The 115,343-nt window shown below is 55.1% G+C and carries 94 protein-coding genes and 2 pseudogenes (1 of these 96 running past the window's edge); 75 read left to right on the top strand and 21 right to left on the bottom strand.

Annotated elements, in window-relative coordinates; translation table 11 throughout:
• The 24 genes from M3089_RS06620 to M3089_RS06505 all read left to right on the top strand — a co-directional run.
• On the top strand, window positions 1–849 hold the 3' portion of the coding sequence (locus M3089_RS06620) for a hypothetical protein (RefSeq protein WP_249082683.1). It extends 258 nt beyond the left edge of the window; the window shows 849 of its 1,107 coding nt (coding positions 259–1,107); its start codon lies off the left edge, out of view; it ends in the stop codon at window positions 847–849.
• Window positions 836–1,537 (top strand): prokaryotic E2 ligase family D protein, encoded by a 702-nt coding sequence (locus M3089_RS06615; RefSeq protein ID WP_249082680.1) that lies wholly within the window; start codon window positions 836–838, stop codon window positions 1,535–1,537. The genes M3089_RS06620 and M3089_RS06615 overlap by 14 nt, the downstream gene beginning before the upstream one ends.
• Window positions 1,534–2,322 carry a PRTRC system ThiF family protein gene (locus M3089_RS06610; protein ID WP_249082678.1) on the top strand — a complete coding sequence of 263 codons (789 nt, stop codon included), beginning with the start codon at window positions 1,534–1,536 and terminating at the stop codon, window positions 2,320–2,322. The genes M3089_RS06615 and M3089_RS06610 overlap by 4 nt, the downstream gene beginning before the upstream one ends.
• Window positions 2,323–3,066: 744 nt before the next feature.
• On the top strand, window positions 3,067–3,435 hold the full coding sequence (locus M3089_RS06605; RefSeq protein ID WP_249082676.1) for a hypothetical protein: 369 nt from the start codon (window positions 3,067–3,069) through the stop codon (window positions 3,433–3,435).
• Between the two features lie 13 nt (window positions 3,436–3,448).
• A complete protein-coding gene (locus M3089_RS06600) occupies window positions 3,449–5,005 on the top strand; it encodes an ankyrin repeat domain-containing protein (protein ID WP_249082674.1) in 1,557 nt (518 codons plus the stop codon).
• Window positions 5,006–5,009: 4 nt separating this feature from the next.
• Complete coding sequence (locus M3089_RS06595; RefSeq protein WP_249082671.1) at window positions 5,010–5,984, top strand: ankyrin repeat domain-containing protein; 975 nt, start codon at window positions 5,010–5,012, stop codon at window positions 5,982–5,984.
• A gap of 40 nt (window positions 5,985–6,024) precedes the next feature.
• Complete coding sequence (locus tag M3089_RS06590; protein WP_249082669.1) at window positions 6,025–7,062, top strand: DUF1266 domain-containing protein; 1,038 nt, start codon at window positions 6,025–6,027, stop codon at window positions 7,060–7,062.
• A gap of 5 nt (window positions 7,063–7,067) precedes the next feature.
• On the top strand, window positions 7,068–7,634 hold the full coding sequence (locus M3089_RS06585) for a LemA family protein (RefSeq protein WP_249082666.1): 567 nt from the start codon (window positions 7,068–7,070) through the stop codon (window positions 7,632–7,634).
• Window positions 7,635–7,641: 7 nt separating this feature from the next.
• A complete protein-coding gene (locus M3089_RS06580) occupies window positions 7,642–8,691 on the top strand; it encodes a DUF3137 domain-containing protein (RefSeq protein WP_249082664.1) in 1,050 nt (349 codons plus the stop codon).
• 13 nt (window positions 8,692–8,704) lie between these two features.
• Window positions 8,705–9,358, top strand: coding sequence for a hypothetical protein (locus M3089_RS06575; protein ID WP_249082661.1), 654 nt, complete (start codon window positions 8,705–8,707; stop codon window positions 9,356–9,358).
• A gap of 35 nt (window positions 9,359–9,393) precedes the next feature.
• Window positions 9,394–9,852, top strand: coding sequence for a hypothetical protein (locus tag M3089_RS06570; RefSeq protein ID WP_249082658.1), 459 nt, complete (start codon window positions 9,394–9,396; stop codon window positions 9,850–9,852).
• A gap of 127 nt (window positions 9,853–9,979) precedes the next feature.
• Window positions 9,980–10,900, top strand: a complete 921-nt coding sequence (locus M3089_RS06565; protein WP_249082656.1) for a hypothetical protein — start codon at window positions 9,980–9,982, stop codon at window positions 10,898–10,900.
• Between the two features lie 3 nt (window positions 10,901–10,903).
• Window positions 10,904–12,022 carry a tyrosine-type recombinase/integrase gene (locus M3089_RS06560; protein ID WP_249082653.1) on the top strand — a complete coding sequence of 373 codons (1,119 nt, stop codon included), beginning with the start codon at window positions 10,904–10,906 and terminating at the stop codon, window positions 12,020–12,022.
• A 117-nt stretch (window positions 12,023–12,139) separates the two neighbouring features.
• Window positions 12,140–13,360 (top strand): IS91 family transposase, encoded by a 1,221-nt coding sequence (locus M3089_RS06555; RefSeq protein WP_249082650.1) that lies wholly within the window; start codon window positions 12,140–12,142, stop codon window positions 13,358–13,360.
• Window positions 13,361–13,643: 283 nt separating this feature from the next.
• A complete protein-coding gene (locus tag M3089_RS06550) occupies window positions 13,644–14,126 on the top strand; it encodes an SF0329 family protein (RefSeq protein ID WP_135960028.1) in 483 nt (160 codons plus the stop codon).
• Between the two features lie 59 nt (window positions 14,127–14,185).
• A complete protein-coding gene (locus M3089_RS06545) occupies window positions 14,186–19,786 on the top strand; it encodes a DUF4253 domain-containing protein (protein ID WP_249082645.1) in 5,601 nt (1,866 codons plus the stop codon).
• 32 nt (window positions 19,787–19,818) lie between these two features.
• Window positions 19,819–20,694: a DUF4261 domain-containing protein gene (locus M3089_RS06540; RefSeq protein ID WP_249082643.1), complete on the top strand. Its 876-nt coding sequence runs from the start codon at window positions 19,819–19,821 to the stop codon at window positions 20,692–20,694.
• A 29-nt stretch (window positions 20,695–20,723) separates the two neighbouring features.
• Window positions 20,724–22,055 (top strand): SWIM zinc finger family protein, encoded by a 1,332-nt coding sequence (locus tag M3089_RS06535; RefSeq protein ID WP_249082640.1) that lies wholly within the window; start codon window positions 20,724–20,726, stop codon window positions 22,053–22,055.
• Complete coding sequence (locus M3089_RS06530; protein ID WP_249082638.1) at window positions 22,042–23,517, top strand: DUF5691 domain-containing protein; 1,476 nt, start codon at window positions 22,042–22,044, stop codon at window positions 23,515–23,517. The genes M3089_RS06535 and M3089_RS06530 overlap by 14 nt, the downstream gene beginning before the upstream one ends.
• Before the next feature lie 14 nt (window positions 23,518–23,531).
• Window positions 23,532–24,611 carry an ATP-binding protein gene (locus tag M3089_RS06525; RefSeq protein ID WP_070752471.1) on the top strand — a complete coding sequence of 360 codons (1,080 nt, stop codon included), beginning with the start codon at window positions 23,532–23,534 and terminating at the stop codon, window positions 24,609–24,611.
• Between the two features lie 28 nt (window positions 24,612–24,639).
• On the top strand, window positions 24,640–26,862 hold the full coding sequence (locus M3089_RS06520) for a DUF5682 family protein (RefSeq protein WP_249082636.1): 2,223 nt from the start codon (window positions 24,640–24,642) through the stop codon (window positions 26,860–26,862).
• A gap of 13 nt (window positions 26,863–26,875) precedes the next feature.
• Complete coding sequence (locus tag M3089_RS06515) at window positions 26,876–28,006, top strand: VWA domain-containing protein (RefSeq protein WP_204432998.1); 1,131 nt, start codon at window positions 26,876–26,878, stop codon at window positions 28,004–28,006.
• A 6-nt stretch (window positions 28,007–28,012) separates the two neighbouring features.
• Complete coding sequence (locus tag M3089_RS06510; RefSeq protein ID WP_249082635.1) at window positions 28,013–28,438, top strand: tetratricopeptide repeat protein; 426 nt, start codon at window positions 28,013–28,015, stop codon at window positions 28,436–28,438.
• A 177-nt stretch (window positions 28,439–28,615) separates the two neighbouring features.
• Window positions 28,616–28,870 carry an immunity 17 family protein gene (locus tag M3089_RS06505; RefSeq protein WP_239464695.1) on the top strand — a complete coding sequence of 85 codons (255 nt, stop codon included), beginning with the start codon at window positions 28,616–28,618 and terminating at the stop codon, window positions 28,868–28,870.
• 96 nt (window positions 28,871–28,966) lie between these two features.
• Here the strand turns inward: M3089_RS06505 and M3089_RS06500 are convergent, their stop codons facing one another.
• The gene (locus M3089_RS06500) at window positions 28,967–29,350 is read right to left on the bottom strand and encodes a hypothetical protein (RefSeq protein ID WP_249082633.1); all 384 of its coding nucleotides are present in this window, start codon (window positions 29,348–29,350) and stop codon (window positions 28,967–28,969) included.
• A 98-nt stretch (window positions 29,351–29,448) separates the two neighbouring features.
• Between M3089_RS06500 and M3089_RS06495 the strand changes: the two genes are divergently transcribed.
• The 3 genes from M3089_RS06495 to M3089_RS06485 all read left to right on the top strand — a co-directional run bounded on the left by M3089_RS06495 (window position 29,449) and on the right by M3089_RS06485 (window position 30,962).
• A complete protein-coding gene (locus M3089_RS06495) occupies window positions 29,449–29,919 on the top strand; it encodes a hypothetical protein (protein ID WP_249082631.1) in 471 nt (156 codons plus the stop codon).
• 132 nt (window positions 29,920–30,051) lie between these two features.
• A complete protein-coding gene (locus M3089_RS06490; protein ID WP_249082629.1) occupies window positions 30,052–30,543 on the top strand; it encodes a hypothetical protein in 492 nt (163 codons plus the stop codon).
• A gap of 41 nt (window positions 30,544–30,584) precedes the next feature.
• The gene (locus M3089_RS06485; protein ID WP_249082628.1) at window positions 30,585–30,962 is read left to right on the top strand and encodes a WG repeat-containing protein; all 378 of its coding nucleotides are present in this window, start codon (window positions 30,585–30,587) and stop codon (window positions 30,960–30,962) included.
• Between the two features lie 51 nt (window positions 30,963–31,013).
• Here the strand turns inward: M3089_RS06485 and M3089_RS06480 are convergent, their stop codons facing one another.
• The gene (locus M3089_RS06480; protein ID WP_249082626.1) at window positions 31,014–31,541 is read right to left on the bottom strand and encodes a hypothetical protein; all 528 of its coding nucleotides are present in this window, start codon (window positions 31,539–31,541) and stop codon (window positions 31,014–31,016) included.
• An 89-nt stretch (window positions 31,542–31,630) separates the two neighbouring features.
• On the opposite strand from M3089_RS06480, the gene M3089_RS06475 reads away from it, so the two are divergent.
• From M3089_RS06475 to M3089_RS06430, 10 genes are all read left to right on the top strand, one after another.
• A complete protein-coding gene (locus tag M3089_RS06475; RefSeq protein WP_249082623.1) occupies window positions 31,631–32,221 on the top strand; it encodes a hypothetical protein in 591 nt (196 codons plus the stop codon).
• On the top strand, window positions 32,218–32,655 hold the full coding sequence (locus M3089_RS06470) for a hypothetical protein (protein ID WP_249082621.1): 438 nt from the start codon (window positions 32,218–32,220) through the stop codon (window positions 32,653–32,655). The genes M3089_RS06475 and M3089_RS06470 overlap by 4 nt, the downstream gene beginning before the upstream one ends.
• Window positions 32,631–33,080, top strand: a complete 450-nt coding sequence (locus M3089_RS06465; RefSeq protein WP_249082619.1) for a hypothetical protein — start codon at window positions 32,631–32,633, stop codon at window positions 33,078–33,080. The genes M3089_RS06470 and M3089_RS06465 overlap by 25 nt, the downstream gene beginning before the upstream one ends.
• 275 nt (window positions 33,081–33,355) lie before the next feature.
• Entirely contained in the window at window positions 33,356–33,769 is a 414-nt protein-coding gene (locus M3089_RS06460; protein WP_249082617.1) for a hypothetical protein, read from the top strand.
• A 206-nt stretch (window positions 33,770–33,975) separates the two neighbouring features.
• A complete protein-coding gene (locus tag M3089_RS06455; protein WP_249082615.1) occupies window positions 33,976–34,821 on the top strand; it encodes a helix-turn-helix transcriptional regulator in 846 nt (281 codons plus the stop codon).
• Between the two features lie 96 nt (window positions 34,822–34,917).
• Complete coding sequence (locus M3089_RS06450; protein ID WP_249082613.1) at window positions 34,918–37,377, top strand: hybrid sensor histidine kinase/response regulator; 2,460 nt, start codon at window positions 34,918–34,920, stop codon at window positions 37,375–37,377.
• Window positions 37,374–38,681, top strand: a complete 1,308-nt coding sequence (locus M3089_RS06445; protein WP_249082610.1) for a sigma-54-dependent transcriptional regulator — start codon at window positions 37,374–37,376, stop codon at window positions 38,679–38,681. The genes M3089_RS06450 and M3089_RS06445 overlap by 4 nt, the downstream gene beginning before the upstream one ends.
• A gap of 969 nt (window positions 38,682–39,650) precedes the next feature.
• Window positions 39,651–39,974: a helix-turn-helix domain-containing protein gene (locus M3089_RS06440; RefSeq protein ID WP_087339894.1), complete on the top strand. Its 324-nt coding sequence runs from the start codon at window positions 39,651–39,653 to the stop codon at window positions 39,972–39,974.
• Window positions 39,975–39,985: 11 nt separating this feature from the next.
• Window positions 39,986–40,279, top strand: a complete 294-nt coding sequence (locus M3089_RS06435; protein ID WP_087339891.1) for a helix-turn-helix domain-containing protein — start codon at window positions 39,986–39,988, stop codon at window positions 40,277–40,279.
• Complete coding sequence (locus tag M3089_RS06430; protein ID WP_138265928.1) at window positions 40,276–40,587, top strand: helix-turn-helix domain-containing protein; 312 nt, start codon at window positions 40,276–40,278, stop codon at window positions 40,585–40,587. Before M3089_RS06435 ends, M3089_RS06430 begins: the two co-directional genes overlap by 4 nt.
• 56 nt (window positions 40,588–40,643) lie before the next feature.
• On the opposite strand, the pseudogene M3089_RS06425 reads toward M3089_RS06430, so the two are convergent.
• A pseudogene (locus tag M3089_RS06425) lies at window positions 40,644–41,156 on the bottom strand (site-specific integrase); the annotation flags it as partial.
• 332 nt (window positions 41,157–41,488) lie between these two features.
• On the opposite strand from M3089_RS06425, the gene M3089_RS06420 reads away from it, so the two are divergent.
• The 3 genes from M3089_RS06420 to M3089_RS06410 are packed head-to-tail and all read left to right on the top strand — an operon-like array spanning window position 41,489 to window position 44,543.
• Window positions 41,489–42,820, top strand: coding sequence for a site-specific integrase (locus tag M3089_RS06420; RefSeq protein ID WP_249082609.1), 1,332 nt, complete (start codon window positions 41,489–41,491; stop codon window positions 42,818–42,820).
• Between the two features lie 3 nt (window positions 42,821–42,823).
• Window positions 42,824–44,161 carry a site-specific integrase gene (locus M3089_RS06415; RefSeq protein WP_249082606.1) on the top strand — a complete coding sequence of 446 codons (1,338 nt, stop codon included), beginning with the start codon at window positions 42,824–42,826 and terminating at the stop codon, window positions 44,159–44,161.
• 7 nt (window positions 44,162–44,168) lie between these two features.
• Window positions 44,169–44,543, top strand: a complete 375-nt coding sequence (locus M3089_RS06410) for a transporter (protein WP_249082604.1) — start codon at window positions 44,169–44,171, stop codon at window positions 44,541–44,543.
• A gap of 90 nt (window positions 44,544–44,633) precedes the next feature.
• Here M3089_RS06410 and M3089_RS06405 read toward each other — a convergent pair whose 3' ends face one another.
• The gene (locus tag M3089_RS06405) at window positions 44,634–44,936 is read right to left on the bottom strand and encodes a helix-turn-helix domain-containing protein (RefSeq protein WP_249082601.1); all 303 of its coding nucleotides are present in this window, start codon (window positions 44,934–44,936) and stop codon (window positions 44,634–44,636) included.
• A 46-nt stretch (window positions 44,937–44,982) separates the two neighbouring features.
• Window positions 44,983–45,294, bottom strand: a complete 312-nt coding sequence (locus tag M3089_RS06400) for a helix-turn-helix domain-containing protein (RefSeq protein WP_249082600.1) — start codon at window positions 45,292–45,294, stop codon at window positions 44,983–44,985.
• A 546-nt stretch (window positions 45,295–45,840) separates the two neighbouring features.
• Here M3089_RS06400 and M3089_RS06395 point away from each other — a divergent pair.
• The 7 genes from M3089_RS06395 (at window position 45,841) to M3089_RS06365 (ending at window position 55,817) form a co-directional block, all read left to right on the top strand.
• Window positions 45,841–46,281 carry a DUF3408 domain-containing protein gene (locus M3089_RS06395; protein ID WP_249082598.1) on the top strand — a complete coding sequence of 147 codons (441 nt, stop codon included), beginning with the start codon at window positions 45,841–45,843 and terminating at the stop codon, window positions 46,279–46,281.
• A 182-nt stretch (window positions 46,282–46,463) separates the two neighbouring features.
• Window positions 46,464–46,829 carry a MobC family plasmid mobilization relaxosome protein gene (locus M3089_RS06390; protein ID WP_249082596.1) on the top strand — a complete coding sequence of 122 codons (366 nt, stop codon included), beginning with the start codon at window positions 46,464–46,466 and terminating at the stop codon, window positions 46,827–46,829.
• Window positions 46,826–47,764 carry a relaxase/mobilization nuclease domain-containing protein gene (locus M3089_RS06385; protein WP_249082594.1) on the top strand — a complete coding sequence of 313 codons (939 nt, stop codon included), beginning with the start codon at window positions 46,826–46,828 and terminating at the stop codon, window positions 47,762–47,764. The genes M3089_RS06390 and M3089_RS06385 overlap by 4 nt, the downstream gene beginning before the upstream one ends.
• 2 nt (window positions 47,765–47,766) lie before the next feature.
• A complete protein-coding gene (locus M3089_RS06380; RefSeq protein ID WP_249082591.1) occupies window positions 47,767–48,426 on the top strand; it encodes a hypothetical protein in 660 nt (219 codons plus the stop codon).
• 5 nt (window positions 48,427–48,431) lie between these two features.
• Window positions 48,432–49,643 carry a site-specific integrase gene (locus M3089_RS06375; RefSeq protein ID WP_249082589.1) on the top strand — a complete coding sequence of 404 codons (1,212 nt, stop codon included), beginning with the start codon at window positions 48,432–48,434 and terminating at the stop codon, window positions 49,641–49,643.
• Between the two features lie 229 nt (window positions 49,644–49,872).
• Entirely contained in the window at window positions 49,873–54,894 is a 5,022-nt protein-coding gene (locus M3089_RS06370; protein ID WP_249082588.1) for a DEAD/DEAH box helicase, read from the top strand.
• Complete coding sequence (locus M3089_RS06365) at window positions 54,894–55,817, top strand: DUF2971 domain-containing protein (protein WP_249082585.1); 924 nt, start codon at window positions 54,894–54,896, stop codon at window positions 55,815–55,817. The genes M3089_RS06370 and M3089_RS06365 overlap by 1 nt, the downstream gene beginning before the upstream one ends.
• A 326-nt stretch (window positions 55,818–56,143) precedes the next feature.
• On the opposite strand, the pseudogene M3089_RS06360 reads toward M3089_RS06365, so the two are convergent.
• Window positions 56,144–56,950 (bottom strand): annotated as a pseudogene (locus tag M3089_RS06360) (site-specific integrase); the annotation flags it as partial.
• Between the two features lie 21 nt (window positions 56,951–56,971).
• Window positions 56,972–58,195 carry a site-specific integrase gene (locus tag M3089_RS06355; protein WP_249082584.1) on the bottom strand — a complete coding sequence of 408 codons (1,224 nt, stop codon included), beginning with the start codon at window positions 58,193–58,195 and terminating at the stop codon, window positions 56,972–56,974.
• A gap of 653 nt (window positions 58,196–58,848) precedes the next feature.
• Between M3089_RS06355 and M3089_RS06350 the strand changes: the two genes are divergently transcribed.
• Window positions 58,849–59,868, top strand: coding sequence for a hemolysin activation protein (locus M3089_RS06350; protein WP_205108078.1), 1,020 nt, complete (start codon window positions 58,849–58,851; stop codon window positions 59,866–59,868).
• Between the two features lie 5 nt (window positions 59,869–59,873).
• Here the strand turns inward: M3089_RS06350 and M3089_RS06345 are convergent, their stop codons facing one another.
• From M3089_RS06345 to M3089_RS06300, 10 genes are all read right to left on the bottom strand, one after another.
• On the bottom strand, window positions 59,874–61,286 hold the full coding sequence (locus M3089_RS06345) for a DUF6080 domain-containing protein (protein WP_249082583.1): 1,413 nt from the start codon (window positions 61,284–61,286) through the stop codon (window positions 59,874–59,876).
• A 7-nt stretch (window positions 61,287–61,293) separates the two neighbouring features.
• Window positions 61,294–61,899 carry an HAD-IB family hydrolase gene (locus M3089_RS06340; protein ID WP_249082581.1) on the bottom strand — a complete coding sequence of 202 codons (606 nt, stop codon included), beginning with the start codon at window positions 61,897–61,899 and terminating at the stop codon, window positions 61,294–61,296.
• A gap of 4 nt (window positions 61,900–61,903) precedes the next feature.
• Window positions 61,904–62,779, bottom strand: coding sequence for a decaprenyl-phosphate phosphoribosyltransferase (locus M3089_RS06335; protein ID WP_205108072.1), 876 nt, complete (start codon window positions 62,777–62,779; stop codon window positions 61,904–61,906).
• 18 nt (window positions 62,780–62,797) lie between these two features.
• The gene (locus tag M3089_RS06330; protein WP_249082580.1) at window positions 62,798–63,892 is read right to left on the bottom strand and encodes an acyltransferase family protein; all 1,095 of its coding nucleotides are present in this window, start codon (window positions 63,890–63,892) and stop codon (window positions 62,798–62,800) included.
• A gap of 314 nt (window positions 63,893–64,206) precedes the next feature.
• Window positions 64,207–65,277 (bottom strand): acyltransferase family protein, encoded by a 1,071-nt coding sequence (locus M3089_RS06325; RefSeq protein WP_317236397.1) that lies wholly within the window; start codon window positions 65,275–65,277, stop codon window positions 64,207–64,209.
• Window positions 65,234–67,099: a phosphoethanolamine transferase gene (locus M3089_RS06320; protein WP_249082577.1), complete on the bottom strand. Its 1,866-nt coding sequence runs from the start codon at window positions 67,097–67,099 to the stop codon at window positions 65,234–65,236. The genes M3089_RS06325 and M3089_RS06320 overlap by 44 nt, the downstream gene beginning before the upstream one ends.
• 250 nt (window positions 67,100–67,349) lie before the next feature.
• Window positions 67,350–67,994, bottom strand: a complete 645-nt coding sequence (gene nadD, locus M3089_RS06315) for a nicotinate (nicotinamide) nucleotide adenylyltransferase (RefSeq protein WP_249082574.1) — start codon at window positions 67,992–67,994, stop codon at window positions 67,350–67,352.
• Between the two features lie 33 nt (window positions 67,995–68,027).
• Window positions 68,028–68,600 carry a guanylate kinase gene (gmk, locus tag M3089_RS06310; protein WP_205108064.1) on the bottom strand — a complete coding sequence of 191 codons (573 nt, stop codon included), beginning with the start codon at window positions 68,598–68,600 and terminating at the stop codon, window positions 68,028–68,030.
• 92 nt (window positions 68,601–68,692) lie between these two features.
• The gene (locus M3089_RS06305) at window positions 68,693–69,568 is read right to left on the bottom strand and encodes a YicC/YloC family endoribonuclease (protein WP_205108062.1); all 876 of its coding nucleotides are present in this window, start codon (window positions 69,566–69,568) and stop codon (window positions 68,693–68,695) included.
• A 187-nt stretch (window positions 69,569–69,755) separates the two neighbouring features.
• A complete protein-coding gene (locus M3089_RS06300) occupies window positions 69,756–71,396 on the bottom strand; it encodes a family 43 glycosylhydrolase (protein ID WP_249082572.1) in 1,641 nt (546 codons plus the stop codon).
• Between the two features lie 624 nt (window positions 71,397–72,020).
• Here M3089_RS06300 and M3089_RS06295 point away from each other — a divergent pair.
• The 17 genes from M3089_RS06295 to M3089_RS06215 all read left to right on the top strand — a co-directional run bounded on the left by M3089_RS06295 (window position 72,021) and on the right by M3089_RS06215 (window position 101,423).
• Complete coding sequence (locus M3089_RS06295; RefSeq protein ID WP_249082570.1) at window positions 72,021–73,718, top strand: alpha-1,3-galactosidase-related protein; 1,698 nt, start codon at window positions 72,021–72,023, stop codon at window positions 73,716–73,718.
• Window positions 73,719–74,494: 776 nt separating this feature from the next.
• On the top strand, window positions 74,495–77,590 hold the full coding sequence (locus M3089_RS06290; RefSeq protein ID WP_249082568.1) for a SusC/RagA family TonB-linked outer membrane protein: 3,096 nt from the start codon (window positions 74,495–74,497) through the stop codon (window positions 77,588–77,590).
• A gap of 28 nt (window positions 77,591–77,618) precedes the next feature.
• Window positions 77,619–79,196, top strand: a complete 1,578-nt coding sequence (locus M3089_RS06285; protein WP_249082567.1) for a RagB/SusD family nutrient uptake outer membrane protein — start codon at window positions 77,619–77,621, stop codon at window positions 79,194–79,196.
• A gap of 207 nt (window positions 79,197–79,403) precedes the next feature.
• On the top strand, window positions 79,404–81,788 hold the full coding sequence (locus tag M3089_RS06280) for an alpha-galactosidase (protein WP_249082565.1): 2,385 nt from the start codon (window positions 79,404–79,406) through the stop codon (window positions 81,786–81,788).
• 36 nt (window positions 81,789–81,824) lie between these two features.
• Window positions 81,825–85,811 (top strand): hybrid sensor histidine kinase/response regulator transcription factor, encoded by a 3,987-nt coding sequence (locus M3089_RS06275; RefSeq protein WP_249082563.1) that lies wholly within the window; start codon window positions 81,825–81,827, stop codon window positions 85,809–85,811.
• 327 nt (window positions 85,812–86,138) lie between these two features.
• Window positions 86,139–88,094: a sialate O-acetylesterase gene (locus M3089_RS06270; RefSeq protein WP_249082561.1), complete on the top strand. Its 1,956-nt coding sequence runs from the start codon at window positions 86,139–86,141 to the stop codon at window positions 88,092–88,094.
• Between the two features lie 68 nt (window positions 88,095–88,162).
• Complete coding sequence (locus M3089_RS06265; RefSeq protein ID WP_394802258.1) at window positions 88,163–90,304, top strand: alpha-galactosidase; 2,142 nt, start codon at window positions 88,163–88,165, stop codon at window positions 90,302–90,304.
• Between the two features lie 1,002 nt (window positions 90,305–91,306).
• Window positions 91,307–91,999 (top strand): tRNA (adenosine(37)-N6)-threonylcarbamoyltransferase complex dimerization subunit type 1 TsaB, encoded by a 693-nt coding sequence (gene tsaB, locus M3089_RS06260; RefSeq protein WP_249082559.1) that lies wholly within the window; start codon window positions 91,307–91,309, stop codon window positions 91,997–91,999.
• 71 nt (window positions 92,000–92,070) lie between these two features.
• Window positions 92,071–92,679 (top strand): DUF4290 domain-containing protein, encoded by a 609-nt coding sequence (locus M3089_RS06255; protein WP_249082558.1) that lies wholly within the window; start codon window positions 92,071–92,073, stop codon window positions 92,677–92,679.
• Between the two features lie 12 nt (window positions 92,680–92,691).
• The gene (gene murA / locus M3089_RS06250; protein ID WP_205108050.1) at window positions 92,692–93,999 is read left to right on the top strand and encodes a UDP-N-acetylglucosamine 1-carboxyvinyltransferase; all 1,308 of its coding nucleotides are present in this window, start codon (window positions 92,692–92,694) and stop codon (window positions 93,997–93,999) included.
• A gap of 96 nt (window positions 94,000–94,095) precedes the next feature.
• Window positions 94,096–94,605 (top strand): ribosome maturation factor RimM, encoded by a 510-nt coding sequence (gene rimM / locus M3089_RS06245; RefSeq protein ID WP_249082556.1) that lies wholly within the window; start codon window positions 94,096–94,098, stop codon window positions 94,603–94,605.
• Window positions 94,606–94,685: 80 nt separating this feature from the next.
• The gene (locus M3089_RS06240; protein ID WP_249082554.1) at window positions 94,686–95,855 is read left to right on the top strand and encodes a 1-deoxy-D-xylulose-5-phosphate reductoisomerase; all 1,170 of its coding nucleotides are present in this window, start codon (window positions 94,686–94,688) and stop codon (window positions 95,853–95,855) included.
• Window positions 95,856–95,944: 89 nt separating this feature from the next.
• Window positions 95,945–97,315, top strand: coding sequence for an RIP metalloprotease RseP (gene rseP / locus M3089_RS06235; RefSeq protein ID WP_249082553.1), 1,371 nt, complete (start codon window positions 95,945–95,947; stop codon window positions 97,313–97,315).
• Between the two features lie 222 nt (window positions 97,316–97,537).
• Window positions 97,538–98,887: an NAD(P)/FAD-dependent oxidoreductase gene (locus tag M3089_RS06230; RefSeq protein ID WP_205108042.1), complete on the top strand. Its 1,350-nt coding sequence runs from the start codon at window positions 97,538–97,540 to the stop codon at window positions 98,885–98,887.
• 319 nt (window positions 98,888–99,206) lie between these two features.
• Window positions 99,207–99,905, top strand: coding sequence for an HAD family hydrolase (locus tag M3089_RS06225; protein WP_249082551.1), 699 nt, complete (start codon window positions 99,207–99,209; stop codon window positions 99,903–99,905).
• A 51-nt stretch (window positions 99,906–99,956) separates the two neighbouring features.
• Window positions 99,957–101,171: a clostripain-related cysteine peptidase gene (locus M3089_RS06220; protein WP_249082550.1), complete on the top strand. Its 1,215-nt coding sequence runs from the start codon at window positions 99,957–99,959 to the stop codon at window positions 101,169–101,171.
• 36 nt (window positions 101,172–101,207) lie between these two features.
• Window positions 101,208–101,423 carry a hypothetical protein gene (locus M3089_RS06215; RefSeq protein WP_249082547.1) on the top strand — a complete coding sequence of 72 codons (216 nt, stop codon included), beginning with the start codon at window positions 101,208–101,210 and terminating at the stop codon, window positions 101,421–101,423.
• 233 nt (window positions 101,424–101,656) lie between these two features.
• Here the strand turns inward: M3089_RS06215 and ribD are convergent, their stop codons facing one another.
• Window positions 101,657–102,622, bottom strand: coding sequence for a bifunctional diaminohydroxyphosphoribosylaminopyrimidine deaminase/5-amino-6-(5-phosphoribosylamino)uracil reductase RibD (gene ribD / locus M3089_RS06210; RefSeq protein ID WP_249082542.1), 966 nt, complete (start codon window positions 102,620–102,622; stop codon window positions 101,657–101,659).
• Window positions 102,623–102,657: 35 nt separating this feature from the next.
• Between ribD and prmC the strand changes: the two genes are divergently transcribed.
• From prmC to M3089_RS06175, 7 genes are all read left to right on the top strand, one after another.
• Window positions 102,658–103,500: a peptide chain release factor N(5)-glutamine methyltransferase gene (gene prmC, locus M3089_RS06205; protein WP_249082536.1), complete on the top strand. Its 843-nt coding sequence runs from the start codon at window positions 102,658–102,660 to the stop codon at window positions 103,498–103,500.
• Window positions 103,497–104,000 (top strand): regulatory protein RecX, encoded by a 504-nt coding sequence (locus tag M3089_RS06200; RefSeq protein WP_205108030.1) that lies wholly within the window; start codon window positions 103,497–103,499, stop codon window positions 103,998–104,000. The genes prmC and M3089_RS06200 overlap by 4 nt, the downstream gene beginning before the upstream one ends.
• Complete coding sequence (locus M3089_RS06195; protein WP_249082534.1) at window positions 103,978–104,673, top strand: ComF family protein; 696 nt, start codon at window positions 103,978–103,980, stop codon at window positions 104,671–104,673. The genes M3089_RS06200 and M3089_RS06195 overlap by 23 nt, the downstream gene beginning before the upstream one ends.
• Window positions 104,674–104,769: 96 nt before the next feature.
• Window positions 104,770–105,405, top strand: coding sequence for an orotate phosphoribosyltransferase (pyrE, locus tag M3089_RS06190; RefSeq protein WP_205108026.1), 636 nt, complete (start codon window positions 104,770–104,772; stop codon window positions 105,403–105,405).
• A 111-nt stretch (window positions 105,406–105,516) separates the two neighbouring features.
• A complete protein-coding gene (locus tag M3089_RS06185; protein WP_249082532.1) occupies window positions 105,517–105,930 on the top strand; it encodes an SRPBCC family protein in 414 nt (137 codons plus the stop codon).
• A gap of 111 nt (window positions 105,931–106,041) precedes the next feature.
• Window positions 106,042–107,379: an argininosuccinate lyase gene (gene argH, locus M3089_RS06180; protein ID WP_249082528.1), complete on the top strand. Its 1,338-nt coding sequence runs from the start codon at window positions 106,042–106,044 to the stop codon at window positions 107,377–107,379.
• Window positions 107,376–107,963 (top strand): hypothetical protein, encoded by a 588-nt coding sequence (locus tag M3089_RS06175; RefSeq protein WP_249082525.1) that lies wholly within the window; start codon window positions 107,376–107,378, stop codon window positions 107,961–107,963. Before argH ends, M3089_RS06175 begins: the two co-directional genes overlap by 4 nt.
• 74 nt (window positions 107,964–108,037) lie before the next feature.
• On the opposite strand, the gene M3089_RS06170 is transcribed toward M3089_RS06175, so the two are convergent.
• From M3089_RS06170 to M3089_RS06160, 3 genes are all read right to left on the bottom strand, one after another.
• The gene (locus M3089_RS06170; RefSeq protein ID WP_249082521.1) at window positions 108,038–108,346 is read right to left on the bottom strand and encodes a DUF4834 family protein; all 309 of its coding nucleotides are present in this window, start codon (window positions 108,344–108,346) and stop codon (window positions 108,038–108,040) included.
• Window positions 108,347–108,362: 16 nt separating this feature from the next.
• Complete coding sequence (locus M3089_RS06165) at window positions 108,363–109,073, bottom strand: CDP-alcohol phosphatidyltransferase family protein (protein ID WP_249082519.1); 711 nt, start codon at window positions 109,071–109,073, stop codon at window positions 108,363–108,365.
• Between the two features lie 527 nt (window positions 109,074–109,600).
• Complete coding sequence (locus M3089_RS06160) at window positions 109,601–110,317, bottom strand: phosphatidylserine decarboxylase family protein (RefSeq protein WP_205108017.1); 717 nt, start codon at window positions 110,315–110,317, stop codon at window positions 109,601–109,603.
• A 205-nt stretch (window positions 110,318–110,522) separates the two neighbouring features.
• On the opposite strand from M3089_RS06160, the gene dnaE reads away from it, so the two are divergent.
• The 3 genes from dnaE (at window position 110,523) to M3089_RS06145 (ending at window position 114,983) form a co-directional block, all read left to right on the top strand.
• Complete coding sequence (gene dnaE / locus M3089_RS06155; protein WP_249082517.1) at window positions 110,523–114,230, top strand: DNA polymerase III subunit alpha; 3,708 nt, start codon at window positions 110,523–110,525, stop codon at window positions 114,228–114,230.
• Window positions 114,231–114,329: 99 nt separating this feature from the next.
• A complete protein-coding gene (gene trxA, locus M3089_RS06150; RefSeq protein ID WP_205108013.1) occupies window positions 114,330–114,644 on the top strand; it encodes a thioredoxin in 315 nt (104 codons plus the stop codon).
• 6 nt (window positions 114,645–114,650) lie between these two features.
• Window positions 114,651–114,983, top strand: coding sequence for a hypothetical protein (locus tag M3089_RS06145; protein WP_249082514.1), 333 nt, complete (start codon window positions 114,651–114,653; stop codon window positions 114,981–114,983).
• The last annotated feature ends 360 nt before the right edge of the window (window positions 114,984–115,343 follow it).

Here is a 115,343-nt window from a genome sequence, read left to right as displayed (position 1 = left end):
CTAATGGGAGCAAAAGCCCAGCATGTTCCGGGAAGGAGTATCGGGGAAAGCATCAACCAGCTGGTATATGACATGGAAACCCTGCTCAAGGACAATGTGGGCGTCAATATAGAGCAGAACGGGCAGCGCCTGTATTTCAACCTGTGGAAATACCACCAGTGGGGAGAATATACGCTGTATTATTTCCCCGTAAAATTCGTGGAAGAGCTGAATCCGGCACTAAGGCGCATCGCCATATCGTTCATCAGCGGTATGGCGAAAGCCAACGGGATAGCCACGGTACTGGACGGTGACGAGACGGAAACGGTACTTGACTGGATTGAAACGGAGGACCGGAATGAACCGGAAGACGATGTGCGGCGCAGGAATGCCCTCGTCCGCTCATACCGGAGCGGGAAAATCAGTAGACTGCTGAGACAGGTGGAGAAGACCTCCTATTACAAGGACCTGCCCGCCGCCATGCGGAAATATTCTCCACGGGACAAATGGGAAGCGGCTCTGCTGGAACTGATGTCGGAGGGGCTGCAGTTCCTCCACCCGGAAAAGCCGATCATGCACTACTGCTATGACCCGTATTTCGAGGAAGAGCCGGATTACCGGCCGATGGGACTTGACAGGCAGATACGGATTACTTATGATATCCATGACATCGTGACGGAGAGCCTTGAAGATCAGTACAACTCCGACAGGCAGGAAACATATGACCTGATTCCCGTCACCACGATGGAAATATCTCCGGAAACGGACAGCCTGTTCAAAATGGACGATGATTATCCGGAACGTTTTTTCAGGTGGGCGGACAGATTTATAAACCATATATCAAAAAACAAGGAAGATGGAGAAGAATGAGCTTACGAACACGATACATGCCACGCTTTGCCCCAGGGCAGTGCTGATAGCCTATACCTATGAGGGGAATAATAATAAGTATTTCCTGGAGCGGCGGAGCATTGACGCGAGGGGAAGGATGGGTGAAGGACATCCCGTAACGGTGGAATTCATGAACGAACTGGTGCGGAACTATTCGGAGGCGCACAGCGGTACGCCCCACGGCAGGCTGCCGTCCAATCTGCTGTATGCGGATACCCGCAAGGGAAGCGAGAGATATGTCTGGTACAATCCTCCCGGAAAACGGATGATGTACTTTGTCGGCGGCCTCGGGATAGAGAACGCGGAATACCACCTGCCGGGAATCATCTATGAAGCCCGTGGCACACGGCTGGACGTTTACGCCTGCAAGGAAGACCGGCCCGGCATGGAAACTGCGCTCTATGCGGCGCCGCTTTTCAACGTGACAGGGTCAAGCGTCTGTCTCGGCTCGGCAAGGATAGAAAAGCCAAGGGAACTGACCTATGCGAACCTGCTCGAATACTGGGAGAGGAAATTCTGGCTGACGGAGTTTTCCCATCTGGGAGGACACGGAAATCCGACGAAGTCAAACCTCGTGCTGGTGACAAAGGCGGCAAGGGACAAGCCTTTCGACCTGAAAGAATTAAAGCCGTTGAAGAATCTGAAACTTAAAGACATACTGGAATGAAAAGAGTACACTATATCGACAATTACCTGATAAACCCACAGCATCCGGTGACGGTGAATGTCATCGGTGCGGGCGGGACAGGTTCGCAGGTGCTGACCTGTCTGGCACGGCTCGACACGGCGCTCAGGGGGTTCGGGCATCCCGGGCTGTTTGTGACCCTGTATGATCCGGACACCGTGACGGAAGCCAACATCGGACGCCAGCTCTTCAGCCCTTCGGACATAGGCCTGAACAAGGCGCAGTGCCTCGTCACGCGCATGAACAACTTCTTCGGGAACGGCTGGAAGGCGGTGCCGGACATTTATCCGGCCATCCTGAAGGATGCCAGGCGGGACAACCTGGCCAATATCACTATCACCTGCACGGACAACATCAAGTCACGGATCGACCTGTGGAACACGCTGAAAGCCGTGCCGGTTTCGGAATACAGAAATTACGAGACGCCCCTCTATTGGATGGACTTCGGAAACACGCAGACATCCGGTCAGGTCGTGCTGGGAACGGTACCGAAGAAAATCAAGCAACCGGTTTCCCGGCTCTACGAAACTGTAAGCTCGCTGAAAGTCATCACCCGGCTGGTGAAATACGCGAGCGTGAAGGAGAAAGATTCCGGTCCGAGCTGCTCGCTGGCGGAGGCCCTGGAAAAGCAGGACCTGTTCATCAATTCCACATTGGCGCAGTTGGGCTGCAACATCCTGTGGAGGATGTTCCGCCACGGGTTGATTGAGCATCACGGACTGTACCTCAATCTGGAAACGATGAAAGTCAATCCGATACCTGTATAAAGTCGGAATGAAAGCTAAATTTATGTTCCAAAGCATATATGCGACGATTTTTATCCATAATTGCCGCTGCAAGCCGAAAATTTTCTATACCTTTGTATTTGGATAAGTATATCATAATGGATTATGACGGCACAAAACAGAAAGACAGGCAACTATTTCTAACAGAGAGTATAGCCTGTGCTGCCATTCCGGAACGGAGTGGCAGGGTCTTTTTTATGAGTCATAATTTATTGTCTATCAATGCGCAAGTAAGTATTAAAATAAACAGGGATACGGCCATATTTCTAAATAAATGTTTGGAAAACCGGAAAATCCGTATAAACACACACACACACACACACACACACACACACACACACACAAGGGCTCGCGCGTCAAGATATTACAAAATATTTAATTATCAAAGGATTACGGAGGACAATTCCGTCCGGTTATCCCCGACCTTCGATAATCATTCATCAAAAATACAGTATTCCTCCGTGTTTTCAGGAACGAAGCGGAATGGAAGTTTTGTCTGGCGATATTCATCCAACGGGTTTTCCGTGCCTGAATGTCGCCAGATTCTTATATACAGGCTATATAAAAAGGCCACCATATTGTTTAAACCTAAAATGAAATCGTGCCATGAAAACTATGCCCGTAAATAGGCCGGAGATACCTCCGCCAAACCTTGAACAGCTTTTTAATGCTGCCATCCGGTATATGCAAAGCGGGGAATACGCTTTTGCCTACCGCTGTCTTGGCATGACAAACAAATCCGATTTGCATACATCGTACAACAAGGCTTTGTGCTGCTACCAGGTGTCGTGGTTCAGCGGATGCCGGAACTTGCTCATGGAAGCGGAAAGACAGCTTCCGTCCCTGACAGACATCCGTATGGACGATTTACCGGAGGCATTCTCCCAATGGGAGCATGAGAGCAGTCCCGACCTGTGCCCGATGCCGTATGGTACACCGCTATCTATAGCCGCCATCCAGATACTGAAGCTAAAAGTGTACAACTCGTACAAGCTGCACCTGTACGGCGAAATGAGGGATGCAGCCTCCCGGCTGGGCGGAAAATATAAACATATCAACGAGCTCATAAAAGAAACACACCATGGCAACATGTAACGATATTTATTCAATGTACCAGACGAGGAAGCCCGAGGAAGAAATACTCCAGGCTTTCAGGGAAGTTCCGATGGACGATCGGGGCGACCTGTACGACAACTATACGCCGCTTCACATCGCCTGTCACTTTGCCGATGAGGAAGCCGCCCGCATCTGCGTTTCACGCGGAGCTGATGTGAACGCGAAAGATGACAAAGGGCATACGCCCCTGTTCACGTTGGCCAATGTCCTGTGTGAAAGCCTGACCGAAGAAGACCGTAGAGCCTCTATAGCAAACCTGCTGCTTGAGTATGGGGCGAGGGTATCACGTTCCGCCCCCAACACGACCGCCCTGATAGAAGCCGTCCGGCGCAGGCATTTCCGAATGGCTTCGGCCATCGTCCGATACGGCTGCCGGATAGACCAGACAAACAGCAGCGGCGAAAATGCGTTGCATACTGCTTGTGAAGCGGCCAACGTGGAAACGGACTTGCGGCGTGCCTTGCAGAACCTGCAGGAAATTCGTTCGCTCGCCACCGTAAGCGAAGAAGTACGGAAACAGAAACTGGCCGAGTACGAGGAAAAGGTGGCGTATTATGAGAGCAAAGAGAAGGAATCTCTGGATTTTATCCGCCTGCTGTTAGCCAATGGCCAGATAGACCCGGACGGGAAATCAGATTCAGGGAGCACCCCATGGGATTGCGCCGTCAACAGCAAGTCCATGAAGGCAGCCGCATTGCTCTCCGGCAGCGACCCCGACCATGACGAGCTTGCCGCCCTGCATGGCAACATGGACATCTTTCAGGCTATGTGGCACAATAACCTGAAAGCGTTGGATGCTTTGTTGCGTTCCGGTGTGGAGTTACAGACGGTCTGCGAGCACAAGGAAATGTACGACTTTTACGACAAATCTCCGTTGGCATGTGCCCTAATCCGTTTTAGGGAATACCCGGAAATGGCGGACATGCTGCTGGACGCAGGCGCCGATCCCAACTACCGCTTTGGGGAGGAAAGCACAGCTTTTGAAATCGGTGTCCGAATAAATCTCCGTTCCTCGAAGACGGAACGCCATATTTTGCTGTTGGAAAAGATGCTCCGCCACGGATGGAATATTGAAATGCCGGCAGACAAAGAAGGGAACACGGCTTTGGCCGTCGCCTGTCGCCATTCAACCGGCAATTTCGGGAATGCAGCCATCCCCCTCCTGCTGAAAAATAAAGCCGACGTGAATGCGGCTAACCGCTGTGGACAGACCCCGCTGATGCTGTTGTATGGCGGTCGTTTTTGGGACGGTAAGAGCCACTACAAGCCCTACGAGGGGCGTGTCTGCGGCGATGAAGAGGCGGAGTTCCTCGAAATGATTTTGGAAGCAGGAGCGGACACCGGCAGGAAAGACATCTGGGGCAACACGCTGCTGCACTACCTTGCCGGGGGCAGCGGAGAGTCTGGTGCCAAGAAAGCAGCGGACCTGCTGGCCGATTTCGGCGTGCCGGATGTGACTATAGTGAACAACGAGGGGCTTACTGCATTGGACATTGCCACCGAAAAAGGCAATGAGACGATGGTGAAGTTCCTGATAAAATACGCTTAACGATATGGACAACAACCTGACATTTCTCAATGCCTGCCGTAACGGGCAAAAAAACATCGCCCAGATATTCCTGAAAAAGGGAGGCATAGACGTAAACAAGCGGGATGCGGAAGGCAACACGCCGCTGTACTACGCCTGTCTGAAGGGCTACCGGGATCTGGTGCTCCTCTTGCTGGACAGCGGGGCCGACGTGTCGGTGACGAACAACCGCTCGGAAACGCCGCTTCATGCGGCGGCAAGAAGCGGCAACAAGGAAATCATTGAAAAACTTGTCGCGAAGGGTGCAGACCTGAACACTACGGACGCAGACGGCAGGACACCGCTGCTCTGCCTGCTGGACAACAGACGCACGGACGCCGCCCTCTTCCTTATTGGCCGGGGAGCCGACACGGAGATTGCCGACAGCGATGGACATAAGGCCATAGACTATGCCACCGCAAACGGATTGCGGGAGGTGGTGTCCCGCCTTTCAGCGGAGAACACCAGTGACGTTTCCGGCAATACCCCGCTCCATCAGGCTGTATATAACGGCCAAAGCGAAATTGTGCGTACCTTGCTGGCTTCATCAAAAGCAATGCTGGATGTCACTAACGATAACGGGGAAACACCTCTGATCATGGCGTGCATAAACGGAAACCTCATGGTCGCTACCCTGTTGCTCAACGCCGGAGCCGACCCGGGCAAGGCTTTGCTGAACGGGAATGCCCCATTGCATTATGCCGCCTTATCGGGAAATAGGTATCTCGGAGAAGCGTTACTGAAAGCGAAAGCCAGCCCGGACGTGCGGAACAGTAATGGCGAGACGCCGCTGATTGTTGCGTCAAGACAGGGGCACAACGAGTTTGTCGCCCTGCTAACGGAACATCATGCCGATGTCAATATCGCGGACAACCTCCAACACACGGCCTTGTATTACGCCGGTGAACGAGGTTATAATGAGATAGTAGAAATGCTCCTTGAAAATGGAGCGGAAGGATAATGATGATAATATATTAACCATTTGATACGAAAGAAATATTATGGCAAAAGAAGCAAACAACCCGATGAGTCCTGAAGAAATGGCAAAAGCCAGTCAGGACGCTATCAAGGCTGCGATGGAACAGGCTCAGGCACTGTATGGCAACATTCCCGGATTTCAGGCTTTTGACCTTGCCAAGATGCAGGAAAAACTGATGGCTGACGCAGTAGCCAACATTCCCGGTATGGAAGGGAAAGTACAACAACCGGAAATAGAGGACACCTCCGCAATGAGTCCGGAAGAAGCAAGGAATATGTATTCGCAGCAACTGGATTTTATCGGCCACGCGATGGCGCAATGCGACCCGGATATGATAAGCGACGATGTGAAGAACATGTTCGGCAACTTGGACGAGATGTTCGATTTCGAGTGGGAAATAGAGAACAAGAATGACGGGAAGCTGACAATCCCGCAGCAACGGCTGCTGGCTTTCGGTGCTCCGTTGCTCGTGCTCAGCAGTGACTATGTGGATTCCATAGAGACCTCGCATGAGATGTCCACGTTGAAGGAGATGCTTGAAGACTCGTGGGATGTCTCGGACAGGGCATCCGCATTGGAAACCATCGACTGGTTGTTAAATGAAGGTCATCATGCGGAGGTGGACAAAGTTCTGGCCGAAATTGCCGCTAAAGGCATGGAGAATATATCCGAAGAAGAATTGCAGGACGAAGAAACGAAAACGGGCGAAGTCTGCACCACTGTCTGGAAAATGCTTGACGAGGACTATTGTTCCGCCGAAGACCTGCCCGTCACAGCACTGGCATGGGACCTTGTCCGCGCGGCAAACATTGCCCGATGGACTTACCTATGTGGATATATCAATGAACAGGAGATGTGGCAGACCATGCAGGCGGTTGCGGAGTCGGCCGAGGAGCATTTCGCGTCGTGGAACGCATATGGACTGAGTTTCGTGCTTGGCCGTGGCGCATGGCAGGGAGACACCGACCAGTGCGAAGGAGCTTATGAGATCGTGTCCACCCTGCTGGAAAAGGCAGAATCCCCGTGGATGCAATTTGAGTTTAACCCCTCTAACGGATAAATGTCATGACAGCCATTATCATAGCATCTGTTTTCGGATTTGTCGTCCTGCTCGTGGTGATATGGGGGATTGTGACCTCGAACAGCCTTATCGCGAAGAAGAACCGTGTCAAGCAATGCAAGAGCGGCATCTGCGTGGCTTTGAAGCAAAGGAACGACTTGATACCCAATCTTGTCGCCTCCGTCAAGGCATATATGGGGCATGAGAACGAGATACTTACCCGCATTGCCGAATTGCGTTCCAAGGTTTCCAACGCGTCCGAATCGGAACAGATCAAGGGAGGAACGGAGATTTCATCCCTGCTGGGAAAGCTGAACGTGGCGGTGGAGGACTACCCGGAACTGAAAGCCAACGAACAGTTCCACCACCTCCAGTACCAGATTGCGGAAATGGAAAACGAGATTCAGGCCATCCGGCGCACCTACAATGCGGCCGTGACCGACTACAACAACGCCATTGAGATGTTCCCCTCGTCCATCATTGCCTCGTGGAACAAGCATGAGCAGCAGGAACTGGTCGAGTTTCCTGAAACCGAGATGGCGGCAGTGAATGTAAAGGAAATGTTCAAATAGCGAAAGTATGGAACAGAACCCCATAGATTTCAAGCCCCTGTCGCGGCATCTGCGGAAAGGGTTGTCCCGTGTCCGCCGGTTACGGCAGGTGGTGCGGTGTCTGACAGCCATTGTCTATACCGCCACCCTGTGCTGGTTTGCTTTCTGCCTTTTCGGGAGTTTGCTGGTCAACTACGAGACGATAGACTACGAAACCTCGATGAACAACTGGAAGTATATCATGGCCGGCTTCATTGCGTTCTGCATCTTCCATTACGCCTTCATGAAAAGCTTTAACGCCTTGAACCGCCAGGAAAACGAACTGATGGCCGGCATCCTTGCCACTTTGTTCCCCTCGGCCCGATATGCGCCGACCGCGAGGATGAACCAGAAAGCATTGGAAAACAGTCGGCTGTTCGCCACTCCAGGGTCAGATATTCCAATCAGCTCGACCTGTTACGGCTATGTGGAGATCCCATCCGGCGACCATTGTATTACCGTGGCCGATGTGGGTGTCACGTCCTCCAATAGAAAGGACTTCTCCTTCTTTAACTTCCTTGAGGTGCCGTACCAGTATTTCATCCGTCCCATCTTCGGTAGTCGAATTGAGAGCACCATGCACAGTTTCCGGGGCATGTTCGGATGCTGTGCACTCCATCGCACCTTCCGAGGATATGTGATGTTGCTGCCCGACCATCTGGAAGGTAAAGTCGGGTATCTCGCGCAGATGGTACAGGGTTTCAAGGACAAATACGGTGCGAAGTTCGTGCATCTGGAAGACCCGGAGTTTGAAAAGCTCTTCGTGGTCTATGCGGATGACGAGGTGGAAGCCCGCATGATACTCACCCCGGCGATGATGAGGAGGCTGACGGCACTGCGGAAGTCATTCGACCGCGACCTGATGCTCTCTTTCAACGGTAACATGCTCTATTATGCCTCGGAAACGCCGGACGGGTTTCTGCGTCCCGGACGGAAGTCGCTGGATGACGAACACCTGCTGGAGCAACTTTACCGGGAAGTGAATTTCTGTCTCCGTATAGAAAGTGAAATAAACAACAATAATATTATTAACAAGTAAAAAGAACTGTAACATGAGTGAACTTAAAAATTTATCCGCCGTCCTCGAAGGAGGAACTATCCCTACAGGATATGACGAGAAAGCAATCGGCAAACTGTCAAAGACCTACCTTAAATTGGAAGGTCGTAAAGTAGTAAATCTTTATCCTATCCGAACCGTGATGTATGAAGACAACCGCTATTGCCTGTATGCCTGTCCGTTAAAAGGCACAGAGATTGACGAATCGACCTTGCAGGGCATCAAGGAGGAAGTCGATATGCTGGAAATCGGTCATATCCGATACGATTCAGTACAATCCTGCGGATATGACTATTACATTGTCGATCCTGATACCGGACGGCACATAGTGAAAAAAGAGGAAGACAAAGATGCCGTGATGGAGATAAGCGACCACTTCGACGGCATCATCCTGTTTACCAAAATGGTCATGTCGCCCAGAAAGGCATATCAACTTGACTGCCATCATGCTTTTGTCGGGCTGGAAAAGCAACCTAATCAATTCAAAATTGAGGTTATTTCAAACAAGGTGATAGGAGAAGCACCTACCATATTGGATTTTGAAGCGCCACAGGACTCTCCGGCTGTGGAGAAATACAAGTCTGCTATGACAGTACTGTCCATCATCATCACTATCGGAGTACTTATTTGGTATTTCTTCTTTAGGTAATTGCCAGATTCAATAAGATACAAACTATTCGTGAGATGACAACATTCAATTATTCATCCAAGGCATCAGTCAAAGGCAACCTGACTGAAATCATCACAGGAGTGGTATTGATAGTAGTTCCGATAGTTTTTCCTTTCGGCATAAAAATCGGAGCGACCCGCATACTCAGTCCTTTACCGACAGCAATCATCTTTGCCCTTGTCGGTCTATATATCATGTTTAAGGCATGGCGAAAGATACGACAAGCCGGTAAATTGTCTGCAAAAAACAGCGTGATCACAGTTGACGAAAATAAGGTCTCTTATCCGGAAATCTCAAAAGGCAAGGTTGAGATGCGCTCTTTTCTGCTGTCCGAAATATCCAATATCGATTATAATTATGGTAAGGGTATTTTGACCGTATCGTTGGCAAACGGTTCCTCAATCAAGTTCGATTTGGACTTTTTTGACGGGCAACCACAGCTTAAAGAGTTTGTCGAGTCATTGAAGAAATGAACGGTCCCCGCCACAGCCGGATGGCTGTGGCGGGTATTCTATTTTGTGGTAGAACTGACGACATACTTGTATTCCATTACAAGGAAATAGCCGGTATAACTATTAATAACATTAAATTCAATCCGATATGAAGAAGATTTCTATAATAATATTGCTCCTGACCGTCGGGCTTCACGCAAAGGCCCAGCTCAACATCGTGCCCCAAAACGACGAAGTGAAGGAATACACCGTACAGAATGCGCAGCCCTACGACAGTCTGACGAACGTGGACAAGCGAAGTTTCGCCTCCCTGCCGGGACAGACCTTGTACATGCATGGGGCAAGAAACGACCAGGACGGCTACTGGGATGCCTTCTTCACTGCCAACTTCCTCACCAGCGACGAACGTACAGTGTACAAGGCGGTGAACATCAGCGTCACCCCTGCCAAGGAAGTCGTAGGCAAGTACTATGATGTACTGAAAGTCTGGACGAAGACGGATTACTTCTCATACGGCTGTTGCCTGCTGTTGCGTGAGAAAGAGAGCGGTAGCGAGATGTATTACAACCCTTTCAAGTATTCTCTAAGCATGACCTGCTTAGGTTACTACGAAAAGCTGAAACGCTATATAGGGCAGGTGTTCTTCTCATTGGGCAAGCGCGTTGAGACCGAGGACGGCCAGATTATCACTCCTGTCGAAGGTGCGGAATATCGCTGTGTGGATATCGGCCTGAAGATGAATAGTGACGGGGCGTTTCTGCTGATGGAGGGTGCGGACGGTGTTCGTGTGGAAGCATTCCCTATAGGGGGTGATGAAGTGTACGAATTCGTGAGTGCAGACCGCATCGCCTTGCTGACGGAACGCTACGGCAAGAAATACGGGAAGCAAATCGCTTTCCGCAAGGTCGATACCGGCATGACGGGAGAAATGGTCATCACCGCATGGGGCGAGCCATACCACAAATCGCAAAGGAAAATAGAAGGAAGGACACTGGAAACATGGCGCTTTTCCGATGACCGCCATGTAGACCTACTTGACGGCAAAGTGTATGACATACGAATTTATTAGGACATGGAAACATACCGAGCAAAACCCCGAATCAGGCTTTCGCCTACCGTCAGGTACGGCAGGAAGTTCATCGAAGTAGCCTTCGACCACGACGGCCTGCGCCTGCCCTTGTCGAAGGAGGAAGGCGCGCAGCTTGTCGGCGGCAAGGCTTATCTGCCCGAAGAGAGCTTCGTGCTTGCGGAGTTCTTCGACCGCTATGTGAAGATGGCGTTCATCGACTATTCCGCCATAAAAGGATACACGGGCCGGAAAGAAAAGGAGGACAGCCGTCCGCCTCTTCCCGAAGGCTATCTGGAGAAACTCCGGCAGGTGCGTTACAGCGACCACACGGTGAGGGTATATACCGCTTACTTCCGGGATTTCCAACAGTATTTCGAGGGGCGGGATGTAAAGACCGTCACGCCCGACGAGATAAACGGCTACCTGCTGCATCTCATCCGCGAGCGGAACATATCCTCGTGCCAGCAGAACCAGCGCATCAACGCCATCAAGTTCTACTACGAGAAAGTGCTCGGGCAGGAACGGCGGTGCTACAGGGTGAACCGTGCCAAGCGCGAGAAGACCCTGCCCGACGTGCTGGGCAAGGATGAAATCAAGCGGATACTCGACGTGGCGGCAAAAGACCTGCGCTTCTTCTGCATCTTCTCCATCCTCTACTCCGCCGGCCTGCGCATCAGCGAACTGCTGGAACTGAAGCCGGGAGACATCAACGAGTCCCGCAACCTGATACGGGTGCGGCAGGGCAAGGGCAAGAAAGACCGGTACACGCTGCTGTCGAGGCCGCTGATGAAGAAACTGGCGGAATACAACCGTCTGTATAAGCCCCAAGTGTGGCTCTTCGAGCGCAGGCCGGGCGAACCCTTTACGGAAAGCATTGTGTCGAAACGGCTGAAAGCCGCCGCACAGGAGGCGGGCATCACGAAACGGATTTATCCGCACCTGCTGCGCCACTCCTTTGCCACGCATCTGCTGGAGCAAGGGACGGACATCAAGATTGTGAAGGAATTGATGGGACATAACAACATCAAGACAACGGAGCGGTATGTCCACATCGCCGACACCTATAAAAGCAATATCAAGAGCCCGTTGGACGACCTGCTTATGGAGGACAACGAGGTCTGATACCTAAAGGAAATAACAGCGGATTCCGCTGATAGTATAACATTCAAGACAATAAACAACTAATAATCAAATGATTAGATATTAAAATAGAGTAAAAAAAGGACTTGTGTGCGAGCTATGAAAGAAGTGCTAAACGACATATATACAGACGGTTGCAAAGAAAAGAAGTACCGCTTGTCCGATTTCTTCAATCGGTGGTGGGACGAATACGCACAGCACCCGGCGGAGTACATCACCCCCGAACAGTACAAGGCGGTGAACGCTATCCGTGTATGTCGCACAACCGCTTTGGGGATAGACACATACGTTTGTCCCGATTGTGGGGAAGTACGGGAAATCAGCCATAGTTGCAAACACCGTTTTTGCCCGTCATGCGGCTGGCGTGACACGCTGAAATGGGCGGCACGCATGAAAGAAAAGATGCTGCGGGTGCCGCACCGCCATGTGGTGATGACCTTGCCACATATCCTGCTGGACTTGGTGAAGCGCAACAGGAAAGAAATGCTGAATATACTGATGCGTACTTCGGCTGAAACGCTGAAAGACTGGATGATGCACAAGTTCGGCTTGAAAACCGGAGTGATTGCCGTACTGCATACCTACGGGGAAACGAAACAGCTCCATGTACACACGCACATGATTATGTCATGGGGCGGCATAGATAACGACGGTAAGATAGTCATCCCCGAACATGACTACGTGCATATCCCCTCTATCTGTAAGGTATTCCGCTACAAGTTTGAACACGCCCTGATAGAGTTGTTCGATGCGGGCAGGCTGGAGCATGACTTCCACGACCGCATGGAGTTTATGGGCTTCATCAAAAAAGTGGCAAACAAAAAGGACTGGATTGTACATTTGGAGCAGCCCATACAGATGCCGGAACAGGTGATACAATATGTGGGCAGGTATTCCAAACGGGCGTGTCTGAGCGAGTACAAGATTACGGTAATGGACGGCGAAAACATTTCATTCCGTTACCGTGATTACAAAAACTCACCCGACAGGAGGAACCCGGTTGAAAAGGAACTGACGCTGCATTACCGGGAGTTCTTCCCCCGGCTGCTGCAACACGTTCCACTGCGCTATTTCCGCATCGTGAGGTACTACGGCTTCTATTCCAACAAAGGCAACCTGCCGGAAGAATACTTCGGACGGGATGAAAGCGAAATAAAGGAAGCCGAATTGCAACAGGCAGAAAGTGAATACGAAAATCCGTATTTCTGCGAGCGTTGCGGACGGACGAGAGTTTACAGCCATACCACGGTAACGGGTGGCGGCATGACATACACGGTAATACTGGAGCATTGCGACATACACCGGAAAAAAGCGGCATGACAGCAACATGGGATAGCTATGCCCTGCCGTGAACAAGAACAGTGAAATCCCATGAAAAGAAAGAAAGGAGAACTGAAAAATGAATGAAATACGGATAAGAGCAGTAATGAAACGAACGGGGTGCGGGCATGAACTTCACACCTCTTTCTGCCGGAAACAGCAGTCAAAAATTGAAGTTCTATATAGTATGTAATAAAGGAAATAAAAATTGTCTCGAACATGAGGATGAACCGCCCTAAACGGTCGGCTATCCTCTAAACATTAGCTGCTGAAGAAAGAACAAATGAAGAAATGGAGTAAATTGCAAAAGGAACTATATCTGATAATTGATCCAACGATTGATTTTCAGATTCACTGTGTCGCTTATCCAATGAGAAGCCGATATGGTAATACAGATTTGCCCCGTTATTGGATTACGCTGGGTAAAGAGATAATTTTTGATTACCCCAAACAGTTTGTCACACCTGATGGTAGAATACGCAACTTCAAGCCACATGGGATAACAAAAAATTACCCATATAAAAATGACGTGTCAGATATATCCGATTTAATACGGGAATATATAGATACTCCCGTTTCGGAAATTGTGACAAAGCATTTTGAAAATGACTATTGGGGATTGGCAAATATCCTACGTGCGGCTGACAGACGTATCGGACAGCGTAGATTGGATAATTTGCGTCGCAGAATCAAAAATCAGGCGGCTCAAAAAATTTTGGAATTAAGAATTAAAACCACAGCAGCTAACAAACAGCAAACCGACTGAATAAGCGGAACGCTGTCAAACATTAGTCACTAATAATATACACTAAAAATATAACAAATATGGGACTTGGATTCAACATTCGCACAAGGATCAGGAATATCGAAACATTCAAGCGCACCGTGGAAAAACTGGCCGCTGAATCCGGCTATCATGCAGAGCATGACGAATCAGCAACGAGGGTAAGTTTTTGCAAACTGGGCGACCTGTTCCTGAGCTATCAACATGAGGGAAAAGAAAATACGGAAGACACTGTTTCCGTAACCGGAGAATGCCAGACCAACATGCTTGGTCCCGGCTTCCACAAGGCAGCAATAGAGTTCATCGACAGGCTTCAACAGGCGACTGGAACCCGGTTTGAGGTTGAAGACGAGACGGACTATTACACGGAAAGGGACTTTGAGGCCATGAAGAAGAAACATTTCCACAAGTGGCTGGCCAAACTGTTTGAAATCATCCAGGAGCAGGAAGACAAAGGCAGTACGTCCCTGTCAATCTGCTGGGATCTCAATAAATATTACCCTCAATCGGACAGCGGCATTGTCATCTCACCTTTGGGTTCTTTCCGCCTTTCAGAAGTCATCAGACGTATCCGGGAAGAAGGAATCGAATCTTTTGCCGATGATTTCTTCATCTGGAACAATCCGGAACGTGATGCACGTTTCCATAGAGGACTGGCCCTGAACGCCATGTGGGAGGACTGTTATTTCATGCCGTCGGAAAGAAGTGAAGAAGATGCCCGCATCAACGGGTACATCATAAGCGAGCTGGAAACGGCAGCATCACTTGACCCGTCTCTTCCTTTCCCAAAAAAGGAATACGAGGAACTTTGCAGACTGCATGGCTGTACCCCTGTCCCGACTGACGGGATACCTACATACGAAACGGAATTTACCATCGGCTACCGGCGAGGAATTGTCAACCATAAGGTCGGAAGGATCAGGTTCAGTCTGCCGGGCAGCTATCTCGAAGATACGGATGATGGTACCCTCGTCTATTATGACGCGGCCACAGACAACTGGCACACGGTCAGATGTACAGGATACTCCACCAATGGTGAGCCAGATTTTCTTGATGTGGAAGAGGAAATGATTGAAGAAAGGGAATTTGACGGCGGAAAATACCGTCTCTATGACATGGGTACCGGCCAAGATTCAGAGAATGAAGAACCTTATCCCGTTTACAGCTGTCACGCACTGTGTTCCAACCAGTACACCCTCTTCACGTTGTGTGCCTCCAGGCTGGAAGACCTGAAAAAACTTTCAGGTGAATTCCTCCCGACTTTGGTTGCAGACCAGCCTATAGAACCGGAAAATAAGCAAATCATATATACCGGAGAGAACATGAATGACGAACTGATGAAGCAGATAGACGAATGGCACAAGGCCGAAAAGCATCAGGAAATCATCGATGCACTGGAACAGATTCCGGAAGCAGAACGGGATTTTGAAACGACAAGCCTTCTTGCAAGGGCGTACAACAATATTGAGGAATATGCCAAAGCCGCTGAACTGCTCGAATCCGTCAAGGAGGAAGGCACTGAAGATGAACGGTGGAATTTCAGAATGGGATATGCCCAGTATTTTCTGAACAATTATCGGGAGGCCCTGGATTATTTCAGCAAGGCAAGGGAACTTAATCCGGAAGATGAAGACACCCTGAGTTTCATCCGTCAGTGCAATATGGCCTTGCCGTTAACCAGACGAGTGAAAGAATTCTGGAACTGGTTTGTAGAAAACGAAGAAAAGCTGTCAGGCATGATGAATCCGAAATCCATGGAGGAAGCCGATGCCTTCATGGAGTTTATCAGTAAAGGAACCAATCTGATATCGGAAGACATGCACTTCAATATCGGAGGTGACCATGAGTTCACGTTCTCGGTCGAAGGATGGCCGGATCTCTTCATCATCTATCCTTACATCATATCCTGTATGCCGGAGTGTCTGAAAGGCAAATGGAAGTTCTTCCCCTTCAACCCGGGCAAGGTCGGGTCTTTCGTATACCGTGTACACGATACCGATGTCGATATGGGCAAGATCATGGTAAAAGCATCCTATGACGAAAAGAGAGAAAACTTCAACATCAGGTATTACGACAAAAATCTTTGTGCCTTACCGGAGGAAAATAGTGACGGAAACTTTCATGTCATTCTGGAACTTGTACTGGGAGAAGGTGTCTCATTCAAATATGTCAATGGTATAAAAAGAGCGTCAGGCATTGAGGAAGGCATGATTGCCTTGTCCGGGTTGAGACAGCACATAGAGGAAACCGTGAAATCCCACGGCCATGAATTCTTCGAGAATCCGAAGGACGTTTATACGGGATATCAACTGACCCCGAAGGAAAGTGATGAACTGCGCTTTGATGTGATAGTAGGATCTACCTGTCTGAGCTCCATCGTAGCTGACTATTATCATGATTCAACCGAATTGTTTGATCATGCCAACGGTTTCGGTGCACAAGCTCTTTACATAGTCTTCCAGAATGGTGCTGGCGAAGATAATATATTGAACTTCCGTCATGATCTTGAAGACAGGATAACAGAAGAGATTCTTGAGCCGGGCAATCTCGGTGTGATAACAGGGGGTGCAACCGGAACAGAATACAGTTATATTGATCTGTTCGTCTATGACTTCCCGGCTTTTGCCATGAAGGTCAGAGCCCTGCTTAAAGAATACTCTCAATTCTCTTTCTACATTTCAGACTTCATCCGTAATGGACATATATTGCAACTGACAGAAGCGGACAGCGATGTCATACCATACACAAAGGAAAATGCAGAGGCTTTCTTCAAACAGATAGAGGACTGGAACGACAACGACAGATACACGAAGTGCATAAGGGCTCTTGAGACGATACCGGCCGATGAAATGGACTATGAATCAACCATGCTTCTTGTAAGAGCCTACGAGAACTATGCCATCCTTGGCGACAACAACGAAGAACCGGAAATAGAAGAATGCGACAGGGCGCTGAACAAAGCCCTGGAACTGCTGGAGTCTGTCCGTGAAACCGGAGAAAACAAGGCAAGATGGAACATGCGCATGGCCTACGCCTACCAATATCTTACAGGCCAAAAAGAGAAGGCTGTCGCTTATGCGGAAAAATGGGCGGAACTTGATCCGGAGGACAACAGTGCAAAGGAAGTCATCGAAGAGTGTATGGAGGAGATTTCGAAGCGGGAGGACAGTTCAAACGTAAAGGAATCCTATACAGTGGAGCCATGCGATACAGGCAACACGCATATTGAAACAAGAAAGACTGAAAATACCGAACTAAGGGATAAGAATATGGACAACAGACAGAAAGAAGCAGCTCTGGCTGCAATGACAGCCTGGCTCTCGCACGCACAGGAGTTGGGACATAAGCCGGCGGAGATCGAGTGTACGGGAACATTCGTACTGCACGATATGACCTACTACATCTTCAAATACAAGGATACCAAGGACAGTGAATGGCTGCTGGGTGTGAATGGTGGATACGAAGGAGACAGCTTGTCGGACTGCGGCCATACCTTCAGTGAGATGGAACCTTATAACGAAAAGACGGCTGTCAAGGATGCTACGGCCCTTGTCGAGATGGTGCGTTCCTACTGGATGGAACAGGCAAAGCAGGCCGAGGAACGTGAGAAGAAGGCCGGCACATTCGTGGGATTCGCCCTGCTCTCCGACAACAGCTGGGACAAGGAAAAATACATCAGAGATCTGAAAGAACAGTGGGACATCTCCGCTGAAGAGAAATCTGACGAGGAACGGAATCCCGAGTCTCTGGTCTTTGACGTAGGTGACATGATGGCGGCGGTAAGCCTGATGCCTGCCCCCGTACCTAATGGTGAAGCCGAAGAATGCGCGAAGAACAATTACATGTGGCCGGAGGCCGAAAAAACAGCCAAAGAGCATAAGGCACACATCATGGTTGCCGTTATCGGCAAAGAGAAGTCCCTGATCGAAAGAGGCAAACTGTACGTGAAGCTGTTGTCTGTCTGCTGCCACCAGAAGAACATAACCGGTATCTATACCAGCGGTGTCGTTTTCCAGCCCCGTTTCTATGAAGGCTTTTCCGGAATGATGAAGGAGGATTCGCTGCCTATATACAACTGGATATGGTTCGGGCTTTACCGTACCGAAAAGGGAATCAGCGGCTACACCTATGGAATGGAGTGTTTCGGCAAGGACGAAATGGAGGTCCTTGACGTGGATGCCGACCCGTCAAAGGTGAGAGACTTCCTGGCCAGCATGGCAGGATATGTTCTGGAATACGATGCAGTTCTCAACGACGGAGAAACCATAGGCTTCTCGGCTGTCGACAAACATAAGATAACACGTGGACAGGGTGTTGCCCTTCCGGACAAAGTGACTCTGAAAATCTCATACGGCAGCGAAGACGATGCCGATGGCGGTCCCGATTTCCCGGATGACACGGATGAAGTGATGGACGATGCGGAAGGCCATCTGGAGAAGTTCAAAGAGAAGGATCTGCCGTTAGATACAATTACGGCCTACAATCATCTGGCAATATATCTACGCTGGTGCATGGTAAATGACCTTATGAGGGATGATTTTCTTGAACAGTTCGGAGACCTTGTATCCCGGATCAAAAGCGGCTCGGCCGATGATGACCTGAGGGTGTTCATAAAGGACAACCTGAACGGGCAGCTTACAAGATTCCTGTTCAATAAACAGGGCCGTGCATTTGCCGACTACTATTATGGCAGTTATTATGGCGCCAATGAAACTCCATTTTACCCCGGAGACATTGACAACCACGCCCTGGATTATTTCGGTCCGGAAAGGTATCATTCCAATGAGTTCAAAGAGGAAGCATACCTGTTTGTCCCGTATGACGAGGATTATTACCAGGCAATGTCACAACGCATAGACAGACGCTTCGCCAACTGGCAGGGGCTGCATATAGACAAAGATACCGTTGAGCCAGACGAACTGGCCCGTGCCTTCATGGATTATCTTGATTGTGAATGTACCTATTTCCCATCCATGAGTGACGATGACCCTATCATGTCAGCCTATACCTATGCCCAACGGCTCGGCGTGCGGGAAGGCTTCATCCCCGTTCTGGTCAATGTCGATGAAGGTTTGTGGGAAAACATAATCGGGAACTCGGATCCTGAGAGCGAAAGCTCGGATGATTACACATTCAACCGGGAAAAAGTCAATGAATTCCGCAGAAGGCTGCTTGAGGCTCCTGTCATGGACGGTAAATCCATCCTTGACAAGCTGACCGGGCAGGACAACGATGATATTGATGAAGAGCCTGAAGGCGGATTCGACAACAACCGTTACTCGAGCTACTGGAATACCGATACGAACATGACGCATCCGCTGATCCTTGCCCGTATTCCGGTCACGGAGCCGTGGAAAATATTCGCGTACCTGCCATTCGGCAACTGGAACGACTGTCCTGCAAACCCCGAACTGATGGCTATCTCAAAGTATTGGTACGAAGAATACGGTGCTGTTCCGGGAACCTTTACCAGCGACCAGCTGGAGTATGAACTTCCAGCGCCCGTTCCGGAAGACAAAGCAATGGAAGCCGCAATACAGCAATATGCTTTCTGTCCGGATATGGACCAGAACTGTAACGGCATAGGCAGTCTTGCCGACACGTTGCGTCAATCCAGAATATGGTATTTCTGGTGGGATTAACCGATTCGTTTCACATTCAAAAGCATTTCAATATGAATCAAGTATTTCAACAAGACCTAAATACAAAGGAACTGCAGCCCGGAGGGCCTTTACTTATAAACCTTCTGTTCAAGGAACCGGTTGAATTGCCGGACACGCAGAGGGTGGCTGATGTATGCCGGAAGCATTTCGGCAATGTAGAATGCCGCGAAGGTGATGACAAGTCTGTCTTCATCACCGCCCTGGACCACATGGTGGAGTTTGAGGACGGGAAAGCACCCGTGCAGTTCCTGATGACTTCGTGCATGGACTTTGACGGAAAGACCGTGGACGACTTCACCCGGAGCCAGATGTGGGACTGCCAGGAGAGCCGTGACCGTATCCTTGAGGAATGCCGGTACAGTATGCTCGCTACGGACTTCCTTGCCCGTGGCCTGTCTTCTCTGGAACGTGCCAATCTGGAAATGGACTACCTTGAAGCGCTCGCCGAACTGTTCCCGTCTTGCGAAGCGTTCTTCTTCAGCGGCAGCGGGAAACTGTTCGAGGCGGAGGAAATCCGCGGCAATCAGATAGAAGGTCCTGACCGGTTCATCCGCTATGCCGTAAACGTCCGTTTCTTCACGATTCAGGGTTCCGACGACATGCTGGTCGATACACTCGGGATGAACACGCTGTTCCTGCCTGACCTGCAGTACCACTTCCGCGGACTTGATCCGAACTGGGTAGTGAACCATGCCTACAACGTGGCCTCCTATCTGCTTACAAGCGGCAATGAAATAGACTCGGGAGAAACCGTCGATGGAATCAAAGACGGTTATATGGACCGCAGCATCCAGTGGAAATGCCAATACGAAGACGCGCTGATACAGCCCAAACGTCCCGTACTTGACATCAACACGGGAGAATATGCAGCCGGGAACAGGGAATGATTTACCAATGACCAATTAACTTGTTGCGTATGCCATTGAACTTGACAGAAGAACAGATATTGCAGCTCGCTCCCGACGACTCGTCTGTAAAGGCCGGCAAAGGACTTGCGACCTTGAGCAAATGGGTACTGAGGGAATGCAGCGGACGTGCCGTCTGGGGTCATTGCCAGGGAAGCGGAAAGAATCCCTACCAGACGGTGATAGACTTGAATGACATTGCGTTCAAGTGTTCCTGCCCGAGCCGCAAATTCCCGTGCAAGCATGGGCTTGGCCTGCTGTTGCTGTACGCCCGCCAGCCTGATCAGTTCACGCAGGCGGAAGAGCCGGAATGGGTGACGGCGTGGCTTGCCAAAAGAACGGAGAAGGCCGAAAAGAAGGAGCAGAAAGCCAAAAGCGAAACCCCTGTGGATGAAGCGGCCCAGGCCAAGAGGCAGGAGAAACGGCACCAGAAGGTACTGGGAGGCATATCCGACCTTGAGGTATGGATGAAGGACCTGGTGCGCAACGGATTCCTGAATGTTCCGGAACGTGCCTATACCCTGTTTGACAACATGGCCCGGAGGATGGTGGATGCCCAGGCACCGGGACTTGCGGGGAGACTGAGAGCCATGGAGGCTATAGACTTCGACTCGGAAAGCTGGAAATCCGACCTGACGGAAAGCATGGGCAGGCTGTACCTGCTCATGCAGAGCTACAGAAACATGGACGGCCTTCCCGAAGAATGGAAGGACGAGATACGCACGCAGATCGGATATCCCCAGTCCAAGGACAACGTCCTTGCCGGAGAGCCGGTGGCGGACAGCTGGCTCGTGCTTCACAAGCAGTCCCGTAAAGTCAACGATGTCAATACCGACATCTACTGGTTCTACGGAAAGGAAAGCGGGCTTTTCGCCAGATACCTGAGTTTTGCCGTTGCCGGCACCTTTTCCACCGAGAACTGGATTCCGGGCAGTGCCTATAAAGGGGCGCTATGCTTTTACAACGGCACGGGTACATGCCGGCGTGCATTGTTCCGGGAGTCCGTACTCACGGAAGAAAACTTTGTGCCGGCGTGCAGCCCTGACCTGAAGCAGGCTGCCGCGGTGTACCGCACGGCCATGCTGACGAATCCGTTTTCCGAGGACATCACCCTGCTTGTGGATGACGTGAGGGTTGCCCGTAACGGGAAAGACTACACGATGCTGGACAACGCGGGCAATGCCGTCCGTGTGGCGATTCCCGAGGAAACCTACATCGACATCCTCGCCATTACCGGCGGCAATCCGTTCGCCTCGCTGGTCATTGTAAACGGGGATATATGGGAACTGAAATCCATCTGGTACAACAAAGAATATCATACTTGGAGAGATGAATGTAACTGAACCTATCATACAGGCTGCACTGCTTGGAACAGCCAACCGTGAATTCGTTCCCGGAGCCTTTCCCGAGTCCCTTCAGACTCTGGTTGACGGGATCCGCGGGAAAGCCGAAGACACGGAATCGTTCCTGTACATGACAGCCGCATCCGCCTTCGCCTACAGGCGTGCCGGATGGGAACCGGCCGGAGCGGAAGGCATTGTCCCCGTGGAAGCAGCCCCGGAAGAGGAACTGCCGTATTTCGACAAGGACCGGAGCCAACTCTTTTCCAGACTCCACAGCACACGCTATATGCTGGCCTACGCCTACCGTCTGGCGCAGGGATCGGGAAAAATCATTTCACCCGAATGCCTCCAGCCGCTTATCCGGCGTGCCTATGACCGCAACAACCCGTTGCGGTTTGAAGAACGCAGGCTGCTGAAAAATCTCGTCGGGAACAGAGGCTTGTGGCTGATCAGGCAGATGGGCCTTGCCGGAGAGGAATGCGGGACCACCGATTCCTGGGACACGGCCACCCACGGCGAGCGTAAGGAGATGCTTGCCAGATTCAGGCAGCAGGATCCTGCCGCAGCCCTTGAACTGCTGAGGAAAGACTGGAAGAGCGAACCGGCCAACCAGCGCAACGAGCTGCTTGAATGTCTCCGGACAAACATCAGCAAGACCGACGAGCCCTTCATCCAGGAAGTGCTGGCGTCGGACCGCAGCTCCATTGTCAAGGAAACGGCACGGAAACTTTTGTGCATGATTCCCGATTCAGCCATGGTGACGCGCTGCTGCGAACTCCTGCGTGGACATATCAGACACAACATGCTTACCGGATGGTCATACGACGAGATCGGATACACCCCGGAGATGAAGGCCATGGGGCTGTCCGAGGTAAGCTCCAACAAGAAAGAGGGCGATTCCGAATTCATCCTGAGACAGCTCGCCGAACGGGTGCCGTTGAGTTTCTGGTGCGAGGTATATGGTTGCGGAAAGGAAGAGGCAGCGAGAAAATTCGCCAAGCATCCTCCTTTCAGGAAGTTCCTGGAGCTGGAAGACCCGATACTCAACTTCTCGGACGGGCTGTGGGCTTTCCACACCCTGAAGGAAGACCCTTCCTATCTGCGCAAGCCGGAACTTGTGGCGATGCTCACCCCCTCCCAGCGGGAGGAAATCAGCTGGCCGGAAACGGTCCGGGATTTCGGATTCATACCCGACTCATGGTACGGCAACGACTACGAGGCATGGGGCCCGAAATTCTCTTCCAGCGTCCTGTCCTGGATTCTGAAAAAGGATTACCTGTATTATGCCGCAGACATGGCGGAACGGCTTGCCATGCATATCCCGTCACATCTGAGGAACCTGATCGAGGCCAAGGCCGCCTCTTCGGCGGAGGCTTCGCCGTCCATGAACGAGTTCTGCTCGAAGATGCTGGAATTCATGGATCTTAAATCTGAAACAGACACTTTGTTAAATGAAAAATAAATATTGATATTCATATGAGCACTTTACTGAGACAACATGCCGAGCAACAGTTTGCAGAGGAACTTCATGAACTGAAAAAGAACGAGACCAACCCGATTCCCGAAAACTGGGAGATGTCACCCCAATCCGTGGTCACCTACCTCATGGGCGGGACACTGAAGAACGGTTTCGAGGTTTCACCGAAATACATAGGCAACCGCCGCCTGATGGAGATTGCCGTTGCCACCCTTGTCACCGACCGGGCGCTGCTTCTGTACGGTCTTCCCGGTACGGCCAAGAGCTGGGTCAGCGAGCACATGGCGGCAGCCATATCCGGAGATTCGACGCTGATAGTACAGGGTACCGCCGGAACGGGAGAAGAGGCCATCCGCTATGGCTGGAACTATGCCCGTCTTCTCGCCGAGGGGCCGAGTGAGGGTGCCCTGGTGCAGACCCCGGTGATGAAGGCGATGCAGGAAGGCAAGATCGGCCGCATCGAGGAGCTTACCCGTATCGGTTCTGATGTGCAAGATACACTCATCACCATCCTTTCGGAGAAGACCCTGCCCATCCCCGAGCTGAACAAGGAGGTGCAGGCCATCCGCGGATTCAACATCATAGCCACGGCCAACAACAGGGATAAAGGTGTGAATGACCTTTCAAGCGCACTGAAACGCCGTTTCAACACGGTCATCCTCCCGTTGCCCGACACGCTTGAGGAAGAAGTTGACATTGTACGCCGCCGCGTGGAGAGCTTCGAGAAAGTGATGCAGCTGCCGGCAGAGAAACCTGCCCTTGATGAAATCCGCCGTGTCGTCACCATTTTCCGTGAGCTGCGTCAGGGAGCCACCGGTGACGGCAAGACGAAGCTCAAGAGCCCGAGCGGCACACTGAGTACGGCAGAAGCCATATCCGTGGTGAACAACGGCCTTGCCATGGCCGGCTATTTCGGCGACGGCCAGATCCATGCGGAGGACCTCGTTTCAGGCATCCTCGGTGCCGTGGTGAAAGACCCCGTACAGGACAAAGTGGTATGGCAGGAATACATGGAGACGGTGGTCAAGAACCGTGAGGGTTGGAAAGACATCTACAGGGCTTCAAGAGATATGATTTGATTGACGTATTTTGCATGAGACAAGTAATATGACAGACATTCATCTATTGGGAATACGTCATCACGGGCCGGGCTCCTGCCGGAACATCCTGCAGGAACTTGAGCGTATCCGTCCCGACCTCATACTGCTTGAGGGACCGGCGGAGGCCGAGGCTCTCATGCCGTTCGTCTCCGACGGGCAGATGAAGCCTCCGGTAGCCCTGCTCGGCTATCAGCCCGATGCGCCGCAGAATGCCGTATTCTATCCGTTTGCCGACTTCTCGCCGGAATGGCAGGCTTTGCGCTATGCTCTCCGGGAGAATGTCACCTTACGCTTCTTTGATCTCCCGCTTGCCCATTCCCTTGCCTTCGAAGCGGAAAGGAAGGATGGCAGCGAGCCTGCAGAAGCGGATGATGAAGCCATTAAACAGCCGGGTGATCCGTTTGACCTGCTGGCAGAAGCTGCCGGCTATCCGGACGGTGAATCGTGGTGGAACATGAACATAGAACAGCGCAGGGACGGCAGCGGCATCTTCGAGGCCGTCAAGGAAGTAGTGACCGCACTCAGGGAAGCCCTCCCGGAACATACCTCCCGCAGGGACCTTGTCCGTGAAGCGTGGATGCGCCGCATGATACGAGCGGCCCAGAAGGAGCCTTTCGAACGCATAGCCGTAATCTGCGGGGCATGGCATGTCCCGGCACTGGAGAACATGCCGAAGGTAAAGGACGACAACGAGCTGCTGAAAGGGCTCCCGAAGGTAAAGGCGGAATGCACATGGATTCCGTGGACGTATGACAGGCTTACCTTCCGCAGCGGTTACGGGGCCGGCATAGACTCTCCGGGGTGGTACCATTACCTGTGGCATCATCCGGATGATGACGGCACCTGGTGGGTCAGCCGTATAGCGGCCCTTCTGAGGAAGAAGGACATGGACATCTCGGTGGCCCACGTAATCGAGACAGTCCGTCTGGCGCAGACGACAGCGGCGTTGCGTGGTCTGCCCGCCCCGACGCTTGAGGAATACAACGAGGCGGTGACCACCGTAATGGGCTTCGGGGACGACATGCTGCTGCAGCTCGTCAGGGAATCGCTCATCGTGGGCAACCGGCTGGGCAAAGTCCCGGAAGCGGTGCCCAAAGTCCCTCTCCTGATTGACGTGGAACGGCAGCAGAAACGCCTGCGTGTCCCTTTCACGGCGGAAATTAAGGAGATGACACTTGACCTGCGCAAGGAGACCGACCTGGAACGCAGCCTGTTCTTCCACCGCCTTGCCCTGCTTGACATAGACTGGGCCAAGCCTGAAACCGCAGGCGGCAAGGGTACATTCAAGGAAAAATGGAGTCTTTACCACAGGCCGGAACAGATTGTCTGCATCATAGAACGGGCAGTCTGGGGCAATACCGTGGAGGAAGCCGTGCAGAAGTACGTCTCCGACCGTATGACCGGAATCACCAGAATCCCCGAACTGACGGGACTTCTTGACCGGGTCATTCCGGCCAACCTTCCGGAGCTTGTGGAGGCGATGACCATCCGTCTTGACCGTCTGTCGGCGGCATCCACAGACATTGTGGAGATGATGGAAGCTGTTCCCGACCTGGTGAACATCGTCCGTTACGGCGATGTCCGCAATCTGGATTTCAGCAAGGTGGGCAACATGCTCCGGGCCATGGTGGCACGTATCCTTGCAGGAGGTCTGCTCGTCTGCATCAACATCGACGAAGAGGCAGCCGGAGAACTTCTTGAGCACCTGTCGGCTACCGACTATGCCGTCTCCACGCTTGATGACGAAGAACTGAACGGCATGTGGTACGGGTTCGTGCAGCAGATCCGCAATTCATCGGGAGCGCATCCGCTGCTCTCCGGGTACGCGGCACGCATACTCTACGACAAGGGCAGGATATCGCGTGAAGAGATGCGTGACACCTTGAGTTTCTATTCATCGGTGGGCAACGCACCTTCCGACATCGCATACTGGTTCGAGGGATTCCTGCGTGCATCAGGTTCGGTACTGCTGCTGGACGACAACCTGTGGCAGCTCGTGAACGGCTGGCTCTGCGGCCTGAGCGACGCGAATTTCATAGAACTGCTGCCGGTGATCAGACGCACATTCAGCAATTTCACCACGGCCGAGCGCCGCAAGCTCGGCGAGAAGGCCAAAGGATTCGAATTGAACGGAACCGATACCGGAACCGCCTCCGGGGAACATTCCTGCAATGACGGGGATGCATCCAAGGTGATACCCCTGCTCGGCAGACTTCTGGGAATCGGATAAAAAGGAACAGAACATGGAAACAGAATATTTGAAAAGATGGCGCATGGCTCTCGGCGGAAACGCCGCTGACGGGACGGGTGTAACGCTGACAGTGGAGGAACAGCGCCTTGACAGTTCGCTGGAAGCTGTCTATGACAGTGACCGCCGAGGCGGACTCGGATCGTCGGCCCCGAAGGTAAGCCGCTGGCTTGGCGATATCCGGGAGTTTTTCCCGCAGACCGTCGTGCAGGTCATACAGAGGGATGCCATCAAGCGTCTGCATATCGATTCGCTGCTTACCGAGAAGGAGATGCTGGCAACGGTTGTCCCTGACGTACATCTAGTGGCTACACTGATGTCACTCGGCAGGGCCATTCCCGAAAAGAACAAGGACATGGCCCGTCAGGTTGTACGCAAGGTCGTGGATGACCTGCTGCGGAAGCTCTCTTCCCCGACCCAGCAGGCCGTCACCGGTGCTTTGAACCGTTCGGCGAGAAGACGCAATCCCCGTTACAACGAGATAGACTGGAAGACGACCATCATAAAGAACCTGAAGAACTACCAGCCGCAGTACAAGACCGTCATTCCGGAAGTCAGGATAGGCTACGGCAGAAAATGCAAGGCTCTGAAGGACATCATTCTCTGTCTCGACCAGAGCGGTTCGATGGGAACCTCCGTCGTCTATTCCGGCATCTTCGGTTCGGTACTGGCCTCCCTGCCGTCCGTGAGCACGCGTATGGTGGTGTTCGACACGTCGGTCGTTGACCTTACCGATGACCTGCAGGATCCGGTTGACCTGCTGTTCGGTGTCCAGCTCGGCGGAGGAACCGACATAGCCAGGGCCCTGACTTACTGTCAGGGTGTGATCACACGGCCGCAGGACACCGTGCTGGTACTGGTGACCGACCTTTATGAAGGCGGTGACGAGAAGGAGATGCGCAAGCGTTTCGCTTCCATCGTGGCCAGCGGCGTGCAGCTGATTGTGCTTCCGGCCCTAAACGATGACGGGGCGCCCTGCTACGACAAGCGCAATGCCGAGTATCTTGCCGGTCTGGGTGTTCCCACGTTTGCCTGCACGCCTGACAAATTCCCAGACCTGATGGCTGCGGCATTGAGCAAGCAGGATATCGGGATGTGGGCATCAAAGAATATCAAAGAAAAATAGAGGAATATGGAACTTTCAGATGAACTGTACGACAGAATTGAAGAACTGTCAGAAACAGGAAACGAGGCTATGGAAAGCGAAGATTACACTAAAGCCATCTCCTGTTTCCAAGAGGCACTGGACATCCTTCCTGAACCGAAGGAAGACTGGGAAGCATATCTCTGGCTCGCCGGCTCAATCGGTGACGCCCATTTCATGATGGGGGACTACGGCAAGTCGCTGGAGTTTTTCCGCAAATGCTACAATATCGGAGAGACAGACAATCCTTTCATTCTGCTGCGCCTTGGCGAGAACTATCTGGAAATGAAGGATGAAACCAATGCAACTGAATTTCTTCTCCGTGCCTATATGCTCGAAGGGGAAAAGATTTTCAAGGAAGATTGGAAATATTTCCAATGGCTGTCCAAACATGTGAATCTCAAACGAAAATAATAAAAGATATACGGAGTTCATGAAAAAGGAAATAACAGACAGAATCCGACTATTGGGCGGTAATGTGACAAACCTGAAAGGAGATACCTTGAGAGAAGATTTGTGTGCCATTACATTCATTATTGGGGTGCAATTCATTCTCTGAATTTGCACCTGAAAAGTATTTAATATAGAACAATGAACGAACAGATAGACAGACATTTTGAGTGGATAGCCGAGAACCCCCGCTACGGCTATCTGATAGTGGGCGGCATCCTGCTGCTGTGGCTCATCGGCGTGATATGCGGGTGGAAATGGACTTACTCGCTGAGCACATGGGGATGGAACTGGGTGCGTGAGACTTTCGGCGAGAAGGCGTTGCGCATTTGCGTGGGCGCATTGTTGGTCATCGCCCTGGCAGGCGTGGCGTGTCTTTATTTTGCCACGATATAGGAAACGAAAAAACGGAATGCCTTATGAGGAAACAGGAATATACAGAGCAAGAACGAAAACGACTTTTGAACTTGAGGTGGTGAAACATCGAGGTGTTTACGGATGAGATTCAATACTCCAAAGTCCGGAAAGTACCATCAACAGCACCTCAAGGCAGAATATGCCGACTATCGCAGCCCATATCGCCAATAACCGCCTTCCCGTCTTTTTGCGGGAATGCCTTGCGAAGATCTCGTCCTGACGCTTTGCCGTGTACCTGAAACGACAGAAAAGGAAAGGCACCGCCAGCAGGACAGGGACAATGACCGTATAGAATATCCAACCGCCTGCAATCCGATGGAACAGGGTCAACAATATCATGGCCACATCGAGATACCAGCACCACATAATCAATGTGGCACCGTCGCCCGGAGACTTTTCCCGCCTGTAAAAGGACTCCCTGACAAACCATATATAGTCAATCCATTTCAGAACAGTCATGACATTCAGTCATAATCCGACTGTAAAGATACATTTTCTTCCACATTATTGCAAGAAAATCAATGATTTACTCTATCTTTGTGAAAAGATAATTTAGCATGAAAAAATTATTGCTCCTATTGTTTCTGTTTGTACCATTGATCGCTTCAGCAAATGTGGTTTGGCCTTCCCTTTATATACTTTCACAAGTATATTGTTGGTATGTAATTGTATTGGGCTTAGTGGTGGAATTTTTCGCTGTCAAGTTCTTTGGAAAAGCCTCATGGAGAAAGTCGGCCATTATTGTTGCGGTTATGAATGCCATTTCCGCATTGGTTGGTTGGGTATTGATACCAATCAGTGGTATTCTTACGGAATTTCTGTTGTTCCCGTTTGAGCAAGGTACTTTTCATTTGTCGCATTGGATTGTAGATTACGTTTTTGTTGCTCTGGTCAATACCTGCATAGAAGGATTGTCGATGAAATGGATATTCAAATACAGGTTCAAACGTATTTTCTGGTGGCTACTTGCAGCCAATGCTGTCAGTGTGGCCTTTTCGGTGCTGGTATCTTTTCCGGATTTTTCCTAAGTCAAAATGATGAAACAGCGTTCTTTATGGTCGAAACACATATTTATCCATATTTGAGTGAGTATTCTTACTTTTGTCCTATATGAATGGAATGTTTCTGAAATACATATGTTTGGTATTACTGAATGGAATATGGAGAAAAGAATGCATAAATATAATCAGGAAAGGAAGGAAGCATACAAGCAAAAGCCCTTCATCAAACCACCCCGAATCTCATTCTGGGACAATATCTTCTATTGGTCATGGTATTCGGCCAAACATGGCCTGCCGCACCGTACCTTTGCGACTGTTACAGTTATGCAGTATGTCTATGTTGTGCTGTTCACTGCTGTCATACTCAACTGTCTTGACAGTCCGACAGCATGGCATCTGTATATTCTCCACAAGTCAAAGGGGATATTGGGCTATATCCTTGTTCCGTTTGTCATATTGATTCTGGTAAACGGACGGATCTACAAGGAAAGCCGCTATGAAAGGTTGAAAGCGGAGTTTGACCGGATGGAAAATTCAGATAAGAAGAGACGCAGAACCATATTTTGGATTTTTACAGGCATCACCCTGCTTGCCGGATATGCGGCATACAGGCTGTTCTGCCGTTTCAACATGCAGTTCCTGCTGCCTTGACATTAACAAAAACAGATTATCAAATGAAAACAACCCGCATCATGAACAAAATTATCATTTATCTGAGTGCCGTATTGCTGCTGTGCAGTTGCGGCAGTGCAAGACATTATGCAGCGTTTCAATATGACAACGGAGACGACTATGTAAGTGAAGGACTGTACCGCATAGTGGATCGGAAAGGGCGTATCGGTTACGCTGACGAGACAGGCAAGACCGTCATCCGTCCCCGTTTTGCCTTCGGCTATCCATTCGAGGGTGGCAAGGCGAAAGTCACCGATTCGGGGGAACGGAAAGAGGTGGCAGGCTCCGGAGGCGAGCACTGGTATTGGGAAAGTGATGACTGGTACTACATTGATCGGAATGGTGACATTGTTGGAACATTAATGCAAGATAGTACTCGCTTTGGGAGAAGTAAATAATATTGTTTATGACAATAGGAATACAGAATACAACTCACGTTGATTAAGAAGTTACTTGAATGTAATTCTCAAAGGAACATCAATCCATCTTTTATGATCATGAAAATGTAAATAGATAGAATCTCCCTCGAAGAAATTATCAATAATATATTTAAAATGGTTATTGAATTCTTTTAAAGAAACATGAATGGTGTCTTTATTTTCTTTAATTATCTTTTTATAATACTTATATAAATGTGTTTGGATTGTATCATTATTTTCAATGGTAAATAATACCCCTCCATAAAACTTCTTATAAGAATAAGTTAAATTATCATTTTGATTCTCTGACTTTAACCAACATTCGCCAGTTCCAGGACATAATTCATCATGTTTAGCAAAGTAAGAGGATTCAAAATAATATATCTCTCTTTTATCATTCTTCTTAAATTCAAAAGATAATGGGTATAGCAGACTATGAATGAAAGTCCTGTCCTTTCTCATTCTTAGCACAACAGGTTTATCACTTTCAATTTGTCTTACTGAAACGACATTCCCGTTAGAAGCACATCCAACGAAACCACAAATAGCCAAAATCAAAATAATGCGAGCCATGTTTTACATTATCAATCAATAAAAATAAATTAGAACCGCAGTCATCAACGGCTCCCCAACTTCCAAAAGCCGAAATGAATCATCAGGAAGGTTTCGAGGGAGCATATAGCGGCCATCACCGCACCTATCGCCAACAGCCGCCTGCCCATGTGCCTATGCTCATGGAGCCTTGTCCAAATCTTATCCCGCCGTTTTTCCGTGTATCTGAAACGGCAGAAAACGAACGGGGCAAGCAACAGGACCGGATCGGCGACAAGATAGAATCCCCAGCCGTTTACCACCCTGTGGGAAAAGGTCAGCAACGGCAGGAACGCACCCATGTACCAGCATCCCATCAGCAATGCCTCGCCGTCGCCCGGAGCCCCCTCACGCCGGTGAAAAGCCTCTCCGACAAACCATATATAGTCTATCCATCCCAGCATATCCGCACAGGTTATCGAAAACTGAGCGGAAATGTACTATTTTTCCGGCTTTTACGGCAGGATTGCGAGGTGTTTTTTATAATTTTGTATGCAAATGAAAGGCAAGATACGAAAACATATAGCGATTTTAATGTGGAAGACGCTGCACATTTGCGTGGGCGCATTGCTGGTCATCGCCCTGGCAAGCGTGGCGTGCCTTTATTTCGCCACGGCGTAGGAAACGAAAAACGGAATGCCTTATGAGGAAACAGGAATATAAAGAGCAAGAGCAAAAGCGGCCACGACGCTACTATTTCTTCGACTATTTGTTTTGGTTGGGAGAAATGGCGCAGCAGCATTACAAAGGCGAGCCACGTCGGCCCGACGGGGATAGTATGCTGATGCTTTGCATCATGGTTGTTGTCCTTGGGCCGATAATAACCATCGTCTTATGTTTCGACCCTCCTGTACGCGATTTCCTTGCAATCGCCATGATTATCTGTAGCGTGGTAATAGTCTATCTGCCCGGCAGGATATATTCACCCGCTCGGCGGAAGGCGGTCATGCGGCACTATGCGGGACGCAAGTTCAGCCCTGCCCGGTGTTACTTTTTCCTGTTCTCTCTTGGCTTTTTGCTTATCGCCAATATACCCTTATGGGGAACAGTGCTGAAATGGATAGACAAAACTATCAAATGACAGACAGTCGGAACGTGTTTTGCCGCTTCTTCTACATATTAGTGATGCTGCATAAAATCATGCATAGCCATTTCACCGATTGGAACAACAAAAGGAAGCGCAAGGCGTTGGGGGCCGGGATATATGCCCTGACCATCCTCCCCGAATTGCTCCTGCTGAACGGCACTCTGTTCGCGGCGGCGGGGCAAGACGGGTATGTGCATCTGGAATCCGACTGTCAGAAGGTCGTCTTTTACGGCGTGTCGGTGCTGGCTTTGCTGCTGATGGTCATTCCCTTGGGATTTCTGGATGACAAGAAAATCCGCAAGGAAGTCCGGCAGGAACTCCGTGAGCGTCCCCGCTACTGGAAACGGGCGATGTTGATTTACATTGCGGCTATCGTGGCGTTGGTGGTAGCGGTGAACATTGCGTTTCCCTACTTATAATACTAAGCCGGAGTCAGCGCTGAAGTTCCACAACGGTGGAAAGGTTCATTGAAATAAGCGGAAAACTTAAAGTGTTGAAACGGGTCACAAACAGCTTCCTAACTTCCAAAAGCCGAAATGAAGCATCAGGAAGACTCCAAGGAAGCATATTGAAAATTGAGCGTAAATGTACCATTTTTTCGGCTTTTACGGCAGGATTGCGAGGTGTTTTTTATAATTTTGTATTATTCTGACATGGGTGGTACTTTTTAAGTCGATAATGTTAGTGAATTGATATGAACGTCTGGAAATACATATATATCAAGTTCTTCAAGATACGCCGCAGGATAATCGGGAAAGACGGTGCGGACGATTTTGCGGCCATGTTGTTTGTAGCATCTTTTGATTCGCTTTTGTATTTTGGAATACTGATACTTATCGACAGATTAGTGGATAATGTATTGTCCACGAAATACGAGCCATTCTTCTTTGCTCTTTATGCATTGGGGATGCTAACCATTGGATGGCTTCGCAACCGTTCCTTGTGCAAAGGAGATGCGTTCGAGCGCATAAGAAAAGAAGTCGAAGCGGAGCCTCGGAAGATGCTTTGGGGGATTTTGTCCATCCTGTATATGATATTTGTGGTTTTCTTTTTCTTGTTTTGCTGCTATGTTGGCAAATACGGTTTGAGATTTTTAGAACCCTTGTAGCAACGGTAATAACCTTTAATGCTGAATGATATGAATGTTTGGAAATATACCTATATTAAGTTTTATAAATTTCTGACGAGCCTTATTGTATTCCAGTCCGGATATCGTTTGGTTCACACAGATGGCATTGGTTGGAGCATGACATAAAGTCAAATGGAATATGGAGAAAAGAAAAACGGAAGGATTAAAATAAAGACGAAACATATATGATGAATGATGATTTATTTGAAATATTGGAGGATGCCACCCTCGGCACGGAGTGGCAGGAGTGGATGAAGGAAGCGGAGAGGGCAAGCGTCCTCGTGAACCTGCGACGCCCGGAGACATGGGCGGTGCTGAGACAGCCGGCGAAGAACATCGCCGCCATGCGGTGGCTCACGGGAAAGTTGCGCAGACTGCGCCCGTCGCTGTCTCCCAAAGCCCCGTCGGAGTGCGCCCTGTACATACTGGCCGCCCATTGCCGGGACAACACCGTAACGGGCTATGTGACGGACACCTTCGTGAACAGCTACCGCACCCAGCACCGTGCCGGGACGCTGTTCTGCATGGAGGTGGTCGGGCGGATGACGCTCCATGACGAATACCCGCACCTGAACGCCCTGTACAACCTGATGATGGGTCTGGCGCTGAAAGAATGGCGGCGTCTGCTCGAAGGGGACGAGGACTATCCCTGCTTCCTGACGGAAGCGGACTTCCGCCGGGTGGAACGCAGCCTGCCGGACTTCCGGTACGGCGGTTTTAAGGAGATGGTGCGCATCATGACCGGGAACAGGCCCGTGGGTACCCTGACCGCCGGGGAACTGGCGGCACGCTGCCACCAGTCGGAAACGGTGTTCCGAGAACGGTTCAAGGAGGAGTTCGGGCAGCCGGTGGCCGAATGGCTGCGGGAGCGTCGCAAGGAGGACATCCTCGCCATGCTGTCAGATACCGCCATTCCGCTGTCCGATGTCTCCGAGCGCAACGGCTTCCACTCGCTATCGACCCTGTCGGACTACTGCCAGCGGAACTTCGGGAAATCCCCCTCGCTGCTGCGGAAAGACACAGCCGGATGAGCGTCCGCCGGAAATCAGAAATTTTACGCAGAAAATCAGAACAAGGCTTCACCCATACCCTCCTAACTTTGCGCTTTTGTAGAATCCGCAAAGTTCATGGGAAAACGACATACAACCCCCACACCCCGCCCGAAAGGAACCTTGCAGGTCAAGATCCTTTCGGGCTATCTGCTGCTTACCCTGCTGGTAGGCGGCATCGTCTATGCCGTGTGGAACGAGAAACAGGTGTTCCAGGAAGCCGAAGAGGAGGAACGGGCGATGCTGGAGCAACGGCGTCTGACAAACTCGGCTTTCAAGAGCCTTATCGCCCTGCTGCTTTACAGCGACGGCGCCCTGCTGTGGGACAAGGACGACCTGCGCTCCTACGAAGAGAAGGACCGCCGGATGTCGGAGATATTGGAAAAGTTAGGCTCCGTCTATTCAGACACCCTGCAACAGAGCCGCATTGACACGGTGCGGCTGCTGCTTGACGAGAAGAAGGCCCAGATATACCGCCTGGCGGAAACGCCCTCGACGGCCAGCCGCATGGACAGCCTGCTCAGCGAGCGTCTGCCTTCGCTGGAACATTCCGCCTCCGTGCCGGAACGCGTGGCCGGCACACCGGAGAATGAAGGCGGGAAGAAAGTCAAAAAGAGTTTCTGGGACTGGCTCAGGCCCAAAAAGAAAAAGGAAAAGGACGGGAATGCCGGAGCGCATGGAGCGGGCACCGTGCGTGTCGTGCCGAACACCCGCCATGTGCGTGACATGCGGCAGTTCCGTAACGACGTGTTCGCCGCCCTCCGGGAGCAGAAGGAGATGTACCATGCCCTTTCCGACTCGCTGGAGCGCCGCAACCGGGTGCTGAACCGGCATATCAACCGTCTGGTGAACGACTTCGAGCGGGACGCCATGCTGCGCACGGAGGAACGGTTGGAACGGGTGTCCGCCTTGCGGGAAGAGGCCTTCGCCCTGATATGCGGCATCTCGTCGGCGGGGCTGCTGTGCGCCCTGCTGCTTTACGTGTTCATCTACCGCGACATCCGCCGCAAATACCGTGACCGGCGCGAGCTGGAGGACTCACACCACAAGAGGTATGAGTTGCTGGAGATACGCAAGCGCATCATTGTGACCTTGTCGCACGACATACGCGGCCCGCTTAACACCATCAGCGGCAGCGCGGAACTGGCGATGGGCACCAGGGACAGGAAACGCCGCAACGCCTATCTGACGGACATCATGGATTCCTCCCGGCATATCGCGCGGCTGGCCAACAGCCTGCTCGACCTTTCCCGGCTGGACGAGGCGAAGGAAACCCTTAATCCCGTGCCGTTCCGGCTCATTCCATTCCTTGACGGGATGGCAGACGAATACACACGTCCGGCCAATGACAAAGGGCTGCTCTTTTCCAAGAATGTGGATGTCCCGGACATCGTGGTTTCCGGCGATGCCGACCGCCTGGAACAGGTATTGGACAATCTGTTGTCAAATGCTGTCAAGTTCACAAAGTCCGGTTCGGTAAATTTTTCCGCCTCGTATGAAAAAGAAATACTGACAGTCCGGATACAGGATACGGGCATAGGCATGGACGGGAAAACCGTGGAGCGGATATTCCAGCCCTTTGAACGGGCCGCACCCGAAGTGAACGCCGACGGGTTCGGGCTCGGCCTTGCGATAACCCGTGGGCTTGTCAGCCTGCTCAAAGGAGAGATTTCCGTATCCAGCCGTCCGGGAGAAGGCAGTTCCTTTGAAATACGGATCCCTCTTTCTCCGACGGACGAACCGGTAAAAGACACCGCCATTCCGGTCGAGGGCAGGCTCAGCCTTCCGCAAAAGGTCCTTGTGGTGGATGACGACCCGATACAGCTCCGTATCGTCGGGGAAATGCTGGAAAGAAACGGCGTGTCCTGCTGCAAGTGCCAGAATGCCCAGGCCGTGGTAAACGAACTGCGCCGGGCCCGTTACGACATCATCCTGACAGACATACAGATGCGTGGCACGGGAGGTTTCGACCTGCTGTACCTACTGCGGCAATCCAACATAGGCAATTCCAGAACGGTACCGGTCGCGGCAATGACAGCCCGGAATGACGGGAACGACAGCCGCTATTGGGAGGCCGGCTTCTCCGGCTGTATCCGCAAGCCGTTTTCCATGAACGAACTGCTGACGTTCCTGTCATCCGTTACAGAAAAGAAAAAAGCCGCACCGACCGTTTCGGCCGACTTCTCCGCATTGGCCGCCGACATAGAAGACAGGAAATGGATTCTGGAGACATTCATCGGAGAATCCCTCAAGAACAAGGCGGAGCTTCAGGAATCCCTTTCGGACATGGAAGTGGATTTCGGACGGATGAGGGAGACGCTCCACCGCATGTACCCGGCGTGGGAACAGTTGGGCATCGCCCATGAGCTTGACGAGTACAGTGAAATCCTGCAGGACGACGGTCCGGACGGAAAGGCGGTCCATAGGCATACGGAAGACATGGTCGGCCGGATATGCCGGCTGATTGCCGAAGCGGAACGGCTGTTGTCGGAAATGGAAGATGGGAAACAGGAAACAATAGAAAACAAAGAACAATGAAACACAGGATACTTATCGTGGAGGACAACATCATGCTGGCCGGCCAGCAGAAGAGATGGCTTGAGAAATCCGGCTACGAAGTCTCGACGACGATAGACGAGCCCGGCGCCAGGAAGCGGATAAAGTCGGAACATTTCGACCTGGTCCTTGCCGACGTGCGCCTGCCCGAAGGGAACGGCATATCCCTGCTTGAATGGCTCCGCAAGGAAAGGATTGACATCCCTTTCATCGTCATGACCGGCTATGCCTCCGTGCCTGACGCTGTAAAAGCCATCAAACTCGGCGCGGACGACTATCTGGCAAAACCCGTACAGATGGATGAGCTTCTTGAGCTGATCAAGGATATACTTCGGCCGAGTTCCCAGGTTTATGACAAAGACAAGAACCTTTTCCACAGGAACAGCCCACAGATGCTTGAGGTGGAAAACCTTGCCCGGACTGTAGCCCCGTTTGACATCTCCGTGCTTATCCTCGGGCCTAACGGTGCAGGCAAGGAATCCATCGCGCAACGCATACACTATTCCAGCGACCGCAAAGATAAGCCGCTGGTGGCGGTCAACTGCGCCGTCCTTCCCAAAGAACTGGCTGCGACACTCTTTTTCGGGCACATGAAAGGGACTTTCACCGGTGCGGACAGCAACAAGGAAGGATATTTCGACCAGGCGAAAGGCGGCACGTTGCTTCTGGACGAGATAGGCACACTGTCACAGGAAGTGCAGGCCATGCTCCTGCGTGTCTTGCAGGAAGGGACCTATCTCCCGATCGGCAGCAGCCGGGAAAGAAAGGCCGATGTGCGGATAGTGGCCGCCACCAACGAGGACCTGCAGTCGGCCATTAAGGAGAGGCGTTTCCGCGAGGACCTGTACCACAGGCTGTGCGAGTTTGAGATAATGATGCCTTCCCTTCATGAGTGCCCGGAAGACATCCTTCCGCTTGCGGAGCATTTCAGGAAGAAATTCTCCAAAGAGCTCAAACGGCAGACGGAAGGGTTCTCCCCCGAGGCCGGACAGCTGATGCTTTCCTACAGGTGGCCGGGCAACGTGCGTGAATTGCAGAACAAGGTCAAGAGGGCTGTGCTGATGGCCAGGCAGCCGGTGATAGAGGCGGCGGAACTGAACATAAAGATGGAATCCTGGAGTACGGAAATCAATATGTTCCCGCAGACGGAGGCGGAAGAGAAACAGTCCATACTCATGGCATTGGAGAAAAGCGGGGGACACCGCAGGAAAGCCGCCGGCATCCTGCATGTCGATCCGTCGACACTATACCGGAAAATGAAGAAATACGGCCTGCTTGACAAATGAAAAGCCTCTTTTTCATTGTGCGGGCGTAAGATATGAAGCAAAAGGCATTATAGAATGGAAGAAAATGCCTACCTTTGCACAAAGGCCGGAATTGTGTGCCATACATGTTCCGGCCGTAACATACTGAACCGATGACGGCAAGGGCTGGAGTCCTGCCGTTTATCATACATAAGTCGCAAGACGTCTCAGGTAGAAATCTGGCAAAATTTCAAAAACAGAGGCTTTTGCGTGAGGCTTATGCTATACCTTATAGCGTGAGTCCATGCAGATCTGTTTTTGGGCTTGCCAGAGCCTCTGCCTGATAATGCGTGGATTTCACGCTATTTTTCATTTAAAGGCAGAAAAGCATGGCGAAGTTACAGGCAGTGATAGCAATGACATTGGACGGGGCCGTCCCACCGGAAGGCGAACCGTTGTTGGAGTGGGTAAAATCGGACAGGAAGGGCTTCCCGTACTGGAGGGGACGCTGCACAAGACGCCTGTTTCCCGGTTACCCGCTGGTCGATCTTATCTGCGAGAAAGACACTGCCGGGCCTTCCACGGTTTTCCATGCGGAAATATACGATGAGAAGAGCGTGGAATTTCTGCGGGGGCTGTCACTTTACAGCCTTGTCGATGAACTTGTAATCTTTCTTATTCCCTCGGTCAGTACCTTCCCTTTGTCCGTCTCCGCTCACCTCCCGTCAGGCAACTGGCGGCTCGTCAGATCCAAGACCTTCCGGAACGGCGTGTGCCGTCTGCATTATTGCAGGACGTTGCAATAGACCGTTGCAGGACATTGCAAATGCAATATGCCCGTCAGCCCTCTTCCTGGAAGGCTGATTTTTTATTTCTATGATATTCAGCGTTTTGCCTGTTTTCGGAAGAATAATCTGCCGCGTTGGTCTGTGATTTGGCCTTTATCATAATGAAACCTGTTGCGCAACAGTGTGAGAAACGAAGTATTCACGCACTAAAACAGAATTCAGTATGATACAGATAGACCGGGAGACATTCCAGATGATGCTCCACCAGATTATGGAACGCTTTGACAAGATAGAGGACAGGCTGAACCGCATGAACCGGCAGACGGCCGCCCTTGAAGGTGACAAGCTGCTCGACAACCAGGACATGTGCGAACTGCTCGGCGTGACCAAGCGCACCCTTGCGCGTTACCGTCAGAAAAAGCTCGTGACCTACTACATGATTGACGGACGCACCTATTACAAGGCTTCCGAAGTTCAGGAGTTCCTGAACCGGAAAGGGAAGGCGCTGCCCGCAAGGATCAGGAAAGAACTGGGTATTCAATCTTAATCAGAAGACGTATGGAAATAATATGTATAGACAAAAAGACTTTTGACGAGTTCCGGATCCGTTTCTGCGAACTTGAAAGCCGGCTTGCCCGGTTGTGCCGTTCAGGCAAGGACATGGGTTTGAAGAACTGGATGGACAACCAGGATGTATGCGACGTGCTTCACATATCGAAGAAGACATTGCAGGTGTACCGTGACAAGGGGCTTCTGCCTTTCACACGCATCAAGCACAAGATGTTCTACAAGCCTGAAGATGTGCAGAACCTGTTGGAATCAAGTTATCACCCCTTAAAAAGAAAGCCATGAGTTACCATTTCATAGAGAGGAAAGACCCTCACGTTGAAGTCCTTTTCCAGGGACTGGAGAATTTGGAAAGAATGTTGTCCGATATGGAAAAGACTCCCAAGCCGATGTTCAAGGGAGAACGTTTCCTGACGGACGAGGAACTGTCCGGCATACTCCGGATAAGCCGGCGGACTCTGCAGGAGTACCGCACGCTCGGTGTCATCCCTTATTACCTCCTTCAAGGAAAGGTGCTCTACAAGGAATCCGACATACATAAAATGCTGGAGGATGCCTACAAGAGATGCCGGGAAGAACAGAGGTGGGTATAAGTGTAAGACAGGAAGATGGAGAAAAAGGCCGGGCTGCCGCTTCTCCATTTTTTTCATCATCCGGCACGTTGCCGCCGTTTCCGCCTTTTCCCTTCAAGCTCTTCCTCATAAAGGAATGTTTCCCGGTTGACGGAGGAGTCCTTCAGTTTTTTCATGTCCTCTTCCACTTTTTTGTCAGTGACTTTCGCATAAATCTGCGTGGTCTCAATACGCAGGTGTCCCATCATGCGGGCCACCGTCTCAATCGGGACACCCAACGAGAGCGTGATATGGGTGCCGAAATTATGCCGGGCCTGGTGGAAGGTCAGCGGAAAGCCGTATGTCTTTCCCAGCTCCGTAACGAGTGTGAGGAAATACTTGCGGCAGTAAAGGTTGAACACCCTGTCGCTGTTCCTTTGGTCCTTGTACTTCTTGATTATCCTCAACGGGATGTCCAGCAGCCGGACGGAGGACAGCGTGTCCGTTTTCTGTCTCCGATAGTGTATCCACCATGTACCGTCTTCCGCCTGCGTGATGTTGTCCGTCTTCAGACTTTTCAGGTCGGCAAACGCCAGCCCGGTGAACGAAGAAAGAAGCATCAAAGCAAGGGAGATAGGAATAAAGAGAATCAAACGCAACTCGTTGTAATGCAGCGGTTTTGCAGTTGTTTGCCATTACAGCCAAACAGCAGGGGAAGGCAGGATAATGCAAGGTTTCCGCTACCAAGTCATTACCTGTTCCGCTGCCTGCCTGAAGCCTGAAAGTCAGTGTTCCTAATGCTTGTAAACAAGCATTATACGTGCGGCAGGGCTTCAAATCCGCAGATTTAACAGCGTCCGTTCCGTTTGCGCCGTTCTGCCCCGTTTCCAATTCTGTCGGTCGGCAATGTATCACTAATATTGCAACCAAAAAAGTTATGGCAATGAAGACAGAAATGAAAGTGCTGCTCTACATCAAGCGTAGCGGACAGGACAAGGACGGACTGTCGCCCCTCATGGGCAGGATAGCCGTCAGGGGAAAGAACAACTCCATCGCGCAGTTCTCCTGCAAGTTCAAGGTGAATGTAAAGTTGTGGAACGCCACGGCGCAACGGTGTACGGGCAAGAGCAGGATGGCGGTCATGGCGAACCGCGAGATTGAACGCACGCTGTTGCTGTTGCGCCAGCGTTTCAACGAGCTGAAGGACATCAAGGAGATTGTTTCGGCAGAAGATGTGAAGAACGCCTACCAAGGTCAGGCAGAATCGCAGGACACCATCATGAAGCTGTTTGAGGAACACAACGGTGACTACGCCTTGCGCGTGGGCGTGAACCGCGCCGTGAACACCTATTACCAGTACACGAACACTTACCGACACCTTGCCGTGTTCCTGAAAGACAAGTACCGTCTTTCGGATATGCCCGTCAAGCAGATTGACGGTAACTTCATCGAGGATTTTGACATATATATGCGAACCGTCAAGCGGTTCAAGCCAAGGACCATAGTCGGGCATATCAACCGCCTGAAATGCGTGATGATGCTCGCCGTGTTCCGTGGCACCATCCCTTTCAGCCCGTTCAAGGGGTACAGTCCGCAAAAGCCGGAGTTCAAGCAGATGTATCTTACGGAAGAGGAACTTGCCAAGTTCGCCAACACGACCTATGACACGCCCAACCGCAATTTCACGAGGGACATGTTCCTGTTTTCGTGTTGGACTGGCATCTGCTACTGCGACATGAGGGCGTTGACGGAGAAGAATATCGTGAAAGCCGAGGACGGGAGCCTGTGGATTCATACGGAAAGGCTGAAAACGGGCACTCCCGAATGTGTAAGGCTGATGGAGATACCGCTTGCCATCTTGGAGAAATACAGGGGCATGGATGCCGACGGGAAACTGTTACCCATGCTCACAAAGGAGAGTATGAACCGCCACCTGAAGAAAATGGCCGTGATGTGCGGCATCAACCGCCCGATTTCATTCCACACCGCACGTCATACCTTCGGCAGCATAATTTGTCTTTCGCAGGGCATTCCCATCGAAACGGTGAGCAAAATCATGGGGCACAAGCATATCAAGACCACTCAACGGTACGCGAAAGTCACGCAGGACAAGATTGACCGTGACGTGGACAGGCTGGGCGAAGCCATTGAAGGCAAGTTCTCCCTGTTCGGGATTGATTCGGCTCCTTCCCCGATTCATAAGGACATCACCCGGCGCAGGGTCAATCCGAGCTGGAAACAGAAAGCCATTGTCAAACAAATGATGGAGGGATAAGCCATGCGCAGCACGTTCAAGCTATTGTTCTACATCAACCGGCAGAAGTTGAAGAAGAACGGGAAATGCCCTGTCATGGGACGCGTAACCCTTGACGGTAAGGTCAGCCAGTATTCCACAGGGTTGGAAGTCGAACCGGAATTTTGGGATGCGGAAATGGGTAGGGCTTCCACCGACGGGCGCAAGGAAAATATCGCTTGCGAGAAGAAAAGGGAGTTGGTCAGATTGAACGACACCCTGTCCGCACTGGAAGCCAAAGCACGTTCCGCCTACAAGGAAAACGTGGACAGTTACGGTTTCGTTTCTGCTGAAATTATCAAGAACGCCGTGACGGGCAAATCGCAGGTGAAGGAAACCCTGCTCACATTGATGGACGAGCATAATGAGGAGTATGCCAAACGTGTGGGCATCGACAGGACAAGGCACACTTATATCCGGTACCTGACCACACGCAAGCACATCCACAATTTCATGAAGTACAAGTACGGCATGGAGGACATCCCGTTGCGCTCGCTGACCATGCGCTTCATGACCGATTTCACATTTTACCTCTCCACGGTGTTGCGGCTGAAAGTATCTGCGTACAACGACTATCTCATCCTGCTGCACAAGATGACGCGGCTCGCCTTGAAAAGGCACATCCTCAAGCGTGACCCTTTCGCAGGGCACAAGATAGAGAAAATCACGGTGAACCACCGCTATCTGACGAGTGAGCAGTTCGAGAAGCTGTTGAAAGCCAAGCTGCCCACGTACAGGCTGTGCCATACGAGGGACTTGTTCGTCTTTTCGACTTTCACGGGCATCGGGAGGGCAGACTTGGCGAACCTGACAGAGGACAACATCATCACGAAGGAGGACGGCAGCAAGTGGATTCACATCGCACGGCAGAAGACGAAAGCGGAGTGCCACATCAAGCTGTTGGACATACCGTGGCGAATTATCGAAAAGTACCGCGGCGAGGGAAAGGACGGAAAACTGTTCTTCGTTCCGCAGACTTCGAGCCTGTGCCGCAACCTGAAGATGATAGCCGAACAGTGTGATTTGGGATGCCACCTTACCTACTATATGAGCCGCCATTCGTTTGCGACCCTGATTTGCCTGAACAACGGCGTGCCGATAGAAACCATCAGCAAGATGATGGGGCACTCCTCCATCCGCACCACGCAAATCTACGCGGAAATCACCAACCAGAAGGTGAGCCGTGACTTGGCTGTGCTGTCCGAGACCACCAAAGGTAGGTTTTCTTTGCCCGATGACGGGATGCCCTCGCGCGTGTTCAAGTGCGGCAATTACAGCGGTTGGAAAAAAGAGTGTAAACGAAATTCTGACAATGAAAAATGATGCGGACATGGAAAGAGGAATAATCACAATCACTGAAAATGGGGCGCTCATTCTGCCGACCGCTCCCGTATGGATGACGCAGCAGGAGATGTGCGATGCGTTCAACGTGTTCGGTTGCTATATTCGTAAGGCTATTGCTGCCATATACAAGAACAATGAATTGGCGGTAGAAGAAACGGTGCGGCACGTCAGACAGGACGGCAAGATTTGTTATGACGTGTACAGCCTTGAAATGGTGGTTGCCATAGCGTTCAGGTTGCGAAGCCGAGAGGCAATAGCTTTCCGAAAGTTTATCATGGAAAGGCTATACACAGCAAGCCGTGAAAAGCCTGTAAATTTGTTCTTTTCGCTGTCCGTAACCAGTCCACGGTGTACGTGTTAGCAGTAAAGGATATAACATTACACAAAGAAAGCCGATGGGCGGACAATTTACTTGTCGCCATCGGCTTTCTTTGTTTTTGCACATTCAGATTTACGTTTCCATGCGGTAAGCGTTCCTGTAGCCGCTCATCAGCAGCTTTTCGATGTCAGACTCCTTGTACAGAATTTTGCCGCCCAACTGGTAGTAGGATACCATCCCGTTGTTGCGGTAGTCCTGCAAGGTGCGTCGGCTCACTTTGAGCCATGCCGACACCTCCTTGTCAGTAAGGAACTGTTCGTTACTTGGCGAAGCCTTGTGGCTTGCGTCCATTCTTTCGATGCCTTCAAACAGGGCATCCAGTTTTCCGATGAAGCCGACCTCCAATTCACGGTCGGCAAGAATCAGGTCATTCATGATTTACAGTATTTACAATGGATTTAGTGGTATTCTTATCTTCAAATCAAATACTCCTGCCACGCCAAGCGGCATCCTTGCGTCTGTCCTCCACAAGTCGGACGATGCGCTGCACGTCCTCCGGCTTGTAGAAAATCTTGTGCCCGATTTGCGAGTAAGCCAGCGTGCCGTTGTCGCGGAGCGTCTGTAAGGTTCGCGGACTGATGCGCAACTGTTGGCAGACCTCTTGGTTGTCCATCCAACGGCTGAGCCGTTTTCCTTCCCTCTTGTGGAGGATTTCATTTACCCGGTCGGACAGGCGGTTGAGCTTGCCGACCATTTCTTCGTACTTTTCTTTCGAGATAATTACTACATTCATTTCTTATACTGATTTTAGTGTTAATAATCCGTTCCGCCTGCAAAGTAAATCCGTTGTCCGCTTGAAACAATGGATTTGCAATGAGGTGGCAGCTTGTGGCAGCAAGTGGTCGGGAGTGGCGTTGTTTGCCGAACCCGTGACGGCTGTTCCAAGCGTCCGTGGTGCAAAGAAAAGTGAAGTCCAGCATAATCCAAACGCTTCGCAGAGCCGTGGCAGCATTTGGCGTTGGTGTGGTAGCCAATGGCGTTCTTCGGCTTTCTGCCAACCTTAAAATTACGCTCTTCTGTTTCTCAAAGGGCATTTCCTTAAATCCGCCCCGACCATTCCAATTAAGCCCTTAAAATTCCTAATGCCCGTTTCATGCACAATGGCAAAATGGCGCAGTCTGTACCGTTCAGGCAATGGGCAAAGTGCAAAACCATACATTGTTGCCACAGCCCACCCAATTCTTTGACTGTCTGTTTTATAGCCATTTCCTTTGCAACCGATAATCGGTCTAATGTGCGCACAACGGCCAACATTGTTAAACATTTAATTCAAACAAGTATGAAAAAGAACGTAAGCAGCCAGACAATGGATGCAGCATTGCAAACATTTTTGGGAAATAAACCGAGTACGGAAACTCTGAATCCCGACACCCAACCTGCTGACACGCAGGAGCAGCAGGGAAAGTCAAATGAAACTGTACAGGAACAGGCAGGTGAAGCCGTGCCGGAACAGACGGATGAAACTCCGCAAGTGGTACGCCGCATCAGCGGCAAGCAACGCCGGGCATCGTTGGAGGAGTACAAGGAAGCCTTCCTCACCGTTCCGGCCATCGAAGACCGCAAGCCCGTGTTCCTCAGCCGCAGCACGCGCGATGCGCTTGACCGTATCGTCCGTATGTTCGGCGGGCGCAGGATGAGCGTGTCTGGACTGGTGGAGAACATCGCACGGCAGCACCTTGACACCTACGGTGAGGACATCGAGGCATGGCGTAAACTCTGAGAATTAAGGAGTAGATTGACAGGGCGCAATTCGGAGTTACCCTGAAGCAATCCAACGGAGTTTTGAGGGGAGCAAGTTTGTGTTTCGGGCATACCGAAACCGACTGCTCCCACTCATGAACTCCGTGGAGAGCTGCATCCCGTTGGTCTAATAGGTATCTGTATTATAATCAGTAACAAAGTATGGAACAAAAGCAAAAATCAAATCGAAGGAATAAAGGTGGCCGACCCAAGAAGGGAGCGGCTGACAAGCTGAAATACTGCCTCACGGTGAAGATGGCGACATCGGATTACTACACGCTGAAAGGCAAGGCACGGAATGCGGGCATATCCGCAGGTGAGTTTCTGCGCCGTTGCATGAGGGACGGGCAGGTGAAAGAACGGCTCACACCTGAACATACGGGCTATGTCCGCCAACTCTGCGGCATGGCAAACAACCTGAACCAGCTTGCACACAAAGCTAATACGGCTGGCTTCGCCTCTGTGAGGTTGGAATGCCGTGTGTTAACAGCACGTATCGAGGAAGTGCTTAACCTGATACTTCTATGATAGCAAAAATTGTCAAGGGAAGCAACTTCAAGGGTGTAGTGGACTACATCCTTGACAAGGGAAAGGACGCTAAAATCCTTGTCTGTGACGGCTTGTTTGCCGAAGATAAGGCTACCATTGCCATGAGCTTTGAAGCACAATCGAAGATGAATCCGAAAGTGACAAAAAACGTCGGACATATCTCGTTGGCTTTTCATAAGGAAGATGAACACCGCCTGACTGACCGCGCAATGGCAGGGATAGCGTTGGAATACCTGAAAGGAATGGGAATAACTGACACGCAAGTTCTCATCGTGCGTCACTTCGACAAGGAGCATCCGCACATGCATATAGCATTTAACCGAATCGCCAATGACGGCAGGACAATCAGCGACCGCAACGAGCGGATACGCAGCGCACGCATCTGCAAGGAGCTGACGAAGAAGTACAACCTTTATTTCGCCAGCGGCAAGGAACAGGTGAAACTGCACAGGTTGAAAGAGCCGGACAAGGCCAAGTACGAGCTTTTTTCCATCCTCAAATCAGAAGTGGCAAGGTGCGGAAACTGGAACAGACTCATTGCTAATCTGAAGAAACAAGGCGTGGACGTACAGTTCAAGCACAAGGGTAAGTCGGACGAGGTGCAGGGTGTTGTCTTCTCCATGAACGGCTACTCATTCAGCGGCTCCAAGATTGACAGGCGGTTCAGTTTCTCCAAAATTAACGCAGCACTGGACAATAACAGACGCAATGAACGGCAGGGAATCATAGCATCGCCGCACCGTGAAGAACAGTCCATGCTCCCATCCGAATCAAGGGGCAACAATGACTTGTTCATCGGTTCAATAGGTCTTTTTACATCGGACAACACGGACGGACAGGCTGAGGAAAACCGTTTCGAGGAAGAATTAAAACGCAGGAACAAGAAAAAGAAACAACGTAAAATAAGATTCTAAATATGGACAACAATGAAGTTTACACGCTCTTCGAGGACATTAAGAATGGCCTTAAAGGTATTAGTAGTAAGTTGGAGAATACTCCAAAAGCACCTAACAATCAATCTGGTGGACAACCTCCAACGGTGGACTTGACATCCATAAAGGAGCTGTTCGAGAGTTCCGCAAAGGAACATCAGGCACAGACCAAAGCCATGCTGACCAAGTTCGGGGAAGCGGAAGTTTGCGCATCGAACAGGATTTTAGGTCTGTTGCGGAATTTGAAAGAATCGTTTGTCAAAAGTTCGGAAGAACGGCAGGATGAGCCACAGGAACATATCCACCGCCACAGTTTTGACATCCGGTCAAGCAAGGTGTTTTCTCTTTTGGTCGGCACGGGTATCGTGTGCAGCCTTTCCATCTGGGGCAACATCGAACTTTGGAAATCCAAGCGTCAGTATGCGGATGATGCGTTGAAGTTTCGCGTCATCCGCTCATGGGGAGGATGCAATGCCAATCATATCCTTTGGCTGAATGACGTGTTCGACATCCACCGCAACGAGGAAGCCATCGAATGGATACAGCAGGAGGCTGACGGCTACGAAAAAGGGTTAAAGACCTTATCGGACAGTCTGATGCAGGAGAAGTTGAAAGTGAAACAAATGAAGAATAACAAAAAGTAACGTGAATGGCATCGGTAAAAGTGAAATTCCGTCCTTCTTCCGTAAACGGCAGGGAGGGCAGCATCTATTATCAGGTAATACACAACCGCGCGGTCCGCCAAGTCAAGACGGATTGCCGGATATTTGGAAGTGAGTGGAACGGCAAGACATCGGCAGTTGCCGTTCCTTTTCTGGCAAGCAATGAGCGTAAGAACTACCTGCAATCGGTTGCAAACCGAATAGAATGGGATATAAAACGCCTGACGGCAATCATCGCATTGCTTGAAAAAAGGAACAAAGGTTACACGGTGGACGACATCCTCGTGAAATTCAACAGGCAAGCGGACGGGCAATCCCTGTTCCCTTTCATGCAAGGCATCATCAGCCAGTTGAAGCGGCTGAACAGAGTCCGCACGTCGGAAACATACACCGCCACGCTTGCCAGTTTCATGAAGTTCCGTGACGGTCAGGACATCCTATTGTGCGAGATTGACGGCGACACGATGATGCTCTATGAGGCATGGCTGAAAGCCAACGGCAACTGCCCCAATACGACCTCGTTCTATATGCGCATACTCCGTGCCGTCTATAACCGTGCCGTGGAAAAGGAACTGACGGAACAGAAATATCCTTTCAAGCACGTTTATACAGGCATAGACAAGACCGTGAAACGTGCCGTGCCGTTGAAAGCCGTCAAGCGCATCAAGGAACTTGACCTGACACTAAAACCGCATCTGGACTATGCGAGGGATATGTTCCTCTTTTCGTTTTACACCCGTGGAATGTCGTTCATTGACATGGCTTATCTGAAAAAGTCGGACTTGAAGAACGGCATCCTGACATACCGCAGGAGAAAGACCGGACAACAACTGACAATCAAATGGGAGAAGTGCATGGAGGAAATCGTGACCAAATACGAAGACCGTTCCGCCACGCAATACTTGTTGCCCATAATCACCAACCTGTTGGCCGATGAACGGGTACAATACATGAACGCCCTCAGCCGTGTGAACATAGCCCTGAAAGAAGTCGCCCGTTTGGCAGACTTGCAGATTCCGTTGACCATGTACTGTGCGAGACACGGATGGGCAAGCATCGCCAAGAGCAAGAACATCCCGCTTTCGGTCATCAGCGAAGGTATGGGGCATGATTCGGAGGAAACCACACGCATTTATCTTGCCTCGCTTGACACGAGCGTGGTGGACAGGGCGAACAGCCTAATCTTAAAAGACTTGTGATTGGAAATGCAAACGGAAAAGCGTTTTGCAAAAATCAGAATCTCTTGATAAGAGTTATAATTATGCCGCAAAGGTACGCAAAATATTGCAATTTTCGCACTTTTGCCTCATTTATAATGGGATATAAAGGACATTTGATACGAATTTGTTTAGCAAAACCGATTTTGGTAGCCTGTTAACTTGTTGATTCACAGCATTTGTATTCCTTGGATATATCTCTTATCAAGAGATGGATTTCAAAGAGATACTGCATATATTCCGTACCGAATCATTCACCGAAAGGGAAAAGGGTACAAAGTTCGAGCGTCTGATGCGCTCATGGCTGTTGACAGACCCACGCTACAACGAGCTTGAAAAGGTGTGGCTGTGGGAGGACTTTCCGGGGCGCAAGGACTTCGGAGGTACAGACACGGGAATCGACCTCGTGGCCAAAACCGAGATGGGCGACTATTGGGCTATCCAGTGCAAGTGCTATGCGGAGGATGCCGTAATTGACAAGCCCGCCGTGGATTCGTTCCTCGCCACCTCCAGCCGCACGTTCACCAACGAAGTGACTTTCCAAACCACCCGTTTCTCCAACCGCGTGTGGATTTCCACCACAAGCCATTGGGGAAGCAACGCCGAGGAAGCCATCCGCAACCAAGAGCCGCCCGTGACGCGCATCGGCATGGCCGACCTTGAATCCTCGCCCGTGGACTGGCAGAAGCTGATGAACGGTCTTACGGGAACTTCCGCACTCGTAGAGGGCAAGAAACCGCGCAAGCACCAGCTTACGGCCATATCCAAGGCATACGCCCATTACATTACGGACGGCAACGACCGGGGCAAGCTCATTATGGCCTGCGGAACGGGCAAGACCTACACTTCGCTGCTCATCGCCGAACAGTTGCTTGGAGGCAAGGGATTGGCACTGTTCATGGTTCCGTCCATCGCCCTGCTGGGGCAGTCGCTCAACGCATGGTCGGCAGATGCTAAGAAACACATCAAGGCCGTCTGCATCTGTTCGGATTCCAAGGCTTCACGCAAAATACAGAAGAACAAGTATGACGACATGGACGACAGTGTGGTTGACCTTGCCGTTCCTGCGTCCACCAATCCAAAGTCCATCGCCTCGCAGTTGAAAAAATACCGCAGCCATGACGGTTTGGTTGTCGTGTTCTCCACCTACCAGTCCATTGATGCCGTTTCGGCGGCACAACAGGAAATACTTTCCGAAACAAACGGCGAGTACGGTGTGTTCGACTTCATCATCTGTGACGAAGCCCACCGCACCACGGGCGTGAAACTCTCGGACAGGGATGAGAGCAACTTCACCAAGATACACTCCGACGACAATGTGCAAGGCCGGAAACGGCTTTACATGACCGCCACGCCGCGACTGTATGGCCAATCCGCCAAGATAAAGGCATCGGAAAAGGACTGCATCCTCTGTTCGATGGACGACCCGGACTTGTATGGGGAGGAGTTCTACCGCGTGAATTTCTCCTACGCCGTGCAGAACGGACTGCTGACCGACTACAAGGTGCTTGTCCTTACCGTCGGTGAGGACGATGTGCCGGAAAACATCAGGCGTGACATCACCGACACGACCACGGAACTGAACTTTGACGACACGTCCAAGCTCATCGGCGTAATCAACGGACTGTCGAAGATGATACGGGGTGATGACCACCGCACATGGGATGCCGACCCGCACATGATGCGCCGTGCCGTGGCGTTCTGTTCGTCCATTGACAGGAGCACGAGCAGAACCGGTATTGCCTCCAAATACGTGGCTTCCGTACTGCCGCAAATATCGGAAAAGTACGACGAGAATCTGGATGCGGAGAGCCTTTCTCATACCGTTTCGATAACCACAAGGCACATAGACGGCTCGATGAACTCGCAGGAGCGCAACGGAATCCTGCAATGGTTGGCGGACAAGCCTGACAATGACCGGGAGTGCCGGGTGGTGACCAACGTGCGCTGCCTGTCCGAGGGCGTGGACGTGCCGTCGCTCGATGCCGTGCTGTTCCTTTCCGCCCGCAACTCGCAGGTGGACGTGGTACAGTCTGTAGGCCGCGTGATGCGCACTTTCCACAAGGGGCTGCCCGACGAGAAGAAGTACGGGTACATCATCATTCCTATTGTCGTGCCGTCCGATGTTTCTGCGGAGGAAGCACTCGACAACAGCAAGACTTTCGATGTGGTCTGGGAAATCCTGAACGCGCTGCGTTCCCACGATGACCGTTTCAACGCAATGGTGAACAAGATTGCGCTTAACAAGCAGAAGCCGAACAAGCAAGCCTATACGCCGTCCGTCACCATCGGCCGGCCGGGGTTGGGCTTCCGAGAGGGAGAGGAAGAAGCGCGGCAGATTGAGAACGCGGAAATCGCCCGGCAGTTGGAGCTTCGCTTCGGCGAGTTGCAGGACGGCATGTATGCCAAGCTCGTGGAGAAGTGCGGCGACCGCCTCTATTGGGAGAACTGGGCCAAGGAAATCGGGCTTATCGCGCACAAGTTCATCGAGCGCATATCCAAGCTCATCCAGTCCGGTGTGCATAAAAAGGCGTTCAACGAATACCTCAAGGGATTACAGCGTGACCTTAACCCGTCCGTGGATGCGGCACAGGCCATCGAGATGCTGGCGCAGCACATGATTACCCGTCCTGTGTTCGATGCCTTGTTTGCCGATTACCAGTTCGTGAACAACAACGCCGTGAGCCGTTCCATGCAGCGCATGATAGACCTTTTGCAGGAGCAGGCTTTCGGGAAAGACACCGAGGTGCTGGAGAAGTTCTATCAGTCGGTGCGGACAAATGTCGGCGGCATAGACAATCTGGAAGGCAAGCAGACCATCATCAAGAACCTCTACGAAAAGTTCTTCAAGGGCGCGTTTCCGCTCACCGTGGAGAAGCTGGGCATCGTCTATACGCCCGTGGAGTGCGTGGACTTCATCATTCATTCCGTGAATGACATCCTAAAGGCGGAGTTCGACACTTCGCTGACCGAACAGAATGTGCATATCCTTGACCCGTTTGTGGGAACAGGCACGTTCATCACACGGCTGTTGCAGTCCGGTCTTATCCGCCCAGAGGACATGGAGCGCAAGTACCTGAATGAAATCCATTGCAATGAAATCGTGCTGCTGGCCTATTATATCGCAGATGTGAACATTGAATCGGTATTCCATGACATTACCCGTCGGAAAACCTACCTGCCGTACAGCGGTATCTGCCTGACGGACACTTTCCAACTGGCTGAGAAGAAGCACAACGAGCTTTTCACGGAGTTCTTCCAAGACAATTCCAAACGGGTGAAAAAACAGTTGGCCACACACGTAAGGGTAATTGTGGGGAATCCACCGTACTCTGTTGGGCAGAAAAGTGCAAATGACAAGGCGCAAAATTTATCCTATCCGTATTTGGAGAAACGAATCGCAGACACTTATGCTGCGGCCACAACCGATAAAGGAAGAACAATTCAGGCTCTTTATGATAGCTATATCAAGGCATTTCGTTGGGCTTCAGACCGCATTCCACAAGACGAAGGCGGTATCGTTGCTTTTATAAGCAATGGTGCATGGCTTGATAGTAATTCGGGAGAGGGTTTCCGTCGTTGTCTTGAGAAGGAATTTACTTCTATTTATGTGCTGAATCTCCGTGGAAACCAGCGCACATCAGGTGAATTGTCTCGCAAAGAGGGTGGTAAAATCTTTGGTAGTGGTTCACGCACTCCCATTGCCATTACTTTCCTTGTCAAAAATCCTGCAAAGAAAGGCCAGAAAGCAGTTATCCATTACCACGATATAGGCGATTATCTAACCCGTGAGCAAAAACTTAAAATGGTAAAGGAGTTCAGTTCTATTTCTTCTCAGAAACTGGATTGGCAGATTATCACTCCTAACGAAAAGGCAGACTGGATAAATCAACGAGATGGTGTATTTGACAGTTATATACTACTTGGCAATAAGAAAGATAATAAGCAAACTGTTTTTTCAATATTTTCAGCAGGTTGTGCCACATATCGTGACATATGGTGCTATGGGATGTCAATACATAGTGTAACCGAAAAAATGGTTAGAACTATTGACACTTATAATATTGAAGAAGAACAATGCGTTAACTGCAAAAACATTCAAGATGTGGCTACAACTGTAAATACTGACCCTATGAAGATTAAATGGGACCAAAAACTGTATGAGCATGCGTTAAAAGGTATACGCCATGATTTTACAGAGCACAATATATGGTTAGCTATTTATCGACCATATTTTAGGCAATGGTTATATTATGATAAAGCATTTAATTGGAGTCAATATCAGTTACCTAAATTGTTTCCATCACATGATGCCAAAAACTTACTAATTTGCGTATCAGGCATCAGTTCTAACAAGGATTTTTCAACGATTATAACAGACTGTATTCCAGATTTACAGACTTTGTCCAATAATCAATGTTTCCCATTGTACTGGTATGAAGAAAACAAAAATCGGGAAGGCACTCTTTTCGATGATGCGGAAACAAACCATTATATCCGCCGTGACGGTATAACTGATTGGATATTGAAAGAAGTCCGCAGCCGTTTCGGAGGTTCACGTGCTATCACCAAAGAACATATCTTCTACTATGTGTATGGATTGCTCCATTCCAAGCAGTACCGTGAGCGTTTCGCTGATGACTTGAAAAAGTCTTTGCCACGCATTCCCATTGTAGGTAATGTGCAGGACTTCATGGCTTTTTATAAAGCCGGAAAGGAACTTGCCGACCTGCACCTGAACTACGAGCAAGGTATCAATGAGCAGATAACAGGTCAAGACGGTGATTATCCGTTTTGTGCAAATATGCCGATGTTTGCGCATCGTTCTTTGGGCGTAAAAGTTATTGGTGACATTGACATCTGGCAAAACGAATGGACGGATGAAACCTACCAATATTTTACCGTAGATAAGATGAAATTCGCCAAAGTCCGTGACGAGAACGGGAAACTCGTTGCTGATAAGACACGCATCATCTACAACGGTCATATCACCATAGAGAACATACCACTCAAAGCCTACGAGTACATCGTCAATGGCAAGTCCGCTATTGACTGGATAATGGAACGCTATGCCGTCACCATCGACAAAGCATCCCAAATCAAGAACGACCCCAACGATTGGTCAAGAGAACACGAGCAACCCCGTTACATCCTCGACCTCCTGCTATCGGTCATTATTCTCTCCTATCAGACAGTAGATATAGTAAACATACTTCCTAAAATTAGACTATAATGAACAATATGAATTTTTTATATATTGACATAAATACGAATCTAAACCAATTTTTTGACAAGACTGATATAGATTATTCTGCTTATCCAGGTCATGCTTTGGATGGAAAGAACAGATATAAAAGACTATATCATTTTACATCGTTTGATTCTTTTCAAAAGATATGGAATAGCAAAAACTTGAAATTTTCTAATGCCCAAAATGTCAACGACTCATTAGAGAAACATTGCTTATGGTCAGTGCCTAATTTTCGACAATTACCTATTGTAGAAGCTTTGAGTATGCAAAGATGGGCTTATAAACAGATAAGTCTTACAATGGATTATGATTCTTACATAAAGGGTTGTATGTCAGCTGCTATGTGGGGATATTATGCAGAAAAAGGTAATGGAGTTTGTATAGAATTTGATTTTGAAAAGTTAGAAATTCCTGCAACTTGTATATTTTCACCAATAAAATATACGGACGAGATTCCATACTCATATACTATACCAGAAAGTGTCATAACACAAAACAAGGTAGCTGATTTTTTATGCCAGATTAGGCAGGAACTTTTTTTCACGAAGCATATATCATGGAAAGGTGAAAATGAATTTCGGATATTGAGTAAAATTGATAAATACCTGAACATTAAAAATGCGATTTCTGCCATATATTTAACATCATATGATTCTGAAGTATGTCTAAAAGTGGAAAATCTGGTAAAAGATGATGTCCCTGTAAAATGTGTGTTTTATACTAATTTAGCGAATAGAGCAGTTCCTGCCAGTTATGATACAAAGGTATTTCGTAGAAAAGTTGAACATTGTAAGAAAGACCCAAAGAATTGCTTAAGCAAATTGCAAGCTATGAGTTATGAGATTTACCAAAAGAATTGCGATGATTGGGATAAACCTTTATTACTCCCTAATAATCCTTTGTGATTATTTTGCTTGATAACACGGCACTTTCATTTTACCATAGTCTGCCCGGCAACATCCTGCCAATGCATCTGGGCGGACACACGAATCCGCCCCTATAGAACAATGGTGTATCGGGAAAAGTAATGTTATAAATGAAAGAACCGTGGCTTGATAAGGAAAAAAACTTCAATTTATGAAGCTACTATCAACTTAAATTGCTACCTTTGCATCAGTTGATTGACTTATTGGAAATGAGCAGAATGGCGAACTTCGGTGGTTTCTACACCATTACCTATTCTCTTTTCGCCCGATGATAACTTTCTGATTTACAGGCATATTTTGTTTAATGCAACATTTGTGAACGTTGAGAAGATGAACATGTCCCTGACAAACTGAAGTTGCGGCTTTTCCACCGGCGTTTCCATTAGCTTCTTTAAGTCCTCCAGCTTCATGTGGCGGCTTTTGCGCCGGGGAAGTTCCGGGTGCAGCCGGCAATAGGGGTCCCTGCGGAGCGTCCCCTGGCTCACGGCCCGCATGGTCATCTTCTTCAGCCTGTAAAGATGCTCATGCACCGTTTTGGGAGCCAGGCCGAGTTCCATGCGCAGAAACACCTCAAAATCATCATAGAAAACACGGTCAAGACTGCGCAATGTCACATCCTCCACACCCTTTTTCTCATGCACGAAGGCGGACAGGTGCTTGTACGACCGCATATAGGAATCGTAGGTCTCCTTGATTCGGTCAACTCCTATCCGTCTCCTGTATTCCTCGTTGTGCTCCCGGAAAAGGGCGAGCAGGGTAAGCGGCTTCTGTCCGATGCCCTTCACCGCATTCTTTACCAGTTCCGCCGTGATGAAGCCGAGGCTGTCCTTTATCCGTCTGTAATGTCCCTCAATTTCGGCGGTCAGGTCGTCTATGGCCCGATTCACGGTCACGGCGTTTGCGCTGCGGCCGTCGGCGCGTCCCTTTTCCGGGTTCCATATGGCCGGATTGACTGATACCTTCGTGCCGATCTGCTCCCATTCGGCATCTATGCTGACCTTGCACAGCAGCTGGCAGGTCCCGTCCTTGCGGACTTTCGTACGGTTGATATAGAACAGTACCGCAAAGGTGCTGCGGTGTTTGATGTCGTTGTTCTCTGTATTCTTTTTCATATTACCAGTGTATTTAAGTTATTATATGACTACGGAGAAACGCTCCGCGATTCTTTCATTCAGGGCGTTCGTGTCAGAGTCTATCTTGTCGTCAGTCACTTTGGCATAAATCTGCGTGGTCTCTATCCGGCTGTGGCCGAGCATCCTGCTGACCGTTTCAAGCGGGACTCCGTGCGAGAGGGTGATCTCCGTGGCGTAGGTATGGCGCCCTGAATGGAAGACGAGTCTGCGGTCTATTCCGCAGATAACCGCAATGCGCTTCAGATAGAAATTCATTGTGTTGTTGGCATACATCGGCAACAGCCGGCCGTCCGGTGCGGTGTCGCGGTACTTTTCGATAATCCGCAAGGGAAGTTCCAGGAGAGGGATTTCAAACTCCACTCCTGTCTTTTCCCGTGAACTCCGTATCCACCATGTCCCGTCATCGGCCAGGGAAAGGTTGTCTGTCGTCAGCAGCCGCATGTCGCCATACGGGATACCGGTATAGCAGGAGAACAAGAACATGTCCCTCACATGGTACAGGGACGGATTGTGAAGCGGTGTGGTCATGATCCGGTGCAGTTCCTCGTCCGTGAGGTACTTTTGTTCCGGTTTCGGATGCACGGGTTCGTAACCGAAGAACGGGTAGGCGGTGATGATGCCGTCAGCGATGGCTTCGCCTACCACGGTCTTCAGCCGGACCGTGAGATTGATGACAGTACCCGGAGCCAAACGGCATTCGGTACGCAGATGCAGGTCATATTTCTCAATGAAGGAAAGGTCCAATGTCGAGAACGGGACATCCGACACCTTGTATTGTGACCGGATGAACCTTTCCAGATGTCTGTATGCGTTTCTATACCCTCCGAGACTTTTTGCCGTGCGGTTTATCCCGACCCGTTTCTCAAAGTTGCCGATGAACTTCACGAAATAGCCCAAGAGGGTTTCCTGCTCGGAAGCCATACCGAGTAACCGGTGCTTCACATCCTCGGCACTGACCCCATCACGCACGGCGGACAGTTCCGCATATATGCCGAGCGCTCTTGCCCGTATCTCATCCAGGCGGCTGTTGATTTCCTTAGCCGCCACGCTCTTGCCCGTAGCCCGGCCTGCCGCCCACATCTTCTGCGGCACCCTCAGCTTCATGCTGAAAGCAGACTCCGAGTATTTCCCGATGTTCAGCCTTGCCATCACGGGACAATACCCGTCGGCATCGGACTCGCTCTTTTTAAGGTAGAACGACACCTTTACATTCGTCTGATTCATAACCTTTTCCTTTCTTGCAAAATTACCGGATAAAGGTCAAATGAGAGGCATGACGAATATGGCAGAATATAGAAACAAGTCCCATGCTCAAAAGAACCGGCCCATATTTTTCCCGCTCTGCGAAAAAATGACTATCTTCGCTAACGCAAATATGCAGGGACAGCGTTCTTTACGGTGATATGACAGAGGAATCGGGAGTCCGTTTCGCGTGGATTTTCTTCCCCGAAAAAGGCAACGGATAGGTAGCAATTCATTTTCCTAACCCATCAAAAAACGGCTGATGCACTCCAATGATGGATATGGAATACAACCGCACATCACCTTTCATTTCCAACTGTTTGCATTATTCCTCCGAATTTCATCCGTATGTGGGCGAGTTTCGCTATCTTTGCATAAGACAAGCTGCGCTCGGCAATCAGTGAGCAAGCTCACATTGCTCTCGCTGGCATTGTCTTTGCATAAGACAAGCTACGCTCGGCAATCAGTGAGCAAGCTCACATTGCTCTCGCTGGCATTGTCTTTGCATAAGACAAGCTGCGCTCGGCAATGAGTGAGCAAGCTCACATTGCTCTCGCTGGAATTGTCTTTGCAAAAGACAAGCTGCGCCCGGCAATAGCTTGGCAGGCTGCCTATCACACCTAATGTTACCATATATGAAACAACCGGCAAAGATTGACGTTGCGGTGCTGATACTGTTCTTCAACCGCCCCGACTCGCTCAAGAAAGTGTTCGACGAAGTGCGCCGTGCGCGCCCCTCGCGGCTGTTCCTTTACCAAGACGGCCCGAGGGGGGAGCGCGACATGAAGGGCATCATGAAGTGCCGTGAGGTGGTGGACGACATCGACTGGGAGTGCGATGTGCGGCGACTGTACCAGCAACGCAACTATGGCTGCGACCCGTCTGAGTATATCTCGCAGAAGTGGGCGTTCTCGATGGCCGACAAGTGCATCGTGCTCGAAGACGACGACGTGCCTTCGCAGTCGTTCTTCCCGTTTTGCAAGGAGATGCTCGACCGCTATGAGAACGACGAGAGGATAGTGATGGTGTCGGGCTTCAACAGCGAAGAGAGGCTCGACGACTGCCCCTACGACTACATCTTCACCTCGTACATGTCGATATGGGGCTGGGCTTCGTGGCGCAGGGTGATTGACCAATGGGACGGAAAATATACTTTCCTCGACGATGATTACAACATGCGGCAGCTGAAGGCGCTGATGCGCCAGCGCAAGATGAACTTCGACATGATACGCGCGTGCCACGACCACCGTGAGAGCGGGCGCGAGTTTTACGAGACTATACACTGGGCAACGATGATGTTCGGCTCGGGCCTGGCCATAGTGCCGGCCAGGAACCTTGTCAACAACCTCGGCGCGGCCGAGGAGTCCACCCACTATTCCAACAGCCTGGCTACCATGCCGCGGCGCCTCAGGCGCATGTTCACCATGCCGCGCTACGAGTTGCAGTGGCCGTTGCGCCATCCGCGCTATGTGATAGAGAACGTTGAGTTTAAGGAAAAGGTTTATCGCACACAAGCATACGGCCACCCGTGGATAAAGGTGGGGCGCTCGCTGGAGGAACTGGCGCTCAACCTGCGCCACGGAAACATGGGCATCATCGTCAAGGCCGTGCGCAACCGCATCGACAAGTTGCTCGGCCGGGCAAGGCATGCCTGACCCGTTCAGGCGGCGGGCTGCAGCAGGAAGTCTGCAAGGAACACCCCGTTGTGGGCCGCCATGTACACTATGAGCAGCAGGAGCACGCCTCTGAGCGCCATGAGCACCGCCCCCCGGGCCCTCAGCAGCATGAAAGCCATGGCCAGCGGCAGCACAAACAGCCAGTGGGGCGACATGATGTAGACTTCGTTGATGCCGAAGCCGAGCCCTAAGTGCAGCACCATGTCGAAGCCAAACCACGACAGCGCGAGCCACAGCAGGCGGCTGCGGAAGCCGCAGGCTATGCCCGCGAGCATGAGAAGCACCACAATCGCCTCTACGAAATAGTTGAACTTGGAGTCGTATTCCACGAAAACGGGTCGTGAACGGAGCACGTCGCCCAGGAAGAAATTGGCGTGGAAGAGCAGCGGTTCGCCAAAAAGGTTCTCCACAACCGTGGGCCAACGGGGCGTGGTCACGTCGCTCCAGCGCATCATTCCCTCGCGGCTCAGCGGCCGGCCCATCTTGCTTGGCGCCTTCTTCTGCTGCAGGCGGGGAGCCATCTTTGCCCTCGTGGCCGAGTCGGCCTCGGCATACAGCTTCTTCATCTTGGCCTCCTGGGCCTTGCGCGCGGCCTGCCTCTTTACGCGGGCCTCGTGGCGTGCGCGGTCGATGGGGGCCACAAACACGCTGTATTCAAACTTGCAGAACATCCACAACGCCACCGACGGCACCGCTATGCCGAGCAGGATGTTGCGCAACCTGAAGAACTTTCGGCCGTTGACAAACAGCTGCATGAGCACCGCCTTGACGCAGTTGGTGGTGGTTATGCCTGTGGCAAAGACGTAGAGCACGGCCATCTGCCACGTCGGAACAGTCTTTCGCTTCTTCATCCTCATGCCCGCCACGTAGAGAACGATGAGCAGCATGCACATGGAAAAGCCGAAGTGGTCGGGCGTGAAGCTTATCACCATGACATAGGCAAACGAGAAGAAGAGCGCCGAAAGCAGGTTGGCGTCGGTGTCATCGAGCTCCATCACCTCGCTGAGCGTGCGCCTGAAGAACACAAACGAGTAGAAGGCGCAGGCCGCCATGAGGGCTGCCGTCAGGAAAATGGCGCAGTTTATGCCCGTCAGCCCGGCCAGCCAGCCGTTCAAAAGGCTCAGCGGGCTGATGAGGAACGCCAGCAGCGGGTGGCGCTCAACGTTGTAGATGTCTATCCACGACGACACGGTGATGAGCGTGAGCGGGTCGTAGCCCGACACGCGGAAGTGGGCGAGCATGTGCCTCTGCATGGCCCCGGCGTCGCGCAGCGGCGTGAACAGCCCGTACATCTTGCACACAAAGAGGGCGTTGAGCGTGGTTACGACGATGGCGGCCACGGCTGCCGGCAGGGCCTCGTCGCGCTTAATCTTGAATATGTCGAACGGTCTTGTCATGTCGGTATCATTTCCTGAATGGCTTGTAGTGGGCTTCGTCGGCCATGGCGAGCATCTCGCGGTCGCCCCGGCTGTCGCCGAAGGCCGTGAGGCGGTAGCTCTCTCTGTCGGGGAAAAGCCCGAGTATGCGTCTCACTTTCTCTGCCCCCTTGCAGTTGGGGGTGGCAAAGCGGCCCGTGAGCCGCCCGTTGCGTATCTCCGGTTCGGTGGCTACCACCGTCACGGCGCTGCCGTATTCGGCGAAGAACGGTGCCACCCACTGCCGCTGGCTGGCGCTGACTATGAGCACGGTGGCCCCGTCTTCAACGGCCTTGCCCACGGCCCTGATGCCTGCCGGGCGCAGCAAGGCCCTGTTGCGGGCGGCAAACGCCATGCCGCATTCCTCGTAGTCGCGCTCTGCGGTGCCTGCGAAGAAATGGGCGAACACCCTCTCCTTGGCCTTGCCCGCGGGGTAGAGGCCCAGCTTGGCGGCCGCCAGCATAGGGGCGTGCAGCGCGAGCCACGCCACTACGCGGCGCGTTTGCCGGGCGTGGCATAGGAATGCGATGAACGAATCGCGGCGGGTCAGCGTGCCGTCGAAGTCGAAGGCGTATATCTCTTTCTTTCCTTCCATCTTGTCAGAATATATATATAATGGTGAAGAACGACAGTCCCCAGCAAGCCACCACCACCTGGATGAACCTGTCGTGCAGTGCTATGGCAGTGGGGTCGCCGCTCTTCTCGTCGACCACGGCTATCTGTATGTAGCGCAGCAGCCCGATGATGACAAACACGCTCGTAAGGTAAAGGTAGTCGGTTTGCATGACGGCGGCTGCCTCGGGCGACACGGTGTACATCACGTAGCACACTATTGTTACCGTGGCCGTGATGGTTATGGCCTGGTTCATGAACGTGAGGTTGTACCGCGATGTGTTGCGCCGTGGCGCCATGCCGGTGCGGTCCATGCGCAAGACGTCGTCGCGGCGCTTGGCGAGCGAGAGGAACAGCGTGAGCAGGAACGTCATGAGCACTATCCATTTGCTGAGCATGATGCCCGAGGCCTCGCCTCCCGCCAGTATGCGCAGCACGAAGCCGAAGGCTATTATGCACACGTCGATTATGGCAAACCGCTTCAGCCAGGCGCAGTAGGCCATGTTGAGCGCGTAGTAGCCGGCCACCACGCAGCCCGTGCGCAGGGCCGTGCCGCCCAGAAACGCCAGGGCTGCCACGGCGAGGGCCAGCATGAGGGCCATCAGGGCGTATGCCCCGGCCACAGGCACTGCCCCCGATGCCACGGGGCGGTGGCACTTGACGGGGTGCCGCCGGTCGTCGTCGGCGTCGATGATGTCGTTGAAGCAGTAGACCGATGAGGCCGCGAGGCTGAATGCCACCATGGCCAGCAGCGAGGCACTGACGCTGGGCCAGTGGGTGACGTTGCCGCTGAAGAACACCGGTATGAGCACGAACAGATTCTTGACCCATTGCTGCGGTCGTATTATCCTTATGTATTCCATTTCAAAGAGTAACCGTTTTTATGCTATTTTCCTTGTCAACAGACTGATGCCCTTGTGCAGCAGCCATGCCGGGGCGGCCGATATGGCCACCACGGCCAGTGCCGTGGGCCAGTAGCCAAGGCGCAGGGGCTGCAGCGGCAGCAGCACAAACTGGGCGTGGATGAGGTATATCTCGAGGCTGATGCCGCCGATGAAGGCCAGCACAGAGCCTGCCCATGCCGGGGCGTGGGCCAGCGCCCGCGCCATGAGCAGGGCCATCGAGACAGTGAGCGGTATGTAGACCATGCGCTCGAGGAACAGCGGGAAGCGCCCCCGCAGGCCGTCCTCGAAGTTGACGCAGGCCAGCGTGCACACGGCCAGCATGCCGATGAGCATCCACCACCCGGCCCGGCCGATGTGCCGCCGCTGCTCGACGAGCAGTCCGGTGTTGATGCCTATGAGGAAGATGGGTATGCGGCTGAAGAATATCTCGAGGTGTCCTACCACCGAATGCAGCGGAGCCCAGTATTGCACGAGCACGCACAGCACCATGGCAGCCACGGGCATCCACCGGCATTCGGCATGGCGGCGTATCAGTTCGATGTAGGCCGGGGCCACGGTGTAGAGCGCCATGATGGCCGGTATGAACCAGAAGGTGAGCTCGTCGTGCTGCCAGAAGCCCCAGTTGACGGCTATAGACAGCGCCGTGTCGGCTGCCGAGGCCCTGCCGTCGAGGCAGCGCGGCAGGTAGTAGGCCGCTGCCACTATGAGCCATGCGGGGTAGACCCTGACGTAGCGCCGGCGCAGGAATGTGGCGTAAGGCGAGCCGGCGATGGCCTGGAGCAGCCTTTTGCCCCGCCTGCCTGAGGCGTTGCGTGGCGCGGGCCGGGTGCCGTCGTTGCCTGCAGCGGCCCGCCTCTTCTGCATAATCTTGCCCCACGAGAACCACAGGCCTATGCCGCTGAGGTAGAGGAACACGTCGACGCCGACGTTGCCGCACCTGCTCAGGCAGTAGAAGAATGTGTCGTGGCGCATGCCGCCCACGTGGAAGAGCACCACCATGAGCATGGCGGCGCCCATCAGCCGGCCCCGCTGGCTGCTGAGGCAGCTGTAGTTGTCTGACGTTTTTTCCATTGTCGCTTGGTTGTTTATTGTTTGCTGTGGCCTTCCGGCAGCCGTGAGCCTTACCGTGGGGCGGCTGCCGGCCGCGACGGGCGAGGGCCGTGGCATGTCCGCCGTGGCGCGGCGATTCTTTTACATCGTTGCCCCTGCGGCCGTCGGCTCGTGGGGCGGGCCGCCAGGATGGCCCGTTTCGCGCCTCCGAACGGCCCTTGTGGCATTGCCGAACGGCCCGTTTTGCAACCCTGTAAGCATGGTTTTGCAACGTGCTGTAGGCCAGGGTGTTGCGCTGGCAGGGCGGGGCGGCGAAATTGTTTTACGACAGTTGTCTATGCCTTTGGCTTTGGAATCCTGTTGATTATTATCATGAACATCCACGACACGGCCACCGTGGCTATGACATACAGCAGCAGTCCGTCGTAGATGTCGCCTCGGCGGGATATGGGTATGAACACCTTGCGCAGCAGCGGATGGGCCACGAACATGGCCGCCGATATGCCGCCGAGCCACGACAGCGGGCCGAGCCACGCGGCGGGCAGCGCCTTGACCAGCCCCACCGAGGCTGCCACCACGGCCAGCGGGGCCCACAGCCACGCCTGGAACGATGTGCAGCAGGCCAGCAGCAGGGCCGCAGACACCAGTGACACGGCTGCCCACGACGGGCGGCCCATGGCGTTGAGGCGTGCGGCGGGCAGGTGGCGCGCAGCCAGCAGGCCCGTGCAGAACACGAGCATGCCGCCGATGCAGTTGTAGCGCAGCCGGTTGAGCGTTTCGCCCATGGGGCTGCATGCGGCCTGGGCCGCCCAGCACAGGGCCACCAGCGCCGCTGCCCACGCCCAGTGGCGGCGGTAGAGCGCCAGCCGGTAGACTATGTAGAGCTGCATCATCAGTCCGAAGAACCAGTAGGGGCCCGGCCATATTATCCTGTCGGGGGCGGGTAGGAGGTTGATTGCCATGAGCATCTGGGCCACGACGTTCTCGGCCTGGAAGCGGAAAGGGCCCGGGGTGATGGCGTCGACGATGATGAAGGCCACGAAGCCTGGCACCATCATGCGCAGCAACTTCATGTAGTGGTAGCGCGCAAACCGCCATGCGGGCAGCTCCTGCGGGCGCCGCTCATATTTCATCACGAGCCCGAAGCCGCTCAGGAACAGGAATACCGGCACGCCGTAGTGGCCGAAGTACGACAGCAGGTGGATGGGCAGGTTGGCGTCGGCGTGGGCCATGGCATCCCACAGGCGTGCGGTGTTGGCGGCGTTGAAGGTGTATTCGTTTTCCTTGACGGCAAACCCGAGCCAGTGGCAGTAGTTGTGCAGCATTATGGCCATTATGGCCAGCCCGCGCAGGGCGGCGCATTCATCTCGGTTGAGCCATGCCGTCGTTTTTGTCATTGTGTTCATACTCTGCTTTCAGTTTGTTGTAGTCTACGCTGTTTTTCAGCTTCCTCGGCCTGTCGGGGTCGTAGTCGGGGCCCAGCAGGTTGTATTCGCCGCGGTAGTCGGGGCAGCTTATCCCGGCCAGGTAGAGCAGCATGTGGGCCACGCGGTCGGTCATGTATGGCTTGTCTTTTGCCCCGGCAATGGCCTCCATCATGCCCGGATGGGCTTTTGCATATCCCTTGGAGCACCATATCCAGAACGGTATCTCAAACTCCTCGTGGGCCAGGCGGTAGTCTATCTCGGCCGAGTGCAGCCGGCCGTAGACGCGCATTCCGCCCCCGAAGCACTCCTCGCCGTGGTCGGGCATGTATATCGCTATGGCGTCTTCGCGCTCGAATCGCTTCAGTATCTCGTCGACAATGGAGTCGTTGTAGAGCGTGGCGTTGTCGTAGTGGGCCATCACCTGCTTGTCGTTGGGCCTGAGCCGAGGCTCGTCGTAGTCGGCTCCCGCAAACCGTTTCCTGTCGGCCGGGTAGCGCTGCGAATAGCTCACGTGCTGCCCTTTCAGGTGGAGTATTATCAGGTTGTGGTCGTCGGGCCCGTCAAACCTGATGCTGTCTTGTGCCAGCAGGCGGTCGTAGTCGGCCAAGACGCCGTCGTCGTAGGTGTGGAGGGAGGTGTTGCGCACGTCAAACTGCGCCTTGTCGAGTGTCGGGTTGTTTAGGAAGAAGCCGCCGCTGAAGTCGTACACCGCCTCTTCGGCCTGCGGCAGGAACTGGTTGGTGATGAATGTCACGCGGTAACCGGCCTTGCGGAAAAGCTCGGGGAAGAGCGGGTAGTCGCACCATTCGCCCCTGTCGCCCACGGTGTAGAGCGAGAATATGTGCTTGAAGACAAAGCTGGTGAGGTTCCATGGCGACACAACGTCGCTGAATACAGTCAGCTGCCCGTCTTCCGCCCTGCGCAACTGGCGCGGCGTGGTGGGCTTGCCGTAGCCGTACAACTGTGAGTGGTGGCGGTTGTAACTCTCGCCGATGATGAGCACTATGTTGCGGCTGGTAAACCTGCAACTGTCCACCCGGGCCTTGCCGGTGGCCTCGATGAGCTTGTCTATCTGCCTTGCCGCCAGCCTGTTGGCATAGAAGCTGAACGCCACGCGGTAGACGGGCAGGTACAGTTCGGCCTTGTCGTCGCGCGTGAGCTCGTGCTCCACGTCGCCAATGTTGTCGTAGGTCATGAGCCTCACGAACGCTTTCTTGTTGTCGGCTCGCGTGGCTATGCCTTGCTCGAGCATGTAGATGGTGGCCAGTCCCATGGCGGGCAGCACCACGGCCGACAGCCGGTGGATGAGCTTCATGTCGATGTCGAGACGTATGTGCCTGCGCCTGGCCATCGACATGAACACGTTGTAGAGCAGATGCACGGCCAATATCAGCATCACCCAGCCGAGGTCGGTCTTCAGGAGGCTCAGGTCGACATACGACTTGAGGAACTCCGAGGCCTCGCTTCCGGTGGTCTCTTCCATCAGCAGCAGCATGGTGGGGGTGAAGGTTGAGCCAAACTTTACCGTGCAATACATGTCGACGATCGATGTGGTGTACATCACCACGTATACGGCGCCCTTGATCCATCGTCTCACTTTCCACGGGATGAACGACAGGGCCACGCAGAGTATGTACAGGTCGGCAAACAGTTCGAATATGCCAAGCTCCGAGAAAGTGGGCGTTCCGAGCCTGTTGCATACATAGCACAGCACGAACATGAACACAAAGAAAGCCGGGCTCTTCTTTATAGGGTAAAAGAAGTAACCGAGAAGTCGGCCTATCAGACTGACGTATTTCATCTGTTTAGCAAGTTTGGTGCAAAATTACATCTTTTAATCCGAATACCAATGGTTGGCGGCGGATTATTCGCTGAAAGGCTGTTCTTTGGGGGTTGTGGTGGCGCATGGCGGCCGCCACGGTGGCGAAAAATGTTTGTCTGGGTGGAGAAATGCGTTTGCCTGGGTGGTGCATGGCGGGTGGCGGCCTGCCATGCGGCATAGGCGGAAGGCTTGTTGCTGGCCGATGGGCCGGCCATGCTGGCTGCCCGGCTCAGCTGCGGTTGCCCCGGCAGGCGTTGGCGTTGGCCGCATACCACCCCTGCTTGCTTATCATTGCGGCCACGGCGGGCGGCACCAGGGTGTCGATGGGCAAGCCCTCGGCCACCCGTCGCCTCACTTCTGTGCTGCTGATGTCTATCAGCGGTGTGTCGGCCATTGTCACCCCGCCGGGCAGCGAGCCCGCGTCGATGGGGCCGCCGCAGCCCTGCGCGCGCCGTGGATAGACCACTATGCGGCATGTGGCCAGTATGTCGGCGCTGTGGTACCAGCGGTCGAAGCGCTCCCAATTGTCGCCGCCGATGAGCAGCGTGAACTGCAAGCCGGGATGCTCGCTGCGCAATCGGCACAGCGTGTGCCATGTGTACGACGGCCGTGGCATGGTAAGCTCAACGCCGCAAGGCTTCAGCCGTGGCTCGCCTTCGAGCGCCGCGGTCACCATTGCCATCCTTGCGGCATCGTCAAGCAGGTCGGAGTTCTGCTTGAAAGGGTTTTGCGGCGACACCACAAACCACACCTCGTCGAGCCCGGCGGCCTCGAGCAGGCTGCGGGCCAGGGCAATGTGGCCGTTGTGTATGGGGTTGAACGAACCTCCGAAGAAGCCTATCTGCCGTGCTGTCGTGATGGTTTCCTGGTTCATTGGTGCTGTGGGGGCTTGCTGGTGTTGGCTGCTTCAGCCTTTGCTTACGAAGGCGCTGACAATCTCGAGCACTTCTTTTTCGGCCTTGCCAAGGTCGTCGTTGACCACCACGCGGTCAAACTCTTTGGCAAAGCCCAGCTCAAACTCGGCGCGGGCCAGCCTTTGCGATATTACCTCGGGGGCGTCGGTGCCGCGGCTTTCCAGCCGTCGGCGCAGCTCGTCGACCGACGGCGGCTGTATGAATATGCTCATCGCTTCGTCGCCATAGTGCCGTTTGATGTTGCAGCCGCCTTTCACGTCGACGTCGAACACAACGTTGTCGCCGCCGGCGAGCTGGCTGTCTACCTGCGACTTGAGCGTTCCGTAGAAGCGGTCTTGGTAGACTTCTTCGTATTCAAGGAATTCGTCGGCGGCTATCCGCTGCCTGAACTCGTCGGGAGAGAGGAAGAAATACTCCACGCCGTTGCGCTCGTTGCCACGTGGCGGGCGGCTTGTGCACGATATGGAAAAGGCCAGGCGGAGCTCCTTGTGGGCCATGAGCCAGTTTATTATGGTGCTCTTGCCTGTTCCGCTTGGCGCTGAGAATATGATGAGTTTGCCTTTCATTGTCATTGGTTTGGTTGATTGTTTATTGCGTTTGGGATGTGGCTGCACCACGGCTGCCGTTTAACGGTTGCCTTGGCGGGGCGCGTCGGCGGTCAGAGCACGTTGAGCACTTGCTCCTTTATCTGCTCCAGCTCGTCCTTCATCTTTACCACCAGGTTCTGCATCTCGGCGTTGTTGCTCTTCGACCCCGTTGTGTTTATCTCGCGCCCCATCTCTTGTGCGATGAAGCCGAGCTTCTTTCCCTGCCCGTGACCGTCTTCCATGGTCTCGCGGAAGTACTTCAGGTGGTTGGCCAGACGCTGTTTCTCCTCACTGATGTCGAGCTTCTCGATGTAGTAGATGAGCTCTTGCTCAAGCCTGTTCTTGTCGTAGTCCACCTCGGGTATCGACTTCAGGCCTTCCACTATGCGCGACCTTATCTTCTCTACCCGCTGCTTCTCGTATGTCTCAATCTCCGCCAGCAAGGCCGATATGTTGTCAATCTTCTCCGTAAACTTGCGTTGCAGCGCCACGCCCTCCTGCTGGCGGAACTCCGTCAGGCGGCACAAGGCGTCGTCGATGGCCACGCGCACGGCTTGCCATTCGTCTTCGCTGAGCGTTTCCTGCTCTGTCTTCGTGAGCACGTCGGGCATGCGCAGCAGCGTGGCAAACCAGTCTTGTGGCTCTGGTATGCCCGTCTTTGCTGCCAGGTCTTTTATCTGTCGGTAATAGTTTTCAACGATTGCGCAGTTGACAGGGGTGGCGTCGGCGCCGGCTTCCTTTTCGATCCATATGCTGAAGTCAACCTTTCCGCGTTCCAAGGTCTTGGCAACGAGCTGCCGCATCTCCATTTCCTTCTCGCGATATAGCGGTGCTATGCGTGTTGACAGGTCGAGAGCCTTGCTGTTTAGCGACTTTATCTCGACGTTTATTTTCTTTTCTCCGTAGGTTACGACAGCCTTGCCATAGCCTGTCATTGATTGTATCATATTTATGTGCGATTATGTTTGCTAAGTTGTTGAGTGCTTGCCGTCCTTTTTCCGGCGGTTGCAAAGATAATGTTTTTTCTGCGTTGTGCAAGCCAAAATGGATGTTTTTTGGCAGGCTAACGCCGGGAGCAGCCATTGTTGCGGTGCTCCCGGCGTTTTTGCCTTGCGTTTCACGCCATGCCTGCGCTCACTTTATCCTTGTCAGCGCCACGTCGTCGATGCGGCAGTATGCGCCGGCCTTGCCTTTGGCATGGAAGCCCACGGCCACCCGTCCGCCGCTAACCTTCACTTCCTTTATCCTCATCTGCTGCCATCTGCCCTGCTTGCCGCGGTTCAGGTTGCGTGCTTCGCGGCCGGCACCGCTCTCGGCGTACATCACCAGGCGGTCGAAGTCGCCGCCGTAGCACACCTTTGCCGTGAGCGAGTAGGTGCCGTCGGGCAGGTCGACATAGGGCATGGCAGTGATCTGTTGGCTCACCCTTCGCTCGAAGTCTACCACGTCTGTGATGTTGAGACTCTTCTCGCCGACAACGTGTAGACGGTCGTCGCGCGTGTTGAAATAGTTGAGTGTCAGCGAGTCGGGGTTGCCGATGGTCACCTTGTTGCCCTTGATGAACTCCGTCTTCCATCCTCTCAGGAACTCCTGCCTCGGCTTCACGGGGTTGGGTATCGACCGTCTGTCGGCCTCGAAGCTGCCGTTGAGCACATAGTTGTTGCCCTTGGCCACCCGCCATTCGCCCGTCGTAGCGTTGAGTTCCCATGCGCTCAGCGAGTTGAAGAACGGCCTGTCGCCGTTGAACGACAGCGGGCACCACTGGTTGTAGCCGAGCCCGTTGCCGGCAAAGTCGGCCCACCTGTCGCCGCAGTACACCACCGTTTCCTGCTTCGTTCCGCGCACGGTGACGAAGAATCCCGTCTGTGTCACGTGGGCATAGTCGGTCATGCAGCCGTCCATCACCTCCATGCTGTCTTTCGGTACGTACGGGCCGTAGATGTCGTCGGCAACGAGATAATAGGCGTGCGACGAGTCCCAGCCGTACAGGTCGGACGCGCACATGTAATACTTGCCCCTGAACTTGAACATGCAGTTGCCCTCGCGCCCTGCCCCCCGGTACACCTGGTGGCAGTCGAGCAGGCCAACCATACCGCCGCGCACGCCTATCTCAGACACGTAGATGCGGCTTCGCCCGCGCCCGTAAGAATATATAAGGTACGACTTGCCAGTGTCTTCGTCGGTGAAAACCGTCTGGTCGCCCGTGTTGTGAGTGCCTATCATGTCGTACATGCTTATCCACCGGTGCCACTTGAACCGCCCCGTGGGAGTGTCGGACAGGGCTATCAGCACGGCGCTCTCCGACGACATGGCGGCGTGCTGTATGAACATGGCATACTTGCCGATGTCTTTCAGGTAGGCCACTCCCATGCGGCCAACCCATGTCGAGCGGTTGCCTACGTTCTCGCGCAGTTCGTCGCGGTCGAGCACATCGCCCTCAAAGCGCCAGTTCACAAGGTCGGTCGAGCTGTAGCAGGTCACCGATTGGAACGTGACGCCTGTCTGCGTGACGCTGGGGTCGTTGCGGTAGCGTTCAGCCTCCTCGTATCTCACCCCGTACCAGTAGTATCGCTGCTGTCCCGTCTTTGGGTCGTTGAAGCGGAAGATGCCTCCGCCCTGGCTGTAAATAGGCACGTTGTCGGCCGCAGTCCAGAAGCGGTCGTTTTCTATCCGTTGGAAACTGCCGCTGTCGGCAGCGGCGTCTTGTGCTGCGGCAGCCGTTGTGCAGGCCATTGCTGCCGCCAGCGCCAATGTGCTTAGTAGGTGCTTTCTCATCGATTCGTCTTGTTGTTTAGTTTATAGTTTGTTGCATTCCGCCGAGTGGTGCCGGCTCCCGTCGGTGGCCATGTGGCTCTGCCGCCGCCTGTGTGCCGGTCTTTCCGTAAGGCAATGCATGCGTGCCCGGCGCCCTCATGCCTCAATGTTGACGGGTGCGCAATATTGTTGTGCAAAGTTATTGATATGACACATAAAAACCGTAAGTGTGACTCCGGCTTAATTTATTTTAACTGTTTTTGTGCCGTCCGGCCGGTATTGCTGTGTGTCGGCGGCACTATATGGCGGCAAGTAGTTATCGTTGGCCTCGCCACTTTTGTCCATGCCTTGGGCTTGCCGTGGCATTTGCTGCTGCCTCACGGGCCATTTCGGCATAAATGTTACATTTTTTGGAAACGCATCCGGGGCACGGTAACACATGATTGTGGTAACTTTGCACCTGAATATCCATATATATAATAATGTGCGGTAATGGCCCCCGCCCCGCCGTGTCGCCCCCGCCATGGCCAAGGGCCTCACGTGAAGCGAGGGCCGTGCGGCCGCCGGGCTTTGCAGCCACTGCCGTGAGCAGCCGGCCCGGGCCTGTTGCAGTAGACAGTTTTTTCGAATATGAACATACAAACCATGACATTCAGATCAAGAGCGTTGGCCATTGCGTGCTGTTGCCAGTGGACCGTGGTAGCCTCATGGGCGGCAGTGCCGGCCGAGATTTTTGTGCCGGTGCCCGCCGGCGATGCCACCCCCGTGTTGCGCCGGGCCATAGCCAAGGCGTCGGCATGCAAGGGGGCGCCGGTGGTAATACGGCTTGAGGCCGGCAACTACCACCTTTACCGCAACACAGCCTCGGCGCACGAGTATCATGTGTCGAACACGGCTTCGGCCGAAGAATGCCCCGATGCCACCAAGCACATAGGCCTTTGGCTGCGCGGGCTAAGCAATGTGACTGTCGACGGGGGCGGCGCATGCTTCGTGACACATGGCGAGATGTCGTTCATTGTGGTCGACGAGTGCGACAGCATTGTGCTTAAGAACTTCTCGCTGAAGGCCGCCGACCCCACCGTTGCCGAGATGACCGTGGTGGCTGCGGGCCCCCGGTGGATGGACGTCCGCCCGGCGGCCGACTCCCGCTTCAATCTTTCGGGCGGGCGGCTGGCGTGGGTCGGCGAGGGCTGGCGGTTCGACGGCGGCGTAGCCCAGGTGTATTATCCCCGGCGGAACGTCACCGAGCGATGCCCGTCGCCGCTCGAGGGGCTTGTCGGCGCGAGGCAGCTGGCGGGCGGGGTTGTAAGGCTCAGCTACCGCGACAGCGTGTGGGCAAGGGCCGGCCATGTGTTCCAGATGCGCCATGCCATACGCAACGAGGTGTGCGGACTGATACGCCGTAGCCGCAACGTGGTGCTCGACAACCTGCAGCTGCACTTCTTGGGCAACTTCGGCATAGTGGGGCAGTATTCAGAAAACCTCACCTACAGGCGGCTGAACTGTGAGCCCGGGCGCGGTTCGGGCCGCACCTGCGCCGGCTTTGCCGACTTTGTCCAGATGTCGGGTTGCCGCGGCAAGGTGACGATAACCGACTCCCGGTTTGTTGGGGCGCAAGACGACCCCATCAATATCCACGGCACCCACCTCAAGGTAGTAGGCTTCATGGGCGGCGGGCGCGTGCGCCTGCGGTTCATGCACGGCCAGTCGTATGGTTTCGACGCGTTTGCCGAGGGCGACGAGATAGACTTTGTCGATGTCCACTCGCTGCTGCCCCTGCAGCGTGCACGGGTGGTGGGAGCGCAGCGTGCCGGCGACTACGAGGTGGTGCTGTCGCTCGACCGTCCTGTCTCCGAACAGGTCTTGTCGGCCGACGGTGTGGCGGTGGAAAACGTTACGTGGACGCCCGAGGTTGAGATTCGCGGCAATTATTTTGCCCGGACCCCCACGCGGGGCATACTGGTGACCACGCGCCGCAAGGTGGTAATTGCCGACAACCTGTTTTATCGCCTGCCCATGAGCGCGGTGCTCATGGCCGACGACGCCCGGGGGTGGTATGAGTCGGGGCCTGTGGCCGACGTGACGGTGACGGGCAACGTGTTTGTAGAGTGTGGCTCGCCGGTCATTTCGGTAGCGCCCGAGGTTGACCGCCATGCCGGTCCCGTCCACCGCAATATACGCATCGAGGGCAACACCTTTGTCATGGCTGGCGGACTGGCCGTAGGCGCCAGGGCTACCGACGGCCTGAGCTTCCGTGGCAACAGCATATACGGGCCCTGCAGTCAGAGCCTCGACTCGCTCGTGGCCACCGACCGCTGCACCAATGTCGACATAGGCCGCTGAGCATCGGGCTGTGGCGGTAGCAAGCCTGGGCGGTAACCTAATTGCCGTGGCAATGGCCCAGGGGGCATGACGTGGCAGAAAAATCGTTATATGATGTGTTGGCCCGCGCCGCCCGGCTTGCCGGAAAAGGCCGTTTTGCAATGCAAAACGGCCTTTTCCGTAGTCTATTGCGGCCCGTTTCGGAGCTCAATACGGCCCCTTTTGCAACATCCTCGCTGCCAGGAGGTTATGGCGCCCCGCCCAAGCCGGCATAAGTCTTTGCATTCCAGCCGCCCCGTCCCCGTCGGTATGAGGCCGGCAACGTCATTTGGTGCGTGGCGGCCGTGGCCGTGCTGTGGCGCCGCCGGGCCATGGGCAGATAATCATCAAGAAATGCATCATTTATGGCTTTTGCCTCATTCGGTGCCTCTTTAGCCTCAATAATTATAGTTTTTGGCGTTTTTGTATCATCGTGCCCGGCTTGTTTGGCTTATTTTTGCACACGGATAGCCGCACAGGGGCACAGGGCAAGCCCGTTTGCCCGCCGCCCGCCGGCATGGGTCGGCGGCACGGCGCGGTTGCTGTCAGCCCGCTGCCGAGCGCGCCCCGCCCCATTAAGGCATCCAACTATAAAGATTTAGCCTAAATCATAAAATCAGTCTGATGTAGATGCGCTACGCATCATGGCATGCCCCATGGGCCGTCGTGGCTGCTGTGCAAGCTGCCGCAGGCCTGTTGGCGGGCATAGAAAGCAAATGAGAACCAATAATTAAAAACTTACAAACATTGATTTTAGCATGAGAATTAAACTTTTTGCATTGTTGTTCATGGCGCTCTCGGGTGTGCAGCAAGCGTCTGCACAATCGACGGTGACAGGACAAGTGGTTGACGAAAACTCCGAGCCGTTGGCCGGGGCGTCGGTAAAGGTGAAGGGCAGCCAGGCCGGGGCTCCCACCGATTTGAATGGAAACTTCACGCTGAGCGTGTCTCCCGGTCAGACGCTGGTGGTGTCATACCTCGGCTTCCAGACGCGCGAGGTGGTGGTGCCGGCCTCGGGCCGCGTCAGGATTGTGCTGGCAGACAACGCAAACAAGCTCGACGGCGTTGTGGTGGTGGGCGTGCTCATGAAGAAGAGCGACCTCACGGGCGCCGTGTCGCACGTAGATGCCGACGTGCTCACGCAGAAACCCGTCACCAGCGTCAACGAGGCGCTGCAGGGGCGCGTTGCCGGCGTCAACATAACCAAGGGCGTCACGCCGGGCGACGACTCGCAGATAAAGATACGAGGCACCAACACCATCAACTCCGGCTCGTCGCCGATATACGTCGTCGACGGCTTGGTGATGGACAACTCGTTTGGGTTCTACAACTCAATCAACGTCAACGACGTGGCTTCAATAGAGGTGCTCAAAGACGCATCGGCCACGGCCCTGTATGGCTCGAGGGGCGCCAACGGCGTTGTGGTCATCACCACCAAGAAGGGACGCAAGGGCGAAGGGCAGGTGAACTACGACGGATGGGTGAGCTTTTCGAAGATGGGGCACCGCCCGAAGACCATGGATGCGCAGCAGACGTTTGACTTGCGGGCCGAGGCTTTTGCCAACGGCTTTGCCTACAACAACCCGAAGGCCACCGAGGCCGAGCGCCAGGCTTACTGGAACGACGTGATAATGGGCTCCAACACGGTGTTCTCCGACGAGGAGTTTGCCGGCTACCGCAGCGGCAACACCTACGACTGGCTCAAGCAGGTGACCAAGACCGGCGTGGAGCACAGCCACAGCGTGAGCTTCTCGAAGGGTGGCGACAACAGCAGCCTTTACCTGAGCCTGGGCTACAGCGGGCTCGACGGCATTGTGAAGGGCACAGAGCAAGACAAGTATTACGGCCGCGTCAACGCCGAGGCCGACATAAAGCCGTGGCTTAAAGTGGGCACCAACACCGCATACACATACATTCACGACGCCATGCCGTCGGGCGATGTCTACAACAAAGCCCTCGACAGGTCGAACCCACTGGTAGACTACGCCCCCTACCGCGACGATGCCACACGCCACGAGGAGCGCTATCTCACGCTCTACTGGCGCGTGCGCTCTGAGGAAAACAACAACTATTTCAACCCGTTCAATTCGATGGAGGTGAAAACGGAGCGCGCCCGCTACCACTTCACGTCGGCCAACTATGTGAACATCAACCCCATCAAGGGGCTGAACATACGGTCGACGTTTGCCGTCGACCGCTCGGAGCAGAGCTGGAACCAGTTTGTGCCGTCGGGCATACAGGAGGCCATACGCCACAAGAGCGGCGACGCCTATGCCACGCAGCAACGCTTCGGCTCTACGCAGTGGCAGTGGGACAACACCGTGAGCTACGACACCAAGGTGGGCGACGCGCACAACATCAACGCCTTCGTGGGCACGTCGGCCTCGCGCTATGTCTACAATGTGGTCAAGGCCGGCGGCAAGCGCTTTGCCAGCAACGACCTGGGATGGAACGTGCTGGGCAGCGCTGCCGACCTGGAGAACCGCGAGATATGGTCGGACCTGCAGAACTCGTCGCTGCTTTCCTACGTAGGCCGCGTCAACTATAACTGGAATTACCGCTATTACCTTACGCTGACAGGCCGCTACGACGGCTCGTCGAAATTCGCCGAGGGCAAGCGCTGGGGCTTCATGCCGTCGTTCTCGCTGGCATGGGACGTGACCAACGAGAGCTTCTTCCCCGAGCAGAAATATGTCACAAAGCTCAAGCTGCGCGGAGGCTACGGCGTGGTGGGCAACCAGGACATAAGCAACTACATGTATGTGACGCTCTATACGCCCCAGGCATCCAACGGCAAGGCATTCTACGGAACCGACGGGCGCAGGGGCACGCCGGGCCTGACGTGGGAAAAACAGAAGCAGACCAACATCGGGCTCGACCTGGGCTTCTTCGATGGCAGGCTCAACGTGACGCTCGACGCCTTCTTCATACGCAACTCAAACCTGCTGATGAGCCATTCGCTATCGAAGACGTCGGGCTACACTTACACCGTGGAGAACATCGGCGAGCTTGAGAACAACGGGGTGGAGCTGACCGTCAGCGCAACGCCCGTGCGCACCAAGGACTTCGAGTGGAACGTCAATGCCAACCTGTCGCACGACCGCAACAAGGTGACAAGGCTGTATGGCGGTGTCAGCGAGATTCTAAACGGCACCGACAGGCTGGGCAACATATTCATTGGCGAGTCGCTGAGCAACATCTATACCTACAAGAGCGGGGGCATAGCCAATGAGAGCAACCGCGAACTGTGGGAGAACATCGACTTCAACGGGCGCACAGTTGGCCCGGGCGACCTGTTCGTACTCGACATCTCGGGGCCCGACGGAACTCCCGACGGGGTTATCGACAGCCACGACCGCTATGTGTATGGCAACACCGACCCGAAGGTCTACGGAGGTTTCTCGACCGACATTACGTGGAAGGGACTCACATTCAACGCCGTGTTCAACTATTCGCTCGGAGGCCACCGCATAAGCAACTATTACGAAAGCCTGGTCAGCTCGGTGGGATTGAGCTATGCCTCGGCCGACCTGACCGACCACTGGACAGAGAAGAACACAGGGGCCTACTTCCCCAGGGTTATGGCCAACACCGAAGGATACAACAGGTTTGGGGCGTGGGAGACCGACCGATACATTCAGAGCTCGTCGTACCTGAGGCTGGCCACGATGACGCTGGCCTACAACCTGCCCCAAGAGTGGCTCTCGAGCCTGCACGCAAAGTCGATGAGGGTATATCTCACGGCGAGCAACCTGTTTACCATAACGGGCTACAAGGGATTCGACCCCGAGCTGGGCGACTACAACTATCCACCCTCACGCTCGTATACACTAGGGCTTAACATAGGTTTTTGATTTCAAAACAACAAATTTTAAAGCAGCAATGAAGAAAAACATCATAGCAATAGGCATGGTTGCCTTGGCGGCAATGGCCATGCCGTCGTGCAGCGACTTCCTCGACGAGGCTCCCAAGACAGCCCTGCCCGAGGACAAGATATACTCGGACACGACATACATCGAGTCGAACATGCAGACTCTCTACAAAAACTGGAGGTCGCTTTTCACCGACCGCTACCTGTGGGAACAGATGGTCGGCACCGACGAAATACAGTCGGGGGCTCTCCAGGCACTCAAGGAAGACGGCGGAAGGCGGGGTTCACTCGACAAGTACGACGCCCTTCTGACATCTGAGCTCTCGTTTGTGGTAGAGCAGTGGGAAAAGCGCTGGCCCACCGTGGGCGAGGCGGCAAAGATAATCAACGCCATAGGCGGGGGCAACCTCGCGCCCGGCACCAAGAAGGCAAGCCTGTATGGCGAGGCCTGCTTCATCAGGGGCGGGCTCATGATGGAGCTTGCCATGCTCTACGGGCGCATTCCCATCATCGACATAGGGCGCCAGGACCAGCTGGGCTACGGCCGGCAACCGCTGGCAGACGTGTGGGCATTCATCATCAACGACCTCAAGGAGGCCGCCATTTACTGCCCTACTCAAAACGTGCCCGGCAGGGCCACCTCTTATGCCGCGCAGATGTTGCTGGGCTATGCCTACATGTCGGCACCCGAGGAGACGGGCCTGCGCGATTTCGGCAAGGCAGCCGCAGCGCTCAAGACGGTGGTAGACGGGCCGTTCAGGCTCGTGGATTATTACGACCTTTGGGACTACAGCAAGTCGAACACGGCTGAGTCGATAATGGAGTGGCAGTTCAGCTGCGTGTGGCCCGACAACAACATGGTGCAGTTCCAGATAGGGTCGAGGGCCGTGCAGTCGTATTTCGGCGACGGATGCTACATGAGCGGCTACGACCACGCCGTGCCAACTCAGTGGGCTTACAGCGACATTGCCGACGGAGGTATATGGGAAGACGGCGACATTCGCCGCGATGAGTCCATCAGGTATGACTTCACTTATTACGGCGTGACGCCCACTCTCGACAACATAACGTGGGAAGAGCTGGGCGACGACCACGACGAATTGCTGCCACACATAAAGAAATACGAAGACTTCCGCACCGACACGCATTCCGGGCTGGGGCTCAACAACATGTGGTATTCGGGCAAGAACATGCCGTTTTTGCGTCTGGCCAACGCCAAGCTGCTGTACGCCGAGTGCCTCAATGAGACAGGCGACACCCCCGGGGCTGTCAGGCAGGTCAACGACGTAAGGCGCAGGGCTTGGGAAGGCAGCCTGCCCGCCGACAAGGCATGGAGCGAGTCGATGTCGAAAGACGAGTTCCGCACGCAGGTGCTCACCGAGCGTGTGCGTGAGCTTTTCGGCGAGCGGTGGCGCAAGTTCGACCTGATACGCACGGGCCGTTTCCTCGATTACGTCTCAGCCCGCAACAAGTGGGCCAAGCGCTCGGGCACGATAAGGGCCTATAACGTTCTGTGGCCCATACCTCTGACGGAAATAAACCAGAACGACGACATGTCGGTCGGCGACCAGAACGAAGGTTATCGGTAGGCTTCGGCAGCCGCCTGCGATGCCCCGTAGGGCTTGGGGCACGCAGGCCATGGCTGCTGGGCCGGCCCGTGGCGGTGGGCGATGTCGTTTGGCGGCAGCCGTATCAATGGGCTCAGCCATGGTCGCCGCCATGGTGTTGGCGCCATGGCGATCTCACTCGTCTGCATCGCTGCGGGTTCGTTTTTACATCATTATATAATATATCAAATGAAGAAGGGTTTTATTGCATACAAGAAAGTGATAGCCTCGGCGGCTTTGGCGCTGCTGATGCCGCACGGGGCTTCCGCCGGGCACGACATTGCCGCCGGCGACTGGCAGGTGGTTTTTGACGAGGCGGCGCATACCGTGACTTATGTCCGGGCCGGACAGCAACTCGTCAGGGGCGCCTATGTCGAGGTGCACGATGCCTCGGGCAACGTGCTGCTGTCGAAAGACTACCCCAAGGTGGCCCTGTCGAAGACACAGGTGGCCGACGAATTTGGTGCCGGAGCTAAGTATACATATACTTACTCTGGGCTTGCGGGCAAAGACAACATAGAGCATTCGGTCTATGTTTACCCCGGGCTGGATTATGTGCTCGTTGAGGCTGTACTGGTGGCGGCCGGCAATTCGGCCACCACAAACTACATAGCACCCATCGTTACCACCACCTCCGTAGCCTTCCTGCCCGCCGATGGGCAGAACGTTGTGTACGACATGCCGCACGACAATGACAACTGGGTGGGCTATTCGGCACAGCCTTGGAGCATGGGGGTGCAGAACACATCGTGCGAGGTGTCGGCTTTCTATGACGTGGCGAGCCGCCGCGGACTGGTGGTAGGCTCCATCGAGCACGACAACTGGAAAAGCGGCATCACCGCAACTCCCGCCGGGCGTAACCGCCTGCGCAACCTTACGGTGGCCGCCGGAGTGGTGGGCGTGCGCACAAACGACGTCTGGGAGGGACGCTCCTCGCTCGCAAGGCATGGCTGCATAACAGGGAAGAGGGTGCGCTCGCCCCGGTTCTTCCTTGGATTCTACGACGACTGGCGCAACGGTCTTGAGGCTTTGGGCGAGGCAACCGAAAGGCTCTGCCCCAAGCTACCGTGGTCGGGAGGCACCGTCTTTGCGTGGCAGAGTTGGGGCGGAATGGCCGAGCATGTCAATTATGAGGGCGCGGTGAATGTGTCAGACTTCTTCAGCGGGCAACTCGAGCCTGCTGGGTTCTGCAATGAGAACGGCGTTTGCTATATGGTGCTTGACTCGTTCTGGGATAATTTCACCGACGAGCAGCTCGACCGTTTTGTTGAGCACTGCAGGGCAAACGGGCAAATCCCGGGCATTTACCACACACCATTCTCATACTGGGGCAGCGAGGCCGATGCGGAGGCTTACCGTCCTTACGACGGAAGCCCGTGGACATGGGCCGACATTTCGCTGAGGGCCAACGGGCAACTGCGCCGCATCGCGTCGATAGCCCTCGACCCCACGCATCCCGGAACCATCGAGTACAACAGGCAACGGTTTGCGAAGTTCAAGAAGCACGGGTTCAAATACATCAAGCTCGACTTCATAAACAATGGCACACTCGAGGCCGACAGCTATTATGACAAGGCCGTGACCACAGGCATGCAGGCCTATACCTATGGCATGGACAGGATAATACAGATGGCCGACGGGATGTTCATCGACCTGTCGATAGCGCCGGTCTTTCCAGCCAAAGGCCACGCGCGGCGCATCTCGTGCGACAGTTGGGGAGAGCTTGACAACAGCATGTACAGTCTCAACAGCATTGAGCTGGGATGGTGGCTCGACCGTGTCTATCAATACAACGACCCCGACCACCTGGTGCTGTCACGCGCCGCAACCGACGGCGAGGCCCGCATAAGGTACACATGCGGGGCTATCACGGGCACCGTGCTGCTTGGCGACAACTACAGTCTTGCCGGTTCTTACATTGGCAAGCAGGCCGAGCGCGACCTTGCCATGCGCATAGCTACCAACGCCGACATCAATGCTGTGGCCCGCCTGGGCCGTTCGTTCCGCCCGATTGAAGGCGGCATGACCGAGGCCCGGTTCACCCGGTACGGCAAATACAACTACAGCGTCGACCGTGAGTTTGCGCTCGACACCGAAGACGCATTATATTATGTGGTGTTCAACTACGACCGGGAGGCCGGCTTTGGCAAGCGGGCCCGCTTCGACCGACTCGGTCTGTCGGCGAAAGACGTCAAGTGCATACGTGAGTTGTGGACGGGCAGTGCCGTAGACATGTCTGCCGACGGTTTCATGGTAAGTGTTCCGGCAGCAGACGTATGTGTGTATAAGTTGGAAAAGAGCAAAGACTATTCTGCAATGCAGCGGGGCGCAGGCACCACTGTTGATAACGTGAATGTAAGCTACAGCAGCGGGAGCCTCCTTGTCGAGGCTCCCGGGGCTGTGGCCTCGGTGTCAGTCTATGATGCAGAAGGCGCATTGCGTGGCGAGGGACGGTTTGGGCAAGGGGTCGGCCGCGTTGTCCTGGCGCAATCGCTCGGCCGCGGCGTGTATGTGGCCAAGGTGTGCCTGGCTTCAGGCGGCGCTGTGGCAAGTAAGTTTTATGTCGGGATGTAAAGCCCCGAAAAACAGCAATGTGAAACTGTTTCCGTCATGAATGAAATGCTGGTGAGGTTGGCCGTGGTTGCAATGGCTGTGCTGCTGCCGTACATGCATGCGCATGGTGGCGGCAATTATTCGTTTAAGCACATCGACAATAGCTTAGGTTTGTCGTCGAGCAACGTCAAGTGCATCGTTGAAGACAGCTACGGCTTTGTGTGGCTCGGCACGAAGAACGGCCTTCACAGGTACGACGGCATCGACATGAGGCGGCTCAACTGTTTTGACTATGAGGCAAAGCAAGGCAACAACAACATAGCGGCGCTGTATGAAGATGAGCACAGGCGGCTGTGGGTGGGCACCGACCGCGGGGTCTACATCTACGACCCGAGGTCGGACCGCTTCGGCTTTGTTGGCGTGAAAGACGCCAAGACAGGCATCTATGCCGACAATTGGGTGCAGGCTATTGACGGCGACGGCAAGGGCAATGTGTGGGTGTTGCTGCCCGACCTCGGCGTTTTCCGCTATCACGGCGGTCGAGTTGAATATTTCCCGATAACCCTTAGGCAGGGCAAGATGAAGGAAAACGTGCCTTCGGAGCTGTGCGTAAGCAGCGACGGAGAGGTGTGGGTGGCAACGGCCGGGGCGGGGCTGTGGCGTTACGACGCCCGTTCGGGCACCTTCCGTCGTGTCGTCGACGCTGCAGGCAACCAGCTCGATGGCGTCAGGCTGGCCGCGTTGAAGGAAGACAGCGACGGCTCGATGGTCTTGGCGGCCACAGACGGCAGGCTTTTCCGCTACAGCCAGGAGCGCAACATGTTCGAGCGCATTCCCTTTTCTGGCGAGGGCCGCATCTACCTTCGGTGCTTCCTTTGCTTTGACGACGAGATTTGGGTGGGTTCGAGCCATGGGCTTTACATACTCAACAAGGCGGCGCACACAGACAGACTGTTGCTTGCCGACAGCCAGAACCCGTTCAGTCTGTCAGACAACATCATCTGTTGCATGTATGAGAGCGGCAAAGGCGATGCATGGATAGGCACGTCTTACGGCGGAGCCAACTACGTTTCTCGCAACAAATTCAAGTTTAGCGTTTACGGAAAGTGGTCGGGCATCACCGGCAGGGTGGTCAGCGGGCTTGTCCAGGCCGGCGACAACAGCATCTGGGTTGGTACCGAAGACGATGGTATATTCGTGCTTGACCCTTCCACCGGGCGTGCCACGCCACTCGGTCAGGGCCGTTGGCATGGCGAATCGACGCTCTTCCTGAGCCGCTTCAACGGGTTGGTGCAGACGGGATTTCCGCGTGTCGGACTTGTCATGATAGACAGTCAAGGCCACCCCATGCCGGCTTTGAGCATGCATGAAGCCGACAATAGTGTTTATTCCTACCTGAAAGACAGTCGCGGCAACGAGTGGGTGGGGTTGGGATATGCGCTTTACCGCCGTGACGAGGGCAAGCCGTCGTTTGTCCGTATCAACGAGACGGGCTACGACTGGATATTTTCGCTCTTCGAAGACCATCGCGGCACGGTGTGGATAGGCACCATGGGCAACGGTATCTGGCGGTATACGCCGTCGACGGGAAGATTCAAGAGGTATATCGCCGACGGCACTTCGGAAAACGGGTTGCGCTCAAACAGCATCAGTTCGTTCATGGAAGACAGCCGCGGCGACGTGTGGGTGTCGACCGACCGCGGCGGGATTTGCCGTTACAATAGCGTCAGCGACGACTTCACTCCTTACGGCACGGCCGAGGGTTTGCCCGACGACGTGGCATACAACATGCTCGACGACGGCAGGGGGAACCTGTGGTTTGGCACCAACAAGGGGCTTGTGAGGTTCAATCCGCAGAAAAACTCGGTCAGGGTTTTTACCGTGAGAGACGGCTTGCCGCACAATCAGTTCAACTACAATGCGGCAATCAGGGCCAACGACGGGACGTTTTACTTTGGCGGCATAGGCGGAGTGGTGGCCTTCAACCCCGACATTGACGACAGGCGCGAGGCCATGCCTGCCGTCTACTTCACCCGGTTGTGCATATACAACAGGGAAGTTACGGCAAGCACGGATGGCTCGCCGCTTGACGGCAACATCATGTTTGCCGACAAGTTGAGGCTGCCCTACGGCATGTCTACGTTTTCGCTCAATGTCGTGGCACCATCTTTCGGAGTGACAGGTGGCGATGTCTACAGCTACAAACTGGAGCCGGTAAACACCGAGTGGATTCACATGGCAGACAACCATGTGTCGTTTGCCAACCTGCCGCCGGGCGTTTACCGTCTTTGTGTCAAGGCCGAGCGTTACGGGCAGGTAGCCACGCGCGAGCTCGGGCTGGTGGTCTGTCCGCCGTGGTGGCGCTCGTTGTGGGCCTACCTTGTATATATTGTGCTGGCGGTAGTGGCCTTTGCCCTTTGGTTCAAGTGGTATTGCTATTACAAAGAGCGCCAGTTGCGTGAGCGCCAGCGTCTGTTTGCCGTTAGCAAGGAGAAGGAGTTGTATGAGAAAAAGGTTAGGTTTTTCACCGAGGTGGCTCACGAGATACGCACCCCGCTCACGCTTATCGACGCCCCGCTCGAGGCAATCGAGGAAATAGGCATAGGCAACAAGCAGGCTCGCCACTACCTCAGTGTGACGCGCCAGAACACCAAGCGCCTGCTCAACCTTACGGGCCAGTTGCTCGATTTCCAGAAGATTGATGCCAACAAGCTTACGTTCAAATACGAGAACGTTGACATTTGCGTGCTTCTGGGCGAGACCGTTGCCCGCTTTGAGCCGTCGATCATGCTTAAGGGTAAGACGCTGCAGTGCAGCGTGCCCGACGAGCCGGTCGTTGCGTCTACCGACCGCGAGGCTGTCACAAAGATAATGAGCAACCTGCTCAACAACGCCTTGAAGTATGCGCGCAGCGCCATAAGCGTGGCTCTCACGGCCGACGAACATTGTTTCACCGTGTCGGTGAAGAGCGACGGCAGCAAGATTAGCGGCGAGGAGAGGCAACGCATATTCGAGCGTTTCTACAGGGCCGACAGGTCGGACGGCGTGGAGCCCGGCGTGGGCATAGGCCTGCCGTTGTCCAGTTCGCTGGCCTCGTTGCTCGGTGGCAGCCTTGTCTTGGCCGACAACGATTCGGATGGCAACGTGTTCAGCGTCACTGTGCCGTTGAACAAGGAGGGCGTGAGGCTCAACAACAACCATGTTGTGGACACGTCGGGCTACTTGCTCGATGACGATTCCAACCAAGCTAACGACAGCCAGGGCGGCTACACTGTGCTGATTGTGGAAGACAATGACAGCATGAGGGAGTTTCTGGCCGACCAGGTGGGCATGGCGTTCACCGCCGAGACGGCGCGCAACGGGCGCGAAGCGTTGGAGAAGCTGGCCCAGGCCCACGTCGACATTGTCGTGACCGACGTGATGATGCCCGTCATGGACGGTTTCGAGCTGTGTCGGGCGGTCAAGGCCGACATCAACATGTCGCACGTTCCCGTTGTGTTCATAACGGCAAAGAACGACCTCGACAGCAAGATAAGGGGGCTGCAGATGGGCGCCGAGGCCTACGTCGAGAAGCCTTTCTCTGTCAAGTACCTCCGCCAGCTGCTCGGTTCACTGCTCGACAACCGTCGGCGCGAGCGCGACTCGTTCTACAAGAAGCCTTTCTTCGGCGTCAACAGCATGCACATAACGAAAGCCGACGAGGAGTTTATGAACAAGGTGGTGAAGATAATAGAAGACAACATGGGCGACGACAAGTTTAATGTCGAGCTGATGGCCGACATGCTTTGCATGAGCCACTCGAGCCTCCTGCGCAAAATCAAGTCGGTGTTCAGCATGTCTCCGGTTGAGCTTATCAGGACGGTGAAGCTGAAGAAGGCCGCCGGGCTCATACAAGACGGGCGCTACCTTATAAGCGACATCTGCTATATGGTGGGCATGTCGTCGCCCTCTTATTTCAGCAAACTTTTCTTCAGGCAGTTCGGCATAAGCCCCAAGGACTTTGAGAAACAGTGCCGCGACAGCGACCGGGGCGGCATGGCGTGAGCCTCATTGCTCCTTCATGGCCATGTGCGCCATGGGCCCGGCCGGCCGACTACAGGGCCGTGGCTCGCGCTTTATGCACCCCTTGGCTGTGAGTCAAGGTTCTCTGTTTGTTCCGTATGTGTGTGTATTTGTGCATGTTGGTACAAAAATATTATTTTTTGATGATTTATTTGCCACGCCACTGAATATAAATGGATACCTTTGTCGTGGCCAATCAGAGAGCGTAACGTTGCCGGCCGTGTGGCGGCAGCGTTTCGGCGGTTGGCCGTCCCAATAACCTAAGGACAGTATCGATAACTGTTTAAGACTGTAAATATGTATATTACGATGAAGAGAAAAACTCTGTTGATGTGGCTGATGGCCTTGTGCCTGTTGGCCCCGTCGACTTATGCCGAAGCGAAAGTGGCATTGCCACACTTCGTGACCGACAGCATGGTGGTTCAACAGAACAGTGTCTGGACTATCAAAGGCAGGGCCGACGGGCCCTCGGTAACCGCAAGGGCATCGTGGGGCGGCAAGGCCGTCACCGTGGCAACGCAGGCCGGAGGCCGTTTTTCGCTGCAGTTGCCCACGCCCAAGGCCGGCGGCCCATACACGGTCAGCCTGAGCGACGGTGAGCCCACGGTGCTCCGCGACGTGTTCGTGGGCGAGGTGTGGCTGTGCTCCGGGCAGTCGAACATGGAGATGCCCCTCGGAGGATGGGGCAAAGTGATGGATTACGAGCGCGAGATAGCCACCGCCTCAAATTCGTCGGTGCGGCTGTTGCAAATCAGCAACACCATGGCTTTCACCCCGCAGGAGGATGTAGGGGTCGAGATGGGCGGCTGGCGCACGTGCAGCCCGTCCACCGTCGAGGACTTCTCGGCCGTGGCTTACTTTTTCGCAAGGATAATGGCGGCAAGGCTCGGAGTGCATGTCGGTGTGATCGACTGCACATGGGGCGGCACGCCGGCCGAGGCCTGGACCAGCTTCGAAGGCGTGAAGACGGTGCCGGGCTTTGCCGAAGAGCTTGGTTTGCTCACCGGTTGCGGCTTTGATGCCGCCCGGATAGACAGTGCATACAACAGCCGCCTCATGCAGTGGCGGGCCCAGGCCCTGGCTTCCGGAGGCAAGGGCAGCGTGCGGGTGCTGGCCGACGGGGCCCCGGCGCTGTCGGAACCCATTGCCACCGGCTTGCCCGTGATGGCCGTGCCGGGCCAGTGGGAGATTGGCGCGCTGCCGTCGTTCGACGGCATGGTGCGCTTGCGCAAGGTGGTAGACATACCCGACGGCTGGAGCGGACGGCCCGTGACACTGAGCCTGGGGTGCATCGACGACGAGGACGTGACCTACTTCAACGGCGTCAAGATTGCCCAGGGCTCGGGCTACAACGTCAGGCGCTCATACGTCATACCGGGCGGCATGGTCAAGGGCGGTGCTGCCGTCGTGACGGTGTGCGTGACCGATTATGAGGGCGAGGGCGGCATCTGCGGCGACGCCCGCGACGTGGCCATGTCGTGCGGTGGCGACACCGTGTCGCTGGCAGGCGGCTGGGAGTATGAGGTCTTTGCCGATTTCGGCAAGCTGCCCCGCAAGCCCGTCTCGCCCTCGGGGTCGTCGTTCCCCACCGTGCTTTACAATGCCATGGTGTGCCCCATAGTCACCATGCCCGTCAAAGGCGTGCTGTGGTACCAGGGATGTTCCAACGTGGGCCGCGCCGAGCAGTATTCCCCGCTGTTCCGCAGGCTTATTTCCGACTGGCGCGAGATGCGCCACTCGCCCGACATGCCGTTCTATTTCGTGCAGTTGTCGGCCTACCTCAAGCCCTGCCTCGTGCAGCCGGAGTCGGGATGGGCGGCTCTGCGCCAGGCGCAGGCCGACGCCCTGTCGCTCGACAACACCGCCATGGCCGTGACCATCGACATAGGCGACTCTGCCGACATACACCCCAAGAACAAGCAGGAGGTGGCCCGCAGGCTCTCGCTCATAGCGCTGAAGCGCTCGTACGGTGTCGGCTGGGTGGTAGACACGGCCCCCGTCCCGGTGTCGTGCCGCTACGCCGGCGGTGGTGCCGAGCTTGAGTTCGACGGCAACATCGTCGTCGACGGCAGCAGGCCGCAAGGATTCATAGTGAAGACCGCCGCCGGCCAATGGGTGGTGCCGGCCGTGACGGTGGCAGGCAAGCGGACGCTGAGGCTCTCGGCCGACGGTGGCATAGAGGCCGTGAGGTACAACTGGGCCGACTATCCGCTCGGAAACCTGCGCGGCGAGACAGGCCTGCCCGTGGCGCAGTTTGCCCGCTGACGGGCCGCCGGGTGCCCGGCGGGCTGAAGCATTGCATTGACAACAACATTCATAACATACCAGAAGATATGAAAATTACGCGAAAACTGATCTTGGCGTTCGGCTTCTTGCTCATGTCGGGCATGGCATGGGCCAAGAGCCAGATTGTGATTGAGACCGCAAAGACCGGTCTTGTGTTTACCGTTGGCGACGACGGGCGCCTCTACCAGAGCTATCTGGGCAAGCGCCTGCCGGCAAAGTCAGACTATGCCGGCCTGCCGCTGGGCAAGGAAGCCTACCAGGCCCATGGCATGGAAGACTATTTCGAGCCGGCCATCCACATCAACCGGGCCGACGCCAACTCGTCGACGCTGCTTGAGTACAGGTCGCACGAGACAAAGGCGTGCCCCGGGGGAACGGAGACCGTGATAAGGCTTGCCGACCCGGTGTATGCCGACGAGGTGGCGCTGCACTTCATGGCATACGCCGACGAAGACGTGTTTGTGGCATGGAGCGAGGTGTTCAACCGCGAGAAAAAGGCCATTGAGCTCGAGAAGTACGCCTCGGCCATGCTCCACTTCTACGCCCCTAAGTATTACCTGACGCAATACGACGGCGACTGGGCGGCCGAGGTGCGCCGCCACACGCAAGAGCTGTACTTCGGCAAGAAGGTGATAGACACCAAGCTCGGCGCCCGTGCCGACATGTTTGCGCCGCCGTTCTTCCAGCTGTCTATAGGCACGCCGGCCACCGAGAAAGCCGGCGAGGTGCTCGTGGGCACACTGGCATGGACAGGCAACTACCGCTTCACGTTCGAGGTCGACAACCTCGGGGCGCTGCGTGTGCTCGGCGGCATCAACCCCTATGCCTCGCAGTACCGCATAGACAAGGGCGGCAGCTTCCGTACTCCCGACTTCATCTTCACTCTGAGCCAGTGCGGCACGGGCCAGGCCAGCCGCAACCTGCACGACTGGGCCCGCAAGTACAGGGTGAAAGACGGCACGGGCAACCGCATGACGCTGCTCAACAACTGGGAGGCCACCTATTTCGACTTCAACGAAGACAAGCTCCTGAAGCTCATAGCCGACGCCAAGGAGCTGGGTGTCGACATGTTCCTGCTTGACGACGGTTGGTTTGGCAACAAATATCCGCGCCATAGCGACACGCAGGGCCTGGGCGACTGGGATGTCACGGCCGGCAAGCTGCCCAACGGCATAGGCCGCCTCACCGACGAGGCACGGCGCCAGGGGGTGAAGTTCGGGCTGTGGATAGAGCCCGAGATGGTGAACCCGAAGTCGGAGCTGTATGAGAAGCACAAGGACTGGGTGATAACCCTGCCCAACCGTAAGGAGTATTACTTCCGCAACCAGCTGGTGCTCGACATGAGCAACCCGAAGGTGCAGGACTACGTGTTCGGCGTGGTCGACGGGCTGCTCACCCGCTATCCGGGCATAGCCTACTTCAAGTGGGACTGCAACAGCCCCATAACCAACATCTACTCCAACTACGAGGGGCACGACCAGACCCACCTGTATGTAGACTACGTGTGCGGGCTTTACAATGTGCTCAAGCGCATAGAGGCCAAGTATCCCGACCTGCCCATGATGCTGTGCTCGGGCGGAGGCGGCCGCACCGACTACGAAGCGCTGAAGTATTTCACCGAGATGTGGCCCAGCGACAACACCGACCCCGTTGAGCGGCTGTTCATACAGTGGGGCTATTCGCAGGTGTTCCCGGCCAAGGTTCAGTGTGCCCACGTGACGTCGTGGAACAAGGATGCGGGCATCAAGTTCCGTGTCAACGTGGCGATGATGGGAAAGCTCGGCTTCGACATCAACCTTCATGACATCAGCGCCGGCGAGCTGGCATACTGCAAGCAGTCGGTTGCCGACTTCAACAGGCTCAAGCCGGCAATACTCGACGGCGACCAGTACCGCCTTGTGTCGCCCTACGACGGCAACCATGCGTCGACCATGTATGTGACAAAAGACAGGCGCAGCGGCGTGGTCTTCGCTTTCGACATCTATCCGCGCTACGCCGAGCGGCTCTACAACGTGGTTCTCGACGGCCTCGACGCCTCGGCCATCTACAGCGTGCGCGAAATCAACCGCGCCGACGGCTCGCAGGGTGAGGCCCGCAGCTATTCGGGCGCGTATCTCATGACCGTCGGCCTGCCGCTGTTCACAGGCAACAAGCTGTCGAGCCGTGTCTACGAGCTGACTGCCGAGTGACGCGGCCCGGCACCGTGGCCGGCATACGCACGTGTTGCGGCAGCCGGGTGCTGCCGCAAGGTTAGCTTTGTTTATGGTGGAGGTGCCGTTTCCCGACGTGCACCTCCATTTTGTTTCCCAGCCCCGGGCGTTGCCATGCTGCCGCATGACGGTGGCGCCGGCGGTGGCAGAGGCCGCTGCACGGGCCTGCCGGCAGCGGTCGTGCCACGGCGGGCCGGCCCAGCCGGCCTAAGGCCCGGCTGCTTCATGCGTGGGCCCCGTGGTTTGAAAAAGCCTTACACGGCCGGCGCCGATGCCCCGCCGCTGCGCCCCGGGCCTGCCAATCGGCCTGTTTCAGGCCGCCATACAGGCCGTTCGGCCGTGCAATACGGCCCGTTTCGCAGTCTGTTACGGTCCGTTTGCCAATGCGCTGTGGGCCAGGGCGTTGCGCCTCCGAGGCGGCGTCGTGGATTATTTTTACAAAAAATGAATGTCCGCATTCTGCCAAATGCTGTGGGTTTGAAGGGATTGGAAGGAGTGGTTTGTTAGTTGTAATGAGTTGTCGCTCGCTGCACTTGTCGGCTGAATCGTCTGGTGTTGCCTGCAAAAGCTGTAGCCAGCCAACTCCCGGTTGACGCCTTGAGGCCTTGCTCCCGCCAACACCCTATTGCAAGTTGGCAAAATGCAGGCATCCATGTTTACAAAAATGAGCGTCGGGGCCGTGTGCCTGCGCCGCGCGTGGCGTTGAATCCGGGCCTCCCGGCGGCCGTCGCCGTTGGCGTGTCACGTGGTGCAATGGGCCGCGCGGCCATGGCCTGCCGGGCGCTTCCGCTGCCTCTGCGCCTCCGCTTCCGGCCACCCTTAAGCCCCATGCGGCAGGCTGCCACATGCCGTTGCCACCCGGCCAGACAGCCACGGCCGGGGGCCATGCTGCCGAAGTATCGCGTTAATTTCTTGTAAACGATTGCATTTAACGAAAAAAAACAGTATTTTTGCATTTCATTAGGATTATATTATTCATATATGTCGTGTATATTGCACATTGAGACGAGCACCAACGTATGCTCCGTAGCCGTCAGCGAAGACGGCGCGTGCCTGTTTAGCCGCGAAGATTTCGGCGGCCCCAACCACGCAGTGAAGTTGGGAACGTTTGTGGATGAGGCCCTCACGTTTGTCGACGGCCATGTAGCCGGGCTCGACGCCGTGGCCGTCAGTTGCGGCCCCGGGTCGTATACGGGCCTGCGCATAGGCGTGTCGATGGCCAAGGGCATCTGCTATGGGCGCGGCGTGAGCCTGCTGTCGGTGCCCACGCTCGAGCTGCTTTGCGTGCCGGTGCTGCTCGATCACGACGAGATTGAGGACGACGCGCTGCTCTGCCCTATGATCGACGCACGCCGCATGGAGGTCTATGCGGGCGTATACGACCGCGCCCTGCGCCCCGTGAGGGAGGTGGGGGCCGACGTGGTTGGGCCCGACACCTACCGCGACTACCTCGACCGGCACCCGGTTTACTTCTTCGGCGACGGCGCCGCCAAGTGCATCGACGCCATAGCCCATCCCAACGCCAGGCTCATCGAAGGCATATCGCCGCTGGCCAAGTGGATGATGCCCTTGGCCGAGAAGCGCCTGGCCGGCGGAAAGGTGGAAGACGTGGCCTACTTCGTGCCGTTCTACCTCAAGGACTTCGTGGCCAAGACACCCCGCAAGCTGCTCTGACGGCCCTGAGGGCTGCCTGCCGGACAACGTGCGGGGCTGCCCGTTACTTACTTCAAAGACAAAAAGGAAAAATGAACATAGAAGGATTGGACTACAACACCCAGCGCGAGCCGTTGCTCATGCCAGAATACGGCCGCGAGATACAGAAGATGGTCGACTATGCCGTCACCCTGCCCGACAGGGGCGAGCGGCTGCGTTGCGCCGAGACCATCGTAAGGATGATGATAACCAAGGTGCCCCAGTTGCGCGAAAACGCCAACTATGAGCAGACGCTTTGGGACCACCTGTACCTCATGAGTCACAAACAGCTCGACATAGACTGGCCCTACGACGTGTCGGAGGCCGAGAAGATACTCGGCAAGCCCGAGCCCATGGCCATGCCGAAAAAGGGCAGCCATGTGCGCCTGCGCCACTACGGACGGCTTATTGAAGAGATGTTTGAGAAGCTCAAGGCCATGCCCGAGGGCGAGGAACGCGACGAGCTGGTGCGCATAACGGCCAACCAGATGAAGCGCGACCTGGCTGCCTGGGGGCACGGGTCGATGGACGACGAGCGCGTGGCGGCCGACCTGGCACGCTTCACCGACGGCAAGGTGCAGCTCGACCTCGGCACCATGAGGCTCGACCGCATGCCGGCTGCAGCCGCAGGCGACGTGCAGCGCAGGAAGAAACGCAAATAACCGGGCGTCGGCATGGCATCATTCTTGATTGAGGGCGGCCATCCGCTCAGTGGGACCATAACGCCGCAGGGAGCCAAGAACGAGGCTCTCGAGGTGATTTGCGCAACCCTCCTCACTGCCGACGAGGTGGTAATACGCAACATTCCCGACATACGCGACGTCAACAACCTGATACTTCTGCTCAAGGACATTGGCGTGAAGGTAGACCGCCGGGGGCGCAACGAGTATGCATTCAGGGCCGACGACCTCGACCTGGGCTTCCTCGGCAGCGACGAGTTTGTGCGCAAGTGCTCGGCGTTGCGCGGCAGCGTGCTTCTGATAGGCCCGCTGCTGGCCCGCTTCGGCAAGGCTGTCATTGCCACGCCGGGCGGCGACAAGATAGGGCGGAGGCGCCTTGACACCCACTTCCTCGGCTTCAAGGCCCTGGGGGCGGAGTTCCGCCACATCGAAGACCGCAACGTTTACGAGATAGGGGCCGACCGGCTGAAGGGCTGCTACATGCTGCTCGACGAGGCTTCGGTCACCGGCACGGCCAACATCATCATGGCCGCCGTCTTCGCTCGGGGCACCACCACCATATATAACGCGGCTTGCGAGCCATACATACAGCAGCTGTGCCACATGCTCAACCGCATGGGGGCGAGCATCAGCGGCATTGCCAGCAACCTGCTCACCATCGTCGGCACCGACGGGCTGCACGGAACAGTACACGACATACTGCCCGACATGATTGAGGTGGGCTCGTTCATCGGCATGGCCGCCATGGCCGGCAACGGCGTGCGCATAAAAGACGTGTCGCTGCGCAACCTCGGCATCATACCCGAGGCCTTCCGCAGGCTTGGCATAAAGATGGGCATTGAGGGCGACGACATAGTGATACCGAAGCAAAGCCATTACCAGATCGAATCGTTCATAGACGGGACGATAATGACTCTGGCCGATGCCCCGTGGCCGGGGCTGACGCCCGATTTGCTGTCGGTGCTCATCGTTGTGGCCACACAGGCGCGCGGCAGCGTGCTCTTCCACCAGAAGATGTTTGAGAGCAGGCTCTTCTTCGTCGACAAGCTCATCGACATGGGGGCGCAGATAATACTGTGCGACCCGCACCGGGCTGTCGTTGTGGGGCACGACCACCACAGGAGGCTGCGCGCAGGGCGCATGGCCAGCCCGGACATAAGGGCCGGCATAGCACTGCTCATAGCTGCCATGAGCGCATGCGGCACGAGCCGCATAGACAACATAGAGCAGATAGACCGTGGATATGAGGATATCGAGGTGCGCCTCAACAACCTCGGGGCCAGGATAGAGCGCATAAGCTGAATCCCGGACGGGGCGTATGCGCCGGGGCGCCAGGCATGCAGACGTGGCGCGGCGCGGCCCCGGCGGGCGCTGAAGGCTGCCAAACAACAGTGACAGATGATAAGACAAGAAGACGTTTACAGGATTGGCCGCATCGGACGGCCGCACGGGGTGAAGGGCGAAGTGACGTTCCGTTTCGACGACGACGTGTTCGACCGCGTCGACAGCGACTATCTGGTGCTCTCTGTCGACGGCATACTCGTGCCGTTCTTCATCGAGGAATACCGATTCAAGAGCGGCGAAGTGGCCCTCGTCAAGTTCTGCGACATCGACAGCCAGGACAGGGCCGCCGCCCTGACCGGTTGCGATGTTTACTTCCCGAGGCACCTGGCAGGGGCCGGCGCCGACGAAATGTCGTGGGCGTCGCTGGTGGGCTTCACCCTGGTCGACGCCGTGTCGGGCGACAGCGTGGGGCGCATCGCTTCGGTAGACGACGCCACTTCAAACATATTGTTTGAGCTCGAGGACGGCCGGTTGGTGCCGGCCGCCGCCGACTTGATTGACGGCGTCGACGCAGAAGGGCAGACAATAACCGTAAGGTTGCCCGAGGGGCTGCTTGACCTGTAGCACCGCCGGGGCCGGCGGGCTGCTTTCGGGCGCACGGCCCGGGGCCGCCTATGAGGCAAGCTATTACATTTTATTAAGCAATGGATAAGAAACAAATAGCCATACTCGGCTCAACAGGGTCGATAGGCACACAGGCTTTGCAGGTGATCGAGGAGCACCCCGATCGCTATGAGGTATATTGCCTGACGGCAAACAACAAGGTTGAACTGCTCGCCGAGCAGGCCCGGAGGTTCAAGCCCGCCGCCGTCGTCATTGCCAACGAGGCCCGCTATGACGAGTTGCGGGCGTTGCTGGCCGACCAACCGGACGTCAAGGTGTACGCCGGGGCGCAGGCCATCGACGGAATAGTGGAGTCCGGGCCCATAGATATGGTGCTCACGGCAATGGTGGGCTTTGCCGGCCTGTCGCCGACGATACACGCCATAAAGCGCGGAAAGACCATCTGCCTGGCCAACAAGGAGACCCTTGTAGTGGCAGGAGAGCTCATCTGCAACCTCGCACGGCGGCATCACGCCGCCATATTGCCCGTCGACAGCGAGCACTCGGCCATTTTCCAGTGCCTGGCCGGCGAGGGCGACGCGCAGATAGAGAAGATATTGCTCACTGCCAGCGGCGGCCCCTTCCGCAACTACACCATCGACCAGCTTGCCACGGTGACCAAGGCCGACGCCCTTCACCACCCGACGTGGGAGATGGGAGCCAAGATTACCATCGACAGCGCAACGATGATAAACAAGGGTTTCGAGGTCATCGAGGCCAAATGGCTGTTCGGTGTCGAGCCAAGACAGATACAGGTGCTCGTCCATCCGCAGTCAATCGTACACAGCGCGGTGCAGTTCTGCGACGGGGCGGTGAAGGCCCAGCTCGGCGTTCCCGACATGCGGCTGCCCATACAGTATGCTTTCTCGTTCCCGGAGCGCATCCACCTGTCGTCAGAGCGGCTCGACCTGTTCAGCCACAAGCTCGAGTTCTTCGAGCCGGACATGGAGAAGTTCCGCTGCCTCTCGCTGGCTTTCGACGCCATAGGGCGCGGCGGCAACATGCCGTGCATACTCAATGCGGCCAACGAAGTGGCCAACCGCGGGTTCCTCGACGACCGCTGCGGCTTCCTGCAGATGGGCGACGTGATAGCCGAGACAATGAACCGAGTGTCCTTCGACCCCAATCCTTCATACGAGACATACGTTGCCACCGATGCCGAGGCACGTCGCGTGGCAGCCGAGATAATGCAGGGCGGCATGCGCCCGTAGCCACATGCCTTGCCGTACGGCCGGGCCCGGCACGCCCGTCCGGACGGAACAGTTAAACCATAGCAATAAAATTATCAATCAACAGCGAAATGGAAATCTTTCTGATCAGGGTATTGCAGTTCATGCTGGCAATATCCATACTGGTTCTTCTGCACGAAGGCGGGCACTTCTTCTTTGCCAAGCTTTTCGGCATTCGCGTCGAGAAGTTCTACCTTTTCTTCGATCCCTGGTTCCATCTCTTTGAGTTCAAGCCCAAGAAAAGCCACACTACATACGGCATCGGGTGGCTTCCTTTAGGCGGCTACTGCAAGATTTCGGGCATGATAGACGAGAGTTTCGACACCGAGCAGATGAAGAAGCCCGCCCAGCCGTGGGAATTCAGGACCAAGCCTGCGTGGCAACGGTTGCTTGTGATGGTGGGCGGCGTGTTGGTGAACTTCCTCCTCGCCCTGTTCATCTATTCGATGATACTGTTCCACTGGGGCGACACTTACATCCCGGTGAGGAACATGACGCACGGCATGGTGTTCAATTCAGACGCCAAGGCCCTCGGTTTCAAAGACGGAGACATACTGATAGGCACAGAGAAGGGCGAGTTCAAGGATTTCAACGCCGACCTTTACCGCGACCTGTCCGAGGCGCGCCGTGTCGACATAGTGCGCCAGGGCAAGGCCATGAGCCTCAGTCTGCCTGGCGACCTCAACATGCTTGACATGCTGCAGAAGCAGCCGTCGTTTGTGCGTCCGCTCATCCCGGCCGAGGTAGACAGCGTGCTCCCCGGTACGGCGGCAGCCCGGATGGGCATGCGCCGGGGCGACATGGTGGTGGGCATCAATGGCGTCAAGGTCGGCTCGTGGAATGCCTTCACCGACGAGATAGGCCGGTTGAGCGACGTGCTTGCCGTGGCCAAGACCCCGGCCGACAGCATGAAGGTGCGCCGTGCCACCCTGGTCATCGACCGCGGCGGGCGCCTCGACACCTCCAGCGTGGTGCTTTCGGCCGACCTGAAGGTAGGCTTTACCGTCAAGATGACCTCGGCCATCTACCAGCCCGTCACAAAGCGTTATGGCTTCTGGGAGAGTTTCCCGGCCGGCGTGGTGTATGGCGTCGACGTGCTGAAGGGATATGTCAGCGACATGAAGTATGTGTTCACTGCCGACGGGGCCAAGTCGCTAGGCGGCTTCGGGGCCATAGGCAGTCTCTTCCCGCCCACGTGGGACTGGTACATGTTCTGGAAGATGACGGCATTCCTAAGCATCATACTCGCCTTCATGAACATATTGCCCATCCCCGCGCTCGACGGCGGCCACGTGCTCTTCCTGCTCTATGAGATGATAACGCGCCGCAAGCCCAGCGAAAACTTCATGATACGCGCCGAGTATGTGGGCTTTGCCATCCTCATACTGCTCATGCTGGTTGCCAACCTCAACGACATACTGCGTTGGCTCGGCTATATGTAGCGCCATGAGCGCCCCAGACAAGCCTGGCTTGCTGCGCCGGGCTGCGGCTGCCGCCGGCAGGACGGGCGGCCGGCACGGCTGTTGCCGCATGCGGCCGGCAACGTCGGGGTGCATCGAGTGGCCAGAAACACATTGAGACCACGCCCATGGCACATGGGCGTGGCCTGCACATGGCAAAACAGGATTAGTCTTTTATCATTATTCATTATTCATAACAAACACATGAGTCTTAACATCGAAAGAAACGGAAAGAAGCGGGTCGTAATCGTTGGCGGCGGCTTCAGCGGGCTCAAGGTGGCCAACAAGCTGCGCCATTCGGGTCTGCAGGTGATACTGATAGACAGGAACAACTATCACCAGTTTCCCCCACTGATCTATCAGGTGGCATCGGCCGGGATGGAGCCGAGTTCGATATCGTTCCCGTTTCGCAAAATTTTCCAGCGCAGCCGCGACGTTTATTTCCGCATGGCAGAGCTGCGCGCCATTTACCCGGAGAAGAAACTGATACAGACTTCCATCGGCAAGGTAGACTACGACTACCTCGTGCTGGCGGCGGGAACGACCACAAACTTCTACGGCAACGCCAACGTTGAGCGCGAGTCGATGCCGATGAAGACCGTGGCCGAGGCCATGGGACTGCAGAACGCCATACTGTCGAACCTCGAGCGCTCCATCACCTGCGCCGAGAAAGTGGAGCAGCAGGAGTTGCTCAACGTGGTCATTGTGGGCGGCGGCGCCACCGGCGTCGAGGTTGCCGGCGTGCTCTCGGAGATGAAGCGCACCATATTGCCGCGCGACTACCCCGACCTTGACCCCTCGCTGATGAACATCTACCTCATAGAGGCCGGCGGGAGGCTGCTCTCGGGCATGTCGCCCGAGTCGTCGGAGGCCGTCGAGAACTTCTTGCGCAACATGGGCGTCAACGTGCTGTTGCACAAGATGGTGACCGACTTCCGCGACCACAAGGTGATATTGGCCGACGGCAGCTCCATCGCCACGCGCACTTTCATCTGGGTGAGCGGCGTGGCCGGCTCGGAGGTTGGCAACATCGCCAAGGAGCACTTGGGCCGCGGGCGCCGCATATTGGTCGATGAGTTCAACCGGGTGCCCGGCATGGACGGCGTGTTCTGCATCGGAGACCAGTGCCTTGTCGAGGGCGACCCCGACTATCCCGGCGGCCATCCGCAGCTGGCACAGGTGGCTATACAGCAGGGCGCCAACCTGGCGCGCAACATACGGCGCCTGGAGCGCGGGCGCGAGCTGCGCCCCTTCCGCTACCGCAACCTCGGCTCGATGGCCACGGTGGGCCGCAACAAGGCCGTGTGCGAGTTTGCCGGGCTGAAGCTCAGCGGCTTCGTGGCATGGGTGATGTGGCTCGTTGTCCACCTGCGCTCAATCCTCGGAGTGAAGAACAAGGTGGTGGTGCTGCTCAACTGGATGTGGAACTACTTCAACTACAACCAGTCGCTGCGCATGATTTTCTATCCCACAAAGCCCAAGGAGGTGCGCGACCGCGAGCAGCGTGAGGCCACCATGCACTGGGGCGACGACTTGCAGGGAGACAAGGCGTAGGCCGGTGGGCCCCTTGCCGGTGCCGTTGCCGTGAACCATCCGGCCACGGCCGTAACCCGCTGTGTTACAGATAGCTTGTGAAACGTGCCGTTCGGTATTGCCGAACGGCACGTTTTGTGTTTCAAAACGGCCCATTCGGCATCCCGTTTCAGGCCGTTTTGCGGCGTGGCGCCAGCCGTGGCCGCTGCCCGGGGCTACACTGCCGCCGCGGCAGGCTGGGCCGCAGGCAGCCCGGGGCAGGCCGCAGGCAAAGGCCGGTTTTTGCTTCTTTAACATCCGGCAGCCGCAAATCTTCGTGAAACTTAACTATCTTTGCAAGATGGAAAAATTCGCTGACATAAAGGTAATCGCCTTTGACGCTGACGACACACTGTGGGATTGCCAGTCGTACTTCGACGATGTGGAACGCGAGTATTGCCGCTTGCTCGCGCCCTACGCCCCGGCCGACACCGTGTCGGCCTCGCTGTTTGCCACCGAAGAGGCCAACATGCCGCTGCTGGGATATGGCTGCAAGGCTTTTGTGCTGTCGCTGATAGAGAACGCCGTGAGGCTGAGCGGCGGCCGGGTAGACGGCACCGTGGTCGGCGAACTGCTCCGGCTGGGCAAGCGGCTGCTCGAGTTGCCGGCCACGCCGCTGCCAGGCGTCGAGGCCACGCTGGCCGCCCTCTATGAGCAGGGGCGCTACAGGCTCGCCGTGTTTACCAAAGGCGAGCTGCTCGACCAGCAGAACAAGCTGCGCCGCTCGAGGCTCGAGAAGTATTTCCAGCACGTGGAAATAGTGTCCGACAAGACCGAGAGGGCCTTCCTCAACCTGTGCCGCCGAATGCGCGTGGCCCCCGGCAGCGTGCTCATGGTGGGCAATTCGCTCAAGAGCGACGTGGCCCCGGCACTGGCGGCAGGGGCACGGGCCGTACACATACCGTTTCACGTGACATGGAAGCTCGAGCAGGTTGAAGACTTCGAGCATACGCACATGGTGCGCATAGGGCGCTTTGCCGACCTGCTCGCCTACGTGTGAGCGGCCCCACAGGCTAATCCTTTTATATCCGACTAAACCAACGCACAGACAATGAACTACGCCATCTCATCACTACCACTCGCCTTGCGGCGCATGGCAACGTTGGCCATGGGCGCAATGATGGCCATGGCCGTGGTGTCGTGTGACGACGACACCGACGAGCCCGACCCCGTGACGCCGCCTGCCACGGTGAGCCGCACGCTGCTGATGTACCTGCCATGGTCTACCGACCTGACCAATTATTTCTACAACAACATATTCGACATGAAGAAAGCCATAGCGGCCAATGGGCTCGACGGCCAGCGTGTGCTGGTCTTCATGTGCACCACGGCCACCGAGGCGCAGCTGTTCGAGCTCGTGCCCGACGGCTCCGGCTGCCGCCAAGTGAAGCTCAGGGATTACTCGTCGCCATCGTACACCACGGCCGAGGGCATAGCCTCGATACTTGCCGACGTCAAGGCCGAGGCGCCGGCCGAGCACTATGCCATGACAATAGGCTGCCACGGCATGGGCTGGGTGCCCGTCAGCCAGTCCAGGGCAATGCGCATGGCGCCACGGCAGGGCTACCACTGGGATGCCGGCGGCGGGCCGCTGACCCGCTTCTTCGGCGGGCGGACGCCCAGCGTTCAGACCGACATCACCACGCTGGCAGAGGGGATAGAGGGCGCCGGCATGCACCTCGACTTCATACTCTTCGACGACTGCTACATGTCGTCGGTCGAGGTGGCCTACGACCTGCGCCACGTCACCGACTATCTAATAGCCTGCCCCACCGAGATAATGGCCTACGGGATGCCTTATGCCGAGGTGGGGCCCGAGCTGCTCGGCGAGCCCGACTATGAGGCCGTGTGCTCCAAGTTCCTCGATTTCTACAGTTCTTACACCTATCCTTACGGCACCATCGGCGTGACGCGCACCTCAGAGCTCGACAGCCTGGCCCGCGTGTTGCGAAAGATTGAGGCGGCCTACGACCTCGACACATCGCTTCGGCCGGCCTTGCAGCGCATGGACGGATACCGGCCGCCCATATTCTACGACCTTGGCGACTATGTGGCAGCCCTCTGCACCGACACGGCGCTGCTGTCAGAGTTTGAGGGGCAGCTCGACAGGGCGGTGCCATACAAGGCCCATACCCCGCAGTATTACTCGGCATTCAGCGGGGCCGAGGACATCAGGGCCTACTCGGGCATTACCACCTCGGCGCCCACCACGAGCAGCTATGCCGCCGACTGGGCCGCCACGTCGTGGTATGAGGCCACCCACTGACATTAAAACACATGTTGATGCAAACGATGTGATGGCATGAAAAAGATATTCTTGCTGGTTGTCCTGATGGCGCTGATGCCGCCCGGTGGCTTGGGCCGCCTATTAGCGGGTGAAAGGCCACGCGTCATTGTCACTACCGACGGCGAGGCCGACGCAAAGCCCGGCGACACCATCCATTTTGTTTGCACCGTGACCGACGACGGCACGCCGGCGCTCACCCGCTATGCCCGCGTGGTCGTGACGGTGAGGTGAGCCTGCGGCATTGCCCCCGGCCAAAGCCCGGCCAACGGCCTTGCCACGGTGATTGCGGCGCGCGTAGAGCCCCATGTTGCCCTGATGCCGGTTGGGCCGCAGTGCCATTGATTTGCGAAAAGGGCCGTCTTGCACTGCAAAACGGCCTGTTTCATGTAGCAATACCTGCCGTTTTACACTGCAAAACGGCAGGTATTGCTATTCTGTTGACTGCCAGGCGTTTGCCAAGGCTGCTAATGGGCCGTTCCGGCGTCGGCCGCGCCGGTGGGCCGACGTTGCTCCCTTACGTATACGGTGATGGCATTGTTGTCGCAGACGGTGTGGCTCTTCACCGCCAGGCAGTCGGGCAGCGTGGCGGCGCGGGTGCCGCGGTGCAGGGCCAGGGGGGCCGTCTCAACGCGTATCTCGTCCCACAGCCCGCGCTCAATGAAGGCCCGGTGGGTGGCGGCCCCGCCCTCCACGAGCAGCGACTGCAGGCTGTCGGCCCGGCACTCGGCCAATATGGCATCGATGTCGTGGCTGTGGCTCAGCACCATGCGGCGCGGGGCGGGCCCGCTCCAGTGGCGTATGTTGAGCTGCGGGTGGTCGCGCTCGTCGGTGACGCGGCCCACCACGATGGCCTGGCACTCTGTGCGCAGCTTGTGGGCAAGCATCTGTGTGAACGGTGTTGATATCATCGTGGGGCGGAAGCCGCTGTCGATGAACCTGTCGGCCGACTGCGCCCATTTCAGCGTGATGTAGGGCCGGCCGAGCGTTTGGAACGTGAAGAAGCGGCGGTTGAGCTCGGCGCACTCTCGCTCAAGCACACCGACGGTGACGTCGATGCCTGCGTCGCGCAGCTTGCGTATGCCCAGTCCGTGCACTTTGGCGAACGGGTCGACACACCCGACAACCACGCGCCGCACCCCTTTACTTATTATCAGGTCGGCGCAGGGCGGTGTCTTGCCATAGTGGGCGCAGGGCTCCAGGCTTACATACATGGTCGATTCGGCGAGCAGGGCCTCGTCGGCCGGGGCCACAGATGCAAAGGCGTTCACCTCGGCGTGGCCCTGGCCGCAGTGCCGGTGGCAGCCTTCGCCTATTATCCTTCCGCCCGGAGCCACTATCACCGCGCCCACCATGGGGTTGGGCCGGGCTCCGTACATGCCGCAGGCAGCCAGCTGCAGGCAGCGGCGCATGTATATTTTGTCTTCTTTCATTTGGTTTTTGTGGCTTAATTTGTTACTTTTGCATCATGACTTACGACGACCTTTGGCGGCCGCTGGCTGCCATCTATGGCAGCGGCGAGGCCCGGGCCATCGTGCGCTGTGTGCTTGAAGAGCGTTTCGGCTTGTCTGTAGCCGACATTTATTGCGGCAAAGTTACACAATTATCTCCAGACGACCAGCGCCTGATGGGCGAAATGATGGAGCGCCTCTTGCGCTCCGAGCCTGTGCAGTATGTGCTCGGCCATGCCGACTTCTGCGGGCGGGCGTTCTCCGTGGGGCCCGGTGTGCTCATACCGAGGCCCGAGACCGAAGACCTGTGCCTGTGGGTTGAGCAGGGCCTGGCCGCCAGGGGATGCGCCTCGCCGGCCTTGCTCGACATCGGCACCGGCAGCGGCTGCATAGCCGTCACGCTGGCGCTCGACGTGGCTGGGGCTGCCGTGTCGGCGTGGGATGTGTCTGCCGACGCCTTGCAGGTGGCCTCGCGCAATGCCGGGAGGCTGGGCGCACGTGTAGGCTTTGCCCTTGTCGACGCCCTCGACCCGCCCGCCCACACGGCCATGTGGGACGCGGTGGTGAGCAATCCGCCCTACGTGCGCCTTGGCGAGCGCGCCGACATGGCGCGCAACGTGTTGGACTACGAGCCCGCCGGGGCACTTTTCGTGCCCGACGCCGACCCGCTGCTCTTCTACCGGGCCATAGCGCGCTACGCCAAGGCGGCCCTGCGCCCGGGCGGCGAGCTGTATTTTGAAATCAACGAGGCACTGGCCGGCGAGATGCGCAGCCTGCTGCGGGCAGAGGGATTTGCCACGGCAGAGGTGCGCAACGACAGGTATGGCCGGCCGAGGTTTACGAAATCTACATTGGAATGACTTCAGGAGAAATGCCAGAAAAGGAGGCGCTGCTGCGCCTCACCACCCTTTGCTCGCAGGCCGAGCACTGCTCGGGCGAGATGGAAGACAAGATGAGGAAGTGGGGTATGGCCCCCGATGCGCAGGCACGGGTGATGGAATACCTCACGAAAAACAAGTTTGTCGACGATGAACGTTACGCCAGGGCCTTCGCCCTCGACAAGATTCGGTACAACAAGTGGGGGCGGCGAAAGGTGGAGCAGGCCCTGTGGGCCAAGCGTATTGACGAGCCAACAAGGCAGCTCGTGCTGGGAGAGATAGCCGACGACGAGTATCTGGCCGTGCTGCGCCCACTGCTCAAAAGCCGCGGACGCAGCATCAAGGCCGCCGACAGATATGAGTTGAACCGCAAGCTGGTGCGCTTTGCGCTGGGCCGGGGCTTCGACTATGCGCTCATACGCCGCTGCATCGACGTGCCCGACGACATCGACGAGGGCTATGGGGGTGAGTTTGTGGAGTAGGGTGCTCGACTTCGTGTCGCCGAGGCTGTGCGCCGTCTGTGGCAGCCGTCTGTCGGTCACCGAGCACGCGCTGTGTTCGGCCTGCTGCCTCAGGCTGCCCCGCACCGGCTTCTGCCTCAGGCCATACGACAACCCCGTGGCCCAGGCTTTCTGGGGGCAGGCCGACGTGGAGCGTGCGGCGTCGTTTTTCTATTTCGAACCCCATTCGGAGGTGAGCCGCATGATATACTCGCTGAAGTACAAAGGACGCCCCGACATCGGCGTAGCACTGGGACGGCTTGCCGCCGGCGAGTTCATGGCGGCCGGCTTCTTCGACGGCGTGGATGTCATAGTGCCGGTGCCGCTGGCAAGGAAGCGGCTCCGCGAGCGTGGCTACAACCAGAGCGCCGAGGTGGCGGCAGGGGTGAGCTCGCTCACGGGCATACCGGTAGATGCGCGCAGCGTCTGTCGCAAGGCCTTCAAGACAAGCCAGACGAAACTCGGACGGTGGGAACGGCTTGGCAACGTGAGCGGCCTCTTCGAGGTATGGCGGCAGGAAAGGCTGCTGGGAAAGCACGTGCTGCTGGTCGACGATGTGTTCACCACAGGGGCAACCGTCATGGCCTGCGCCTCGGCAGTGGCCGCAGTGCCGGGCACAACTGTCAGCATCATGACGCTCGGCTTTACCAAGTGAATGCCGCAATAATCTTTTTTAACGGCATGAAGCGGTTTCTTTGGCAAATGTTTCCTACCTTTGCAAACTAATACAAACCATTAAACAATGTAATAGATGGACTCTATCAAGACAACATTTGCGGCCAAGCTGCTCGAAGTGAGGGCTATAAAGCTGCAACCCAACAGCCCGTTCACATGGGCATCAGGATGGAAGTCGCCGTTCTACTGCGACAATCGCAAGACGCTGTCGTACCCGAGGCTACGCAGTTTCGTAAAGACTGAGTTGTGCCACGCCATACAGGAACACTTCCCCGAGGCCGAAGCCATTGCGGGGGTGGCCACGGGTGCCATCGCGCAAGGGGCGCTGGTGGCCGACGAGATGGGCCTGCCCTTCGTCTACGTGCGCAGCAAGCCAAAGGACCACGGGCTGGAAAACCTCATCGAGGGCAACCTTGAGCCGGGCTCAAAGGTGGTTGTCGTCGAAGACTTGGTGTCGACAGGGGGAAGCAGCCTGAAGGCTGTCGAGGCCATAAGGAACAACGGCTGTGAGGTGATAGGCATGGTGGCATCATACACCTATGGCTTCCCTGTGGCCGAAGAAGCCTTTGCCAAGGCCGGCGTAGAGCTCGTCACGCTCACCGACTATGACCACGTGGTGAAGCATGCGCTTGCCATCGGCTACATCAAACCCGAGGATGTGGAGGTCATCCACGAGTGGCGCAAGGACCCGGCAAACTGGAACAACAGATAAACCGATACACCGACGTTGGGGAGGGGGCACGGGCTGAGGCTCCCGTTTGTGGGGGCCGGCGCGCCCGTGTCCTCCCCCCTGTCTTACTACTTACTATTTTCCGACATATTGATGAGCAAGTTTGAAAGCAGCATAAAGCAGATACCATACTCACAGCATGCCGTTTACGCCATGCTGAGCGACCTGGGCAACATTGAGAAAGTGCGTGACCGCATACCGGAAGACAAGATAAGGGATTTCCGTTTCGACCGCGACACCATCGCGGTGACCGCCCCTCCGGTCGGCGAACTGCGCCTGCGGATAGTGGAACGCGACGAACCGAAGTGCATAAAGTTTGCCACCGAGCAGTCGCCCATACCGTTTGACCTGTGGATACAGGTGCTGCCGGTGACCGACACCACTTCGAAGATGAAGCTGACGATAAAGGCCGAGCTCAATCCTTTTATCAAAGGGATGGTGCAGGGGCCGCTTAAGGAGGGCGTGGAGAAGATTGCCGACGCCCTGGCGGCCATAAGGTATGAGTGAGCCGGCGGGCCTATGCGGGGCCTGCCATGGCCGCACGGCCGGGCTGAAGGCTTTGCATGGCGGCGCTTGATGGTATAGAATGCTGTATACCGAAACAATAACCAACCAAAAATGTCAAACAAACTTTGGGAAAAAGACTTCGAGATTAACAAGGAAATCGAGCGCTTCACCGTCGGGCGCGACCGTGAACTCGACCTTTATCTCGCCAAATATGATGTGCTGGGCTCCATGGCCCACATAACGATGCTTGAGAGCATAGGGTTGCTTTCGGCCGATGAGCTGCGCTGCCTGCTGGCTGAGCTTAAGGCCATATACAAGCTGTGCGACGACGGCGGCTTCGTGATTGAAGACGGGGTTGAGGACGTTCACTCGCAGGTGGAGCTGATGCTGACGCGCCGTCTGGGCGACATGGGCAAGAAGATACACAGCGGGCGCTCGCGCAACGACCAGGTGCTGGTAGACCTCAAGCTGTTCACGAGGCATGAGCTGATGGACATCGCCAACGGCGTGAAGGCCCTTTTCGATGAGCTGCTGGCCAAGAGCGAGCGCTACAAGGGCGTGCTCATGCCGGGATACACCCATCTTCAGGTGGCCATGCCGAGCTCTTTCGGCCTTTGGTTCGGCGCTTACGCCGAGAGCCTGGCCGACGACATGCTCTTCCTCCAGGCCGCTTACCGCATGACCAACCGCAACCCGCTCGGCTCTGCAGCCGGTTACGGTTCGTCGTTCCCGCTCAACCGCACCATGACCACGCGGCTGCTGGGGTTCGACTCCATGGACTACAACGTGGTGTATGCGCAGATGGGGCGCGGCAAGATGGAGCGCAACGTGGCCTTTGCCATGGCTTCCATCGCCGGGACACTGGCGAAGCTGGCTTTCGACGCCTGTCTTTTCAACAGCCAGAATTTCTCTTTCGTGCGCCTGCCCAAGGAGTGCACCACCGGCAGCTCCATCATGCCACATAAGAAAAACCCCGACGTGTTTGAGCTGATACGCGCCAAGAGCAACAAGCTGCAGGCACTGCCGCAGCAGATAACGCTCATTATGAACAACCTGCCGGTGGGCTATTTCCGTGACCTTCAGATTATTAAGGAGGTGTTCCTGCCCGCTTTCGGCGAGCTGAAAGACTGCCTTGGCATGACGGCATACATCATCAACCGCATGGAGGTGAACGAGCACATACTCGACAACCCGATGTATGACGCCATGTTCTCGGTGGAGGAGGTCAACCGCCTGGCCGCCGCAGGCATGCCCTTCCGCGACGCCTACAAGAAGGTGGGGCTGGAGATTGAGGCCGGCACTTTCGTTCCCGACAAGAACATACACCACACCCACGAGGGGAGCATGGGCAACCTGCAGACCGACTGCATCAGGGCAATGATGGACGACAACATGGAAGGCTTCCACTTCGACAGGATGCTGGAGGCGGAAAGGGCCCTGCTGGCATGAAGGCCGTGGGTTTGTCAATGGCTGCCGCGCTGGTTGCGGCAGTGTCGCTCGGTTCGTGCAGCAAGGCCGAAGAGCAGTTTAGCGACGAGCCCTGCTACTTTGTGTTCGACAACTCTGTACACCAGAACAGCACCCTGGCCACGGCCATGGCCTCCATGTCGCCCGGTGTGTTCTGCCTGGTCAGGGAGACGCGTGAGTCGGGGGCTACCTATTTCGAGTTCACAAACAACCAGGGGCTGTCGTCGAGCAGCATCGCCAACGCCGTCGACATGCAGCGCACGCGGCGGCTGGGCAGGCAGAACGGGCTCATAGTGGGCTACGGCAACGCCGACATCACCTCGCCCGTATTCTATGCCTACGACGCGCAGTGCCCCGTGTGCTATACTGGCACGGGCATCGTTGACCGCGTCTTGACCATCGACAGCCGCGGCATGGCCACCTGCCGCAACTGCAACAGGACTTACGACCTAAACAACGGCGGTTTCATACAGAGCGGCGGGCAGTCGACCGACGCCACCAACAAGCTGGTGCGCTACCACGCTTCCACCACAGGGGCTTTCGGGCAGCTCTTCGTCGGCAACTGAACGTCTCGCAGCCAAGTGCTATAACGCAAAGCGGCTTGCTTCGCCCTGGGGGCGTGCAAGCCGCTTTCTGCATTTCATTTCTCCTCTTCAAAGTCAACATATTCGCCCTCGTCGTCGGCGAATATCCGCCGGTTGGCGGTGGCCCTGTCGCGTGTGTCTATTATCGTCTCGCCCGTGGCAGTGTGCGCCGTTCCGCCCCCGCGGCCCGATGCTCTGCCGCGCCGGCCGTCGTCGGCCTCGGTGTGTGTCTGCCTGCCGGTGGCTTTGTCGGCCGCCTTTCGGAACATCCGTATGCCCTTGTTGAGCAGATAGGCCCCTACGGCGATGGCTATGACCACCGCGAACAGCAAGAACAGGAGCAGTACTGACAGAAAGTGGAGCATGGCTATTCCCTCCTTTTTACTTGTTTCGGTGCTGTTGCACGGCCGAGAGCAGCATATACCATGCTATGGCCGCGGCCACACCTATGGTGCCCAGAAGGCATATTATTATGATGGAGGTGAGCGCGAAGACATACTTGACTTCGTTGCCGCGCCATCCCCACGTCTTGAACTTGAGCGCAAACATCGGTATTTCAGCCACGAGCAGCCAGCTGCTAACGAGCACCATGGCCACCACGGCCGGGGCGCCCCATGCAGAGGTGGCTATAGTGTCGCCCGCGCCCACTATCAGTGCCGCCCAAAACAGGGTGTTGGCCGGCGTGGGCAGTCCGATGAACGATGTGGACTGGCGCTCGTCGAGGTTGAACTTGGCCAGCCTGAGGGCCGAGAAGGCAGCCATGATGAACGCTGTGTAAGGCAGCACCGCGGCCACGGCCCCAAGCTGTGCGGGCCACGTGGCGGTGGAGAGCAGCGTGAAAGTCATTGCCGAGGGGGCCACGCCGAAAGTGACGTCGTCGGCCAGGGAGTCGAGTTCCTTGCCTATGGGCGACGAAACGCCGAGAAGCCGCGCGCTCATGCCGTCGAAGAAGTCGAACACCGCCCCTATGACGATGAACAGGAATGCCGTCTCGAAGCATCCGAAGAACGCATGGTAGGTGGCTATGCACCCCGATATGAGGTTGCAGCAGGTGATGGTGTTTGGTATGTGCCGTGTTATTCCGTTTGCCATTTTTTGTTTGTTGAATATGCGTTTCATTAGGCTTGCCGATAGCCTCGGCCTTGTCTAACCAAGTGCAAAGATAGCCTTTTTAGTCATAAACTCAGCGTTTTTTTACAAAATGCAATGCAAATTAATGTAAATTCTCACCTCGTTGCTACCCGTCAGTGCCCTCCGTAGCTGAGTCCGACGGGTAATTGTGGCCTTTGGCCGTGGTGCGCCCATTCCCACGTTTCCTGTCCGTCGCCGTCCGGGGGCGCAGGTGCGGGGCTGGTGCCACGGTTGCCGCGGCTGCCGTTGGTGTGCCTGCCGGGGCCGTGGGGCAGGCGGGCGTGTGCGCTGGGCCGCCGTTGTCGGCACATGGCTGTTGTCAATATTCCCGACGATGGCGGCGCCGCCGCGCATCTGCCTGGGCCACAGGACTTTGCAGGATGGCCTTTCCCGCGTTGCGAAACGGCCGCTTTCATGGTGCAATATACGCCATACGGGCTTGCGGAACGGCCCGTTCCGCAAGCCCGTATGTTGCTGCCAATGGTGGCTTATGCCTGTTTGTCAGTGTTTTTCTTGTCTTTGAGGCGCGCTATCACCGTCAGGTCGCCGGTGGTGGCCTGCCCCATCTTCACGCACACCTCGGTGCCGATGGGCAGGAAAACGTCTACCCTCGACCCGAGCTTTATGAAGCCCAGGTGCTCGTCGATATAGCATTCCTCGCCTTCCTTGGCGTATGTCACGATGCGCCGGGCCATGGCCCCGGCTATTTGGCGGCAGAGGATGTCTTCGCCCTCGGGCGTGGTTATCATAACGTCGGCGCGTTCGTTCTCCTCGCTGGCCTTGGGCAGCCATGCCTTGTGGTAGTTGCCGTCTTGGTGGCGCACAAACTTCACCTTGCCGTCCACGGGAAACCAGTTGGCGTGTACGTTGAACAGGCTCATGAATATAGACACCATGAGCCTGCGATCGTGGAAATACTCGTGCTCCTCCACTTCCTCGATGACCACCACCTTGCCGTCGGCCGGGGCGACAACAGTGCGCTCCGTGTCGTCGTTGAAGTAGCGGATGGGGCAGCGGTAGAAGTTGAGCACGATGGCCCACGCCGCGCCAAAGACGATGACGAACGACCAGAAAGGTATCTTGGAGTCGCAGAAATGCCAAAGGACGGCTGCCACGGCCACGATGGCCGCCATGCTGTAGACGAGCGTGTCGGTGCCCTCGCGGTGGATTCTGATCTTCTTCAGTTTTCTTATTCTTCTTCCCATGGGGTGCATTTCAGATTGTTTTGATTACTTTGTGGGCCAAGGCCGCCGTTCCCGTGCGCTCCGGGCCGCCTGCGGCGGAGCGGCTTTAGCCGATGCAAAGGTAAGGCTTTTTCGTTTATCACGCAAATTTTTGCCTTATTCTTTTGGCCGTCTCGGAGATTAGGCGTAACTTTGAGCCACAAAAACGCAGCCAAATACATTCATAATGCAGGATTTCGTTCATCTTCACGTACATACATATTACTCGATATTAGACGGCCAGTCGAGCATCCAGAAGCTGGTCGACAAGGCCGTGGCCGACGGAATGCGCGGCATGGCAATAACCGACCACGGCGACATGTTCGGCATAAAGGAGTTCTGGGACTATTGCGCGGGAGTCAACTCCAAGCGCAAGAAGGAGGGCCTGGAGCCGTTCAAGCCCATCCTCGGGTGCGAGATGTACGTGGCTCACCATAACAAGGAAGACCGCGCCGGGAAGGAAGACCGGAGCGGTTACCACCTTATAGTGCTTGCCAAGAACTATCTTGGCTACAAAAACCTGATAAAGCTCGTGTCAAACTCGTGGACCGACGGCTTTTATATGCGCCCGCGCACCGACCGTGCCGACCTGGAGCGCCATCACGAAGGGCTCATAGTTTGCTCGGCCTGCATAGCCGGCGAGGTGCCGTCGAAGGTGCTCAAGGGCGACATAGAGGGCGCGCGGGAGGCCGTGCAGTGGTATAAGCGCGTCTTCGGCGACGACTACTACCTCGAGTTGCAGCGCCACGAGGTGAAAGACCCGTCGATACGGGCCAACCGCGAGACCTATCCGCTGCAGCAGCGGGCCAACAGTGTGCTCATGCAGCTGGCCCGCGAGTATGGCGTAAAGATAGTTTGCACCAACGACGCTCACTTTGTCGACCAGGAGAACGCCGAGGCCCACGACCACCTGCTGTGCCTTTCAACGGGCAAAGACCTTGACGACCCCACCCGAATGCTGTACTCAAAGCAGGAGTGGTTTAAGACGAGGGCCGAGATGAACGAGGTGTTCGGCGACCTGCCCGAGGCCATGGCCAACACTCTCGAGGTGCTCGACAAGGTTGAGCTGTACAGCATCGAGCACTCGCCAATCATGCCCTTCTTCCCCATTCCCGAGTCGTTTGGCACCGAGGAGCAGTGGCGGGCCAAGTTCACCGAGGAGCAGCTGTTTGCCGAGTTTACCAGCGACGAGAACGGACAGAACCCGCTTCCGCGCGAAGAGGGCGAGAAGAAGATAGAGAAACTGGGCGGCTACGACAAGCTGTACCGCATAAAGTTCGAGGCCGACTACCTGGCCAAGCTTGCCTACGAGGGCGCCAGGAAACTGTATGGCGACCCGCTCACCGACGAGGTCGAAGAGCGGGTGCGCTTCGAGTTGCACATCATGAAAACCATGGGTTTCCCCGGTTACTTCCTCATCGTGCAGGATTTCATCAACTCCGCGCGCGATGAGCTGGGCGTGATGGTTGGCCCCGGGCGTGGCTCGGCGGCCGGTTCGGTGGTGGCCTACTGCCTCGGGATAACCAAGATAGACCCCATCAAGTATGACTTGCTGTTCGAGCGCTTCCTCAACCCCGACCGAATATCGCTCCCCGATATCGATACCGACTTCGACGACGACGGCCGCGGCAAGGTGCTCGAGTGGGTTGAAGACAAGTACGGGCACGACAACTGCGCCCACATCATAACCTACGGCACCATGGCCACGAAGAACTCGATAAAGGATGTGGCCCGTGTCGAGAAGCTGCCGCTTGAGCAAGCCAACTACCTTTGCAAGCAAATACCCGACAAACTGCCCGACGGGCTGAAGATGAACCTTACCAACGCCATCAAGTGCATACCCGAGTTGCGCGAGGCCGAGGCCAGTCCCGACCCCAAGTTGCACAACACCATGGAGTACGCAAAGATGCTCGAGGGCACCGTTCGCGGCACCGGCATCCACGCATGTGGCTTCATCATCTGCCGCGATCCTATCAGTGACTGGGTTCCCGTGTCCATTGCCGAAGACAAGTCTGACCCGGGCCACAAGCTGAGGTGCACGCAGTATGACGGCCATGTCATCGAGTCGACGGGATTGATAAAGATGGACTTCCTCGGCCTGAAGACGCTTTCGATACTCAAGGAGGCCGTCGAGAACGTCAGGCTGACCACGGGCAAGGTGATAGACCTCGACACCATACCCATCGACGACCCTCTAACCTACCAGCTGTATTGCGAGGGCCGCACGATAGGAACGTTCCAGTTTGAGTCGCCCGGCATGCAGAAATACCTCAGGGAGCTCCATCCCAGCGTGTTTGAAGACCTAATAGCCATGAACGCCCTCTACCGTCCGGGCCCAATGGACTATATTCCTTCGTTCATAGCGCGCAAGAACGGGAAGGAGGAAATAAAGTATGACATACCCTGCATGGAGAAATATCTCAAGGACACATACGGCATAACGGTCTACCAGGAGCAGGTCATGCTGCTCTCGCGGCAGCTCGCCAACTTCACCAGAGGCGAGAGCGACGCGCTGCGCAAGGCCATGGGCAAGAAGAAGAAGGCCATAGTCGACGCGATGAAGCCAAAGTTCATCGAAGGCGGAAAGGCCAACGGCCACGACCCCAAGGTACTCGAGAAGATATGGTCTGACTGGGAGAAGTTTGCCTCGTACGCCTTCAACAAGAGCCACGCCACCTGTTACTCATGGGTGTCTTACCAGACTGCCTACCTCAAGGCCCACCACCCGGCGGAGTACATGGCTGCCGTGATGAGCCGAAACCTCGACAACATAACCGAAATAACAAAGCTCATGGACGAGTGCCGGGCCATGGGCATACCCACGCTGGGCCCCGACGTCAACGAGAGCCGCCAGAAATTCAGCGCCAACAAGAAGGGCGAGATACGCTTCGGCATAAGCGCCATCAAGGGCGTGGGCGGCGCGGCGGCCGACGCCATCATCGACGAGCGTGAGAAGAACGGGCCTTACAAAGACGTGTTCGACTTCATGCAGCGTGTCAACCTTGGCGCCGTCAACCGCAAGGGGGTTGAGTCGCTCGTGCTCAGCGGGGCGTTCGACGGCTTCGGGGCAATGAAGCGCGAAGACTTCTTTGCCACCAACGCCAAGGGCGAGGCGTTCATCGACACGCTCGTGCGCTACGGACAGACATACCAGGCGGAGCAGATGCAGATGCGCAACTCGCTCTTTGGCGGCGACAACGAGGTGGCCATAGCCACCCCGCCCATAATAAAGGGCGAGCGATGGAGCGACATCGAGAGGCTGAACCGCGAGCGCGACCTCGTCGGCATTTACCTCTCGGCCCATCCGCTCGATGAATACAAGATTGTGCTCGACAACCTTTGCAACACCCATTGCTCCGAGCTTGCCGACGTGTCGGCGCTGTCCGGGCGTGAGTCGGTGGTCATTGGGGGCATCGTTACGGCCATAAAGTCGAAGTTCACAAAGACGGGAAAGCCCTGCGGCTTCGTCACCATCGAAGACTTTGCCGGAAGCGGCGAGCTCGCCATGTTCGGCGAAGAGTGGGGCCGGTGGAGCGGCATGTTCAAGGAAGGGTGCGCCGTATACATAACGGCAAAGTGCCAGCAGCGATACCGCGACAGCAAGTTTTTCGACCTGCGCATACAGAACATCGAATACCTGCAGACCATTAAGGACAAGGCCATCGACAGGATTACTATCTCGCTCAGCGCCGACTTGCTCGACGAGAAGGTGGTCGAGGAGCTCAACGAGATAATTTGCGACAACCCGGGGCAGACAAAGCTCTTCTTCAGGCTGCACGACTCGAGGGGGAAAAACCACGTGTTGTTGCGCAGCCAGAACCGCACCGTCGACGTGAAACGCAACCTCATAACTTACATAGAGCAAACCCCGGCGCTTGATTACAAGATAAACTGACAGGGCGGAGGGCCAAGGGCGCCATTTGTGGCATGTCTTTTGCTGTCGGGATAGCATGTGAATCAATTCAAGATATTAACAATATAAACGAAAGAGACAATGGAAGTAAAAATCACAAACGAGAATTTCGAGTCGCTGAAGAATGGCGAACTGCCTTTGGTCGTTGACTTCTGGGCAACATGGTGCGGCCCATGCCGCATGATAGCACCTATCGTTGAAGAGCTGGCCAAGGAGTATGACGGCAAGCTCAACGTGGGCAAGTGCGACGTTGAAGAGTGCGAAGACATTGCCGCCGAGTTCGGAATACGCAACATACCGACACTGTTGTTCTTCAAGGGCGGGCAGGTAGTAGACAAGATCGTGGGCGCTGTGTCGAAGCAGAAGCTCGACGAGAAGTTCCAATCTTTGCTCTAAACGGCCATGGCCGACTTTGAGGAAGAGCTACGGCTCGACGATGAAGAGAACGTGCGCGAGGTGGAATACATTCTCGACGTGCTGCCAGCCGACCTGAAAGAGAAGTACAGCGAGGCCGACCTGCGCTACATGATGGACACCATCGTTGACTATTACTTTGAGAGCGGAGTGCTTGAGGCTGACGCCGACGAGGAGGGTTACGTGGACATCGACCTGCAGAAGGTGGCCGACTATGTGTGCGCCAAGGCATCGGAAGAGGGCCGAGGCGACTTCGATCCGGCCGAGGTGTTCTTCGTGGTACAGGCCGACATGGACTTCCAGGAGCAAAACCTGGATTGACCTACGCTGCCGGTGGCCGGCTGGTAACGCTGCCTGCAGGCTTCGGCGAATGGCAAACGGGGCGGTGGCTCACGACCTGCGATGGTCGTGTGCCACCGCTGCCGTTTTGTGCCGGTGGCTGTCAGGGCATGTTGCAATCCGGCCCGCCGGCAATGCCTGTGGCCATATCGTAACGGAAGGAAATGGGGGTTGCTAAACGGTTGGTTGCCAGCGTGTTGCCCATAGGTGCCGTTTTGCATCCTGAAACAGGCCGTATTGCACCGCCGAACGGCCCGTATTGCCCTGCCAAACGGCCCGTTCGGCAGGGCCGGGCATAGGCTTTTCTGGCAAAACGCTTGGACGGAGAGATTATTATGTATA

Source organism: Marseilla massiliensis, assembly GCF_023336985.1.
Taxonomy (GTDB): Bacteria; Bacteroidota; Bacteroidia; order Bacteroidales; family Bacteroidaceae; genus Prevotella; species Prevotella intestinigallinarum.
This window is presented reverse-complemented; position numbering and strand designations above follow the sequence as displayed.

What these genes read in the sequence shown, in the direction of transcription:
- M3089_RS06470 (WP_249082621.1), top strand. Translation starts at nt 32,218, where the DNA reads ATGAGGAAACAGGAATATAAAGAGCAAGAGCAAAAGCGGCCACGACGC.
- M3089_RS06465 (WP_249082619.1), top strand. Translation starts at nt 32,631, where the DNA reads ATGGATAGACAAAACTATCAAATGACAGACAGTCGGAACGTGTTTTGC.
- M3089_RS06575 (WP_249082661.1), top strand. Translation starts at nt 8,705, where the DNA reads ATGAGTGAACTTAAAAATTTATCCGCCGTCCTCGAAGGAGGAACTATC.
- M3089_RS06535 (WP_249082640.1), top strand. Translation starts at nt 20,724, where the DNA reads ATGCCATTGAACTTGACAGAAGAACAGATATTGCAGCTCGCTCCCGAC.
- pyrE (WP_205108026.1), top strand. Translation starts at nt 104,770, where the DNA reads ATGGACTCTATCAAGACAACATTTGCGGCCAAGCTGCTCGAAGTGAGG.
- M3089_RS06265 (WP_394802258.1), top strand. Translation starts at nt 88,163, where the DNA reads ATGAAAATTACGCGAAAACTGATCTTGGCGTTCGGCTTCTTGCTCATG.
- M3089_RS06255 (WP_249082558.1), top strand. Translation starts at nt 92,071, where the DNA reads ATGAACATAGAAGGATTGGACTACAACACCCAGCGCGAGCCGTTGCTC.
- M3089_RS06550 (WP_135960028.1), top strand. Translation starts at nt 13,644, where the DNA reads ATGAAGAAATGGAGTAAATTGCAAAAGGAACTATATCTGATAATTGAT.
- M3089_RS06530 (WP_249082638.1), top strand. Translation starts at nt 22,042, where the DNA reads ATGAATGTAACTGAACCTATCATACAGGCTGCACTGCTTGGAACAGCC.
- M3089_RS06145 (WP_249082514.1), top strand. Translation starts at nt 114,651, where the DNA reads ATGGCCGACTTTGAGGAAGAGCTACGGCTCGACGATGAAGAGAACGTG.
- M3089_RS06225 (WP_249082551.1), top strand. Translation starts at nt 99,207, where the DNA reads ATGGAAAAATTCGCTGACATAAAGGTAATCGCCTTTGACGCTGACGAC.
- M3089_RS06460 (WP_249082617.1), top strand. Translation starts at nt 33,356, where the DNA reads ATGAACGTCTGGAAATACATATATATCAAGTTCTTCAAGATACGCCGC.
- M3089_RS06405 (WP_249082601.1), bottom strand. Translation starts at nt 44,936, where the DNA reads ATGAATGACCTGATTCTTGCCGACCGTGAATTGGAGGTCGGCTTCATC.
- M3089_RS06355 (WP_249082584.1), bottom strand. Translation starts at nt 58,195, where the DNA reads ATGAATCAGACGAATGTAAAGGTGTCGTTCTACCTTAAAAAGAGCGAG.
- M3089_RS06230 (WP_205108042.1), top strand. Translation starts at nt 97,538, where the DNA reads ATGAGTCTTAACATCGAAAGAAACGGAAAGAAGCGGGTCGTAATCGTT.
- M3089_RS06485 (WP_249082628.1), top strand. Translation starts at nt 30,585, where the DNA reads ATGAACAAAATTATCATTTATCTGAGTGCCGTATTGCTGCTGTGCAGT.
- M3089_RS06545 (WP_249082645.1), top strand. Translation starts at nt 14,186, where the DNA reads ATGGGACTTGGATTCAACATTCGCACAAGGATCAGGAATATCGAAACA.
- M3089_RS06185 (WP_249082532.1), top strand. Translation starts at nt 105,517, where the DNA reads ATGAGCAAGTTTGAAAGCAGCATAAAGCAGATACCATACTCACAGCAT.
- M3089_RS06335 (WP_205108072.1), bottom strand. Translation starts at nt 62,779, where the DNA reads ATGGAATACATAAGGATAATACGACCGCAGCAATGGGTCAAGAATCTG.
- M3089_RS06430 (WP_138265928.1), top strand. Translation starts at nt 40,276, where the DNA reads ATGAGTTACCATTTCATAGAGAGGAAAGACCCTCACGTTGAAGTCCTT.
- M3089_RS06495 (WP_249082631.1), top strand. Translation starts at nt 29,449, where the DNA reads ATGAAAAAATTATTGCTCCTATTGTTTCTGTTTGTACCATTGATCGCT.
- M3089_RS06615 (WP_249082680.1), top strand. Translation starts at nt 836, where the DNA reads ATGGAGAAGAATGAGCTTACGAACACGATACATGCCACGCTTTGCCCC.
- M3089_RS06390 (WP_249082596.1), top strand. Translation starts at nt 46,464, where the DNA reads ATGGAACAAAAGCAAAAATCAAATCGAAGGAATAAAGGTGGCCGACCC.
- M3089_RS06410 (WP_249082604.1), top strand. Translation starts at nt 44,169, where the DNA reads ATGGAAAGAGGAATAATCACAATCACTGAAAATGGGGCGCTCATTCTG.
- M3089_RS06320 (WP_249082577.1), bottom strand. Translation starts at nt 67,099, where the DNA reads ATGAAATACGTCAGTCTGATAGGCCGACTTCTCGGTTACTTCTTTTAC.
- M3089_RS06270 (WP_249082561.1), top strand. Translation starts at nt 86,139, where the DNA reads ATGAAGAGAAAAACTCTGTTGATGTGGCTGATGGCCTTGTGCCTGTTG.
- rimM (WP_249082556.1), top strand. Translation starts at nt 94,096, where the DNA reads ATGATAAGACAAGAAGACGTTTACAGGATTGGCCGCATCGGACGGCCG.
- M3089_RS06340 (WP_249082581.1), bottom strand. Translation starts at nt 61,899, where the DNA reads ATGGAAGGAAAGAAAGAGATATACGCCTTCGACTTCGACGGCACGCTG.
- M3089_RS06380 (WP_249082591.1), top strand. Translation starts at nt 47,767, where the DNA reads ATGGACAACAATGAAGTTTACACGCTCTTCGAGGACATTAAGAATGGC.
- M3089_RS06330 (WP_249082580.1), bottom strand. Translation starts at nt 63,892, where the DNA reads ATGGAAAAAACGTCAGACAACTACAGCTGCCTCAGCAGCCAGCGGGGC.
- M3089_RS06525 (WP_070752471.1), top strand. Translation starts at nt 23,532, where the DNA reads ATGAGCACTTTACTGAGACAACATGCCGAGCAACAGTTTGCAGAGGAA.
- M3089_RS06345 (WP_249082583.1), bottom strand. Translation starts at nt 61,286, where the DNA reads ATGACAAGACCGTTCGACATATTCAAGATTAAGCGCGACGAGGCCCTG.
- M3089_RS06565 (WP_249082656.1), top strand. Translation starts at nt 9,980, where the DNA reads ATGAAGAAGATTTCTATAATAATATTGCTCCTGACCGTCGGGCTTCAC.
- M3089_RS06215 (WP_249082547.1), top strand. Translation starts at nt 101,208, where the DNA reads ATGAAAAAGATATTCTTGCTGGTTGTCCTGATGGCGCTGATGCCGCCC.
- M3089_RS06170 (WP_249082521.1), bottom strand. Translation starts at nt 108,346, where the DNA reads ATGCTCCACTTTCTGTCAGTACTGCTCCTGTTCTTGCTGTTCGCGGTG.
- M3089_RS06510 (WP_249082635.1), top strand. Translation starts at nt 28,013, where the DNA reads ATGGAACTTTCAGATGAACTGTACGACAGAATTGAAGAACTGTCAGAA.
- M3089_RS06295 (WP_249082570.1), top strand. Translation starts at nt 72,021, where the DNA reads ATGACATTCAGATCAAGAGCGTTGGCCATTGCGTGCTGTTGCCAGTGG.
- M3089_RS06610 (WP_249082678.1), top strand. Translation starts at nt 1,534, where the DNA reads ATGAAAAGAGTACACTATATCGACAATTACCTGATAAACCCACAGCAT.
- M3089_RS06160 (WP_205108017.1), bottom strand. Translation starts at nt 110,317, where the DNA reads ATGGGAAGAAGAATAAGAAAACTGAAGAAGATCAGAATCCACCGCGAG.
- M3089_RS06165 (WP_249082519.1), bottom strand. Translation starts at nt 109,073, where the DNA reads ATGGCAAACGGAATAACACGGCACATACCAAACACCATCACCTGCTGC.
- M3089_RS06415 (WP_249082606.1), top strand. Translation starts at nt 42,824, where the DNA reads ATGCGCAGCACGTTCAAGCTATTGTTCTACATCAACCGGCAGAAGTTG.
- M3089_RS06385 (WP_249082594.1), top strand. Translation starts at nt 46,826, where the DNA reads ATGATAGCAAAAATTGTCAAGGGAAGCAACTTCAAGGGTGTAGTGGAC.
- M3089_RS06475 (WP_249082623.1), top strand. Translation starts at nt 31,631, where the DNA reads ATGAATCATCAGGAAGGTTTCGAGGGAGCATATAGCGGCCATCACCGC.
- M3089_RS06195 (WP_249082534.1), top strand. Translation starts at nt 103,978, where the DNA reads ATGGGGGTGAGTTTGTGGAGTAGGGTGCTCGACTTCGTGTCGCCGAGG.
- argH (WP_249082528.1), top strand. Translation starts at nt 106,042, where the DNA reads ATGTCAAACAAACTTTGGGAAAAAGACTTCGAGATTAACAAGGAAATC.
- rseP (WP_249082553.1), top strand. Translation starts at nt 95,945, where the DNA reads ATGGAAATCTTTCTGATCAGGGTATTGCAGTTCATGCTGGCAATATCC.
- M3089_RS06595 (WP_249082671.1), top strand. Translation starts at nt 5,010, where the DNA reads ATGGACAACAACCTGACATTTCTCAATGCCTGCCGTAACGGGCAAAAA.
- dnaE (WP_249082517.1), top strand. Translation starts at nt 110,523, where the DNA reads ATGCAGGATTTCGTTCATCTTCACGTACATACATATTACTCGATATTA.
- M3089_RS06240 (WP_249082554.1), top strand. Translation starts at nt 94,686, where the DNA reads ATGGATAAGAAACAAATAGCCATACTCGGCTCAACAGGGTCGATAGGC.
- prmC (WP_249082536.1), top strand. Translation starts at nt 102,658, where the DNA reads ATGACTTACGACGACCTTTGGCGGCCGCTGGCTGCCATCTATGGCAGC.
- M3089_RS06590 (WP_249082669.1), top strand. Translation starts at nt 6,025, where the DNA reads ATGGCAAAAGAAGCAAACAACCCGATGAGTCCTGAAGAAATGGCAAAA.
- M3089_RS06365 (WP_249082585.1), top strand. Translation starts at nt 54,894, where the DNA reads ATGAACAATATGAATTTTTTATATATTGACATAAATACGAATCTAAAC.
- M3089_RS06540 (WP_249082643.1), top strand. Translation starts at nt 19,819, where the DNA reads ATGAATCAAGTATTTCAACAAGACCTAAATACAAAGGAACTGCAGCCC.
- M3089_RS06560 (WP_249082653.1), top strand. Translation starts at nt 10,904, where the DNA reads ATGGAAACATACCGAGCAAAACCCCGAATCAGGCTTTCGCCTACCGTC.
- M3089_RS06580 (WP_249082664.1), top strand. Translation starts at nt 7,642, where the DNA reads ATGGAACAGAACCCCATAGATTTCAAGCCCCTGTCGCGGCATCTGCGG.
- M3089_RS06285 (WP_249082567.1), top strand. Translation starts at nt 77,619, where the DNA reads ATGAAGAAAAACATCATAGCAATAGGCATGGTTGCCTTGGCGGCAATG.
- M3089_RS06515 (WP_204432998.1), top strand. Translation starts at nt 26,876, where the DNA reads ATGGAAACAGAATATTTGAAAAGATGGCGCATGGCTCTCGGCGGAAAC.
- M3089_RS06280 (WP_249082565.1), top strand. Translation starts at nt 79,404, where the DNA reads ATGAAGAAGGGTTTTATTGCATACAAGAAAGTGATAGCCTCGGCGGCT.
- M3089_RS06400 (WP_249082600.1), bottom strand. Translation starts at nt 45,294, where the DNA reads ATGAATGTAGTAATTATCTCGAAAGAAAAGTACGAAGAAATGGTCGGC.
- M3089_RS06455 (WP_249082615.1), top strand. Translation starts at nt 33,976, where the DNA reads ATGATGAATGATGATTTATTTGAAATATTGGAGGATGCCACCCTCGGC.
- M3089_RS06395 (WP_249082598.1), top strand. Translation starts at nt 45,841, where the DNA reads ATGAAAAAGAACGTAAGCAGCCAGACAATGGATGCAGCATTGCAAACA.
- M3089_RS06570 (WP_249082658.1), top strand. Translation starts at nt 9,394, where the DNA reads ATGACAACATTCAATTATTCATCCAAGGCATCAGTCAAAGGCAACCTG.
- M3089_RS06200 (WP_205108030.1), top strand. Translation starts at nt 103,497, where the DNA reads ATGACTTCAGGAGAAATGCCAGAAAAGGAGGCGCTGCTGCGCCTCACC.
- M3089_RS06445 (WP_249082610.1), top strand. Translation starts at nt 37,374, where the DNA reads ATGAAACACAGGATACTTATCGTGGAGGACAACATCATGCTGGCCGGC.
- M3089_RS06500 (WP_249082633.1), bottom strand. Translation starts at nt 29,350, where the DNA reads ATGACTGTTCTGAAATGGATTGACTATATATGGTTTGTCAGGGAGTCC.
- ribD (WP_249082542.1), bottom strand. Translation starts at nt 102,622, where the DNA reads ATGAAAGAAGACAAAATATACATGCGCCGCTGCCTGCAGCTGGCTGCC.
- M3089_RS06605 (WP_249082676.1), top strand. Translation starts at nt 3,067, where the DNA reads ATGACAAACAAATCCGATTTGCATACATCGTACAACAAGGCTTTGTGC.
- M3089_RS06290 (WP_249082568.1), top strand. Translation starts at nt 74,495, where the DNA reads ATGAGAATTAAACTTTTTGCATTGTTGTTCATGGCGCTCTCGGGTGTG.
- M3089_RS06520 (WP_249082636.1), top strand. Translation starts at nt 24,640, where the DNA reads ATGACAGACATTCATCTATTGGGAATACGTCATCACGGGCCGGGCTCC.
- nadD (WP_249082574.1), bottom strand. Translation starts at nt 67,994, where the DNA reads ATGAACCAGGAAACCATCACGACAGCACGGCAGATAGGCTTCTTCGGA.
- M3089_RS06175 (WP_249082525.1), top strand. Translation starts at nt 107,376, where the DNA reads ATGAAGGCCGTGGGTTTGTCAATGGCTGCCGCGCTGGTTGCGGCAGTG.
- tsaB (WP_249082559.1), top strand. Translation starts at nt 91,307, where the DNA reads ATGTCGTGTATATTGCACATTGAGACGAGCACCAACGTATGCTCCGTA.
- M3089_RS06490 (WP_249082629.1), top strand. Translation starts at nt 30,052, where the DNA reads ATGGAGAAAAGAATGCATAAATATAATCAGGAAAGGAAGGAAGCATAC.
- M3089_RS06275 (WP_249082563.1), top strand. Translation starts at nt 81,825, where the DNA reads ATGAATGAAATGCTGGTGAGGTTGGCCGTGGTTGCAATGGCTGTGCTG.
- M3089_RS06420 (WP_249082609.1), top strand. Translation starts at nt 41,489, where the DNA reads ATGAAGACAGAAATGAAAGTGCTGCTCTACATCAAGCGTAGCGGACAG.
- M3089_RS06375 (WP_249082589.1), top strand. Translation starts at nt 48,432, where the DNA reads ATGGCATCGGTAAAAGTGAAATTCCGTCCTTCTTCCGTAAACGGCAGG.
- M3089_RS06305 (WP_205108062.1), bottom strand. Translation starts at nt 69,568, where the DNA reads ATGATACAATCAATGACAGGCTATGGCAAGGCTGTCGTAACCTACGGA.
- M3089_RS06505 (WP_239464695.1), top strand. Translation starts at nt 28,616, where the DNA reads ATGAACGAACAGATAGACAGACATTTTGAGTGGATAGCCGAGAACCCC.
- M3089_RS06325 (WP_317236397.1), bottom strand. Translation starts at nt 65,277, where the DNA reads ATGAACACAATGACAAAAACGACGGCATGGCTCAACCGAGATGAATGC.
- M3089_RS06350 (WP_205108078.1), top strand. Translation starts at nt 58,849, where the DNA reads ATGAAACAACCGGCAAAGATTGACGTTGCGGTGCTGATACTGTTCTTC.
- M3089_RS06585 (WP_249082666.1), top strand. Translation starts at nt 7,068, where the DNA reads ATGACAGCCATTATCATAGCATCTGTTTTCGGATTTGTCGTCCTGCTC.
- murA (WP_205108050.1), top strand. Translation starts at nt 92,692, where the DNA reads ATGGCATCATTCTTGATTGAGGGCGGCCATCCGCTCAGTGGGACCATA.
- M3089_RS06435 (WP_087339891.1), top strand. Translation starts at nt 39,986, where the DNA reads ATGGAAATAATATGTATAGACAAAAAGACTTTTGACGAGTTCCGGATC.
- M3089_RS06440 (WP_087339894.1), top strand. Translation starts at nt 39,651, where the DNA reads ATGATACAGATAGACCGGGAGACATTCCAGATGATGCTCCACCAGATT.
- M3089_RS06450 (WP_249082613.1), top strand. Translation starts at nt 34,918, where the DNA reads ATGGGAAAACGACATACAACCCCCACACCCCGCCCGAAAGGAACCTTG.
- M3089_RS06220 (WP_249082550.1), top strand. Translation starts at nt 99,957, where the DNA reads ATGAACTACGCCATCTCATCACTACCACTCGCCTTGCGGCGCATGGCA.
- gmk (WP_205108064.1), bottom strand. Translation starts at nt 68,600, where the DNA reads ATGAAAGGCAAACTCATCATATTCTCAGCGCCAAGCGGAACAGGCAAG.
- trxA (WP_205108013.1), top strand. Translation starts at nt 114,330, where the DNA reads ATGGAAGTAAAAATCACAAACGAGAATTTCGAGTCGCTGAAGAATGGC.
- M3089_RS06600 (WP_249082674.1), top strand. Translation starts at nt 3,449, where the DNA reads ATGTACCAGACGAGGAAGCCCGAGGAAGAAATACTCCAGGCTTTCAGG.
- M3089_RS06555 (WP_249082650.1), top strand. Translation starts at nt 12,140, where the DNA reads ATGAAAGAAGTGCTAAACGACATATATACAGACGGTTGCAAAGAAAAG.
- M3089_RS06370 (WP_249082588.1), top strand. Translation starts at nt 49,873, where the DNA reads ATGGATTTCAAAGAGATACTGCATATATTCCGTACCGAATCATTCACC.
- M3089_RS06300 (WP_249082572.1), bottom strand. Translation starts at nt 71,396, where the DNA reads ATGAGAAAGCACCTACTAAGCACATTGGCGCTGGCGGCAGCAATGGCC.